This is a genomic window from Pseudobutyrivibrio sp. (assembly GCF_015057185.1).
GTDB lineage: Bacteria > Bacillota > Clostridia > Lachnospirales > Lachnospiraceae > Pseudobutyrivibrio.
In genome coordinates this window covers 1-112,926 of record NZ_SVEV01000005.1, presented here as the reverse complement: position 1 = coordinate 112,926, position 112,926 = coordinate 1, and the positions used below count along the sequence as shown (strand labels likewise).

At 38.2% G+C, this 112,926-nt stretch carries 103 protein-coding genes and 3 tRNA genes; 86 read left to right on the top strand and 20 right to left on the bottom strand.

Translation table 11 applies throughout. The features are described from left to right. Window positions 1–155 precede the first annotated feature (155 nt). Entirely contained in the window at window positions 156–1,010 is an 855-nt protein-coding gene (locus E7276_RS03690; RefSeq protein WP_294213869.1) for an aldo/keto reductase, read from the bottom strand. 365 nt (window positions 1,011–1,375) lie between these two features. Here E7276_RS03690 and E7276_RS03685 point away from each other — a divergent pair, with 365 nt between their 5' ends. The 4 genes from E7276_RS03685 to E7276_RS03670 all read left to right on the top strand — a co-directional run bounded on the left by E7276_RS03685 (window position 1,376) and on the right by E7276_RS03670 (window position 4,517). After that, entirely contained in the window at window positions 1,376–2,794 is a 1,419-nt protein-coding gene (locus E7276_RS03685; protein WP_294213866.1) for a hypothetical protein, read from the top strand. 189 nt (window positions 2,795–2,983) lie between these two features. Beyond that, window positions 2,984–3,295 (top strand): YbjQ family protein, encoded by a 312-nt coding sequence (locus E7276_RS03680; RefSeq protein ID WP_294213864.1) that lies wholly within the window; start codon window positions 2,984–2,986, stop codon window positions 3,293–3,295. A 36-nt stretch (window positions 3,296–3,331) separates the two neighbouring features. Then, a complete protein-coding gene (gene cobI / locus E7276_RS03675; RefSeq protein WP_294213862.1) occupies window positions 3,332–4,030 on the top strand; it encodes a precorrin-2 C(20)-methyltransferase in 699 nt (232 codons plus the stop codon). A 16-nt stretch (window positions 4,031–4,046) separates the two neighbouring features. Continuing rightward, complete coding sequence (locus E7276_RS03670; protein WP_294213860.1) at window positions 4,047–4,517, top strand: hypothetical protein; 471 nt, start codon at window positions 4,047–4,049, stop codon at window positions 4,515–4,517. A gap of 8 nt (window positions 4,518–4,525) precedes the next feature. Here E7276_RS03670 and E7276_RS03665 read toward each other — a convergent pair whose 3' ends face one another. Together E7276_RS03665 and E7276_RS03660 are read right to left on the bottom strand one after the other, a co-directional pair. Next, a complete protein-coding gene (locus tag E7276_RS03665; RefSeq protein WP_294213858.1) occupies window positions 4,526–5,392 on the bottom strand; it encodes a DMT family transporter in 867 nt (288 codons plus the stop codon). 92 nt (window positions 5,393–5,484) lie between these two features. Beyond that, window positions 5,485–5,877: a pyridoxamine 5'-phosphate oxidase family protein gene (locus tag E7276_RS03660; RefSeq protein WP_294213856.1), complete on the bottom strand. Its 393-nt coding sequence runs from the start codon at window positions 5,875–5,877 to the stop codon at window positions 5,485–5,487. Between the two features lie 134 nt (window positions 5,878–6,011). On the opposite strand from E7276_RS03660, the gene E7276_RS03655 reads away from it, so the two are divergent. The 9 genes from E7276_RS03655 (at window position 6,012) to E7276_RS03615 (ending at window position 13,346) form a co-directional block, all read left to right on the top strand. Next, complete coding sequence (locus E7276_RS03655) at window positions 6,012–6,605, top strand: HD domain-containing protein (protein WP_294213854.1); 594 nt, start codon at window positions 6,012–6,014, stop codon at window positions 6,603–6,605. A gap of 16 nt (window positions 6,606–6,621) precedes the next feature. Then, window positions 6,622–7,701, top strand: coding sequence for a tRNA 2-thiouridine(34) synthase MnmA (mnmA, locus tag E7276_RS03650; protein ID WP_294213852.1), 1,080 nt, complete (start codon window positions 6,622–6,624; stop codon window positions 7,699–7,701). 62 nt (window positions 7,702–7,763) lie between these two features. Then, window positions 7,764–8,810, top strand: coding sequence for a lysylphosphatidylglycerol synthase transmembrane domain-containing protein (locus E7276_RS03645; protein WP_294213850.1), 1,047 nt, complete (start codon window positions 7,764–7,766; stop codon window positions 8,808–8,810). Further along, window positions 8,794–9,486 carry a CDP-alcohol phosphatidyltransferase family protein gene (locus E7276_RS03640; protein ID WP_294213847.1) on the top strand — a complete coding sequence of 231 codons (693 nt, stop codon included), beginning with the start codon at window positions 8,794–8,796 and terminating at the stop codon, window positions 9,484–9,486. The genes E7276_RS03645 and E7276_RS03640 overlap by 17 nt, the downstream gene beginning before the upstream one ends. A gap of 18 nt (window positions 9,487–9,504) precedes the next feature. Then, complete coding sequence (locus E7276_RS03635; protein ID WP_294213844.1) at window positions 9,505–10,302, top strand: phosphatidylserine decarboxylase; 798 nt, start codon at window positions 9,505–9,507, stop codon at window positions 10,300–10,302. Next, on the top strand, window positions 10,299–11,090 hold the full coding sequence (locus tag E7276_RS03630) for an HAD family hydrolase (protein WP_294213842.1): 792 nt from the start codon (window positions 10,299–10,301) through the stop codon (window positions 11,088–11,090). The genes E7276_RS03635 and E7276_RS03630 overlap by 4 nt, the downstream gene beginning before the upstream one ends. Window positions 11,091–11,253: 163 nt before the next feature. Then, on the top strand, window positions 11,254–12,459 hold the full coding sequence (gene nifS / locus E7276_RS03625) for a cysteine desulfurase NifS (protein WP_294213840.1): 1,206 nt from the start codon (window positions 11,254–11,256) through the stop codon (window positions 12,457–12,459). A gap of 23 nt (window positions 12,460–12,482) precedes the next feature. Further along, on the top strand, window positions 12,483–12,917 hold the full coding sequence (gene nifU / locus E7276_RS03620) for a Fe-S cluster assembly scaffold protein NifU (protein WP_294213838.1): 435 nt from the start codon (window positions 12,483–12,485) through the stop codon (window positions 12,915–12,917). Window positions 12,918–12,953: 36 nt separating this feature from the next. Further along, window positions 12,954–13,346, top strand: a complete 393-nt coding sequence (locus E7276_RS03615; RefSeq protein WP_294213835.1) for a hypothetical protein — start codon at window positions 12,954–12,956, stop codon at window positions 13,344–13,346. A gap of 21 nt (window positions 13,347–13,367) precedes the next feature. On the opposite strand, the gene E7276_RS03610 is transcribed toward E7276_RS03615, so the two are convergent. After that, entirely contained in the window at window positions 13,368–15,125 is a 1,758-nt protein-coding gene (locus tag E7276_RS03610) for a sensor domain-containing diguanylate cyclase (RefSeq protein ID WP_294213833.1), read from the bottom strand. 142 nt (window positions 15,126–15,267) lie between these two features. On the opposite strand from E7276_RS03610, the gene E7276_RS03605 reads away from it, so the two are divergent. Continuing rightward, on the top strand, window positions 15,268–16,050 hold the full coding sequence (locus E7276_RS03605; protein ID WP_294213831.1) for a ZIP family metal transporter: 783 nt from the start codon (window positions 15,268–15,270) through the stop codon (window positions 16,048–16,050). Here the strand turns inward: E7276_RS03605 and E7276_RS03600 are convergent. From E7276_RS03600 to E7276_RS03585, 4 genes are read right to left on the bottom strand one after another with little or no spacing between them, the layout of a single operon-like run. Beyond that, window positions 16,043–16,843 (bottom strand): ABC transporter ATP-binding protein, encoded by an 801-nt coding sequence (locus tag E7276_RS03600; protein ID WP_294213828.1) that lies wholly within the window; start codon window positions 16,841–16,843, stop codon window positions 16,043–16,045. The genes E7276_RS03605 and E7276_RS03600 overlap by 8 nt on opposite strands. Then, window positions 16,843–17,862, bottom strand: coding sequence for a FecCD family ABC transporter permease (locus E7276_RS03595; RefSeq protein WP_294213826.1), 1,020 nt, complete (start codon window positions 17,860–17,862; stop codon window positions 16,843–16,845). The genes E7276_RS03600 and E7276_RS03595 overlap by 1 nt, the downstream gene beginning before the upstream one ends. Continuing rightward, complete coding sequence (locus E7276_RS03590) at window positions 17,859–18,857, bottom strand: FecCD family ABC transporter permease (protein WP_294213824.1); 999 nt, start codon at window positions 18,855–18,857, stop codon at window positions 17,859–17,861. The genes E7276_RS03595 and E7276_RS03590 overlap by 4 nt, the downstream gene beginning before the upstream one ends. Beyond that, entirely contained in the window at window positions 18,850–19,899 is a 1,050-nt protein-coding gene (locus E7276_RS03585; RefSeq protein ID WP_294213822.1) for an iron-siderophore ABC transporter substrate-binding protein, read from the bottom strand. Before E7276_RS03585 ends, E7276_RS03590 begins: the two co-directional genes overlap by 8 nt. A gap of 270 nt (window positions 19,900–20,169) precedes the next feature. Here E7276_RS03585 and E7276_RS03580 point away from each other — a divergent pair, with 270 nt between their 5' ends. Together E7276_RS03580 and E7276_RS03575 are read left to right on the top strand one after the other, a co-directional pair. Beyond that, window positions 20,170–21,111 (top strand): LysR family transcriptional regulator, encoded by a 942-nt coding sequence (locus E7276_RS03580; RefSeq protein WP_294213820.1) that lies wholly within the window; start codon window positions 20,170–20,172, stop codon window positions 21,109–21,111. Window positions 21,112–21,218: 107 nt separating this feature from the next. Continuing rightward, window positions 21,219–23,270 carry a methyl-accepting chemotaxis protein gene (locus tag E7276_RS03575; protein WP_294213817.1) on the top strand — a complete coding sequence of 684 codons (2,052 nt, stop codon included), beginning with the start codon at window positions 21,219–21,221 and terminating at the stop codon, window positions 23,268–23,270. Between the two features lie 39 nt (window positions 23,271–23,309). Here the strand turns inward: E7276_RS03575 and E7276_RS03570 are convergent, their stop codons facing one another. Continuing rightward, window positions 23,310–23,711 (bottom strand): RrF2 family transcriptional regulator, encoded by a 402-nt coding sequence (locus E7276_RS03570; protein WP_294213814.1) that lies wholly within the window; start codon window positions 23,709–23,711, stop codon window positions 23,310–23,312. Between the two features lie 217 nt (window positions 23,712–23,928). On the opposite strand from E7276_RS03570, the gene E7276_RS03565 reads away from it, so the two are divergent. From E7276_RS03565 to E7276_RS03555, 3 genes are all read left to right on the top strand, one after another. Further along, a complete protein-coding gene (locus E7276_RS03565; RefSeq protein WP_294213810.1) occupies window positions 23,929–25,260 on the top strand; it encodes an O-acetylhomoserine aminocarboxypropyltransferase/cysteine synthase family protein in 1,332 nt (443 codons plus the stop codon). Window positions 25,261–25,337: 77 nt separating this feature from the next. Beyond that, entirely contained in the window at window positions 25,338–26,270 is a 933-nt protein-coding gene (cysK, locus tag E7276_RS03560) for a cysteine synthase A (protein WP_294213807.1), read from the top strand. A gap of 132 nt (window positions 26,271–26,402) precedes the next feature. Beyond that, a complete protein-coding gene (locus E7276_RS03555) occupies window positions 26,403–28,505 on the top strand; it encodes a hypothetical protein (protein WP_294213804.1) in 2,103 nt (700 codons plus the stop codon). Here the strand turns inward: E7276_RS03555 and E7276_RS03550 are convergent. Then, window positions 28,484–29,560 (bottom strand): AraC family transcriptional regulator, encoded by a 1,077-nt coding sequence (locus E7276_RS03550; protein WP_294213802.1) that lies wholly within the window; start codon window positions 29,558–29,560, stop codon window positions 28,484–28,486. The two genes, E7276_RS03555 and E7276_RS03550, sit on opposite strands and share 22 nt — an antisense overlap. Before the next feature lie 166 nt (window positions 29,561–29,726). Between E7276_RS03550 and E7276_RS03545 the strand changes: the two genes are divergently transcribed. The 13 genes from E7276_RS03545 (at window position 29,727) to E7276_RS03485 (ending at window position 43,871) form a co-directional block, all read left to right on the top strand. Beyond that, entirely contained in the window at window positions 29,727–32,324 is a 2,598-nt protein-coding gene (locus E7276_RS03545) for a glycosyl hydrolase (RefSeq protein ID WP_294213800.1), read from the top strand. A 130-nt stretch (window positions 32,325–32,454) separates the two neighbouring features. Beyond that, a complete protein-coding gene (locus E7276_RS03540; protein WP_294213799.1) occupies window positions 32,455–33,357 on the top strand; it encodes a LysR family transcriptional regulator in 903 nt (300 codons plus the stop codon). Window positions 33,358–33,363: 6 nt separating this feature from the next. Beyond that, window positions 33,364–35,793: a homocysteine S-methyltransferase family protein gene (locus E7276_RS03535; RefSeq protein ID WP_294213796.1), complete on the top strand. Its 2,430-nt coding sequence runs from the start codon at window positions 33,364–33,366 to the stop codon at window positions 35,791–35,793. Window positions 35,794–35,810: 17 nt separating this feature from the next. Continuing rightward, complete coding sequence (locus tag E7276_RS03530) at window positions 35,811–36,497, top strand: DNA alkylation repair protein (RefSeq protein WP_294213878.1); 687 nt, start codon at window positions 35,811–35,813, stop codon at window positions 36,495–36,497. A 154-nt stretch (window positions 36,498–36,651) separates the two neighbouring features. Further along, window positions 36,652–36,724: transfer RNA gene (locus E7276_RS03525), tRNA-Val, on the top strand. Window positions 36,725–36,777: 53 nt separating this feature from the next. Next, window positions 36,778–36,851 (top strand) — tRNA-Met (locus E7276_RS03520). A gap of 276 nt (window positions 36,852–37,127) precedes the next feature. Further along, window positions 37,128–37,514 (top strand): PH domain-containing protein, encoded by a 387-nt coding sequence (locus E7276_RS03515; RefSeq protein WP_294213795.1) that lies wholly within the window; start codon window positions 37,128–37,130, stop codon window positions 37,512–37,514. Between the two features lie 4 nt (window positions 37,515–37,518). Then, on the top strand, window positions 37,519–38,319 hold the full coding sequence (locus tag E7276_RS03510; protein WP_294213794.1) for a hypothetical protein: 801 nt from the start codon (window positions 37,519–37,521) through the stop codon (window positions 38,317–38,319). Window position 38,320: 1 nt separating this feature from the next. Then, the gene (locus tag E7276_RS03505) at window positions 38,321–39,004 is read left to right on the top strand and encodes a sce7726 family protein (protein ID WP_294213792.1); all 684 of its coding nucleotides are present in this window, start codon (window positions 38,321–38,323) and stop codon (window positions 39,002–39,004) included. A gap of 108 nt (window positions 39,005–39,112) precedes the next feature. Beyond that, window positions 39,113–40,618: an ABC transporter substrate-binding protein/permease gene (locus tag E7276_RS03500; protein WP_294213789.1), complete on the top strand. Its 1,506-nt coding sequence runs from the start codon at window positions 39,113–39,115 to the stop codon at window positions 40,616–40,618. A gap of 15 nt (window positions 40,619–40,633) precedes the next feature. Beyond that, complete coding sequence (locus tag E7276_RS03495) at window positions 40,634–41,371, top strand: amino acid ABC transporter ATP-binding protein (RefSeq protein WP_294213787.1); 738 nt, start codon at window positions 40,634–40,636, stop codon at window positions 41,369–41,371. A gap of 126 nt (window positions 41,372–41,497) precedes the next feature. After that, window positions 41,498–42,667, top strand: a complete 1,170-nt coding sequence (gene alr, locus E7276_RS03490) for an alanine racemase (protein ID WP_294213784.1) — start codon at window positions 41,498–41,500, stop codon at window positions 42,665–42,667. Window positions 42,668–42,686: 19 nt separating this feature from the next. After that, entirely contained in the window at window positions 42,687–43,871 is a 1,185-nt protein-coding gene (locus tag E7276_RS03485) for an EAL domain-containing protein (RefSeq protein ID WP_294213780.1), read from the top strand. On the opposite strand, the gene E7276_RS03480 is transcribed toward E7276_RS03485, so the two are convergent. Next, complete coding sequence (locus E7276_RS03480; protein WP_294213778.1) at window positions 43,842–44,390, bottom strand: YgjV family protein; 549 nt, start codon at window positions 44,388–44,390, stop codon at window positions 43,842–43,844. The genes E7276_RS03485 and E7276_RS03480 overlap by 30 nt on opposite strands. A 152-nt stretch (window positions 44,391–44,542) precedes the next feature. Here E7276_RS03480 and E7276_RS03475 point away from each other — a divergent pair, with 152 nt between their 5' ends. From E7276_RS03475 to E7276_RS03460, 4 genes are all read left to right on the top strand, one after another. Next, window positions 44,543–45,010: a LeuD/DmdB family oxidoreductase small subunit gene (locus E7276_RS03475; protein ID WP_294213775.1), complete on the top strand. Its 468-nt coding sequence runs from the start codon at window positions 44,543–44,545 to the stop codon at window positions 45,008–45,010. A 199-nt stretch (window positions 45,011–45,209) separates the two neighbouring features. Further along, window positions 45,210–46,454 (top strand): 3-isopropylmalate dehydratase large subunit, encoded by a 1,245-nt coding sequence (locus tag E7276_RS03470; protein ID WP_294213774.1) that lies wholly within the window; start codon window positions 45,210–45,212, stop codon window positions 46,452–46,454. 1 nt (window position 46,455) lies between these two features. Beyond that, window positions 46,456–46,935, top strand: a complete 480-nt coding sequence (locus E7276_RS03465; protein WP_294213771.1) for a LeuD/DmdB family oxidoreductase small subunit — start codon at window positions 46,456–46,458, stop codon at window positions 46,933–46,935. Between the two features lie 14 nt (window positions 46,936–46,949). Beyond that, a complete protein-coding gene (locus E7276_RS03460; RefSeq protein ID WP_294213769.1) occupies window positions 46,950–48,191 on the top strand; it encodes a 3-isopropylmalate dehydratase large subunit in 1,242 nt (413 codons plus the stop codon). A gap of 114 nt (window positions 48,192–48,305) precedes the next feature. Here E7276_RS03460 and E7276_RS03455 read toward each other — a convergent pair whose 3' ends face one another. Beyond that, a complete protein-coding gene (locus E7276_RS03455; RefSeq protein WP_294213767.1) occupies window positions 48,306–49,583 on the bottom strand; it encodes a chloride channel protein in 1,278 nt (425 codons plus the stop codon). A 79-nt stretch (window positions 49,584–49,662) separates the two neighbouring features. Between E7276_RS03455 and E7276_RS03450 the strand changes: the two genes are divergently transcribed. The 15 genes from E7276_RS03450 to E7276_RS03380 all read left to right on the top strand — a co-directional run bounded on the left by E7276_RS03450 (window position 49,663) and on the right by E7276_RS03380 (window position 66,498). Next, on the top strand, window positions 49,663–50,592 hold the full coding sequence (locus E7276_RS03450; RefSeq protein ID WP_294213764.1) for a diacylglycerol/lipid kinase family protein: 930 nt from the start codon (window positions 49,663–49,665) through the stop codon (window positions 50,590–50,592). A gap of 133 nt (window positions 50,593–50,725) precedes the next feature. After that, a complete protein-coding gene (locus tag E7276_RS03445; RefSeq protein WP_294213761.1) occupies window positions 50,726–51,838 on the top strand; it encodes a DUF5692 family protein in 1,113 nt (370 codons plus the stop codon). Window positions 51,839–51,936: 98 nt separating this feature from the next. Continuing rightward, window positions 51,937–52,698: an MBL fold metallo-hydrolase gene (locus tag E7276_RS03440; protein ID WP_294213758.1), complete on the top strand. Its 762-nt coding sequence runs from the start codon at window positions 51,937–51,939 to the stop codon at window positions 52,696–52,698. A 1-nt stretch (window position 52,699) separates the two neighbouring features. Then, window positions 52,700–53,539 (top strand): DNA-3-methyladenine glycosylase 2, encoded by an 840-nt coding sequence (locus E7276_RS03435; RefSeq protein ID WP_294213757.1) that lies wholly within the window; start codon window positions 52,700–52,702, stop codon window positions 53,537–53,539. Between the two features lie 3 nt (window positions 53,540–53,542). Next, on the top strand, window positions 53,543–54,259 hold the full coding sequence (locus tag E7276_RS03430; RefSeq protein ID WP_294213754.1) for an adenosylcobinamide-GDP ribazoletransferase: 717 nt from the start codon (window positions 53,543–53,545) through the stop codon (window positions 54,257–54,259). A 22-nt stretch (window positions 54,260–54,281) separates the two neighbouring features. Further along, entirely contained in the window at window positions 54,282–55,211 is a 930-nt protein-coding gene (locus tag E7276_RS03425; RefSeq protein ID WP_294213753.1) for a cobalamin biosynthesis protein CobD/CbiB, read from the top strand. 81 nt (window positions 55,212–55,292) lie between these two features. Continuing rightward, window positions 55,293–55,448: a hypothetical protein gene (locus E7276_RS03420; protein ID WP_294213750.1), complete on the top strand. Its 156-nt coding sequence runs from the start codon at window positions 55,293–55,295 to the stop codon at window positions 55,446–55,448. A 19-nt stretch (window positions 55,449–55,467) separates the two neighbouring features. Beyond that, complete coding sequence (alaS, locus tag E7276_RS03415) at window positions 55,468–58,119, top strand: alanine--tRNA ligase (protein WP_294213747.1); 2,652 nt, start codon at window positions 55,468–55,470, stop codon at window positions 58,117–58,119. Window positions 58,120–58,264: 145 nt separating this feature from the next. Further along, on the top strand, window positions 58,265–60,100 hold the full coding sequence (locus tag E7276_RS03410) for a glycoside hydrolase family 3 protein (RefSeq protein WP_294213745.1): 1,836 nt from the start codon (window positions 58,265–58,267) through the stop codon (window positions 60,098–60,100). Window positions 60,101–60,226: 126 nt separating this feature from the next. After that, a complete protein-coding gene (rpsU, locus tag E7276_RS03405) occupies window positions 60,227–60,400 on the top strand; it encodes a 30S ribosomal protein S21 (protein ID WP_015549455.1) in 174 nt (57 codons plus the stop codon). Between the two features lie 252 nt (window positions 60,401–60,652). Next, entirely contained in the window at window positions 60,653–62,242 is a 1,590-nt protein-coding gene (locus tag E7276_RS03400) for a peptide chain release factor 3 (protein ID WP_294213741.1), read from the top strand. 173 nt (window positions 62,243–62,415) lie between these two features. After that, window positions 62,416–63,471 carry a recombinase RecA gene (recA, locus tag E7276_RS03395; protein WP_294213738.1) on the top strand — a complete coding sequence of 352 codons (1,056 nt, stop codon included), beginning with the start codon at window positions 62,416–62,418 and terminating at the stop codon, window positions 63,469–63,471. Between the two features lie 2 nt (window positions 63,472–63,473). Beyond that, window positions 63,474–64,067: a regulatory protein RecX gene (locus E7276_RS03390; RefSeq protein ID WP_294213735.1), complete on the top strand. Its 594-nt coding sequence runs from the start codon at window positions 63,474–63,476 to the stop codon at window positions 64,065–64,067. A gap of 165 nt (window positions 64,068–64,232) precedes the next feature. Continuing rightward, the gene (gene rny / locus E7276_RS03385) at window positions 64,233–65,783 is read left to right on the top strand and encodes a ribonuclease Y (RefSeq protein ID WP_294213734.1); all 1,551 of its coding nucleotides are present in this window, start codon (window positions 64,233–64,235) and stop codon (window positions 65,781–65,783) included. Between the two features lie 178 nt (window positions 65,784–65,961). After that, on the top strand, window positions 65,962–66,498 hold the full coding sequence (locus E7276_RS03380; RefSeq protein WP_330598914.1) for an NUDIX hydrolase: 537 nt from the start codon (window positions 65,962–65,964) through the stop codon (window positions 66,496–66,498). A gap of 36 nt (window positions 66,499–66,534) precedes the next feature. Here E7276_RS03380 and E7276_RS03375 read toward each other — a convergent pair whose 3' ends face one another. Next, window positions 66,535–67,566, bottom strand: a complete 1,032-nt coding sequence (locus tag E7276_RS03375; RefSeq protein ID WP_294213733.1) for a 3-deoxy-7-phosphoheptulonate synthase — start codon at window positions 67,564–67,566, stop codon at window positions 66,535–66,537. Window position 67,567: 1 nt separating this feature from the next. Then, a complete protein-coding gene (locus E7276_RS03370; RefSeq protein WP_294213731.1) occupies window positions 67,568–68,428 on the bottom strand; it encodes a shikimate dehydrogenase in 861 nt (286 codons plus the stop codon). Window positions 68,429–68,575: 147 nt separating this feature from the next. Here E7276_RS03370 and aroD point away from each other — a divergent pair, with 147 nt between their 5' ends. From aroD to metA, 8 genes are all read left to right on the top strand, one after another. Continuing rightward, window positions 68,576–69,325, top strand: a complete 750-nt coding sequence (aroD, locus tag E7276_RS03365; RefSeq protein WP_294213729.1) for a type I 3-dehydroquinate dehydratase — start codon at window positions 68,576–68,578, stop codon at window positions 69,323–69,325. Between the two features lie 12 nt (window positions 69,326–69,337). Further along, complete coding sequence (locus E7276_RS03360; protein ID WP_294213726.1) at window positions 69,338–69,856, top strand: shikimate kinase; 519 nt, start codon at window positions 69,338–69,340, stop codon at window positions 69,854–69,856. Window positions 69,857–69,899: 43 nt separating this feature from the next. Then, window positions 69,900–69,973: transfer RNA gene (locus tag E7276_RS03355), tRNA-Arg, on the top strand. A gap of 25 nt (window positions 69,974–69,998) precedes the next feature. Beyond that, window positions 69,999–71,270 (top strand): SH3 domain-containing protein, encoded by a 1,272-nt coding sequence (locus tag E7276_RS03350; RefSeq protein WP_294213723.1) that lies wholly within the window; start codon window positions 69,999–70,001, stop codon window positions 71,268–71,270. A gap of 81 nt (window positions 71,271–71,351) precedes the next feature. Further along, window positions 71,352–72,077 carry a pseudouridine synthase gene (locus tag E7276_RS03345; protein WP_294213721.1) on the top strand — a complete coding sequence of 242 codons (726 nt, stop codon included), beginning with the start codon at window positions 71,352–71,354 and terminating at the stop codon, window positions 72,075–72,077. Further along, window positions 72,077–74,080, top strand: a complete 2,004-nt coding sequence (gene ligA, locus E7276_RS03340; RefSeq protein ID WP_294213718.1) for an NAD-dependent DNA ligase LigA — start codon at window positions 72,077–72,079, stop codon at window positions 74,078–74,080. Before E7276_RS03345 ends, ligA begins: the two co-directional genes overlap by 1 nt. 14 nt (window positions 74,081–74,094) lie before the next feature. Beyond that, window positions 74,095–74,547: a low molecular weight protein-tyrosine-phosphatase gene (locus E7276_RS03335; protein ID WP_294213717.1), complete on the top strand. Its 453-nt coding sequence runs from the start codon at window positions 74,095–74,097 to the stop codon at window positions 74,545–74,547. Window positions 74,548–74,575: 28 nt separating this feature from the next. Beyond that, window positions 74,576–75,499 carry a homoserine O-acetyltransferase MetA gene (gene metA / locus E7276_RS03330; RefSeq protein ID WP_294213715.1) on the top strand — a complete coding sequence of 308 codons (924 nt, stop codon included), beginning with the start codon at window positions 74,576–74,578 and terminating at the stop codon, window positions 75,497–75,499. A 26-nt stretch (window positions 75,500–75,525) separates the two neighbouring features. Here the strand turns inward: metA and E7276_RS03325 are convergent, their stop codons facing one another. From E7276_RS03325 to E7276_RS03310, 4 genes are read right to left on the bottom strand one after another with little or no spacing between them, the layout of a single operon-like run. Continuing rightward, the gene (locus E7276_RS03325; protein ID WP_294213713.1) at window positions 75,526–76,689 is read right to left on the bottom strand and encodes a GTPase; all 1,164 of its coding nucleotides are present in this window, start codon (window positions 76,687–76,689) and stop codon (window positions 75,526–75,528) included. 30 nt (window positions 76,690–76,719) lie between these two features. Further along, on the bottom strand, window positions 76,720–78,024 hold the full coding sequence (locus tag E7276_RS03320) for an Mbeg1-like protein (RefSeq protein ID WP_294213711.1): 1,305 nt from the start codon (window positions 78,022–78,024) through the stop codon (window positions 76,720–76,722). 13 nt (window positions 78,025–78,037) lie between these two features. After that, entirely contained in the window at window positions 78,038–78,703 is a 666-nt protein-coding gene (locus E7276_RS03315) for a hypothetical protein (RefSeq protein WP_294213707.1), read from the bottom strand. A gap of 18 nt (window positions 78,704–78,721) precedes the next feature. Further along, on the bottom strand, window positions 78,722–80,683 hold the full coding sequence (locus tag E7276_RS03310) for an EAL domain-containing protein (RefSeq protein WP_294213705.1): 1,962 nt from the start codon (window positions 80,681–80,683) through the stop codon (window positions 78,722–78,724). Between the two features lie 47 nt (window positions 80,684–80,730). Between E7276_RS03310 and E7276_RS03305 the strand changes: the two genes are divergently transcribed. Together E7276_RS03305 and E7276_RS03300 are read left to right on the top strand one after the other, a co-directional pair. Continuing rightward, window positions 80,731–80,919, top strand: a complete 189-nt coding sequence (locus E7276_RS03305; protein WP_294213703.1) for a hypothetical protein — start codon at window positions 80,731–80,733, stop codon at window positions 80,917–80,919. A 33-nt stretch (window positions 80,920–80,952) separates the two neighbouring features. Beyond that, entirely contained in the window at window positions 80,953–81,579 is a 627-nt protein-coding gene (locus tag E7276_RS03300) for a methylated-DNA--[protein]-cysteine S-methyltransferase (RefSeq protein ID WP_294213700.1), read from the top strand. A 23-nt stretch (window positions 81,580–81,602) separates the two neighbouring features. On the opposite strand, the gene E7276_RS03295 is transcribed toward E7276_RS03300, so the two are convergent. After that, on the bottom strand, window positions 81,603–82,835 hold the full coding sequence (locus E7276_RS03295) for a sensor histidine kinase (RefSeq protein WP_294213698.1): 1,233 nt from the start codon (window positions 82,833–82,835) through the stop codon (window positions 81,603–81,605). Window positions 82,836–82,837: 2 nt separating this feature from the next. After that, window positions 82,838–83,512, bottom strand: coding sequence for a response regulator transcription factor (locus E7276_RS03290; protein WP_294213695.1), 675 nt, complete (start codon window positions 83,510–83,512; stop codon window positions 82,838–82,840). Window positions 83,513–83,692: 180 nt separating this feature from the next. Here E7276_RS03290 and E7276_RS03285 point away from each other — a divergent pair, with 180 nt between their 5' ends. The 25 genes from E7276_RS03285 (at window position 83,693) to E7276_RS03165 (ending at window position 112,821) form a co-directional block, all read left to right on the top strand. Beyond that, on the top strand, window positions 83,693–85,963 hold the full coding sequence (locus tag E7276_RS03285) for a hypothetical protein (RefSeq protein WP_294213694.1): 2,271 nt from the start codon (window positions 83,693–83,695) through the stop codon (window positions 85,961–85,963). A 135-nt stretch (window positions 85,964–86,098) separates the two neighbouring features. Continuing rightward, the gene (locus tag E7276_RS03280) at window positions 86,099–88,048 is read left to right on the top strand and encodes a glycoside hydrolase family 127 protein (protein ID WP_294213691.1); all 1,950 of its coding nucleotides are present in this window, start codon (window positions 86,099–86,101) and stop codon (window positions 88,046–88,048) included. 39 nt (window positions 88,049–88,087) lie between these two features. Then, window positions 88,088–89,050, top strand: a complete 963-nt coding sequence (locus E7276_RS03275; protein ID WP_294213689.1) for a putative ABC transporter permease — start codon at window positions 88,088–88,090, stop codon at window positions 89,048–89,050. A gap of 312 nt (window positions 89,051–89,362) precedes the next feature. Further along, window positions 89,363–89,713 carry a type II toxin-antitoxin system Phd/YefM family antitoxin gene (locus E7276_RS03270; protein WP_294213686.1) on the top strand — a complete coding sequence of 117 codons (351 nt, stop codon included), beginning with the start codon at window positions 89,363–89,365 and terminating at the stop codon, window positions 89,711–89,713. An 82-nt stretch (window positions 89,714–89,795) separates the two neighbouring features. After that, complete coding sequence (locus E7276_RS03265; protein ID WP_294213685.1) at window positions 89,796–90,482, top strand: flavodoxin family protein; 687 nt, start codon at window positions 89,796–89,798, stop codon at window positions 90,480–90,482. Window positions 90,483–90,677: 195 nt separating this feature from the next. Then, a complete protein-coding gene (locus E7276_RS03260) occupies window positions 90,678–91,028 on the top strand; it encodes a DUF1016 N-terminal domain-containing protein (protein WP_330598916.1) in 351 nt (116 codons plus the stop codon). Window positions 91,029–91,350: 322 nt separating this feature from the next. Continuing rightward, window positions 91,351–91,947 (top strand): type IV toxin-antitoxin system AbiEi family antitoxin domain-containing protein, encoded by a 597-nt coding sequence (locus E7276_RS03255; protein WP_294213682.1) that lies wholly within the window; start codon window positions 91,351–91,353, stop codon window positions 91,945–91,947. Beyond that, a complete protein-coding gene (locus tag E7276_RS03250) occupies window positions 91,948–92,091 on the top strand; it encodes a hypothetical protein (RefSeq protein ID WP_294213680.1) in 144 nt (47 codons plus the stop codon). A gap of 736 nt (window positions 92,092–92,827) precedes the next feature. Beyond that, entirely contained in the window at window positions 92,828–93,469 is a 642-nt protein-coding gene (locus tag E7276_RS03245) for a PBECR4 domain-containing protein (protein WP_294213677.1), read from the top strand. Between the two features lie 461 nt (window positions 93,470–93,930). Next, a complete protein-coding gene (locus E7276_RS03240) occupies window positions 93,931–94,398 on the top strand; it encodes a DUF6548 family protein (protein ID WP_294213674.1) in 468 nt (155 codons plus the stop codon). 129 nt (window positions 94,399–94,527) lie between these two features. Beyond that, window positions 94,528–95,691, top strand: a complete 1,164-nt coding sequence (locus tag E7276_RS03235) for a hypothetical protein (protein ID WP_294213671.1) — start codon at window positions 94,528–94,530, stop codon at window positions 95,689–95,691. A 26-nt stretch (window positions 95,692–95,717) separates the two neighbouring features. Continuing rightward, window positions 95,718–96,017: a hypothetical protein gene (locus E7276_RS03230; RefSeq protein WP_294213668.1), complete on the top strand. Its 300-nt coding sequence runs from the start codon at window positions 95,718–95,720 to the stop codon at window positions 96,015–96,017. Window positions 96,018–96,238: 221 nt separating this feature from the next. Further along, entirely contained in the window at window positions 96,239–96,493 is a 255-nt protein-coding gene (locus E7276_RS03225) for a UPF0175 family protein (RefSeq protein ID WP_294213666.1), read from the top strand. Between the two features lie 344 nt (window positions 96,494–96,837). Continuing rightward, a complete protein-coding gene (locus tag E7276_RS03220; RefSeq protein ID WP_294213663.1) occupies window positions 96,838–98,841 on the top strand; it encodes a phospholipase D-like domain-containing protein in 2,004 nt (667 codons plus the stop codon). Window positions 98,842–98,960: 119 nt separating this feature from the next. Next, the gene (locus tag E7276_RS03215) at window positions 98,961–100,715 is read left to right on the top strand and encodes a DUF2075 domain-containing protein (RefSeq protein WP_294213661.1); all 1,755 of its coding nucleotides are present in this window, start codon (window positions 98,961–98,963) and stop codon (window positions 100,713–100,715) included. Window positions 100,716–100,726: 11 nt separating this feature from the next. Then, entirely contained in the window at window positions 100,727–101,047 is a 321-nt protein-coding gene (locus E7276_RS03210; RefSeq protein WP_294213659.1) for a nucleotide pyrophosphohydrolase, read from the top strand. 14 nt (window positions 101,048–101,061) lie between these two features. Continuing rightward, complete coding sequence (locus tag E7276_RS03205) at window positions 101,062–101,652, top strand: class I SAM-dependent methyltransferase (protein ID WP_294213657.1); 591 nt, start codon at window positions 101,062–101,064, stop codon at window positions 101,650–101,652. Between the two features lie 59 nt (window positions 101,653–101,711). Next, the gene (locus E7276_RS03200; RefSeq protein WP_442960439.1) at window positions 101,712–104,132 is read left to right on the top strand and encodes a DEAD/DEAH box helicase family protein; all 2,421 of its coding nucleotides are present in this window, start codon (window positions 101,712–101,714) and stop codon (window positions 104,130–104,132) included. Window positions 104,133–104,196: 64 nt separating this feature from the next. Next, window positions 104,197–105,030 (top strand): hypothetical protein, encoded by an 834-nt coding sequence (locus tag E7276_RS03195; RefSeq protein WP_294213651.1) that lies wholly within the window; start codon window positions 104,197–104,199, stop codon window positions 105,028–105,030. Window positions 105,031–105,209: 179 nt separating this feature from the next. Then, window positions 105,210–106,973: an HNH endonuclease gene (locus tag E7276_RS03190; protein ID WP_294213648.1), complete on the top strand. Its 1,764-nt coding sequence runs from the start codon at window positions 105,210–105,212 to the stop codon at window positions 106,971–106,973. Between the two features lie 283 nt (window positions 106,974–107,256). Then, entirely contained in the window at window positions 107,257–110,232 is a 2,976-nt protein-coding gene (locus tag E7276_RS03185) for a DUF3427 domain-containing protein (RefSeq protein WP_294213646.1), read from the top strand. Between the two features lie 21 nt (window positions 110,233–110,253). Continuing rightward, complete coding sequence (locus E7276_RS03180) at window positions 110,254–110,655, top strand: (deoxy)nucleoside triphosphate pyrophosphohydrolase (protein ID WP_294213644.1); 402 nt, start codon at window positions 110,254–110,256, stop codon at window positions 110,653–110,655. Between the two features lie 131 nt (window positions 110,656–110,786). Further along, on the top strand, window positions 110,787–111,662 hold the full coding sequence (locus E7276_RS03175) for a hypothetical protein (protein WP_294213641.1): 876 nt from the start codon (window positions 110,787–110,789) through the stop codon (window positions 111,660–111,662). Window positions 111,663–112,102: 440 nt separating this feature from the next. After that, window positions 112,103–112,444, top strand: a complete 342-nt coding sequence (locus E7276_RS03170) for an arsenate reductase family protein (RefSeq protein ID WP_294213639.1) — start codon at window positions 112,103–112,105, stop codon at window positions 112,442–112,444. 170 nt (window positions 112,445–112,614) lie between these two features. Continuing rightward, entirely contained in the window at window positions 112,615–112,821 is a 207-nt protein-coding gene (locus tag E7276_RS03165; RefSeq protein ID WP_294213637.1) for a hypothetical protein, read from the top strand. Window positions 112,822–112,926: the final 105 nt, after the last annotated feature.

Here is a 112,926-nt window from a genome sequence, read left to right as displayed (position 1 = left end):
ATATTTAATTTGGTTAGCATAGGTATAATTATATACCGGAATTGGGTCACAGACATAGTTCTGTGGCTCTTTTTTTTATAAAAGAGGAGTGAAATCCGAAGATTTCACTCCTTACCTTTTTAGGGGAGTTTTTTAACAGCCCCTTATTTTTTCTATTATGGTGCGTCTGGACTATGTCCGCTGTTTCCGTATGGTGGAATGTCATCTATAGACTGCATATCATCCTCATCTAACTCGAAATCAAATACCTGAGAGTTTTCTACAATACGCTCTGGAGTAACTGATTTTGGAAGAGGGATAACTTCATGCTGGATTTCCCATCTAAGTATAATCTGAGCTACGGACTTTCCATGTTTAGCAGCAAGCTCCTGAAGCACTGGGTGAGAGAGTGATTTGCCACGACCAAGTGGTGACCATGCTTCTACAATTATTCCCTTGTCTTGGCAGTAGTCTACTGTGTCTTTCTGTAAAAATCCCGGATTGATTTCTATTTGATTTACAGCTGGAATTACATCCATATCTATGATGGTATCAAGATGATGAGTAAGGAAATTGGATACGCCAATAGCCTTTACACGACCAGATTTATAGATTTCCATCATTGCTTTCCAAGTTTGTCTGTTGGTGTTTACCCAATCGTCGTCAAAAGCAGAGGATGATGGCCAGTGAACTAAATATAAATCAAGATAATCTAGTGTCATTTCTTTCATGGTACGCTCAAAGGCTGCAAGAGTTTTATCGTAACCAAGCTCTGTTTTCCATACCTTGCTGGTGACAAAAATCTCGTCTCGTTTTGCATGGCCAGCATTAATAAAATCTGTGATAGCAGTAGAAACATCTTTTTCATTCTCGTAAAATGCTGCAGTATCTATATGGCGATAGCCTTTATCCAATGCAAGCTTAACCGAATTGTAAGCTTCAGCCGGGTCCTTGATTTTATAAGTGCCATAGCCAAGCATTGGAATGGATGTACTATTATTAAGCTGCTTTCGTGTTGTAAGTGACTCCATAAAAACCTCCCTTAAAAAATTTGATTTCATCATAATTTGCATCAAACCATTCTAATATTAGCACAATGACTGTGTAATAATCCACAGGGATTCTGATAGATAGTGGAGTATGAGGCTATATTGAGAGTTGAATTTTGTATTTGTAATTGGGATATCGCAAAATACTTGTGATGTATGATATTTTGTTAGTCTGAGATAATGAAATTGTTTTATTAACCTATGATTCCGTCCGTTAAGTAAAAAGCGTTATAAAAAGATGGAGTAATGCAGAGTTATTAATAAATATATTGACAAAAACAAGAGAAAAGATATATAATTTTGAACGGTTGATTATTATTTAATATTTTATAACGAAAGGAACGATAATGAAAAAGAAATTAGTAATGGCATTAATGGCTATGGTAGTTGCAGGTACAACAATTGCAACATCAAATACAGCTGAGGCGGCAGGTCTGACACAGGCTGGAGATCCAAGTATGGTAGAATATTGCTACATGCCAAATGAAGCAATCCCTATTATTGAAAGCATGTTTGACTTTGAATACTACAAGGCTCAGAATCCAGAATTAGTGGAAGCTCTTGGAGATGATTATCAGACTTTATTTGAGCATTTTTATAAATGTGGAATTTATGAAGGAAGAACATGTAATCCTAATTTTGATCCTGCAGCATATGCATCAGCTTATACAGATTTAGATTTTTCAGATAAACCAAATCCTATTTTAAACTATTATATGCACTATGCATTAATTGGTTCAAAGGAAGGGCGCGATATAACTACACTAGAGGCATGTGCTAATGCAGGAATCACTGTTACAGCACTATTTGATGAAAGTGTAAAGATTACACCTGATGCATATATCGTTGCAAATATTTTAGGAATTTCTAATTATGCTGATGTTCAGAGATCTCTCACAACATCATTGGTCGCAGCGTCAAAAAATAAAGGTGCTGCAATGGCTAGTTCAAATTCAGATGCTGTTGTAGTAATAACACCTAAGGGTGATTCTCAGGCAATGGAATTATGTAAGGGCTTAACAAAAGTTAGAGAGATTCAGGCTGATGGTTGTCATTACTATTTATGGGTTGATTATACTGGTGATGCTTATAACGTAAGATATACATATTGGGATAGAAATGGTGAAAATCTCTCTAGTGGTACAGAACTAGAGATTGGAAACTATAATAGTGAAGATCAGCTAGGCTATGTAAAAGTATATCTTTTGTATGGTGTTGATGAATATGGTGAGGAATATCTTGGAGCTACAGATGCCGGTGTTGCATTTAATGATGTGGTTGAGCAGCTAAGAAAAAATTCTTCATACTTCGATCCAGAAGTTGTACGAACAGTATATATGTATGATGAAATCATTAGTTCTGAAGATGGAAACTATAATATTTGTATTGATTCAGAAGGTACATCAGAGACACCATATACTATTTCAGTAGGCATCATTGATTCTGATGAAAATGGATTTATTCTTGCAACAGGTATTTATAATGAGAATAATCAGTATGCTTTATATCGAGAGCATAGAATTGATTATTATTCAACACAGAATAATAATGAGGAGAGCACAGTTAATACATCTGTAGAGACTACAACAAGCACAGATAATACAACATCAAATAGCACAAACACAGAAACAACTTCAACTACAGAAGCAGCTTCAGAAGGAACTTCAGAGGTAACAGACAACACTACTTCTGCAGAGAACACTTCATCTACTGAAGTAACAGATAATACTTCATCAAATGAAGGTACAGACTCTACAAACAATTAATAATTAAATTCTAAAGGGTACAGCTTTTGCTGTATCCTTTTTTCTATACTAGCTATTGCGAAAGTAGGCCATGTAGGCAATAATATATAAAAGTAATCTTGTGGGGTATAAAATCAAGAACTTCATAAGAATGGTTATAACCAGACAAGTATTAGTAACTAATAAAAATAGACAATGGGAGGTAGCATTATGAAATTATTAAATATTGAAACAATTCCAGGACAAAACTACGAGGTAGTAGGATTAGTAAAGGGTACCATTGTTCAGTCAAAGAACTTTGGTAAGGATTTTATGGCAGGCATGAAAACTCTTGTAGGTGGAGAAATAAAGGGTTATACAGATATGCTTATAGAGGCTAGACAGATTGCCACAAAGAGAATGGTTGATGAGGCTGAGCAGCTTGGTGCAGATGCAATTATAGGAATTAGATATTCATCATCATCTGTAATGCAGGGCGCAGCAGAGATTTTGGCTTATGGAACTGCAGTAAAGTTCATTTAAGATTAAATTGATGACAGAATGGATAGAGGATAAGTTATGGCAGGAATATTATATGGAGTAGGCGTTGGTCCAGGAGATTCAGAATTATTGACGTTGAAAGCTGTTAGGACCCTTAAGGAGGCAGATATTATTTGCCTTCCTAGAGCTGATAAGGAACAATGTAGAGCATACCAGATTGCTTTGCCAGCAGTACCAGAACTGAAATACAAAAAGATAATTAGCTTAGATTTTGAAATGACAAAGGATGAAGCTGAGCTTGAAAGACTTCATAGTGATTTTTATCAGAAGTATCGAAAATTGCTAGTTGATGGATTTGATTTATGCTTTTTGACCATCGGAGATCCAACTGTCTATTCAACCTTTGGATACATAATGAAGTACGCCAAGAAGGACGGAATAGAAGTTGAGGTTATAAATGGCATTACTGCTTTTTGTGGGTCAGCTGCTTCATTGGGTATGGTTTTGGCAGAAGGTGACGAGGATATTCATATCATTTCAGGTCAGAAGAATCTTGATGATGACTTGAAGCTTTCTGGCACCAAAATAATAATGAAGAGCGGTAGGAATATTGCTCAGATAAAAGAAAAGCTGGTTGAGCTGGAGGCTGAAGGAAAAATTAACGTATATGCGGTAATAGACTGTGGCATGGAGACGGAAAAAATATTCAACAGTGCAATGGCTATTCCTGACAATTCTAGATATATGATGACTATTATTGTGAAAGAATGTAAATAAACAATAGGAAAAAGTATTGAAAGAGTTTAACAAAGCCTTAGGTAATTTTATAAATGATGCAGCAGTCGGTGGTGCCATTAGGCATTTGGCGGATTTGGGATATTCTATTAGTCAAATAGAAGCCCAGCTGAATTATCCTATCTCAAAGAAAAAAATAGCAGAGGTTATGTGGGAGCATTTCTTAAACACAGGGAAGATTTCCATTGAGGAGCCAAAGCCTGTCCATGAAAAGGTGTCTTTTGTAAAAGAACAGGATGAGTTTGGACGAATTAGCTTTAGAAGAGTAGCTGAACAAATAGATAACTCAAAACGTAAATACGTTAAATGTGACTATGGCGTTAAACTATATAAAAATACTGATGAGTTTACAAGCTGGCTAGAAAGCCTAGATATAAATGACAGTGAATACATAAAGCTGATGCCATGGCCATTAACTCCTGTTTATCATGAATTAGATGACAGGATGAAGAGAATAGAGCATAAATAAAAGGTGGACTAGAAGTCCACCTTTCTATTTTTATTCCATCTAATAATGGCTACACAAATGATTATGGCGTATCCAACTATACTAAGTGACACTGGAACCTCTCCTAGGAAGAAAATGCCAAGGAGAGCAGCAAAGATTACCTGAGTGTAGTCAAACACAGATATATCCTTTGCAGGAGCATATTTGTAGGCATTGGTTATTGAAAATTGTCCTAATGATGCAGCAATACCAGCCATTAATAGGCAGCCCCACTGATAAGCTGTCATAGGAACATAATTGGTTATTAAATAAGGTAGTGTTAAGAGGCATGAGAAAAGAGAAAAGCACATTACTATAACAGGTGCCTTAACTCCGTTTTTACCCATTTTTCTAACAAATACATAGGCAGTGCCTGCTCCAAATCCACCGAAGAGTCCTAGTAATGCTGGTAATACTGCAGAAAAATTACCTGATGGACGTATGATAAACAGCGCTCCGATAAAGGCAATTATTGTTGTAAATATGTCAAATTGATTTGGTATTTCTTTCAATATTATAATAGATAAGAGAATCGCGAAAAAAGGAGAGAGCTTGTTCAACATATTTGCGTCGGCAATTCCCAAGTGGTCAATGGCATAGAAATTAGCAAGAAGGCCAAGGGTTCCAGCGAAACATCTGCAGAACATATCAAGTCTGTTTCCTTTTCCTATGACGAATTTTTCATGTGAACGTAAAAGAATAGCGAAAGCTACAACAAGTGCAATTGCATTTCGAAAGAAGGCTTTTTGCATGGTTGGCAAATCTCCAGAGATACGAACAAAAAATGTCATTAGAGAAAAGCCAAAGGCTGCAAGTAAAATGAATATTATTCCTTTTATACTGTTTGAGTGCTTCATATGTTGTCAATATCCTTTCCAGTAAAAATCTTTTGACAGTAATTATAGTGATAATATAAGAGGATGGCAAATATGCCATCCCCAAATTGTCTTTAGAATGTAATTGTACGAGGTGCTTCAGTAAATGATGAAATAGTTGCTGTAGCGTTCTTGAAGTAAAGAACCTCAGTGTTATCATCCTCTGCTGAATACATGTTTTTAAGTGAAGGATGAGCATCAAGCATGCTCTGTTTAGCCTCAATGCGGTCATCGCGAACAAGCTCTCCAGCAACTCTAATCCATTTTCCCTCAGCCATACCACAGATTTCAACCTTAGGATTCTTCTGAATCTGCTTTGATACCTCTTTTGTCTTTCCAGTCTGAATATAGAGCTTGCCATCAAAGATGTTAGCTGTACCGAAAGGACGAACTCTTGGCTGATCTCCCTCAGCTGTTGCTAAATAATAAGTACCACATTTCTTAAGAAACTCACAAACTTCTTGCATAATGAACCTCCTCAAACAATTAATTGCATACAATTAATCATATACAATTTATCTAAATAATCAAGCTTTGCCATATAATAAATTATGTGCAATAATTGAGCCACTGGTATTATTATGATATGAGGTGAAAATCGATGGATGAAAGATTAAAAAGGCAAATGGATTTTGCCCTTGAAATAGATAAGGAAAAAAATATTTTTCGACAAACACATTTATCAGGGCACGGTAGGAATGAGAACGACGCTGAGCATGCCTGGCACATGAGTATTATGGCTTATTTACTCAGAGAGTATTCAAATGAAGAAATAGATATAGCAAAGGTAATGCTTATGTGTTTGATTCATGATATAGTTGAAATTGACGCTGGGGATACCTATGCATATGATGCTGAAAATCTAAAAACTCAAAAGGCAAGAGAGGATGCAGCAAAGGAGCGAATTTTTTCTATTTTGCCTGAGGATCAAAAAGAAGAGTTGATTGGACTCTTTGATGAGTTCGAAGCTTATGAGACAGCTGAATCAAAATTTGCTCATGCAATGGATAATCTTCAGCCACTTATGCTTAATAATAGCAATGGTGGAGCTGACTGGAGACAGCATCAGGTTTGTTTATCTATGGTTTATGGGCGCCAAAGCAAAACAAAACTCGGATCAGAAAAACTTTTTGACCAGGTAACAGACAAAATAATCAAAGAAAACATAGAAAACGGCAATATCAAGCCAGAGTAGAGAAAGAGGTTTATATATGAAGGCTCTTATAGCTATGAGTGGAGGCGTGGACAGTAGTGTTTCGGCTCTATTAATGAAGGAAAAAGGATACGATTGCATAGGCTGTACAATGAAGCTTTATGCAAATGAGGACATTGCCTGTGATGCCTCAAATACATGTTGTTCCTTAGATGATGTGGAGGATGCAAAGTCGGTTGCTAGAAGACTTGGCATGCCACATTATACATTTAATTTTCAGGATAAATTTAGAGAAACTGTAATAGGAAATTTTATAGATTGCTATGAAAATGGTATGACTCCAAATCCATGTATTCAGTGCAACAAGCATATGAAGTTTAGCGAATTGTATAGAAGGGCTTTGGAGCTTGGATGCGACAAGGTTGTTACTGGCCATTATGCAAGAATTCGTAAATGCGATAATGGATACCAGCTTTTAAAGGGACTTGATGATAATAAGGATCAGTCTTATGTGCTTTATGCAATGACTCAGGAGGAGCTTGCCCATACTGATTTCCCACTGGGAGAGCTTAGCAAGGATGAGGTTAGAAAAATTGCAGAAAGCAATGATTTTATTAATGCTAACAAGCCTGATAGTCAGGATATCTGCTTTGTTCCTGATGGGGATTATGTTTCTGCCATTAAACGCTTTACTGGAAAGGAATACGCTCCTGGAGATTTTGTTGATGCACAAGGTAATGTTTTAGGCCAGCATAAGGGCGTCATAAGCTATACAATTGGACAGCGAAAGGGACTTGGAATTTCGGCCGCATATCCTTTATACGTTACTAAGCTTGATATGGAAAACAATAGAGTTGTTTTAGGTAAAAATGAAGACCTGTTTTCAAAAGAGGTTTATGTAGAGGATATTAACTGGATAAATCCAGATGCTCAGGCTGATAAATTTCAGTGTAAAGCAAAGGTCAGATACAGAATGACAGAGCAGCCTTGCACAGTGGAGAGAATTGGCGATACAAAAGCAAAAATAACCTTCGACGAGCCTCAAAGAGCAATTACTCCAGGGCAGTCTGCTGTATTTTACGACGGAGATGTTGTCCTTGGGGGAGGAATTATAAAAGCAGGCTTGTTACCCGACTAGAGATTGTATATAATTATGGTAATTATGTGTTAAAAAGGTAAACAAGAGGAATTAGATTTTTAATGAACAGTTCACAAAAAAAGAAAGTATTCTGGATGATATTTTCTTTGTTTCTTGCTGGACTCACAATTTGGGCAGTTTTAAAGCAGAGCGAGGATATGTCTCTGGCAAAATTGCTTCAGATAGTGGATGGAGCAGACAAAAAATGGGTAATCGCATCTATGATTTCTGCAGTATTATTTGTTTTTTTTGAAGCAGTTGCTATCTGTTCCATATTAAAAGAAATATCCTTTAAAACCAGTTTATCCAGAGGCTTTTTGTATAGTACGTCAGATATTTATTTTTCTGCCATTACTCCATCAGCTACTGGTGGTCAACCTGCCAGTGCATTTTTTATGCTCAAAGATGGGATACCTGTGGGAGTAGCTTCTGCTACGCTGGTTCTTAATTTAATGATGTACACAGCTGCCATTATTTTCCTTGGCATGATAGCTGTGATAGTTTCGCCACATATGTTTTTTGAATTTAGGCTGACTTCAAAAATCTTTATTGGCGCAGGCTTCATAGGATTGACTCTTTTAATAATATTCTTTTTAATTGTACTTCGCAGCGGAGACAAAGTATTTGATGTTCTAAGAAACTTTCTTAGGTATTTACATAAGAAAAAGCTAGTACATAGGCTAGATCATAAAATAGAAAAGCTTAACAAAATCCAAGATGATTATGATAACTGTTCGCAGTTAATGGCTGGCAAATCATCAATTATGCTCAAGGCATTTTTCTGGAATGTTGTTCAGCGTTCTTGTCAATTAATTGTGCCTTCGTTGGTTTATATTGGATTGACTGGAAATGGTAGTCATTTCATGACATTGTTCTTTAAGCAGTGTCTCATTACGATTGGCTATAATTTCGTTCCAATACCAGGGGCAATGGGTATTGCGGATTACCTTATGATTGATGGATTTTCTAGTATCATGACCAAGGGTGCAGCCTTTGAGTTAGATATGATTAGCCGCGGTATTACTTTTTATATTTGCGTAACTCTCAGTGGACTTATCACACTTGTGGGTTATATGAAAGGGAAGAAGAGATATGATAGGAGTTTATGATTATACGGTCGTTTTGACGTATTTATCAACAATATCAGGAGTTATTGGAATTATTATTGCAACTACGGGAATAGGACACCCATATTGTGGTACATTGTTCCTTATGATTTCTGGTTTACTTGATGGTTTTGATGGCAAGGTTGCACGTACAAAGCGCAACCGTTCAGATTTTGAAAAACGTTTTGGAGTACAGATTGATTCATTATCAGATTTGATTTGTTTCGGTGTGCTTCCAGCATCAATTGGTTTGGCGCAGCTTAGATGCAGTGGTCGACTTATTGACCTTGGACGTGGAGTTGAAAAGCCAGACAATTTTGCTTTATTGCTTTTGCTTATTTCTATTGCTGCGTTTTATGTTTTATCAGCATTAGTTAGATTAGCATATTTTAATTCTACTGAGGATGAGAGAGCAGAAGAGGCTAAAATAAAAGGTAAGGAATACTTTACTGGTATGCCAGTTACAGCGGCAGCATTGGTATTCCCTCTCACATTAGTGTTACACTGGTTCATTGCCAAGGTTGATCTTACTATTTTTTATTTTTGGTTGTTATTTATTATGGGACTTTTATTTGTAGCAAATTTCAAGGTTCCAAAGCCAAACAAAAAACAGTTTGCAGCTATGATTGTTATTGGTTTATGTGAGTTAGTTGGCGTTCTTTTGATTCTATTTGGTTAAATGAGTACATTAAATTTTTTGTATAAAACAAAGATGGGGCGAATATTTCTTCGCCTCTTAATATCAAAACCCGTTTCTGATTTTTCAGGTTTTCTTTTAGACTCTAAATTTTCAAAGTCTATTATTAAATCCTTTGCCAAGAAAAATAATATTGATTTAAATGACTATATTTTAGATGATATAGGTTCATTTAACGATTTCTTTTGTAGGCGAATAAAGCCAGAGCTTAGACCTATAGATACAGAGGAATCACACTTGGTTACACCATGTGATGGATTGTTAAAGGTTATCCCTATCGAGGAAGGAAAAGTTTTTCCTGTAAAGCAAAGCATTTTTACCATCAAGGATTTATTACAGGATGATGAATTAGCTGAGAGTTTTGAAGGTGGCTATTGTTTAGTTTATCGCTTGTGTGTTAATCATTATCATAGATATGGATATTTTGAAACAGGAGTAAAAAAGCAGGATGTGGTAATTCCGGGCGTGTATCATACCGTTAGGCCTATCGCTCTTGAAGCAGGGCCAGTTTTTGTTCAAAACAGCCGTCAGTATACAGTCATTGAAACAGAGAGATTTGGCAAATGTGTTCAGATGGAAGTCGGCGCTATGCTTGTAGGCAGAATAGTAAATGAACAGCCAAGTGAGGCAAGTGTTTTTAGAGGTGCTGAAAAGGGACATTTCGAGTATGGCGGATCTACAATTATAGTTCTTATTCCCAAAAATGTAGCTAGAATTGATGAAAAACTCATTGCAGCTTCAAATAATGGGGAGGAAACTCCAGTAGTTATGGGCCAGTCAATAGGAGGTACTATATGATTAAATTAATAGCAACAGATGTAGACGGCACATTAGTTAGAGACTCTGCTCCAGAGGTTTATCCGGAATTGATTGAGACTATCAAACGACTTCGCGAACAGGATGTAATTGTTTGTATAGCAAGTGGTAGACAGTATACCAGCATGGAAAAAATGTTCCGTGAAATCAAGGATGATTTGATTTTTATTGCAGACAACGGAGCTCATATAAAATGCCGTGGCAAAGATTTACATGTGGCTAACATGAATGCAGATTATTTGCCAGAGCTCCTTGGTGATTTACGCAAATACAAGTCAGAAGGCTGTGAGGTAATTTGTGAGGCGCCAGGTCTTACATATATTGAATCACACAATGAGGATTTCATCTCATTTATTGGCGAGCAATATAGATGTGATTACAAAATTGTAGATGATGTTTTAAAGGATGGGGACAATATTATCAAGGCTTCTATTTTTAGACGTCCTTCAATCAGACAGATTGGTGAGGAAGTTTTCATTCCAAAGTGGAGTGACAAGCTCAAGGTTACAATGGCTGGAGAGGACTGGGTAGATTTTATGGACAAATCCGTAGACAAAGGCCACGCATTGCAATTTATCCAGGAGTTCTTTGGCATCAAAAAAGAAGAGACTATGGTTTTTGGTGATAATAATAATGACATTGGTATGCTTGAAAGGGCGGCAGAAAGCTATGCAGTTGAGACTGCACCAGATGTAGTCAAAAAGCATGCAAATCATGTATGTCCATCCTGGAAAGAAAAAGGTGTTTATCAGATTCTTAAAGAGCTATAGATATTAGCGTTTAGACTTCATTCGAAAGAATGGAGTCTTTTTTATTGATAATAAATTTCATTAATGAAAAATATCTCAATTACCCATTGACGAAGTAGGTGAATGGTGCTATTTTTGTATCCAGTATTACATACTAAAATGATAGGTGAAAAGGAGATAAAAAATGTTTGTTTACGCAGATAATGCAGCAACTACAGCGGTTTCACCAAAGGTAGTTGAAGCAATGCTTCCATATTTTACAGAGGTTTATGGAAACCCATCAAGCCTTTATTCTGTTGGACAGAAGGCAAAGGAGGTACTTGAGGAATCAAGAGAAAGAATTGCCAAGCTTCTTGGTGCATCACCAAGAGAAATTTATTTTACATCAGGTGGTAGTGAGGCAGATAATCAGGCTATTATTTCTGCTGCAAGACTTGGTGCTAGAAAGGGAAAAAAGCATATTGTGTCTACAAAGTTTGAGCATCATGCTGTCCTTCACACACTTAGAGAGCTCGAAAAGGAAGGCTTTGAGATTACACTTCTTGATGTTCATGAGAATGGTGTGATTGAAGCTTCCCAGGTTGCTGATGCAATTCGAGAGGATACTGCCCTTGTAACTATTATGTACGCAAATAATGAGATTGGCACAGTTCAGCCAATAGCTGAGATTGGTGCTATTTGTAAGGAGAAGGGTGTAATCTTCCATACAGATGCTGTTCAGGCAGTAAGCCACATTCACATTAATGTTAAGGAGCAGAATATAGATATGCTTTCTATTTCAGCTCATAAGTTCCACGGTCCAAAGGGTGTAGGCGTTCTTTATGCAAGAGGCGGCATTATTCTTACAAACATCATTAATGGTGGTGCTCAGGAAAGAGGAAAGAGAGCTGGTACAGAAAACCTTGCTGGCATCGTTGGTATGACAGTCGCTCTTGAGGAGGCTGTGACTCATATGGATGAGAACAATGCAAAGCTTGCTAAGCTTCAGGATAGACTTATTGAGGGACTTTCTAAGATTCCTTATTCAGAATTAAACGGTGACAGAGAAAATAGAGTTAAGTCAAATGTTAATTTCTGCTTCGAAGGAGTAGAGGGTGAATCATTACTTCTTCTCTTGGATGATAAGGGAGTTGCAGTATCTTCTGGTTCTGCTTGTACATCAGGCTCATTAGACCCAAGCCATGTGCTTCTTGCAATTGGTCGTCCACATGAGGTAGCACACGGCTCACTTCGTGTCTCTCTAGGAGAGGATGCAACAGAGGAGCAGGTTGACTATATTGTTAAATCAGTAGCTGAGGTTATAGAGTACCTTAGAAGCTTTTCTCCATTCTGGGGAGATTTGGTAAGTGGCAAGCGTCAACATATATTTGCAGAGCATACTGTAGCTTAATTGTATCAAGGAGGAAAATAAAAATGGCATTATATAGCGAAAAGGTCATGGACCATTTTAGAAACCCTAGAAATGTAGGAGTAATTGAGGATGCAGATGGTGTGGGAGAAGTAGGAAACCCAGTCTGTGGAGATATCATGAAGATTTATCTTAAGATAAATGATGAAAAGGTAATCGAAGATGTAAAGTTTGAGACATTCGGATGCGGTAGCGCAATTGCATCATCTTCAATGGCTACAGAGCTTATTATGGGCAAGCCACTTGAAGAGGCGCTTTCTCTTACAAACCAGGCAGTTACAGAGGCTCTCGATGGACTTCCAGCACATAAGCTTCATTGCTCAGTTCTTGCTGAGGAGGCTATTAAGTCTGCAGTAAAGGATTATTATGATAAAAATGGTATTGAATATGATCCAAAGGATTTCCCAGATCCAGAAGTTGAAAGCTGCCATATGCACTAATTTCAAATCCTATGTTATAATCATTATATGAAGAGATTGAGATTTTTTAGTTTTATATTAGTGATTGTAATGTTATTGCAGCTGGCTGGATGTGGCAAAAAATATGAGGGTGATGTGGATGTTGATTTGACTTCCATGTCAGGCACTATGGTTTATTCTTACGTGGCAGATATGCTTGCAAATCCTGAAAGCTACAGGGGTCAGGTGGTAAGAATGCATGGTGACAGTAATATGACTCATGGGGGTAGCCATTCATGCATTGTTTATGATGCCTTAGGCTGCTGTACTGAGGGCATAGAGTATGTGCTAGCTGACGAGGAGTTAGATTATCCAGATGATGGTGATAGTATTACGGTAGTTGGTACCTTCGCCACCTATTCAAAGGGCGGAAATACCTACTTTACACTGGTTAATTCAATATTGGAGTAGTAGACACAGGCTTGCAACAGGTCAATGAATTATGACTTTGTTGCGGCCTGTTTCTTTTGCTTCATAAACTGCTTCGTCAGCCCTTTTAATAAATGATTCTAAGGTATCATCAGCTCTTGCCATTGTGGCACCAATACTGATTGTAAGATGCTGCACAGGGATGAAACAGATTTCCTCTACTGTTTTTCGGATAGATTCAGCAAATGATACAAGTGAGATTTCATTTACATCTGGTACTAGGTAAACAAATTCCTCACCGCCCCAACGTCCAAATGCATGACCTTCCTTTAGGTTTTCTTTAATCAAATCTACTACTGCACGTAGAGTGATATCTCCAACGTCATGACCATAGGTATCATTAATATGTTTAAAATGGTCAATATCAAAGAATAGCAAGCCATAAGGTTTGCCATGTCGATTCAATTCTAGGAATTCGTCTATTTTTCTACCAAGCTCCCAACGATTATATATTTTGGTGAGCTGATCTGTATAAGCGATGTTACCAAGCTCTTTATTTATGGTATCAAGTTCCTTTGATGTAGATTCAAGGAAGGCAAGGATTCTTTCTACAAATGGAATCTCTTTATTAGAGTCAGTACTAGAAGCATCATCTGATGACAGCTCTCTAGTTGTTATAATCACATCCTCACCGTCATCAGCCTCCTTTAATCCAACTGCAACCAATGTACTGTTTAAATCACCACCAATACCTTCAGGAGTGAAGAATATTTCCGCATAACCACTTACAAGAGAAAAGTCAACTCCCGCCTTTTTATATTGATTTATTTCGTATGTATAATCATTTTTTAGATAGCGAAGTCTGTTGCCGCATTCAAAAAGATAAACAGCCTCAGGCTTAAAATCAGTTAAATCATCAGCAGATTGTTTAGTCAAAGTAATAAGCTGCTCTGGCGTTGCGAAGGAGAGACGTACATGTCTACCTGTTTCAATATCAGATGTGAGAATAATAGAACCATTCTCATCATATGCAGCAGGCACTCTGGCGATTTTCACTCCGCCGTTTTCCATTATTAATGGAAACTCTGCTACGTTCTCAAAAAAGTATTTATTAGGCTGAACCTTTAGATATTTTTGATAAATATCAATAGCAGGCTTTTTATCTATTTCAGAGATAATAGAACCACCTGAGGTTTTAGTGATTACCATTTCCACACCGATTGGCTGCCAACCTAGATTATTGTCCATATATAGCTTGAGCTTTGTACTAACAAATGCTATTACAACAAAGCCGTTTGGATAAACCTGACGACCATATACATGGGCATTATTTCTTAGTCTGATATTGCGACCTGCTTTGATGCCAAATATAGGTAGCTTGTGGTGACTAAATTCTTTGGTAAATACGTTTATGGATGTACTATTTGAAGTATAAAAAATCTGAAGACACTTCAAATTCTCTAGAGATTCCAAAGCCTCATTCATTACACGTCCAGCAACAAAGGATGAGGTGCTTTCCATATTGAAATCATATTGAACGAGAGTAGTGTGTTTAAAGAAGGTCACAGAAAGCTCTACGGGATGGTCGCTTAGATCAAAATCTTCAGACGCAATGTTGGCAGAGGTGATGCCAGAAATACATGCTGTTGGAAATGCATTTGTAATGGTAGATAGCATCAAAGGCTCATCTATATCTATACGTGGATTATATAACTGCATCAAGATACCAGAAGCGGACTTGTAGTCTTCATCATTGGAAATTGATGGAATAATCTGCTTAAGTTCATTTTGATTATAGAAATGATATGTTATTTGCTTCATAGATATACTCCTATAAGCTATACATGTCCAAAATCTATTATAACATGCATAAAGTGTCAGAAAAACGTTGATAATATGTAAAAATCGTGATAATATGCAGTTAGCAAAAACTAACTAAAGTTAGAATGGAGACAATTGAATTATGAATATAAATATTATTATTGGAATTCTGGTTCCATTTGTAGGCACAGCCCTTGGTGCAGGAACTGTTTTCTTTATGAAAAAGGAGTTTGGTGTAAATGTACAGAAGGCTCTTACAGGTTTTGCCAGCGGTGTAATGGTGGCAGCATCTATATGGAGTTTAATTATACCTGCTATGGAGCAATCAGAAGGACTTGGCAAATTAAGCTTTTTACCAAGTGCAGTTGGATTTTGGATTGGAATACTATTTTTGCTGTTACTTGATTCATTGATTCCTCATTTACATATGTATACAGATAAGGCAGAGGGACTTCATGCTAAATTAAAGAGAACTACCATGATGGTACTTGCAGTAACGCTTCATAATATTCCAGAAGGAATGGCAGTAGGAGTTGTGTTTGCAGGATTGATTTCGGATAATACATCAATTACTGCAGGAGGAGCTTTGGCGCTTGCCATTGGTATTGCCATTCAGAATTTCCCAGAGGGAGCAATCATTTCTATGCCACTTTGCAGTGAGGGCAATAGCAAAGGAAAGGCATTTGGTTATGGAGTATTATCGGGTGCTGTAGAGCCAATAGGGGCACTTCTTACTATTTTTGCAGCAGGCTTTTTCGTTCCAGCAATGCCATATTTACTTAGCTTTGCAGCAGGTGCCATGATGTACGTTGTGGTAGAGGAGCTGATTCCTGAGATGTCTTCAGGAGAACACTCTAACATCGGAGTTGTTTTGTTTGCAGTAGGCTTTACGCTGATGATGGCTCTTGACGTGGCACTTAGTTAGTGACGTCGTGTGAGCTGATAGGGACGACCAGAGGATTATTTGATATAGGATCAGGAACAATGACACTATTAATTCCATATATTTCTTTTATGGTTTCCTCAGTTATTATCTCATTTGGAGTACCTTCTTTTATGAGGCGTCCTTTTTTCATGGCGAAAAGATAGTCAGCGTACTTTGTAGAAAGATTAATATCGTGGAGGACCATCACTATGGTGGTTCCTCTTTTTTTATTTAATTCCTTTAATAAATCAAGGATTTCTATCTGATAGGCAATATCAAGATAAGTGGTAGGCTCATCTAAAAAGAGAATGTCTGTTTCTTGTGCAAGGGCAAGAGCGATGAAAACACGTTGTCTTTGACCGCCTGATAGCTCATCAATGCTAGCGTCAGCAAGCTCTGTTATTTTCATAGCATCCATGGCCTGCTCGATGGCGATATAGTCCTCTTTTGTAAGAGGTGACATAAATTTTCGGTGTGGATAGCGACCTCGTGAAACCAGCTCAGCCACCTTTATTCCCTCTGGAGCAATGCTAGTTTGAGGAAGTAGTCCTATAGCTTTTGCAATATCCTTTGACCTGATACAGGAAAGTGATTTGTCATTTAAAGTGATTACTCCAGCGGTAGGGCATATGAGTCTACAAAATGTTTTTAGCATAGTGGATTTGCCGCTACCATTTGACCCTAAGATTACACTTATTTTGTTTTCTGGAATATGGATATTTACAGATTCAAGTATATTTTTATCTCCATAGCCAGCCTTAATATCTTTAGCTATTAATGTGTTAGAACTCACTATAGTTGTCCTCCTTTGTTCTGCTTGATGAGAACGTAAATTAAATATGGACCTCCCAATAGACCAGTGATGACACCTACAGGAAATCTGGTATATAGAAGGTTTTGTCCTACAAAGTCTCCCGCCAATACAAGAATAGCTCCAACTAAACCAGAGGAGAGTATATTTGACTGATTATGTCCGCATATACGTTTTGCTATTGGACCTGATAAAAATGCTATTGAGGAAATGGGACCTGTGATAGCTGTGGCAAATGCAATTAGTGCAACTGAAAGAACTATTAGCAGGGTTCTGACAAGATTCACATTGATGCCCAGTATTGTTCCGTAAGCATCGCCAAGTGCAAGAGAAGCCATAGCGTGTCTTAAATAGATAATAATTGCAAGTGAGACGATAACTACAGCAATAAGCAGTGGAAGTGAATCAGTTACTATTCCATTAAGATTACCGTTCATCCATCGCATTGCAGTTGGCACATCATATTCTGAGGCTGTCATAATCATCCAGCTGATTAGGGCAGTGAATACAGCCTGTGTGCCAATACCTACAAGAATTAAACGATTGGCAGAAAATGAATTAATGTAAGCCACCTTGTATATAAGTATTGAAGTAAGTATTCCTGCAAGTACAGCAATTAGTGAAACAAGTCCGCGGTTCATATTCAAAAAAAGTATGCAATAAACTGCTGCAGCAGTTGAGCCGGATGAGACCCCAATAATGTCAGGACTGGCTAAAGGATTCCTGAGTAGAGTCTGGAATATGTGTCCTGCTACACCAAATGCTATACCTGAAAAAATAGCAGCAACGGTTCTAGGAAGTCGCAATTTAGCTATTAAAAATGAGCCTTCACTACTATTTCCAAGTAAGGTATTGATAACCTGATAAAGAGTGTAGTTTTTCTCGCCAATCATCATATTTAGACACATTAATACACAAACTATGCATGCAAGCATGATAACCATACAAAGGTATTTTTTTCGGCGAGATTTTACACCATCAAATAGGCTTTTATTAATCATAGACTTTGTACCTTGGCCTTTCTGATGATAATAATGAATATTGGACCTCCTATAATGGCTGTCATAATACCTGTTTCCAATTCGCCAGGACGTCCAAGTAAACGACCTAAAACGTCGGAAATAAGAAGTATAGAGGCTCCATATAGACCACTGCAGCTTATTAGGTGTTTGTGGTCATTTCCTATTATCATTCTTACTATATGAGGAACCATTAGCCCAACAAAACTGATAGGTCCTGCAAGAGCAGTTGTGGTGGCACAAAGCAATACACCACAGAGTGCAGCAATTGCCTTGGTACGATTAACATTAAGACCAAGGGAGGTTGCAGTATCCTCAGATAGCAGAAGAGTGTTCAGATCGTCAGAGAGCATTAGACTGACAATTACCGCAATCACGATAATAGGTAGAATCAGTTTTATATCTTCAAAGGAAGTGCCGCCAATGCTGCCTATTTGCCAAAATCGATATGTAGTCATAACACTTGAGTTTGGCATAACTATAAGGCTTACAAAAGAAGCCAGGGCAGTGCTGGTGGCTGCACCTGCTATGGCCAACTTAATAGGCGTAGGACCGCCATAACCTGCAGATGCTAGTTTATACACGAAAAGTGCAGTGATAACAGCTCCGGCAAAAGACAGTCCGATGTAGGAAAGCTTTGACTGGATATTAAAAAAGGTGATTCCTATAACTATAAAAAGTGAAGCACCGGTATTTACTCCTAAAATACTTGGGTCAGCAATAGGATTTCTTGTAATCGATTGCATGAGTACCCCTGAGATACTAAGGGCAGCCCCAGCCATGAGTCCAAATATAGATCTAGGAATTCTAGCCTGTACAATATTTACGTTGTAATCTGTGGAATTAGAATCAGTAAATGCTTTAATTACATCAGAGAAACCTACGGATTTTACTCCGTAGGTTATTGAGAAAAACAATGCTAATATTAAAATAATGATTCCAAGTCCGTATGACAGAATAATCTTCTTATTACTCATTAATTTTCTTAGCAGCCTCACTTAATACATCAAGATAGTCATCAATCGCATATGGGATAGAAAGGATAGAAGGTGTAGTTGCAGCAGCAAGTGCAGAGGTAGAGTCGATAAGTACCACAGCTCCATTTTTAACTGCTGGAATCTGACTCATAAGAGGGTCAGCCTGAAGTGCTTCCAATAGTCCTTCGTCACCATATACAACCATAATGTCCACGTCATTTAAAAGTTCTGCATTTTCTCTAGAAATAGTTACTGAGAAATCATCAGAGCTTTCTGCTAAGGATAGAATACTCTCAGGTGTTTCAAAGCCTAAATCATTTAAATAAGATGCTCTAGGATCATTTGGGAGATATGCATAGAAAGTGCTCATATCCTCTTGTGTAATCCAAAAGTATCCGGCAGTTTTACCCTCTAATTCTGGATATGCTGTAAGCTTTTCTGCAATTAATTCATCTGTTTGAGCCACAAGCTCCTCAGCCTCGGCTTTCTTTCCAATGGCAGTGCCATTTACTATAGTTTGGTCTCTCCAGTTTGTTTTCCATGCAGTTTCAATATATGGAACAACAGGAGCTATTTCTGAAAGAAGATTATATTCCTCTTCTGTAAATCCTGAATAAGAAGCGATGATGATATCAGGCTCACAAGCGGCAATGGCTTCGTAATCCCAACCAGTTTCATCATTAAATACATTAGGTGTATCTACCCCAAGTGCTTTAAATGCATCATCTGTCCATGGGTGAAGTATGTTGTCTGTAACAAGACCGTAGTTTGCGGCAGAAACTCCTACTGGAATCTCTCCGAGTGCTAGGATAGGGTCCTGATTTGCCCAGGATAAAGTAACAATACGCTCAGGCTTTGACTCAATTACCGTTTCGCCAAAGGCGTGTTCTATAGTGATAGGAAAAGCATCCTCAGAATCTGTAGATGCAGTAGTTGTATTATTGGTTTCTGTATTATCAGCGGAATTTGTTTCTCCACAGGCTACAAAAGTTGAGCTGATAACAGACATTGCAAGTAATAATGATATAGCTTTTTTCTTCATGTAAAAAAATCCTCCTGAATTGTGCGTTACTTAATTGTGCAAGATTAGATAACGCTAACCGGGCTAAACTTTATCACACTAGAGTTAGGTAAGTCAAACGTTTTTGAAATTTTCCACATATAATTAGTGTTGGTAAAGAAGGTTAGATTAGTTAATTCTTTGGAAGGATATATTGACAAAGAATTTTTAAGTTAATATTATATTACCTAGTTAATTAGTAGGAATAACAAGTAGAAGGAATCTTTATGCTTGTTTTATAGGGAGGATTTTATGACACTTCAACAGGTTTTATATGCTCTTACCATTCAGGAATGTGGCTCTATGAACAAGGCAGCAGAGAAGCTGTATATAGTTCAGCCGACTTTGACCAGTGCCATTCAGGAGCTTGAAAATGAAGTAGGGCTTACTATTTTCATGCGTACCAATAAGGGCGTAATCGTGACTCCTGAGGGACAGGAGTTTCTTGATGATATAAGGGGATTTTATCGTCAATACGACACCGTTATGCAAAAGTATAGCGGAGAGGGAAATTACAAAAGAAAATTCGGTGTGTCCACACAGCATTATACTTTTGCAGTTCGTGCATTTGTAGATATGGCAAAGCAGTACGATATGAATGAATTCGATTTCGCCCTTCGTGAGACTACCACAATGGATATTATCAAGGATGTTAGTAGTCTAAAGAGTGAGATAGGTATTCTCTATTTAAACGAGCTAAATCGCAAAGGACTGAATCGATTATTCACTGAGCATGCCTTGGAGTTTCATTCTCTAATTCAATGTAGAGCCTTTGTATATTTGTGGCATGAGCATCCTCTAGCTCAGATGGAGTCCATAGGAATCGAGGATTTACAGGATTATCCATGTATGTTTTTTGAACAGGGGGATAATGCTGAATTCCTAGCAGAAGAAATTCTTAGCGAGAATTTTTATCCTAAGATGCTCAGAGTAACTGATCGTTCCACAATGCTTAATTTGGTAAAGGCTCTTAATGGGTATACATTATGCTCTGGCATTGTATGGGGAGATTATAATGGAGATGGCTATATAGTTGTTCCTTTCCGTGGTGATGAAGAAAATCCAAACAGCATAATGGATATTGGCTTTATTACAAAGAAAAATGCTGTTATGAGTAAAATGGGCAAGCAGTACTTGGATGAGATATATAAGGCCCTTGAACAGATAGACAAATCAGTTGTTTGTAATTTGTAAAAAAAAATTTTTGACAGACTGCGTAGTTAACTTTTTTTTCATATTTTTGTCCTATAATACACAATGTTAGAGTGTTATGTTTTTCTTGTTCCGTTAGGAGGCAAAAGATGACAAAGGATAAAAGTAAAGGAAAATTACAATCGTCAATTAGTTTTAGGGATAGTATTAAGACAAAGTTAATCTTTATTATGGCTTTACTTGTTGCTGTGCCTTTACTTGTTGCAATTCTCATTAGTTATGAGAGTTCTACTTCAAAAGCTAAGGAAGATGCATTAGATAATCTTGATGCTAAATGCAGATTGGTGGAAACTCAGTTCCAACAGATAGTTACAAAAAACATTCTAGCGTTACAAACATTTTCAGTGGCACCTAGTACCATTACTTATATAGAAAACTATGGTACAGAAGAAAATCCTATTCCTGATGATGTTATGCTAGCTCAAATGGATGCAATTAATGAATTTATGGCCGATGATAATGTTTCGGTTATTTTATCTAAAGCATCAGGTGATCAGCTACTAAGAGCTGATAGATCAGAACTTACAAATATTTCAGATAGAGATTATTTCCAAGAAGCCACATCTACTGGCAAACCAGCTATTTCTAATATTGTTGTTAGTAAGAGCAATGGAAATAGAATAACTATTATCTGTGTTCCTATTTTTAATGAAGCAGGCACACAGGTAATTGGTACAATTCAACGAAGCTTCGATTTAAATAATATACATGAATTCTTAGCTGAGAATGTAAGTGACGGGTATATTACAGATAGAGCTGGTATGATGGCAGCTCATGCTCAGTTTGAAATTGCACCAGAGGACGAATATGACCTTAGTGATTATGAATTTATAGGTTCTAGCGAAACGAACGGCCTTATGACAGCTGATTTTGATGGTGAGCTTACTTACATGTCCTGGACAAGAGAACCAACCACTGGATATGTAGTAGTTGTATCAAAGCAGAATTCCGAGATAATGGAATCGGCTATTAAGTCTGCTCTTATAGTAGTTATCATTGGTGCTATATTACTTGTTATCGCAATAGTAATATCTCTTATTATCGCAACAAGCTTTACCAAACCAATTATTGCTGTTACTGAAACAATTACTGAATTGGCAGACGGTGGCTTCAAAAAGATTAAAGGATACTCAAAGCGCAAGGACGAATTCGGAGAAATTGTTCGGAGCACTAATTCCGTAATTGATAGATTAAGTAATATTGTTCATTCTATAAAGGTTTCTGCAGCCACTGTTACAACATCATCTGAAGATTTGGCTGATATGGCTAATCAGATTGCTGCAACAACAGATACAGTTGCAAATGCAGTTCAGGAAATTGCTACAGGAGCTGTTCAGCAGGCAGAGGAAATCCAGCAGGCAGCTGAGAACGTAGGAAAGATTACTGATGCAGTTTCAGGAGTTCAGAATTCTACAGACAATATGGAAACCTTGGCTGGCAAGATGAAAGAGGCTTCTGAAAATTCTAGTCAGTCCCTCAATAACCTTCAGACATCAAGTAGTGAGATGACTGACAAGATTGAGGAAATTACAAAGACTATTTCCGCTACAAAGGATGCAGTAGCAAATATTAATGAGAGAGTAGAAGGTATTTCTGGAATCGCAGCTCAAACCAATTTGCTTTCACTTAATGCTTCTATTGAGGCAGCTAGAGCTGGTGAGGCAGGTAAGGGATTTGCAGTTGTTGCTGAAGAAATTAGAAAGCTAGCAGATGATTCAGATAGTATGGCTCAGGATATTAGAGCTGAGATGGATATTCTTTTGAGGCAGTCTGAGGCAGCTGTTGCAGCAGCTAATCTTGTTAAGCAAGGAAATCTGGAGCAGCAGGAAGCAATTGGTGGCACATTAGAATCTGTAAATGGTATGCTTGCAGATATCGATGGAACAGTAGAGGGTGTAAGAGATATAGCAGGTGGAGCTACTACATGTGTTAACTCTAATGATGTTGTATCAGATGCAATGTCATCACTTTCAGCTATTTCACAAGAGAATGCCGCTTCATCAGAAACTACTGGAGCATCAGTCCAAGAGCTTTCGGCTACAGTTTCAAGCTTGGCAAATTCTGCTGATGATTTGAAGGATATTGCTGTAAAACTTAATGAAGAGGTTTCATTCTTTAAGGATGATGCAGTAGAAGAATAAGATAAAAATAACCCGCCAGTGCTTTGCTGGCGGGTTTGTTTATGAGTTAACTAAATCACTAAGCTTTTTGCCATAGAAGAAGTCTCGCTCAAGCTTATAGAATTCAGTCCACATAGGAAGTGTTTTACATATACTTTCACGAGGACAATCCATGTGCTCGCTTGCTAGGCAGGCCACAGGTGAAAGGCTTCCTTCCATAAGCTCTATAATTTCTCCAATAGAATATTCCTCTGGGGATCTAGTAAGCTGGTAGCCGCCACCTTTTCCGCTGACTCCCTTTACAAATCCACCGTGTACTAATTCTTTTACAATAATTTCAAGATATTTTTTGGAGATGTCCTGACGTTCTGCCACGTCCTTGAGAGGAATATATTCTTCTGGATTCTGTTGTGCTAAGTCAATCATTACACGCAAAGCATATCTTCCTTTTGTTCCGAACATTTTTTACCTCCTGTGTTATATATTCATAATTAATTTACACTATTATAAGGTAGGTAAATAGGTAATTCAACTTTTTAAAAGGAATTATGTTATCAAGAGAATTGATAGCTGGCTATTATTTTTGCCTATTGTAAAACCTATTGACCTAGTAGGTAATAACATTTAATATAGTCTCATCAACAAAAACAACAAGGCAAGGACGAAGGAGGAGGACATTATGAGCAATTATAGATTCGAAACATTAGCACTTCACGTAGGACAGGAAAATCCAGATCCAGCATCTGATGCTAGAGCAGTACCAATTTACCAGACAACATCATATGTATTTAGAGATTCTAAGCATGCAGCTGATAGATTTGGTCTTGCAGATGCAGGAAACATTTATGGAAGACTTACAAACTCAACACAGGGAGTTTTAGAAGTTAGAGTGGCAGCTCTCGAAGGCGGTACAGCAGCACTTGCAGTTGCCTCTGGTGCAGCAGCTATCACGTATACAATTCAAGCTTTGGCAGCCGGCGGTGGACACATCGTAGCACAAAAAACTATCTACGGTGGCAGCTACAATTTATTAGCACATACACTTCCACAGTACGGTGTAACAGCTACATTCGTAGATGCCCATAACCTTAAAGAGGTTGAGGATGCAATTAAAGATGACACAAAGGCAATCTACATTGAAACTCTTGGAAATCCAAACTCAGATATTCCTGACATTGATAAGCTTGCAGAGATTGCACATAAGCATGGACTTCCACTTGTAGTTGATAATACTTTTGGAGCAGCTTATTGGGTAAGACCTATTGAGCATGGCGCAGACATCGTAGTACATTCTGCTACAAAGTTCTTTGGAGGCCATGGAACAACACTTGGTGGTGTAATTATTGAGGCAGGCACTTATGATTGGAAGGCAAGTGGAAAGTTCCCAGCAATTGCTGACCCAAACCCAAGCTATCACGGAATTTCATTTGCAGATGCAACTTCACCAGCAGCTTTTGTTACTTATATAAGAGCAATACTTTTACGTGATACAGGTGCTACAATTTCACCATTCAATGCATTCTTGCTTTTACAGGGAATCGAGACACTTCCACTTAGACTTGATAGACATGCAGAAAATACAACAAAAGTGGTAGAATTCCTAAAGAATCATCCTCAGGTGGCAAAGGTTAATCACCCATCACTAGAGGAGCATCCAGACCATGAGCTTTATAAGAAATATTTCCCTAAGAATGGTGGAAGTATATTTACATTTGAAATCAAAGGCGGAAAGGAAGCTGCATACAAGTTTATTGATAATCTTCAGATTTTCTCAATCCTTGCAAATGTAGCAGACGTAAAGAGCCTAGTTATTCACCCAGCGACAACAACCCATTCTCAGTTGACAGAAGAAGAGCTTCTAGATCAGGGAATTACACAATCAACTATTAGACTTTCAATTGGAACAGAGCATATTGATGATATTATTGAAGATTTAGAAAAAGGCTTTGCAGCAGTTGAGGGTATTAACGCTTCAAATTTTGAAGGAAAAGCAAATACTGCAGCAGTTTAAAAACAAGGTTTTTAAATATGGTAGTTATGAAATATAAGATATATAATAGATTTAGTTTTTAATTCGGAGGTAATGTAATGGCTAACATTTACAAGAGCGCTTCAGAGCTCATTGGAAACACACCACTTGTAGAAGTAACAAATATTGAAAAGGAGCTTGGTCTTGAGGCCAAAGTATTAGTTAAGCTTGAGTATTTTAATCCAGCGGGTTCAGTAAAGGATAGAGTTGCTCTTGCTATGATTGAAGATGCTGAGGAGAGAGGGCTACTAAAGGAAGGTTCAGTTATCATTGAACCTACTTCAGGAAATACTGGTATTGGCCTTGCTGCAATCGCAGCTGCAAAGGGCTATAGAGCAATCCTTACTATGCCGGAGACAATGTCTGTTGAGCGTAGAAATATTCTTAAGGCTTATGGTGCAGAAATTGTTCTCACTGAGGGCTCAAAGGGAATGAAGGGTGCTATTGCCAAGGCAGAGGAGCTTGCTGCAGAAATCGAGGGTGGATTTATTCCAGGACAGTTTGTAAATCCCGCAAACGCAGCTGCTCACAGAAAGACAACAGGACCAGAAATCTGGAAGGATACAGAGGGTAATGTTGATATCTTTATCGCAGGTGTAGGCACAGGTGGAACAATTACTGGTGTTGGCGAATATTTAAAGAGCCAGAATCCAAATGTTAAGGTAGTTGCATTGGAGCCAAAGGATTCACCAGTTCTTTCAGAGGGACGTGCAGGTGCTCATAAGATTCAGGGAATCGGTGCTGGTTTCGTACCAGATGTTTTAAATACAAAGATTTATGATGAAATATACACAGCAGCTGCAGAGGATGCATTTGCTGCAGCAAAGCTTCTTGCAAAGAAGGAAGGAATTTCTGTAGGTATTTCTTCTGGAGCAGCTTTACATGGAGCCATTGAGTATGCTAAAAAGCCTGAAAATAAGGGCAAAACAATTGTTGCCTTATTACCAGATTCAGGTGACAGATATTACTCAACACCATTATTTACAGAATAATTATAAAATTAATGGGACAGCGGTTGCTGCCCCATTTTTTTCACAATTTCATGGTATTATCAATGTCACTAGAGACTGTCTACATAATTTGATTTTCATTGTTCCAAATGTGTTATTTTTTGGAGGGTTTATATGAGAAAATTATCGAAGATTCTAAGTGTGTTGCTGGTTGGGGCATTGTTAGTTAGCAATACCATGACAAATATTGCATTTGCTGAGGAGAGTGCTTCTGAAACAAATTCAGCTGGGGCTCAAAATAATGTATTAACAAGTATGACTGTTACTGAATTGGATGAGCCTAAGGATGGCGCTCTTTTGGATATGAGCGCAACAGTTGTGGCAAATAATGGCGCCTCATGGAAAATACCTGTTATCTGGGTAGATGAGAACGGTAATATATGCACTGTTTATTCGGCAAATACTGTTTGCTATCCGGTATTTGTATTTTATGTTCCTGAAGGATATGTTATTGATTCCACTGTGGATACTTCATCATTTTTGAAATTCCCACAGTTTGTTCAGGCAATATATGGTGATGAGCCACTTATTACTATTATGGATTCATCACAAAGAATATCATATATTACCATAGCAAATGGTCCGGCTAAAAATGTGCAAGGCTCTGAAGTATCTATTTTCGCAAATGCACTTAGGAAAATGGAGGAAGATTCACAGGGTGATGACATTGAGCCTAGCGATGGAAGCACATCCTGGGATCCTAAGAATCTCGTAGAAATGTACTGCGATCAAAATGCTGTTGATGAACTTGGCTGGGAAAGATTAGCAGCATTAGTTTCTTTGGTAAAATATGTAGTTCAACCAAAGGCAGTTACATTATTAGTAAATGAATTTTCATGCTTCTATAATGCTGTTTATTATCCTGATGTTCCAGAAGGCACTGAAGGCGCGGAACTAGGTAGTGGAATAGGCCTTTATGTTTATTATGACTATGCATTGATACCAGATGGGGCTGTTTCTGAAGGAAAATTCAAATATGCTGATTATAGCGAGGCAGTTGCATATGTATCTCCACGTCCAGAAGACAACGGACAAATATATTACACTGTAGGTGTAAATGCAGGCGCTATTAAAGATTACATGGTTTATAATGAAGAATCTGGTGACTGGGAGCTTAATGATAAAGGTATGGCAACACTAGAGAATACCTTGATTCATGAGATGTTCCATGCATTTATGGTAGATTATACCACTACAGGTTCGACTGGATATATATACAATGAGGCTACAGGTGAATATGAATACTATGAGGAGCTTGATTACCCAAGATGGTTTATTGAGGGCATGGCAACTACAGTAGACAATCCTTACCAGTATTGGTACGCTGATTTTGTAGAGGATTATGGTTGTGTATTAGGTGAAGATAGTTATTACTATGACCAGGATTCACTTGTAAGTAACTATACAACAAATGAAAAACTTCAATTGGCGTATGGAGAAGATTATAACGTAAGTGATAATAGTGAGAGCTCATACGTATCGGGATATTTAGCTTGTATGTATTTAGGCTATAAAGCATCAACAAATCCTGACTATAGAGAAATCTATGGTATAACAGGAGACGCATGGGTTCGATATGACGATGGTACATATTCATTTAACAATGAGGTAATCAAGGAAGGATTAAATGCTATTCTCTCTGAATTACATGGTATATATGGCTCTGATGGAGTATGGTATTCAAAAACATTAGATCAAGTTGTGGATGATTTATTTGGAGTAGACCCATATGAATTGGATTATACTACAGCAGACTATCAGGCAGATTTTATTGCAGTATTAGAGGATTCAGCTGATTTCTCGGCATCATTACTTTCATACTATGAGTATTATTCTACAGAGGGAGCAGTAGTAAATGGATCTGTATTATTACCAGCAGATAGCACAGCCTCTTCGTCAATAAATGATTATAGTGATATTGATAATCCTGTATATGTAATTCAGGAGAAAGAGGACATAGAGGATCCAAATCCACTATATGTTCCATCAGATGCCCAAAACCTTTATGCAGATGGCGGTAAGTCTGCGGTACCTGATGAAGAAGAAGATGATGATGAAAATACAGATGATGCTAATGATTCAAATCAGAAAATATCTACTGATGGGACTGCTGTAGCTGCAAAACCTGAAGCAGTAGATATTGTTGAAGATGAAGCTGAACCAGCTGATGAAGAAAATGATGAAGGTGAAGAGAATCAGACTGGCAATGAGGAATAAGCTTTATTAATACTTTGGGCAATATATTTAGTTGGTGATATTCCATATACAGATTTGAATTTCTTACTAAAATGACTAGAATCAAAACAACCAATCTCCAAGGCAACCTCTGTGAGATTGGTTGTTCCTTTTTTAAACAAATCTATAGCATGCTCCATTTGTAGTTCAGTAATAATAGTGTTAAAAGTTTTGCCGGTAGTTTTATGAATTAGTCGACTTAAATAGGCAGTAGAATATCCAAAAAACTTTGCAGTTTCTTCAAGGGTTGCTTTGTTGTAATTAACATTTAAATAGCATAAAACAGAAACTATAAGGTTGTTTTGTACCTGAGTTTTTTTATTAGGCACTATGGCAAGCATTTCGTATTCTCTGGCTAAATGGAGGAGAAACTCGCCAGTTAGGAGACTGGTAGAATATTCGTAAGCATGAGGCTGTTGCATAGTTTCTGTAAGCAGATGCCTTGCCAATTCTTTAAGCCATTCATCCTTTCCAGTAGGAAATAGAATGTATGGACTACTGTCTCTTTGGTATAAAATGCTTTCTAGATAGTCTACAAGAAGCTTTCCACCTCTAAGAAATCCTAAAAAGTTCTGGTCAAAAAAATCCTTGTTCATCATTATATTTAGAATTACCGATTCGTCATTTGTGCAGGAGAGGGCATGAATAGAGCTTGGTGCCATAATGCATACATCCCCCTCATTCATTTTAAAGGAATAGCCCTCAAAGCAGTTTGTGCAGTAGCCCTTTGCAATATAGACAATTTCAACATAGTCATGGTTGTGAAGAACAGGATAACTGTACCTGCGATGCCTGGTTATGGTGACATTTGCTTCGTTTTTTATACTATCAATAGTCACACCTAGCTTATTTTGAGACTTGTCAAAAAAATAATGTGAAGATGGTGCTATGGCTATTAGTCCTTCAGCTACATAGTTTTGATATTCTGAAACTGTAATAGCCCTGTCCCAATATATAGTTTCCCCTGTTTCATAGGCTTTTTTCCATATTTTCTCATCTGAATCCAAAGGCAAATTATCGATAGATTCTAATCTCATGTCTATTAATACTCCTAAATCTGTAAATTTAAATTGAAAAAATTATAGCATATCATGTCAAAAATTTACATGATGATAGTCTGATTGATACAAGGAAAAGTTTGTCACAGACTGTATTATATATGTATGTTAATGAAAAATCGGAATTTTTCAGGAGGATTTATTTATGAAGGATAATCATATTTTTCCATTTTTATGGATGAGGGGAGAGGATGAAGAAATCATCCGTACAGAAATGGGGAAAATTAAAGAGGCTGGTATCAATTCAGTTTGTCTTGAGGCTCGCCCACATCCAGAATTTGCCGGAGATAAATGGTGGCATGATGTGGATATTGTCATTGATGAGGCTAAAAAGCGTGACATGACAATTTGGATTTTAGATGACGCTCACTTCCCAACTGGTATGGCAAACGATGGAATGAAAAAGCAGCCAGAAAAGTGTCGTAGATTTTTATTTACACAGTTTGTTGATGTAGTTGGTCCAATGCCAGCAGCCCAAGTAGATGTTGATCTTCTTACAACAAGACAGTTTACATGGATGGATTTTGGAAAGCAGATTCCACAGCCGATTTATAATGAGACAGTTGTCAAATCAGTTACAGCATACAAGGTTAATAACTTGGATGAAGTCACAGGAGAGTTCATTGATTTAACAGATAAGGTTGTAGATGGCTATTTGACAGCAGATGTTCCTGCAGGTGTTTGGCGAATTTTCGTGACATTTACAACAACAAATATTGGTGATCATCTTGAGTATGTAAATTACATCGAGAAGGATTCGGTAAGAGTTCTCATTGATGAGGTATATGAAAAGCACTACGAGAAATATAAGGATTTATTTGGAAATGTTATTGCTGGGTTCTTTTCTGATGAACCAGGCTTTTATAACTGCCCAGGCTTTGGAGAGGATGTAAAAATTGGAAAGCATTTTACTCTTCCTTGGGGTCAGGAGCTTGAGGAAATGCTAAAGGATAAATTTGGCGAAGATTTATTAGTAAAGCTTCCACTTTTATTTGCTGTTGATACAAAGGATGAATACAGACAGCTTCGTGTTGCATATATGGATTTTGTTTCCAAGTTATATTCAAAGAATTTCTGCTGCCAGTTAGGAGATTGGTGTAGAGAGCATGGTGTTGAATACATTGGACATGTCCTCGAGGACTACAACAACCATATGAGACTTGGTGCTGGAGCAGGACATTTCTTTAGAGCAATCAAGGGACAGGATATGGCTGGTATCGACAATATTGGATATCAAATCATGCCAGGAAATGATGTTGCTAGACGCCATACAGGCTTCTCAGATTTGACACCTGATTTCTATCACTATCAGGTAGGTAAGCTTGGGTCTTCGGCAGCAGCCATTGATCCAGCAAAGAAGGGACGTTTGATGTGCGAGACCTTCGGTGCATATGGTTGGAGACTTGGTGTTCGTGATATGAAGTGGATTGTTGATTACCAGGTAGCACAGGGTGTTAACTACTTTGTCCCTCACGCTTTTTCTATGGCTGAGTATCCAGACAATGATTGCCCACCACATTTCTATGCTAGAGGCAATAACCCACAGTTTAAATATTTCTGTCAGTTGATGAAGTATACAGATAGACTTTGCAATTTATTTTCCGGTGGAAAAAATGTACCTCAGGTTGCAGTTTTATATGAAGCTGAATCTGACTGGGCAGGCGAGACAATGCTTGGCTATGAAATTAGCCGCGAGCTTTTGACGCATCAGTTAGACTTTGAGTTTGTCCCAGCTGATGTATTTATAGATAAGGATTATTACGGCACAAAGACAGAGGGTCAAAATCTAATCGTAAACGAGAGAACTATGAAGGCTCTTATTATTCCAGAGTGCGAGTATATTTCAAAGACTGCAGCTAGATTTATAGTAGAAAACAAGGAACTTAATGTACTATTCGTAAATGCGTTACCAAAGGGTATTGCTGAAAAGGATGATGACAAGCTTTTACTTGGTTTAGCTAAAGCAGGCAGAGTAGTTAAGCTTGCAGAACTCTCAGCTGAACTTAATAAAGCAGGCATTGCAGATGATGTTTTGCTTAATAAGGCTGATAGAAACCTTCGTTGGTATCACTATCAGAAGAATGGAAAGGATATTTTCTTCTTATTTAACGTTTCATGTGCTGAGACAGTTTCTGGAGATATTACATTGCCAAAGGCTGATTCCTATGGCTTATATGATGCCATGGCTGATGTTACTACAAAGGTTGCTGTTTCTAACGGAAAGCTTCATGTTGAAATCAAGCCATATCAGTCAATTATCGTAATTACGAATCCAGACGACGCTGTAGAAGAAAAAGCAAAGTCAATTGAGTCAGGCAGTATCAAGCTCGATACATTTGATTTAGAACTTAACCAGATTGCTTCTAAGGAAGCTAAGGTAAAAAAGAATTTCAAACTTCAGCCTGTATCAAATGTATACAAAGATTTTTCGGGAGAGGCTATTTACAATACAAGCTTTATCTTAGACGAGCTTCCATCTAAGGTTACATTCTCTGCAGAATATGTATTTGAGTGTATGACGGTTGTAGTAAATGGCAAAGAAGTAGCAACAAAAATTGTTCCTCCTTATGAAGTTGAGATTTTAGCTAATGCGCTTGCTTTAGGGGAAAACAGGCTTGAAATCAGAGTATCTACAACAGCCCTACGCGACGCTAACACAAAGCCAGGAATCTTTGGCAAGGAGAGAACTATCATTGAGCCTACAGGTATGTTTGGCAAGGTTCAATTGAAGTTATATAAGTAAAATGAATCCGGAGCCTTGGTATTGGAATAATTGATAGTTTTATATTAGTTAAATTGAGAGCAGTTCTTGTTGGACTGCTCTTATTTATATGGTAAAATCTTTAGCAGAGTAAAGTGCGAGGGGATACTTTATGGAAATTAAACAATTAAAATACTTTATTGTAGCGGCAGATGTTGGTTCTTTTAGTGATGCTGCTAATGTTTTATATACTACTCAATCTAGTGTTAGTAAGGTGATTGCTGCTCTAGAGGCGGAGTTGGATTATCCATTATTTAATAGAGTTAGCAAGGGGATTACTCTTACTGAAAAGGGTAAGGTTTTCTATCATAGAGCAAGTAGTCTTGTGGTAGAGTTTGATAAGCTTCAAAGTGAAACTGAAAATGTACATAGTAATGTTGTTAGAATAGGTATGCTTCACAGTTCATGGATAGCAAATGTGTTTTCTAATTTTTATGAGCAACATAAGAACGAGGATGCTTGCTATTATATTCATGCAGATAGTACTGCAGTTTTGCTAGAAAGACTTAGATATTCTGAGGATGAACTTAGCTTTATCTATATTTTTCCAGATACAAAGCCGCAGGTTGAATATTTACTTAATAAATACAACCTCAGATTTGTAAAACTTAAGGCGGTAAATGGAATGGTTTATCTTTCTCCAGAAGATATCGCATATACGAATTCTGAGTATCAAGATAATTTAGAGGGATTAAAGTTTATACAGTCAGAAAATGACGAGTATCTTCGACTTGGAAATTGGCATACTAAGGACGGTAAACCTATTGATATCCGCAGAGATATTTCAGTGGTTACCAATAGTGATTATATTATGCACAATATGCTTGAAAAGAACCATTTGGCTAATCTTAGTGGTGCTTCCTTTAATAATTATGAGAGGCAGTACAAGCCGGGATTTGAGCTATATAACGACGGGGGCCAGATTGAATTTGGTTATGTTACAAATACAAACTATACCCCTAGCAAGTTGGCTCAGGCGTTTATTGATTTTGTTAGGCATGCAATTGAGGAGTAAGGTTTAATGACTAGACAAGAATTTCGACAGTTACTAGAAGACAGAATAGTTTTTATTGACGGCGCAACAGGTACAGAGCTTCAAAAGCGAGGAATGCCTGCAGGGGTGTGCCCTGAAAAATGGATTATCGACAATCCATGGGCTATCCAGGAGCTCCAAAAGGCATACTATGAAGCAGGTTCTGATATTGTTCTTGCTCCTACATTTACAGCATCTCGAATAAAACTTGCAGAATATGGCTTAGAAGACAATCTAGTTAAGATGAATAGACAGCTGGTACGACTCACTCGTCAGGTGGCTGGTGAGAAGGGACTTGTTGCGGCTGATATTTCCATGACAGGAAAACAATTATATCCTCTTGGAGATTTAATGTTTGAGGATTTGGTGGATTGCTACAAGGAACAGGTTAGCGCCATTATGGAAGAGGGTGTAGACTTGTTTGTTGTTGAGACAATGATGAGCTTACAGGAATGCCGTGCAGCAGTTCTTGCCATAAAAGAAACCTGCGATTTACCTATTATTGTTTCCCTTACATACAATCCAGATGGAAAGACTCTTTATGGTACAGCACCAGAGACTGCCATGATTGTATTACAGTCTATGGGAGTAGATTGTGTGGGAATGAATTGTAGTACTGGTCCAGATGCAATGCTAGACTTAGTAAAGCAGATGGCGCCTGTTGCTAATGTGCCTATTATTGTAAAGCCTAATGCTGGTTTGCCTGAATTAGAAAATGGTAAAACAGTATACAAAATGGGTCCAGCTGAATTTGCTGATGCCTGTGAAAAGCTTTATGAGGCTGGTGCATCTTTATTTGGTGGATGCTGTGGGTCGACACCAGAGCATATTAAAGCTATCGTTAGTCGCCTAGGAAATAAAAAACAGCATGTGATTAAAGAAAAGCCTCTTAGAGTAGTCACCTCTGAGCGTATGAATACATGGATCGATTTGGATGGCAATTTCATGGTAATCGGCGAGCGCATTAATCCTACTGGAAAAAAGAAGTTCCAGGAGACATTGCGCAATGGCTCTTTATCTATGGTGGTGGATTTTGCCAGAGAGCAAGAGGAAAAAGGTGCTAGCATTCTAGATGTAAATATGGGAATGAATGGCATAGATGAAAAACAGATGATGGTAGATAGCATCTATGAGGTTACCTCTTCAGTGGATTTACCATTATGTATAGATACTAGCCATGTGGATGTTATGGAGGCAGCACTACGTATATATCCAGGTAGAGCGTTGATTAATTCTATTTCTGCCGAAACAGAAAAAATGGAGCCAATGCTTAAGCTTGCTAAAAAGTACGGTGCAATGTTTATTACTTTACCATTATCAGGAGCAGGCCTTCCAAAGGATATGGATGAGAAAAAACAGCATATTAATACTGTGCTTAGCAAGGCAGCAGAGCTTGGTATTAAAAAAGAAAATGCTGTTGTTGATGTTTTAGTTCAAACAGTAGGCGCTGAAGGCTCTGCTGGATTACAGTGCTTTGAAACAATCGAATATTGTAAATACGAATTAGGACTTCCTACAGTCTGCGGATTATCAAATATTTCCTTTGGTATGCCTAATCGCCAATTCGTAAATACCACTTACCTAACTATTGCAGTTAGCAAGGGACTTACTATGGCAATAGCTAATCCAAATCAGGAGATGCTAATGTATTGTGCAGCAGCCGCTGATACACTTATGAACAAGCCAGGAGCCTTGGAAAAATACTCAGCACTTCCTGTTGTAGAGGCAAAAGCACCTACGGCAACAAAGGAGGTCGCTACTACAGGGGGAGGGCTTTCTGTTTCATCTGCTTGTGATGGTATCGGACCTATTGCTGAATGCGTTATTAAAGGAAAAAAGGCTCAGATTGAAGCAGAGGTGAAAAAGGCCTTGGATGAAGGCATGGACCCTCAAATAATAATAGAAGAGCATTTGATAAAGGGCATTAATGTAGTAGGAGAGCTTTACGACAAAAAGAAATACTTCTTACCACAGCTTATTGCTGGAGCTAATGCCATGGAGCTTGGCATGAAAATAATTGAGCCACTTTTGACAGCAGAAGCAGGGGAGCCAAAGGCTACAGTTGTAATTGCTACCGTTGAGGGAGATATTCATGACATTGGCAAAAATTTATGTGCGCTCATGCTCAAGAATTATGGTTATAATGTAATTGACTTAGGTAAAGATATTCCTGCATCTGAAATTGTAGATAAGGCTATGGAGGTTAATGCAGAAATTATTGGCCTATCAGCACTTATGACCACGACTATGATGAAAATGGCTGATGTGGTTACCGAGGCAAAAAAAAGAGGCTGCCAGTCTAAAATCATCATCGGAGGGGCCTGTATTACCGAGTCCTTTAAGGATGAGATTGGGGCGGATGGATATTCAGAGGATGCAGCAGGATGCGTAAAGCTAGTTCAAAATATCCTTGGATAAAAATGGGGGACGAGTCTATGATTATTGATGATATTCGAGAGGATTTATTTGCTAATCAAGATATAAAATATAGGGATTTTCAGAGCAAGCTCACTCCAAATATTGACGCCAAAAAAGCTATTGGAGTGCGCACACCTGTCCTTAGAAAATTAGCAAAGGAATATGCCAAAAGATTGGATATATCTGATTTCCTAGAGTCTCTCCCACACGAATATTTTGATGAAAATCAGTTACATGCATTTATCATTTCTGAAATTAAAGATTTCGACAAATGCATTAATCTCTTGGAGGTATTTTTGCCATACGTTGATAACTGGGCTACCTGTGACCAAATGTCACCAAAGTGCTTCAAGAAAAATAGAGTATTACTAGAGCCATATATTTATGACTGGATTAATTCTGATGCCACATATACTGTTCGCTTTGCAGTTGTTACTTTAATGTCACAATATTTGGATGAGGATTTCGATGCCAAATATTTAAAATTGGTCTCAGGTATTCACTCAGAAGAGTACTATATTAATATGGCAATAGCATGGTATTTTGCGACAGCCTTGGCAAAACAATATGATGCCACAATAGGTTACATAGAAAATGGTGTGCTGCCAGTATGGACCCACAACAAGACTATCCAAAAGGCTATAGAGAGCTATCGTATTTCTGATAGCCAAAAGGATTATTTACGGGAATTGAAACGCAAATAGGTATAGAAGAATATTCTGTTATCCCAATATGATTTCAGCCAATTGGACAAATAAAAAAAAGTATTGCGAATATTAATTATTTGGTTGACAATCCCTATTTTCAATGTTATATTTTAACAGTCGCTTGAAGCGGTAACAAAACGCTAAAAGCTCTGGGATCTTAGCTCAGCTGGGAGAGCATCTGCCTTACAAGCAGGGGGTCACAGGTTCGAGCCCTGTAGGTCCCATTCAGTTGTCTAATGATAGCTGTTTGGTTTAAAAATAAAAATTTCATGAATATGGCGAGATAGCTCAGTTGGCTAGAGCACGCGGTTCATACCCGCGGTGTCGAGGGTTCGAATCCCCCTCTCGCTACGAAAAAATAACTCCTAGGCAATGCCTAGGAGTTATTTTTTGCTATCTAGAGTGTGATTCGAATTCGTAGTCAACGCGGGTTCCGCGGTGACGAGGTCGCTGGCGTCCAGTGGACGCCGTTTAGCGACGACCGAGCCGGCAGGCGAGAATTCGAATCCCCTCTCACGAGTCGACCGAGCCGGCAGGCGAGAGTCGAATCCCCCTCTCAACTCTTTTGTGAAGGCGTTAAATATGCTACACTATATTCTAGATTTGTATATAAGAGGAGGAGTTATCATGGCTAATATTTTATGGCAGGATAGAAAAAGATATTTTGGTTTACCAATCAGTTTTACAAAATATAGCATGAGTGAGGACAGACTTTTTGTAGAGAGAGGCATTCTTAATCTAGAGCAGGATGAGGTACGTTTGTATCGCATTCTCGATTTGCAGCTTAGAAGAAGTCTTGGACAGAGAATATTCGGAGTAGGTTCTATTATTGTGTCATCCTCAGACAAGAGTCTTGGAACATTCGAGATTAGAAATATCAAGAATTCTGCAAATGTTAAGGAAATGCTTTCCGTACAGGTAGAGCAGCAGCGCGAGGCAAAGAGAGTTGTTGGTCGTGAGTACATGGGCAATGATGCAGATTTTGATGAAGAGCATGACGGAGAGGTTTTCTAAAAATATGAAAAAGAAATTACTTGCGATTGTACTTGCAACTATGGTTTGTTCTAGCTTTGTAGCATGTGGTTCTACAGAATCAAATGATCAGGAAGTAACCAAGGAAGAAGATACAGAGGTTTCTGTTGAGAAGGAAGCTACTGAAGAAGCTGATACAGAGCCTGTAGAGGAAGCTCAGGAAGAAGAAACAGTAGAAGAGGATTATTCAGAGGTATTTGCCGCTGCATTAGCTGATGCTGAAATTTATGGCAATTCAGATGGCACTTCCTATGATGATTGGAAGGATGCTTACAAGAGCACCATAAATAAATTCATTAAAGAGAGTCCGCAATATGATTTTTCATATGCACTTATCTATTTGAACAATGATGATGTGCCAGAGCTTTTGATGAATACAGATGATGAAGTAATAGGTGCTTATTTACTTACTTATAATAAGAACGATGGCACAGTTAATGTGAGCAGTACAGGCAGCACCACGTTTACATATCTTCCAGAAGAGAATGTATTAAATGCCACAGGATATGTTCTTGGGGCTGAATATGTTAACCTTATCTCTATTCGCGATGGACAGTGGGTTCAGTTGGGATATGGTGAACAAGGAACTCTTGATCCTTGGGCAGAAGACAGCTTCGATGAGAATGGTGACGTTATTGTAAATTCATGGACATGGAACGGAGAGGAGCTTGGCAGCGAAGAAGCCTTTTCTGAAAAGTTTTTAACCTATTACAACTACGGAACAGCAGAAGTAGTAGATGAATATTATACAAAGGATGAGATTCTATCCCAGATAGCTGATTTATAAAATGTTAAAAGATAAAGATATTAGGGAGGCTTTGTTTGACTTTCTAGAAATAACCTACGGTAAGACCAGAATCTTTGAAGAAAAGATGATTGGTAAATCCAGAGCGGATGTTATTATGGTTGTTCCAAATGCCTTGTTTGGCATTGAAATTAAATCAGATGCAGACACTTATACTAGGCTAGAAGGTCAAATAAAGGATTACGACAGATACTTTGATTATAACCTGGTGGTTGTAGGCTCTAGTCACGCAAATCATGTGGAAGAGCATGTGCCTGATTATTGGGGTGTAATTACTGTTGATGAAGTAGATGGCAAACCGGATTTTTACTATTTAAAACCACCTGTTTTGAATTCTAAAATGAAGCTTGAAAGAAAAATAGAATTGCTTTGGAGACCGGAGCTTTCTTTGGTCCTTAATCATTTTGAACTTCCTAAATATAGCAGTCAAAGCAAACCTTTCATTAGGAAAAGGCTTATAGAATTTACCAAGCTTGATCCTGAAAAAGCAAAATATGTAGATAAAACTGCACTGAATTCCTACATAAGTGAGATTTTATTCGAAAGAGATGAAGAGGCACTTTTGGCAGAAATAAAAGAATTTAGGAAGGCTAAAACACCACGTCGCAAGGGACCTAAAAAATCTACTAGTGTTCGTCGTATTCGCAGAAATGCTAAAAAGCTATAAAGTTTAATTTAAATTGAAAGTTCTTAATGGACTTTCTTTTTTTCTATTGAAAATGAATAATAATCATGCTATGATGTATAAAAATACGCGGAAGAGGAATAAATATACATGAAAAAGTTATCGCTATTGCTTATGAGTTTAACCGCCGCTTTGTTAATCGGATGCGGTAGTACAAACTCTAACAACACAGACAAAGTAGTAAAAACAGTAGATGACCTTCCGGGGTCTAAAATTGGTGTTCAGTTAGGAACAATCGGAGACATTTATGCTTCTGATTACGAAGGTGACGAAGAGGGCACCACAATAGAGAGATACAACAAAATCACTGATGCAGTTCAGGCTTTAAAGCAGGGCAAAATTGATTGCGTTATCGTTGACGAACAGCCTGCTATAGCTACTACAAAGGGGGAGGAATCCTTGGTAATCCTTGATGAGCCTTTTGCATTAGAGGAATATGCAATTTGTATCGCTAAGGATAATGATGAATTAGCTAAGAAGGTTAACGCTGCTTTACAGGAATTAAAGGACGAGGGCGTTGTTGATCAGATTGTTGCTAATTATATTGGTGATGATACAAAGGGAACTTGCCCATATGTTACTCCAGAAGGAACAGAGTATAACAATGGCAAATTAGTAGTTGCTACAAATGTTACATTCCCACCATACGAGTATTACGAGGGAAATGAGGCAGTTGGTATCGATATGGATATCATCAAGGCTGTTGGTGACAAGCTTGGTATGGAGGTTGAGATTGATGATATCGAGTTTGACAGCATTATCACTGCAGTAGATTCTCACAAGGCGGATGTTGGTATTGCGGGAATGACAATGACTGAAGAGCGTCTTAAGTCTATCAATTTCTCTGATCCATATACTACATCTAAGCAGGTAATTATTTCACGTGATCCTTCAAAGACAGGTACAGGCATTGGATTTATTGACAATTTAAAGAGAAACTTTGTTGAAGGCAATAGATATCAGTACTTAATAAAGGGTCTTGTTAATACACTTATTATTGCACTTTGCGCTGTTTTAGCTGGTATGATTATCGGTTTCGTTGTGGCAATGGTACGTGTTACTCATGACAGAACAGGTAGCCTTACATTCTTAAATGGCATTTGCAAACTGTATCTTGCAATTATTCGTGGAACACCAATGATGATACAGTTGTTGATTATTTATTACGTTGTGTTTAAATCTGTTAATGTGCCTAAGCTGCTTGTTGCAATCATTGCATTTGCTATCAACTCAGGTGCTTACGTTGCAGAAATCATGCGTGGCGGTATCATGTCAATCGATGGCGGTCAGATGGAAGCTGGACGAAGCCTTGGTCTTACATACAAGCAGACAATGATTTCTATTATCTTGCCACAGGCAATTAAAAATGTACTTCCAGCCCTTGGAAATGAGTTTATTTCACTTATAAAAGAAACATCCATCTGTGGTTACATTGGCCTTATGGATTTAACTCGTGGCGGCGATATTATTCGTAGTATTACATACGAGGCATTCTTACCACTTATTGCTGTAGCTCTTATTTACTTGCTTATTGTACAAGTTTTGAATTTCGGAGTTGGAAAGTTGGAGAAGAATCTTAGAAAGAGCGAGCGATAGGAGAGGAGAATTTTTATGAGCAGCGATGTATTAATTAAAGTTGAAAACTTGCATAAATCCTTTGGAGATAACGAGGTTCTTGCCGGTGTAAATATGCAGATTGAAAAAGGCGAGGTTATCGCTATAATTGGACCATCTGGATGTGGAAAGTCTACATTTATTAGAACACTCAATCAATTAGAAAGTGTAACAGATGGAGCAATCTATGTTGATGGTGAAGACATCACAAAAAAGGGAGTAGATATAAACGATGTTCGTCGTCGTGTGGGAATGGTTTTCCAGCATTTTAACCTTTTCCCACATTTGACCATCCAAAAGAATCTTACACTTGCACCAGTTAAGCAAGGACTTATGACTCAGGAAATGGCTGATAAAAAAGCCCAGGAGCTTTTGGAGAGAGTTGGCCTTGCTGACAAGGCTGATGCTTATCCAGATAGCCTTTCGGGTGGACAGAAGCAGCGTATAGCTATTGCTCGTACGCTTGAAATGAATCCAGAGGTTATTTTATTTGATGAGCCTACATCTGCACTTGATCCTGAGATGGTAGGCGAAGTTCTTTCTTTAATGAAGGAATTGGCAGATGATGGAATGACAATGGTGGTTGTAACACACGAAATGGGATTTGCTCGTGAGGTTGCAGACAGAGTTATGTTTTTTGATGAAAAAGGAATCAAAGAAGAAGGAACACCTGAAGAGATTTTTGGCAATCCAAAGAGCCAGCGTCTTAAAGATTTCTTATCAAAAGTTTTATAATGTTGCTAATATTATTTAATATATTAAAATTCGATTAAAAAATACCCTCTAGATGTGCTCTAGAGGGTTTCGTTTTTTTTATAAATGATTATAATAGTAATGTTAAAAGGATAGGAGATGAGAATAATGGAATCTACACTTAGACGAACATGGGCTGAGATTAATTTAGATGCTATTGAATACAATTACAGAAAAATCAGAGAGAAAATAGGTCCTAATGTTAAGTTTCTTGGAGTAGTAAAAGCTGACGCTTATGGTCACGGCAGCATTCAGGTGAGCCAGCTCCTTGAAGAAATCGGTGCTGACTACTTAGCTGTTAGTAGCGCTGACGAAGCTCTAGAGCTTAGAGTAAATGGAATAAAAATGCCTATTCTTATTTTGGGACATACGCCAAAGGAACAGGTAGCAAGACTTATTGAATATAATGTAACACAGGCTATTACCTGCAAAGCAAAGGCAGATGAATATAGTGCCGAGGCAGTTAAATGTGGAGGCAAATTAAAGGTGCATATCAAGGTCGATACTGGTATGTCTCGACTTGGTTATCTATGTGACAACGGTTATTTTGATACTGGTGTAAAAGGCATCGTTGAGGCCTGCAATATGCCTGGCCTTGAGGCAGAGGGAATATTTACACACTTTGCAGTATCAGATGAGCTTGGTGAAAAAAACGATAAATACACACAGCATCAATTCCAATTGTTTACCGATGTTATAGATGCGGTAGAAAAGGAATTGGGCCATAAATTTGAGATTAGACATTGTGCTAATACAGGTGCTGTAGCTAGATTTCCAGAGACTTATCTGGATATGGTTCGCCCAGGACTTTTACTTTACGGTTATGGTGATTTTGCAAAAGAAATGGGACTCAAACCTGCCATGACTATGAAAACTACAGTTAGCACTATTAAAATTTATCCAGCTGGAACTGCTATTAGCTATGGCGGCATTTTTGTTACCGACAAAACTACTAGAATTGGCGTGTTGCCTTACGGCTATGCGGATGGATTTTTACGCTGCTTGTCAAATAAATGCAGCTTATACACAAAAGAAGGACCGGCAAAGCTTAGAGGTAAAATCTGTATGGATATGTGCATGATTGATATTACAGATATGCCTACTGTTGATGTCGGCAGTGAAGTAGAAATTTTTGGAGAGAAAAATTCTATTGACGAACTTGCAGCTATTGCTGATACTATTCCTTACGAGCTTACATGTGCTGTAAGTAAGCGTGTTCCGAGAGTATATTATCGTAACGGTGAAGTGATTGAAAAAGAACTAATGTTGCGAATGTAATTGGTTATTTAGAGGTTATATGAAAGAGTTTATTAACGAAGTCATATCTGCTATTGAGTTACATGAAATAAAAGCCTATTATCAGCCACAATATGATGCAAATAATGGGCGATTAGTAAGTGCAGAGGCTTTGGTTAGATGGGAAAAGGCTGACGGCACTATTATCAGCCCAATGCAGTTTGTACCACGTTTAGAGAAAACAAATGCTATTACGCTTCTTGATTGGTTTATGGCCGAAGAGGCGTGTCGTACTATTCATGAACTTGGGGAAAAAGCAGTCCCTATTGCAGTAAATTTTTCAAAATGGCATATCAAAGAGAGAGATTTTGCTAGAAAATTACAATCATTGCTATTTACCTATGATGTTAAGCCAGGATTGTTTGAGGTTGAAATTACAGAATCAGCAATGTCAGAAGAATCTTTTTCTGTAATAAAAGAATGGGCCTACAATCTTGCTGATATTGGTGTAAAAATCGCAATCGATGATTTTGGTGAAGGCTTTACATCTCTTAGATTTGTAAAAGATTTACCAGTAGATTTTTTAAAGATTGATAAATCCTTCTTAGCAAATAACTGTCAGGATGAGAGAGGCCGTGGCACTCTTGAGACTGTTTTCTTTTTTGCAAACAAGCTTAATTTAAGCACCATTGCTGAAGGTGTAGAAACTAACGAACAGTTAAAATTCCTTCAGAACATGGATTGCGATAGGATTCAAGGCTACTTGTTCTGCCGTCCAATGAAAAAAGAGGATTTCCTTGTACTTGCTATGATAGATCAAGTGCCAACAGTGGAGTCTGACAATTATTTGCAGAGACAGGGGACATTTAGTTCTCATAGTCTTTTACTTAGGGCAATTAAGGATGAATACCAATTAGTTATCTATGGTAACCTATACAAAAACAGTTACTATGTAATGCATGCGGATGATAGCTTGGAGTTTGATGCTCCTACTGCTGGCATTATCGACGATATGACAGCTGCTTCTATTGAGAGATGCACTACCGAGCAGGAAAAGAAGCATTATGATGAGCTGCTTTCCAGAACATCTTTGATTAGAGCCTTTTGCCGTGGAGAAAATAGAGTAGAGGCTAAATTAGAGCAAAAAATAAATGGATCAGTAGAAAAGCTTTCTACAGTGATCCATTTAATGAAACATCCTTATCGTGATGATATTTTAATGATCGGCATGTCTAGACGCATTTAAAATACGATACACACCAATCCAGCTAGTGATGAATGAGAATATATCAAACACTAATGTTGGCCAGTTGTGCAAATTAAAATCATAAAGACCGAAGCAAAGTGTGCTACCGATGCAACCTAGCTTTATTACTATATCCTTCTTAGAACTAAGAGTGATAGTAAGGCATGTGGCTGCTAAAAATGGAAGCCAATCTACAGGTCGATTCATAGTGGTGAAATAAGTGAACACTCCTTGGAATCCGATAAAAAAGATTTTGAGGGGTGTATTTAAATTCCACTTAAGGCAAATAAGATTTCTTATGAGGCTGACTACGTTACTAACTACAGCGGCGATTCCACCTAGAAATGAGTACGCTATAGAAAATAAAATCAGCTGTATATTCTGTGCAATGAGCACTGTTCTTTTGTGTCTCAGATAACCAATTACAACCATGAGAATGCAGGCGGCAATAGAAAAAATGTTGCCAAGAAGCTCCATGATAGTAAAGGTGAGAGACAATCCAAATAACTCGATTGTCATAATTAACTCCTTATCTATAAAAATATGTTTCTATCATAAGACAATAATTATTGCATTTAAAGTTTTTAATGTAAAACAGTTGATTTAACTCTTTAAACCACTAAAGAATTGCGGTACAATGTTTTAATATATAAATTGTAATAGGAGGCATTATGGGTAAGGTATTTAGATTTCACAAAGATGTAGATACAGATCAAATCATCGCTTCTCAGTATCTACTATTTCCAACAATAGATGAGATGAAAGTTCATACTTTTGAATCCCTAAATTCTGATTTTGCTTCACAGGTAAAACCGGGGGATTTTGTTGTGGCAGACGAAAATTTTGGATGTGGTTCATCCAGAGAGCAGGCGCCTAGCGTATTAAAAGCACTTGGTGTAAAGGCAGTTATTGCAAAGTCCTTCGCCCGTATTTTTTATAGAAATGCTATCAATATCGGTATGCCTGTTATTGTTAGCAAGGAGCTTTATGATGTAGTTAAAGATGGGGACGAAATGGAGCTTGATTTGCAGGCAGGTGTAATTACTGTAGGCGGTTATACCTATTCCTGCACAAAGCTTCCAGCAAAGATGCAGGAAATCCTAGACCAAGGCGGCCTCATTGCATCGCTGAACCAATAATTGAATATAGATTCCTGTTTTTCCTCAGAAAAACTGGAATCGTAACTACCATGAAAATAGATTTATCTATTTTCATGTCCTGCGAAGCAGGATTCTTGCTGACAATTTCATTGTTTAGTCAGCAAGAAGTCATAGAATATTAAATACTTAGAAGAGCTTGAGAGCGTAACAAAGCGGAGCTCAAAGGAGATAATAAATTATGGGAATGACTATGGCTGAGAAAATTATCGCAGCTGCAGCTGGGAAAGCAAGCTGCAAAGCAGGCGATATTGAGACAGTTACATTAGATAGATTAATGAGTAATGATGGAACCACACATCTTACTATTGATATGTACAATGGATTGAAAAATCCTCATATTGCAGATACAGAAAAACTGGTTTGGATTATTGATCATAATATTCCAGCAGATAGCCCTAAAACAGCAGCATCTCATAAGAAAATGAGGGATTTTGCAAAAGAGCATGGTATCACATTTTATGAAGGAGAAGGCGTGTGCCATCAGATTATGATGGAAAATCATGTTCGCCCAGGTGAGTTGATTTTTGGTGCTGATTCTCATACATGTGCTTACGGTGCCCTAGGTGCATTTGGTACAGGAGTAGGATGCACAGATTATTTATATGCAATGGTTACAGGAACTTCATGGTTGTTAGTGCCTGAGACTATTCGATTTAATCTACATGGCAATCTGAAACCAGGGGTATATGCAAGAGATTTAATCCTTACAATTATCGGGAAAATATCGGCCAATGGTGCTAATTACAAGGCTATGGAGTTTGCTGGAGATGGCGTTCATAACTTATCAATTGCTGATAGAATCTCTATTTGTAATCTCTGTGTAGAAGCTGGAGCTAAAACTGCCTTGATGGAAGTGGATGATGTTGCTTTAGAATATTTAAAAGAACATGGTAGAGAGCCAAAGGCTATTTATAAATCTGATGAAGATGCTAACTTTGCAGAAGTATTTGATATTGATTTGGCTTCTGTTGAGCCTATTGTTGCAAAGCCTCACTTCGTTGACAATGTAGTGCCTGTTTCTGAGTGCGAAGGCGTGAAAATTGACGAGGCATTTCTGGGAAGCTGCAACAATGGAAGAATAGAAGATTTAAGGGTAGGAGCAGCCGTAATAAAAGGAAAGCATGTTGCCAAAAAGGTTAGATTTTTAGTTGTTCCTGCCAGCCGTGCAGTATACAAACAGGCATTAAAAGAAGGCCTACTTGATATATTTATGGAAGCAGGTGCAATGGTAATGAATCCTAACTGCTCAGTTTGTTGGGGTGCATGCCAAGGCGTTATCGGTGAAGGTGAGACCTTGATTTCTACTGGTACACGAAATTTCAAAGGTCGTGCCGGACATAAGGATTCCTTTGTATATTTGGCATCAGCTGCTACTGTAACCGCATCGGCAATCAAAGGCTACATAACATCTGCGGAGGTTTAAAATGAGCAAAATTTGGAAACTCGGAAATGATATAGATACAGATATTATTTTACCAACAGAATATTTGGCTTTTGAAACAGTTAAGGAAATGAAGCCCTATGCTTTTTCTCCTTTGCGTCCTGATTTGGCTAGCAAAATTCAGCCGGGAGATATAATAGTTGCAGGCAATAACTTTGGCTGCGGCTCTTCCAGAGAACAGGCACCAGAGGTTGTAAAGGCTCTTGGAATTTCTTGCATAGTTGCAAAATCCTTTGCCCGTATTTTCTTTAGAAATGCAATTAACAATGGATTGCTTTTGGTGGAACAACCAGATTTGTACGATCAGGTAGAGGAGGGAGACGAGGCAGAGGTTATTCCTGGAAAAGAAATAATTGTAAATGGCAAGTCTTATCCGATTGCTAATTTGCCAGAAAATTTGATGGAAATTCTTGAGGCAGGCGGACTTGTAAAGGCTATGAGAAAGCGCAATGGATTAGATTAGTATTGGAGAATAATATGGGACATACTCTTGTTGAAAAGATAATCGGAAATAAAGTTGGCCATGAGGTAAAACCTGGCGACATTGTTACAGTTGATGTGGATTGGTGCATGATTGACGACATCATGGTACCTTTTGCTGTTCAAAAATTTGAGGAAATGGGCTTTTCAAAGGTGGCAAAGCCAGATAGTGTAGTTTTGATTTATGATCATTTCCTTCCTGCTACCCAGGTAGATGACTCTAGACATTTTAGAGCTGGTGATGCATTTGCAGAAAAATACGGGATAAAAAATGTTCATAGAACAGATGGTATTTGCCATCAGCTAATGACTGAAGCTGGTTATGTAAAGCCTGGCGATATTTCTTTTGGTACAGACAGCCACACCGTTACTTATGGATGCGTAGGCGCTTTTGCCACTGGAATTGGATACACTGAGATGGCGGGGATTTTAGGAACTGGCCAGCTTTGGATAAAAGTACCAGAAACTATCAAAATTGAAATCGATGGTACATTAAATGGAAATGTTACATCTAAGGATATCATCCTTAGAATTATTGGTGATTTAACAGCCTCTGGAGCAACATATCAGGCTCTTGAATTTACTGGAAGTACAGTTGAGGCCATGAGCGTTGCTAGCCGTATGACTATTTCAAATATGTCAGTGGAAGCAGGGGCAAAATGCGGTCTTTTTGCACCAGATGAAAAGACCTGCGACTACTGCAAAATCCCTTATGATGACAAAATCAAGGAATTACACGGAGATGATGATGCAAAATACGCTAGAATTCTCAGATACAGAGCAGAGGAGTTTGAGCCGGTTTGCGCATGTCCATCTCTTGTGGACAACATCAAACCAGTAAAGGAATTAAAAGACATTAAGGTTAATCAAGTATTCTTAGGCTCATGCACAAATGGAAGACTTGAAGATTTAAGAATAGCCGCATCCATTCTCAAAGGAAAGCATGTGGCACCATACGTAAAAATGATTGTAACGCCAGCTAGCCGCAAAATCTATCGCGAAGCTTTGGCTGACGGTACCTTAGAAATTCTTTCAGATGCTGGGGCAATTATCACAACCCCTGGATGTGGACTTTGTTGTGGCCGTGGCGGCGGAATCCTTTGCGATGATGAGGTAGTTGTGGCTACAAATAACCGTAACTTCCTAGGCCGTATGGGCACTAACAAAGTGCAAATCTATCTTGCAAGCCCAGCTACTGCCGCAGCAACAGCTGTAGCAGGCGAAATTGTCGAAGCATAAAATATTTAGAAAAGCCTCTGTTACACTCTCAATCCTATGATGTCATTTTTTGAGATCGCTTTCGCTATACTCCTCAAAAAACGACACATAGAGCATGAGAGTTACAGAGGCTTTTTATTGCACATGCTTATCAATGTAGTTGCTGCGGTACTTGCTGTATACGATTTTTTGTGCTTTGTAGAGGCCTGTGTATCCAGATACCCAGTAGCTGAAGGATACGCCCAGCAAAAAGTATGGCATAGGCTCGTATCCGAACAATTCGAAGCAAATTAGTAGGCTGGCGATTGGGCAGTTGGTTACGCCGCAGAATACGGCACCCATTCCCACGGCAGCCATAAGTGATTGTGGGATGCCAAGGATTGGTCCCATAGCAGCTCCAAAGGTTGCACCTATAAATAATGTTGGAACGATTTCACCACCTTTGTATCCGCAGGATAGTGTAAGGGTGGTGAATATTATTTTAAGCAAAAATGCACCAAGTCCGATGGTGGCGCCAGTGAAGCAAGAGGCTATCACGGCAGAGCCGGTGCTGTTGTAGGTCTGTGAACCTACGATTAAGGTGAGCACTAATACGGAGGTACCGCCGAATGCTCCCTTTATGTATGGATTGGTTAGGTGCTTTGATAAGAACTCTTCATAGCTATGGAGCGATGTGCAGAATAATGTGGAAACGAATCCGCAAAGTACCGCAAATATACATACCAATACGGCATTTTTTACGTTGAGCTTTGGAATGGTATCGATTAGATATTCTGCAGAATGAAGTCCCATGAAAGAGGCTACGCTTCTGGCTACAAGCGATGAGATAACGCAAGGAACTAGGGCAGCGTAGTGCATAATTCCAACGGAGATTACTTCCATAGAAAATATTGCTGCAGCCATTGGAGTTCCAAAAAGTGCTGAAAAGGCAGCGCTCATTCCACACATAATCATTGTTTTTTTGTCTGTAGAGTTAAGCTTTAATAATCTTCCGATTCCATTTCCGATGGCTCCTCCCATTTGTAGGGCAGCACCTTCTCTGCCGGCAGAACCGCCAACTAAGTGAGTGATCAGTGTAGCTACATAAATTAATGGTGCCAATCTAAATGGAAGTCTTTGGTCGGATTGGATAGCTGCGATAACTGTGTTGGTGCCGGAATCCTTGACCTTTAAGACATGTTTATACATAAAAGTAATCAATATAGCACCTACAGGCAAAAAATAGATAATCCAAGGATGACCTTCTCTTGCTTTTATGACATATTGCATTGCCAGGCCAAAGGATGATGCGAATGCACCAACTAGTAAACCTACTACAATGCCTGCTATTGTCCAGGTGATAACTGATAGAGCACGTCTGCTGTTGTGTTCAATTTTGTGATTAATTAGCTCTTTATTTTCTTCCGAAAGCATTACTGTATTTACCTTCCTTTAGCATTTGATAATATGCTATCATTTAAAGGTACAATATTAAAGGGGAAATGTGGCAACTATGAAAAACGCATTTATTGTAAACAAAGCTTCCCAGACAGGCAGAGCCGCAAAGGTTTGGGAAGAAATTGAGGAATATTTAAATAAAGAAAATATTGAATATACGGCATATTTTACTGGCGGGCCAAATGATGCAACTGAATTCGCTAGAAGCATTACTGGTGCAGGTGAGAAAGTGGCCCTATTTGTAATGGGAGGAGATGGCACTTTAAATGAGGCATTAAATGGAATCGTTGATTTTGAAAATACTATTTACACACCGCTGCCATCAGGCTCGGCCAATGATTTTGTTGGCGGCATAGGAATGAAGGGAACTGCCCTTGATATATTAAAAAGGGCATTGGCCACTGACGAGTATAAATTGCTAGATATTGGCAAGGTTATTTATGAAGGTGGGGAGCGGTTGTTTGGCGTAAGCTCTGGAATAGGCGTAGATGCCTATGTTTGCTTGCAGGCCCTTACATCTAAGCTGAAAAAGTTTCTTAACATATTTGGCCTAGGCTCAGCTACCTATGGATTACTAACTGTAGGCGACATTTTTACAATGCCATTTTCGGATGCTTGCATTACAAAATGGTATAAGGGCGAAGAGACAAAAATGGATGTGAAGGGGACAATTTTCGCTGCGGCAATGAATTGTAGAGCAGAGGGAGGCGGAATACCTATGGCTCCAAATGCTACCCCGGATTCTGGGCATTTAACAGCCTTTTATGCTCATGACATTAGCAGGGCAAAATGCTTGAGGCTGTTGCCAGTGCTTGTTGCAGGTAAGCATGAGGGGAGAGAAGGCTTCGATTTATTAAATTTTGATAAAATACACATAAAATTAAAAGAGAGTATGTGCGTTCATGCAGACGGCGAACATGTTGGATTTTTCGACGAAATCACCTTCCAGTGTATGCCACAAATCCTTAAAACTAGGGGATTTTAAGATATACAAGTTATTAAAAATGTATTAAATTTTTATTAACAGCGATATTGTTATTTTCTTCACATACATGTATAATAAAACTGGAGTGGAGAAATATAGTTTCTCTAAATAAATAATTTTTAAGGAGGTCAGTATGATTTTCCAAATCACAAATCTTTGGCAGATACTTGGCTGGTTTTTAGTATTTGCTGGTTTAATTCTTATGAATGAGCTTGGTCGTCGTACAAAGCTCGGTGGTGTGATTATTTTCGTAATCATTCCTGCAATTCTTACACTTTACTTCATTCTTGCACATGTTGGTATGTTTGGCGGTGCTAACAACCACACAGTTATGTACATGGATGGATGGTTCCATTACTTCAAACTTTACGCTGCAGATATTGGATGCGTAGGTTTCATGATGATCAAGTACAAGTGGGGCATTGGTAAAGAAAAATGGTTCGCTTGGTGGCCATGGTTCATCGTAGCAGCAAACATCATGATTGCTAATGTTTCTGACATGGAATCTGCTCTTGCAGCTTACTCAATCACAGGTGACCTTTCAGGTGCTTGGTGGTGCTCTAACGAAGGTGTATTCATCTACGGTGGATGGTGGAACGTTGTTAATGCTATCGCTGGTATGATTAACATCTTCTGTATGACAGGTTGTGTACATCTTTACACATCAAACGACAAGAACAAGTCAGATATGCTCTGGCCAGATATGACAGTATGGTTCATCGTTGCATACGATGTATGGAATTTTGAGTATACATACCTCAACCTTCCTACACATACATGGTACTGTGGTGTAGCACTTCTTCTTGCTCCTACATTTGCAAACGCACTTTGGAACAAGGGTGCATGGATCCAGAACCGTGCTAACACACTTGCAATTTGGTGCATGTGGGCACAGGTAGTACCTCTTTTCCAGTTAAAGGGTACATTCGCAGCAGTTCTTCCACGTGTATACGGTGGTGCAGTAGAGAACGGCGTTACTACAATGGATCTTTACGAGAAGGCTATCTCAATTTACAATGCTGGTGCTGGTAAGACAGCTGCAGCTGGACAGGCAATCGCTGAGATGGGTATTACAGCAGATCCTTCAATGCAGGCTTTCGTTGCTATGATGGCACTTGCTGTTAACGTACTTTGCATCTCTGTTATCATCAGAAATGCTATTAGAATCGGTGGAAACCCATATTCTAACGAAGTATTTGCAGGTACAAGAGATTACGAAGAGGCTCTTGCTAGAGCAGAGAGATAATATTGATTATCCAAAGGACATTCACTTTCGGTGGATGTCCTTTTTTTTATATTGTGATAGAATGTAATTGTATTTTTGTGTGAAAAAGAGGGAGATTAATGTACAAGGTTTATTACATCATGCACAGCTGTTTTATGGTTGAGCTTGAGGATAGATATTTATTATTTGATTATTTTGATAAGTCGGTTGTGGAGGACATGGTTCACTTTACAGGTGAATTACCTACACTTAATCCTGACAAGTATTTATATGTTTTTGCTAGCCACAGCCACAAGGATCATTTCTGGCTAGAATGCCTCAGATGGGCGGATTCTCGTGACAACATTACATATATTCTTTCTAAGGATATTCGTCTTGGCCGCAATTATTTAATTCGAAATGGGTTTGATTTATCAATAAAAGAGAAAATCAAGTTCGTTGGAGCTCTGAAGAAATACGAGATTGATGATATGAAAATAGAGACACTCCGTTCTAATGATGCAGGCGTGGCTTTCGTTATTAATGTCAATGGCTTGAATATTTATCATGCTGGAGATTTGAATTGGTGGAATCCAGAAGGCCGTGGAGAACTGTACGGAGAAATCTATGGAAAAGAATATAAGCGTATGCTTAAACCGCTTATAAATCGTCATTTTGATGTGGCATTTGTTCCACTTGATTGTCGTATGGGAGAAAATGGCTACTACTTAGGGCTCGATTATTTTGTTAAACATATCGAATGCGATAACATTTTCCCTATGCATATGTGGGGACAGTATCAGTGGATTGAACGATTCAAAAAGAGACCGGATATTGTGAATCTCAAGGATAGAATCATTGATATAGATAGGGAAAATTTAATTTTTGAAATAGAGGACTAGAATGGTATTTAGTAAAAGCTTTACAGCTGAGGAGTTTAATCCTGAGGTAATAATGAACTCAGGCCAGGTCTTTAGAATGTCCAAGGAGACAAAGGGGGCCGACGGTATGCCTGATACCTATAGCGCATGTTCAGGCGATAATGATATTTATTTTTATTTAAACAAGGAAAAGGATACTTGGGATTTCGTTTGCAAGGAAAACCAGTGGGATTTTTGGCAGAGCTATTTTGATTTTTCCACTGATTACGTAGCCTACAACAACAAGATTCGAGAGAGTAACGATAAATTTTTAAAGGAATCCTTGATGGACTCTTTTGGAATGAGAATATTGAGACAGGATTTGTGGGAGGTTTTCATTTCCTACGTTATTTCCCAAAACAATAATATTCCAAAGATTAAAAAGTCCATTAGAACCCTTTGTGAAAGATACTCTGATGGGATTCATTTTCCTCATCCAGATGTGCTAGCGTATATTCCAGTGGAGGAGCTAATGGATGGCACAGCTCTTGGATATAGAGCTGATTATATTGTAGGCATTTCTAGGGATGTTGTGGTTGGCAATTTAGATATTAAATCTATCAGCCAAATGCCATATCAACAGGCCTATGATAATCTTCTTAAAATCAAGGGAATCGGTCCAAAGGTAGCCAACTGTATTATGCTTTACGGTTTTCATTTCATGGAAAGCTACCCAATTGATACATGGATGAAAAAAATAATCACAGAGGATTATTCAGAATACACCAAAGAAAAATATCTAGAATACATTAATAAAACTTACGCAGGATATCAGGGCTATGTTCAGCAATTGCAGTTTTATCATAAAAGAAAGAAGAAATAGATTATGTTAAATGTTTTAAAATCTTTTGTTAACACCCTGTCAGCATATTCTTTTGCGCCACTTCCTTATTACGAGGATGAGGGGGATAGATATCGATTAATGTTTGCGCCATTTGTAGGCGTGGTTATTTACTGGATTTCTTATGGTTGGTTTATGCTTGGATGGTACAGGCATTTTGAGGATGCTGCTATTGCATTGGGAGTTGTGCTAATAACTATTATAGTTAGTGGTGGCAGACATGTACTTGGATTTATTGCTTATATAGACAGCATTCCTACCTACAAATACAGATTTAGTAGCTGGAGTGCCAGTAGAGATAGAGGCGTTCTTAGATTTATTCTAGTTATGCTTGTGTGGATAGTCGCAATGGCTAATACCTATGACTATTTGTTCAAGCTTTTGTTAATGGGATTTATTTTGGCAAGAATACTTATGGGACTGTTAACATCAGCCTTTAGTGAGTTTTCTAATCAATCCAAAATCGTAAAATACATTCTTATTATTGGCTTTTTTGCATTTGCCTATTATGTTTTGGATGAGTATGAGGATTTGGCAATATATCCTATAGTTATCACGTTGGCAAGCTTTATATGCTTCATCAATCCTTTCAGGAGAGTTACTGCTGAAAAGCTAAGCTTATTAGAAGATGACTATGTTGTTACAGCGGAGACAGCATGGATTATTTCAGTGGCAATGATTAGCTTGGTTAGATCATTGTAAATTTTTAGAAAGGGATAGAATAATGTTTAAATATCATATTTGGGCACTACTTCTAGGCACTATTTTAGAAGTGTTCTTAGGAAAACAATATTATATAGCCAATCCCTTTAATGCTATTACAGCATGGATAAAGTATTTGGATAGAGCATTGCTTGGCGATGATTTAATACTTTTAGAGCCATCTAAGCAAAAGAACTTTGGAATGTGGCTTATTGTTCTAGTATTATTTCCTGTATTTGCTATTGTTTTGTTTTTTATGTTACTGGCCTATGAGATTTCTCCGGTGGTGGGTATAATTTTTGAGGCAATAGCTAGTTATTATTGTTTAGAAGCAAATTATACATATAATATGGCAAGAGAGATGGTTGCCACTTTTTATGGTGATGGATTTAGCGAATTTAAAAAGCAGGCGGGAATATTTTGCAAGTGCGATACAGAAAATCTAGATATGGACGAAATTAATGAACGTATCGTTACCAAGGTGGCAAACGATGCTGGAGATTTATGCATCTCGCCAATGCTTGTGATGTTTTTATTTGGGCCTGTTGGGGGATTTATTTATAAAACAATTGATGCAATAGATTCGGTTGTTGGTCATAAGAACAAAAGATATGAGTTTTTTGGCTATTACACAGCTAAGCTTAATCAGATTGTGGACTGTATACCAGGTCGATTGAGCGGTTATTTGGCAGTGTTTGCAGCTAGGTTTACATTTGGTGATTTTCATTGGAGAAATGCCAGATATATACACCTTAGAGATAGAATGAAGGCTATTTCTGCTTTTGCTGGGGCGCTAGAGCTATCCCTTAAAAACGGTGCCACAGGCGATGGGGATAAGGAAATAGAGGTTAATGATATAAACAGAGCAGCAGATTTGCTCAGAAATATGTTTTTTGTTTGCCAATTTATTTTGGTGATTTTATTAGTATTTTGGTTATTAGTATTTTTCTGAAATACGGGTAGAATTTAACCGTATTTTGGATTATAATTTACTTAAGTATGCAATTAAATTTGAAAATTAGGAGGAATTGCTATGTCTGCATTTTTATCTAGTTTTGCAAGTTATTTAGTAAAAATGATCATACTAGTTGCTTTAGGCATCATGGGAGGCTTCATCGGAATTAAGCTTCGTCAGTCTAAAAACAGAAAAGAAGCTGATTCTGTATCAGAGGTTTCTTCCGAGAAATAATTTTTGGAGGAATTTTGTTTTGAATAACGGTGTTAACGATTTACGACGCGCCTACTTGGAATTCTTTGAGAGCAAGGGACATCTCTGCCTCAATAGTTTTTCTCTTGTACCACACAATGATAACAGCTTATTACTTATCAATGCTGGTATGGCTCCACTTAAGCCATATTTCACAGGACAGGAGATACCACCAAGAAAGCGCGTCACTACATGTCAAAAATGTGTTAGAACAGGTGATATCGATAATGTAGGAAAGACAGCACGTCACCTTACTTTCTTTGAGATGTTAGGAAACTTCTCATTTGGTGATTACTTCAAGCACGAAGCAATTGCATGGTCATGGGAGTTCTTGACAGAGGTTCTTAAGCTTGATCCTAATCGTCTCTACCCATCTATCTACGGCGAGGACGAGGAAGCATTCGAGATTTGGACAAAGGAAGTTGGTGTTGCGCCAGAGCGTATCACTCGTTTCTACAGAGATCCTGAGACTGGTGAATGTGATAACTTCTGGGAGCATGGCGCAGGTCCTTGCGGTCCATGTTCTGAGATTTATTATGACCGTGGAGAGAAATACGGTTGTGGCCGCCCTGACTGTAAAGTAGGTTGTGATTGTGATCGTTTCATGGAAGTATGGAACAACGTATTCACACAGTTCAACGGTGATGGTCATGGTGGTTACGAAGAACTTGCACAGAAGAATATCGATACAGGTATGGGACTTGAGCGTCTTGCAGTTGTTATGCAGGATGTTGACTCAGTATTTGATATTGACACTATGAAAGCTATCCGTGACAAGATTTGTGAGATGTCTGGCAAGAAGTATCAGGTTGATGCTCTTGATGATGTTTCTATTCGTCTTATCACTGATCATATTCGTTCATCTACATTCCTTATTTCTGATGGTGTTACTCCATCTAACGAGGGTAGAGGATACGTACTTCGTCGTCTTATCAGACGTGCTTCAAAGCATGGTCGTGCACTTGGAATTAAGGGCACATTCATGGCAAAGCTTTCTGAGACAGTTATCAACGAGTGTAAGGATGGCTACCCAGAGCTTTGGGAAAAGAGAGAGTTCATTTTCAAAACTCTTACAGCCGAAGAAGAGCAGTTTAATAAAACTATCGACAAGGGTCTTGAAATCCTTGCAAAGATGGAAGAAGAGCTTGTTGCTTCTGGTGCAAAGGAGCTTTCTGGCGAGAATACATTCAAGCTTTACGATACTTACGGATTCCCTGTAGACCTTACTGCAGAGATTCTTGAGGAAAAGGGCTTTGGCTATGATGCTGAGGGCTTTGAGGCTTGCATGGAGGAGCAGAGACAAAAGGCTCGTGCTGCTCGTAAAGAAACAAACTACATGGGTGCTGATGCATCTGTTTATGATGATATCGACTTAACAGTTACTTCTGAGTTCGTAGGCTACGACAAAACAGCTTCTGAGTCTACAGTAACAGTTCTTACTACAGAGACAGAGATAGTTGATACACTTGCAGAGGGCATGATTGGTACAATCATCGTTCCAGAGACTCCGTTCTATGCTACAATGGGTGGCCAGATTGGTGATACAGGTGTTATTTCTACAGCTAATGGCGAGTTCGAAGTAAAGGATACAATCAAGCTTAAGGGTGGTAAAATCGGTCACGTTGGCGAGATGAAATCAGGCATGATTAAAGTAGGAGAAAAGGTTACTCTTACTGTAGATGCTGCACGTCGTGCTCGCATCTGCAAGAACCATTCAGCTACTCACCTTCTTCAGAAGGCACTTCGTGAGGTACTTGGTACACATGTAGAGCAGAAGGGTTCATACCAGGATGCTGATCGTACACGTTTCGACTTTTCTCATTTCTCTGCTATGACTGCAGAAGAAATTGCAAAGGTTGAGAAAATGGTTAATGACAAAATCGCTGAGGGACTTGCTGTAGAGACAGCAATCATGTCTATCGACGAGGCAAAGAAGTCTGGCGCTATGGCTCTCTTCGGTGAGAAATATGGCGAGACAGTTCGTGTCGTAAAGATGGGAGATTTCTCTACAGAGCTTTGTGGTGGTACACACGTAAGCAATACTTCAGAGATTTCTGCATTCAAGATTCTTTCAGAGTCTGGTGTTGCTGCTGGTACACGTCGTATCGAGGCAATTACAGGCGCTGCTGTATTTGAATATTACGCTGACATTGAAGCAAAGCTTAATGCTGCAGCTGCAGCTCTTAAGTGTCAGCCAGCTGATGTAGAAGAGAAAATTGCTCACCTTCAGAAGCAGCTCAAGGAGACAAATTCAGAGCTTGAGTCTATGAAGGCAAAGGCTGCACAGGCTGCTGTTGGTGATGTTATGGATTCAGTAGTAGAGGTCAAGGGAGTTAAGCTTCTTGCAACTTCTGTATCTGGCGTTGATATGAATGGCCTTCGTGACCTCGGTGATGATCTCAAGGGCAAACTTGGCGAGGGTGTTATCGTTCTTGCTTCAGATTGCGACGGCAAGGTTAATCTTGTAGTTATGGCTACAGATGCTGCACAGGCAGCTGGCGCACACGCTGGTAACCTTGTTAAGGCTATCGCACCTAAGGTAGGCGGTGGCGGCGGTGGTCGTCCAAATATGGCTCAGGCCGGTGGAAAGAACCCAGCAGGCATCGCAGATGCACTTGCTGAGGCAAAGACAGTACTTGAGAGTATGCTTTAATTAAATAGGTTTGCTATAAGCCTCGATTCTAGAATAGAATCGGGGCTTTTTTAAATTTTTCATTCTTTCTTCACACATAAATTTTGGAATTAATAGACAATAAAAAAAGAAGGCTATTAAGAATCAAATGATTGGGGGTAGCAAAATGAAAAGGATTTTATCTTCATTTCTTGTATTGTTACTAGGCTTATCGCTATTCGCATTTTCGCCAAGTATGCCAGTTGTAAGTGCAGATGATGCCATATACGATTTGGTGAACCAGATGCCATTAGAGCAGAAAATTGCTCAAATGATTATTCCTGCATTTAGATATTGGGGTACTGGAGATGAAAAAGAAAATGTTACAGTGCTAAATGAAGCACAAAGCGGACTACTTAGTAAATACAGCTTTGGTGGTGTGATATTATTTGCTCAAAACATTACGGATGCTGAGCAAACCACAAAGTTAGTTTATGACATGCAAAGGGCAAATTTACAGGGTGGAGCAGTAAGCTCACTTTTTGTTTCCATTGATCAGGAAGGTGGATATATTACACGTTTAAATACAGGCACGCAAATGCCTGGAAATATGGCTCTTGCAGCAACTGGAGACCCAGAAAATGCTTATATGGCCGCTGATGTTATTGGAAATGAATTGGCAGTACAAGGAATTAATTTGGATTTTGCTCCTGTAATGGATGTAAATAACAATCCTGAAAACCCAATTATTGGAGTTAGATCATTTTCAGATGACCCACAAGTTGTAGCTAGCTATGGAAGTAGATTTATTGATGGCTTACACAATAATGGCGTGCTTGTAGCTCTAAAGCATTTTCCAGGCCATGGAGATACAAATACAGATAGTCATACAGGGCTTCCAATGATAAATAAAACATATGAGGAACTAAATCAGGTAGAGCTTGTTCCTTTTAGAAGTGTGGCAGGTTCTGCGGATTTCGTTATGACAGCTCATATTCAATATCCTCAAATTGAAACTACAACATATACTTCAAAATCAACAGGTGAGCAGGTTTACTTACCAGCTACATTATCTAAAACAATTCTCACAGATATTTTGAGGAATGATATTGGATTTGAAGGAGTTATAATAACTGACGCATTGGAGATGGATGCTATCGCTGAGCATTTTGACAAATTGGATTCTACAAAGCTTGCAATTAATGCAGGTGCAAACATGCTCCTGATTCCTGTTGACACCACAACTCCTGAGGGACTAGTTGATATGGAAAACTATATTAAGGATGTGGCTGCACTTGTAAATGAAGGTGAGATTTCCATTGATAATGTAAACGATTCTGTCTATAGAATTTTAAAGGCAAAGTCTAAGAATGGCTTAATGTATGATGATAGTTATAATACAGTGACAATGGCTTCGAGAATCACTCCTTCTGTTCAGTTGGCAAAAGAAACAGTTGGAAGTAACGCTCATCACCAATTGGAGTGGAGCATTACACTTAAGGCTGTAACCAGTGTTAAGAATGATGGAGCATTTCCAATTACAGAGGATAAAAAGACTCTTATTCTTTATCCAAATGAGAACCAAGGAAACTCTATATTATATGCGCTTAATAAGCTAAAAGAGGACGGCGTTAGCGTTGATACAAGCATGATTACGGCTATGTGCACAAAGGATTTACCTGATGAGTTTATTGAGAATTCTATTGTAGGGTATGATGAGATAGTAATGATTTCTGCAGTTTCGTCTGGGAAAATAGAAAAACAAGAGCTGACATTATCCCTCATTGAAAAGGCTCATGAGAATAATAGCAAATTTATTGTAATTAGTAGTCAATTGCCTTATGATTTAGCTTGTTATACATCTGCCGATGGGCTTTTAGCTTGCTATAGCTCAAAGGGGATGCCTGACATTCCAACGGGAGAGCCTAATAAAAAAACATATGGACCTAATTTGCCAGCAACAATTTATACCTTGTTTGGTGGCAGCACACCTACAGGCACACTTCCTGTAAATATTTATTAATTGTAGAGAATATATCTAATTTTTTTAATAATAGTTGACAAATCGGATTATTATGCTAAAATGCTTGTTAGTGCTTTTAGATTAATGAGTACAAGTCCCCAAATGGAGGGAGGTTAGGATTAGACTATGTCATATGTTACAGTTAAAGAAAACGAGTCATTAGACAGCGCTCTTCGTAGATTTAAGAGAAACTGTGCTAAGGCTGGCATCCAGCAGGAGATTCGTAAGCGTGAGCACTATGAGAAGCCTTCAGTAAAGCGTAAGAAGAAGTCTGAGGCTGCTAGAAAGCGTAAATACTAATAATTAGTTATTTGTTTTACAGCTTACAAATTATGAAGTTATGGCCTGTACCAATTGGTACAGGCTATTTTTCGGTTATAGCGGTTATAGGGTACGTGGATTTATCCTATATATGAATTAATTGAAAAACTATAGATATTTAGATGAGCTTGTAGTTATCAAGCTATGAGTGTTGCTGGTGTTCACATGTTAGTGAACGCAAGCAATATCTCAGGCTTGAGAACGTAACAAGCGGACTAAAGTGGAGGTTATATGGCTTATACAGTTGAAGAAGAGATAAAGAGACGTCGTACTTTTGCGATTATTTCCCATCCGGATGCAGGTAAAACGACTCTTACAGAGAAGTTCCTTTTATATGGTGGACAAATTAACTTAGCAGGTTCCGTAAAGGGAAAGGCTACAGCTCGTCATGCAGTTTCTGACTGGATGGAAATTGAGAAAGAGAGAGGTATTTCTGTTACTTCTTCAGTTCTTCAGTTTGAGTATGACGGATACTGTATAAATATTTTGGATACACCAGGTCACCAGGATTTCTCTGAGGATACATATCGTACACTTATGGCTGCTGATTCAGCTGTAATGGTTATCGATGCATCAAAGGGTGTTGAGGCACAGACTAGAAAGCTTTTCAAGGTTTGTGTTATGAGACATATACCTATTTTCACATTTATCAATAAGATGGATAGAGATGCAAATGATACTTTTGAGCTTTTAGATGACATTGAAAATGAGCTTGGTATTGCTACAGTTCCTGTAAACTGGCCAATTGGCTCTGGTAAGGAGTTCAAGGGCGTTTACGATAGAAATGAGCGTACAGTGCGCATGTTCTCTGATACACAAAAGGGTACAAAGCAGGGCGAGGAGCGCATTCTTTCTATCGATGATCCAGCCTTAAAGGATGAGATTGGTGAGGATAAATATGCACAGCTCATGGAAGAGCTTGAGCTTTTAGATGGTGCTGGTGCTGAGTTTGATCAGGAGCTTGTTACAGCTGGTGAGCTTTCTCCAGTATTTTTCGGTTCAGCTCTTACAAACTTTGGTGTTGAGACTTTCCTTGAGCACTTCCTGAAGATGACATACAGCCCACTTCCTAGAAAGAGTGATGCAGGAGAAATTAGCCCATTTTCTGAGGATTTCTCTGCATTTGTATTCAAGATTCAGGCAAACATGAACAAGGCACACCGTGACCGTGTAGCATTCCTTAGAATTTGTTCTGGTACATTTGATGCTTCAAAGGATTATTTACATGTTCAGGGCGGTAGAAAGGCAAAGCTTTCTGCTCCACAGCAGATGATGGCTGATGAGCGTAAAATCGTTGATAAGGCATATGCTGGCGATATCATTGGTGTATTTGATCCAGGTCTTTACAGCATTGGTGATACATTTACATCAGCAAAAAAGCCATTCAAGTTCGAGGGTATTCCTACATTCGCACCAGAGCATTTTGCACGTGTTCGTCAGATTGATACCATGAAGCGTAAGCAGTTCATGAAGGGTATTACACAGATTGCACAGGAAGGTGCTATTCAGATTTTCCAGGAGTTCAACACTGGTATGGAGGAGATCATCGTAGGCGTAGTTGGTGTTCTTCAGTTTGATGTTTTGAAATATCGTTTGAACAATGAGTACAATGTAGAAATCGCTTTAGAGAATCTTCCTTATGAGCATATCAGATGGATAGAGGGAGACTACGATATTAACAAGATTTCTGGTACATCAGATATGAAAAAGATTAAGGACTTAAAGGATAGACCTTTATTATTATTCGTTAACTCTTGGTCGGTAGGTATGGTTCAGGATAGAAACGAAGGATTGGTATTATCTGAGTTTGGTTCAAATTAAAAAATAAGCTTGACTAGGTGATAAAACATCTGTATATTAATGGACAGTGACGTTCGTCACTGTCTTTTGTTTTTATCGTTTTTTATTTCCCAATTAATTGTTGACATTTGTTTTTGGTTTCACTATTATTATATTAAAAGAACGAACAGTTGTTCCGAACGGAGGTTTTATAAATGGCAAATGAAGATAAATTAAAAGCGTTAGATGCGGCTATTTCGCAGATTGAAAAGCAGTACGGAAAGGGTTCCGTTATGAAGCTTGGCGAGGGAGCTAACATTCAGGTTGAGACAGTACCTACAGGCTCTATTAGCCTTGATATTGCACTTGGACAGGGTGGATTTCCTAAGGGACGTATTATCGAGATTTACGGACCTGAGTCATCTGGTAAGACTACACTTGCTCTTCATGCTGTAGCAGAAGTACAGAAGGCTGGCGGTATCGCTGGTTTCATCGATGCTGAGCATGCCCTCGATCCTAAATACGCAAAGGCAATCGGTGTTAATATCGATGATTTATATATTTCTCAGCCTGATAATGGAGAGCAGGCTCTTGAGATTACAGAGACTATGGTACGTTCTGGTGCTATGGATATTATCGTAGTTGACTCTGTTGCAGCCCTTGTACCAAAGGCCGAGATTGATGGTGATATGGGTGATTCACACGTAGGTCTTCATGCACGTCTTATGTCACAGGCTATGAGAAAGCTTACTGGTATAGTTGCAAAGACTAATTGTGTAGTTATCTTTATCAATCAGTTACGTGAAAAGGTTGGCGTTATGTTTGGTAATCCAGAGACTACAACAGGTGGTCGTGCCCTTAAGTTCTATGCTTCAGTACGTATCGATGTTCGTCGTATCGAGGCTTTAAAGCAGAACGGTGAAGTTATTGGTAACAGAACTCGTGCCAAAATTGTAAAGAACAAGGTAGCACCTCCATTTAGAGAGGCTGAGTTTGATATTATGTTCGGCGAGGGTATTTCTCGTGAGGGTGATATTCTTGATGTTGCTACTAACTTAGACATCATTCAGAAGTCAGGTGCTTGGTATGCATATCTTGGAGAGAAAATTGGCCAGGGTCGTGAAAATGCAAAGACATACCTCAAGCAGAATCCAGATGTTTGTGATGAGATTTCTGATGCTATCAGAAAGCATTACTCAGATGCAGATGACGTAGAAGTTGGTTTAGTTGGTGGTGAGAAATCAGACATTCCTACTGAGGTTATTGAATAATTATGGAAGTTAAATCTCTTGTTAAGCTTACCAAGGGAAGAGCAAAAATCTGTCTCGCTGGCGGGGCAGATTTTGTTCTTTATAAAAAAGAATATGAGAGCTACAAAATAGAAGAAGGGGCAGATTTATCTCCTGAGAGCTATCAGGAAATCTGCACTGAAATATTGATTCCTCGTTGTAAAAAGCGAGCTTTACATCTACTAGAAAAACAGGACCGCTCAGAGCAGAATCTCAGAGATAAGCTTAGAGAAGGTGGATATCCTTCTGAAATAATTGATATTGCCATAGATTATATTAATGATTATGGATATTTAGATGATGCTAGGATGGCTGCCAGCCACGTACGCTTTTATCAGGAGTCCCGCAGTAAAAAGCGAATCAAACAGGATTTGCTTAACAAAGGAGTGGCGCCTGATGTTATCGATAGGGTTATCGAGGAAGAATACACCGTCGATGAGCTTGATTTGATTCAAGAATTGATGGACAAAAAGCATTATGATCGAGAAAATGCCACCTACGAAGACAAGGCAAAGATGTATCGATTTTTGGCTGGACGTGGATATTCATCGGACACAATTAAAAGAGCGTTAAACTAAGAAAATATAGTTTTTGTAGCCTATAGAATACTACTATATATAGTATACATTCTCTTGACATAAGCCCATTAGAAAGTTAAACTTAACTTGTTGAAGATTATAAATGAGAGCATTATAGCTTTTATTTTATATTCCAATTAGAAAATTAAATAAGGAGGTGCTCCTGTGAACGCAGTAACGATTATTATTTGTATCGTTGCGGTTGTTGTTGCAGTTGCTATTACACTGGTACTTTCTAATAATTATCACAAGACCCAGTCTAGAAACAAGATTGGTTCTGCTGAGGAGAAGGCACGTGAGATTATTGATGAGGCAGTTAAGAGTGCGGAGGCTAAAAAGAGAGAGGCTATGCTCGAAGCCAAAGAAGAGGCTATGAAGCAGAAGAATGATCTCGACAAAGAAATTCGCGAGCGCCGAGCAGAGATTCAGAGAAGCGAGCATCGTATTTCTCAAAAAGAGGATAACCTTGAAAAGAAGTTAGATGCATGTGAAAAGAAAGAAGCTGAATTTGCTCGTCAAGAACAGCAGCTAAACAAGCAACGAGAAGAAGTTGCGAAGCTTAATCAACAGCGTATACAGGAACTAGAGAGAATCTCAGGACTTACCTCCGAACAAGCAAAAGAACAACTTTTAAAATCTGTAGAAGAAGACGTCAAATTAGACGCAGCAAAGCTTATTAAAGAAACTCTTGCACAGGCAAAGGATGAAGCTGACAAGAAGGCACGTGATATTGTTGTTAGTGCTATTCAGAAGTGTTCAGCTGATCATGTTGCTGAGACTACCATCTCAGTAGTGCAGCTTCCTAATGACGAAATGAAGGGACGTATCATTGGTAGAGAGGGTAGAAATATCCGAACACTTGAGACAATGACAGGTGTTGAGCTTATCATTGATGATACTCCAGAGGCAGTTATTTTATCAGCTTTTGATCCAGTGAGACGCGAGATTGCTCGTATTGCATTGGAAAAACTCATTGTAGATGGACGTATTCATCCAGCTAGAATTGAGGAAACAGTTGAAAAGGCTAAGAAAGAAGTAGAACAGCAAATCAGAGAAGAAGGTGATGCAGCCGCTCTCGAGGTTGGTGTTCAGGGTATTCACCCAGAGCTTCTTAGACTTTTAGGAAAGATGAAATTCAGAACTAGCTACGGACAGAATGTGTTAAAGCATTCCATCGAAGTTGCTCAATTATCAGGTTTACTTGCCGCTGAGCTTGGTTTAGATGTTAGAATGGCTAAGCGCGCTGGTTTACTTCATGATATTGGTAAGGCAGTAGATAGAGAGCAAGAGGGTACTCATGTACAGCTCGGTGCTGATCTTTGCCGCAAGTATAAGGAATCTCAGACAGTTATTAATGCTGTTGAGGCACATCATGGTGATGTTGAGCCAGAGACTCTTATCGCATGCATCGTACAGGCTGCTGATACTATTAGTGCAGCAAGACCAGGTGCTCGTAGAGAGGCAATGGAGACTTATACAAACAGATTAAAAGAATTAGAAGAAATTTCAAACGGATTTAAGGGTGTAGAAAAATCTTTTGCTATTCAAGCAGGTAGAGAGATTCGTATCATGGTGGTTCCTGAACAGGTTTCAGATGCCGATATGGTCATCATGGCTAGGGATATTTCAAAGCAGATAGAATCACAGCTTGAGTATCCTGGACAGATTAAGGTTAATGTTATTCGTGAATCACGAGTTACAGATTACGCAAAGTAAGAATTTTAAGCGGGTGGATTTCCACCCGCTTTTTTTGAACATTTTTATAATTTAAATTTCAAAAAGCATTTGCTTTACAGATTAAAAAGTATTAAACTACTACCATAAGCTGACCTAAGGGGGGCTAGTATAATAAATAAAATATTTTGATTAAATAGATTAAAAGAAGGGGATTATAATGGAAAAAATTGAAAGAATTAAAAGAGAATTAATACATAGCGGAGCTATTTTAGATATTTATCAGGATACTGTAAAGCTTCCAAATGGCAAGGAAGATAAATGGGATTTTGTAAGCCATAGAATGGGAGCTGCTTGTGTTTTGGCAGTGCTTCCAGATGAGAGGCTTCTTATGGTACGCCAGTACAGAAATGCTCTTGATAGATTTACTTGGGAGGTTCCAGCTGGAAAGAGAGATTCTCTTGATGAGGATACTAAGATTTGTGCAGCTAGAGAGCTAGAAGAAGAGACAGGCTACAGAGCTGGCAAAATGGAAAAGCTTTTGTCTCTTAAGACTACAGTAGCTTTCTGTGATGAGTTCATTGATGTTTATCTGGCAACAGAGCTAGAAAAAGTTGGAGAACAGCATTTGGACGAAGGTGAAGACATAGACATCAAAGCCTTTGAGTTAAAGGAATTAATGGATATGTGCTACGCCGGAACACTTCAGGATTCCAAAACTGTTGCTGCAATTATGGCATATGCAGCTAGAAAATAGTAAAAAAATCCTCGAGCGATAAGCCCGAGGATTTTTTTAATTGCGTTCTGCTATTGTATAAAGTAAATGTCTGGTGTCTTCCCAGCCGAGACATGGGTCGGTGATTGACTGACCGTAGGTCTGGTGGTCTGATATAGGCTGGCTGCCCTCAACTAGGTAGCTTTCAATCATGACACCCTTTACAAGCTTTTTAATATCATCTGAGTGATTGCGGTTGTGCATCACTTCCTTTACGATTCTAATTTGTTCTTTAAACTGCTTGTTTGAATTTGAGTGGTTAGCATCAATGATACAAGCAGGATTTACAAGATCCATTTCCTCGTACATAGTGTGAAGACGAATTAAATCTTCGTAGTGATAGTTCTGTGTGCTGTTACCATGTTTAGATACGGCACCACGTAAAATAGTGTGGGCAAGTGGATTTCCGCTAGTTGTTACCTCGTAGCCAGAGAAGGTGAAGTGGTGTGGATGCTGGGCTGCGTACACCGAATTAAGCATAACTGAAAAATCACCTGAAGTAGGATTCTTCATTCCAGAGGCTACATCAAAACCTGATACTGTAAGTCTGTGGTGCTGGTCCTCAACGGAACGTGCGCCGATGGCAACATATGAGAGTAAATCGTCCACATAACCCCAGTTTTCAGGATAGAGCATCTCATCAGCGGCTGTGAGCTTTGACTCTGTCATTGCGCGAATATGCATTTTTCTCATGGCAATAAGTCCTGCAACCATGTCTGGTGCTTCGTTAGGGTCTGGCTGTGAAGCAATTCCTTTGTAGCCGCTACCTGTTGTACGTGGCTTGTTTGTGTAAATGCGAGGCACAACGAGAACTTTATCCTTGATGTCCTCAGCAACGCGAGAAAGCTTATTTATGTATTCGCAAACAGCGTCCTCGTTGTCTGCAGAACATGGTCCGATGATGCATAAAAATCTGTCGTCCTTGCCTGTGATGATATCTGAAATTTCCTGGTCGCGCTGTTTTTTTATTTCCTGAATCTCAGCTGGAACAGGAAGCTGTTCTTTGATTTCTTCAGGTGTTGGCATTTTTTGTAAATATGTGAAACTCATTTTAGTCCTCCGTAAAGCATTTTTCTTTTATTAAGTCGATTGGCATGTCTTGGCCGGTCCAAAGCTTAAATGCAGCCGCTCCTTGATAGAGGAGCATGTATTTTCCGTTCATAACCTTACATCCAAGTGATTTGGCATCCTTTAATAATCTGGTGTATGCAGGATGGTAAATGACATCAGTAACTATTAGCTCTTTTCGAAGAAATTCTACTGGTACTAAAGAAGAATCGTCATCGCCCATACCTACGTTAGTTCCGTTGATTAAAATGTCACTTTCCTGGAGACAAAATTCTAAGGTGGTAGCGTCTGCCATGTCAAAAACAAAGACGTCGCAATCTGTAGACCTAGTTATTTTGTCTGCGAAATCAACTATTTTATCGAAGGTAGCATTTTTTCTTTTGAAAATATTAATTTTGCTGACTCCGTCTAAAGCAGCCTGCACGATAATAGAAGTGGCAGCACCACCGGCACCAAGAATAGTGATAACTTTGTTTTTGTATGAAATGCCGCTGTCTGTCATGGCTTCCATGAAGCCGATGCCGTCAGTAGTGTGACCGATTAGCTTTCCATCCTCAAATACGCAAGTATTTACAGAATGTGATAGTCGAGCTGCTTCTGATAATTCGTCTAAATATGGAATTATAGCTGTTTTAAGTGGCATAGTAAGGTTGAAGCCTCTGCAATTAAGAAGCTTTAGTGCATCAATAGCATTTTTGATTTGAGACTCCGAAATATCGAAAGCCATGTAAGAATAATCGAGGCCCAGGGCCTCAAATGCTGTATTATGCATTGCAGGGGAAATACTGTGACTTACTGGGCTGCCAAGTAGGCAGGTAAGTCTGGTTGTACCTGAAGGTTGCATAACATTCCCTCCCAATATGTAATGAAAACTTTGTATTATTTTATTTAATTAAGTCACTTTAGTCAACTAAACTATTGCTTATAAAAATCCATTGAATTATACTTTTAATTGGTATTTTTACCATAGATAATCAAGCGGGAGAGAATAATGTCTAAAGAGCTTATCATTAAAAATCATAGGCTTTCATCTGATAAGGTGAAGGTTTGCATACCGGTTTTAGCATCTACTTTTGAATCCGCTATCGAATTAGTTGAAAAGTGTGTAAAAAATGGAGTTCCTATCATCGAACTTCGTGCTGATTATTTTGATTTTTTGAATCAAAAGGATGTGCTTGAAGCATTTCTTCAAAAAACAGCTGAGCGCACCAAAAATACGGTAGTATTATTTACGATTCGTACAGATGTAGAGGGCGGAGAGTACTCTTTTGATGAGGATTTATACAAGGATATTTTGCTTTCAGTTTCTCATACTGGAACAGTAGATATAATTGATATAGAGGCTACACATATTCAAAATGCCACACATTTCATTAACCAGTTACAGGATAATGGAGTGTATGTTCTTGCGTCTCACCACAATTTTAATGAGACACCTGAGTTGTTAGATATGCTTGATATATTTGATAGTCTTCAGGAGACAGGCGCAGATATTCTTAAAATAGCTGTTATGCCAAAGGATTTTGATGATGTAATCAGAACATTAAAGGCAGCAAATATAGCTAACGAGGACTGCGATTCATTGATAATTATGATTTCCATGGGTGAGATTGGAAAGGTCTCTAGGATTATAGGCTCATCGGTGGGTTCTTGTATGACATTTGCCTCTTTGGAAAAGGCGTCAGCCCCTGGGCAGCTTGACTACGAGGATTTAAACACTATCCTCAATATTTTAGGTTAATTGGAGTTTTTTATGAATAACATTTATTTAATTGGTTTTATGGGAGCAGGAAAGTCAGCAGTGGCTAGAAAGCTTCAGCATTTTTTACCATTTCAGATTGTTGAGATGGACGAGGCTATTGAGAGAATCGAGGGAATGACTATTCCAGAAATTTTCGAGAAAAAGGGAGAGCAGGGCTTCCGCACAGCAGAGACTCAGTTGCTTTCAATTATCTCAAAGGAGAAAAATCAAATCATCTCTTGTGGAGGTGGTATCGTACTTAATCCAGAAAATGTTGAGATTATGAAGAGTACTGGAACAATTGTTAGACTTGATGCTTCACCTGAGATTATTTACAAAAGAATATCTGGAAATAACAGACGTCCACTTGCTGCAGGAAAGTCACTTGATGAAATAAAAGAGATGATTTCAGCTAGAGAAGAGTACTACAAAAATGCTGCTGATATTACCGTTAAAAGTGATGAAAATTCCATAGAAAATGTGGCATCAGACATAGTAAAAGAGCTTGCGTTAAATGGCCGTCTCAATTGACTTATGGCCACGGCTTTGGTAAAATATTTCGGCAAGTAAATAAGTAGGCGTAGCGTAGCTGGATAACGCATCGGACTCCGACTCCGAAGACCGCCGGTTCGAATCCGGCCGTCTACAGTTACCTACATAATTTGGAGGGCACATGAATTTTCAAGATTTAAAGTCTAAATTTAAAAATATAGTAGATATTTGTGTTGATTTTATAATAAATAATAAGAGATATTTTTTAGCTGGAGTTATTTTCATATTGATGATAGTTGTGGTATTTGCAGGCACCCAACCAAAAACATCAGGCAAGAATACTTCAGGCGTATATAAATCATTCAAACAAAACAGCGATAACGAGTTAGAGACGCTGATTAATAATTACTATACAGCATATGCCGAAGGAGATACTGATACACTTCAGACACTGGCTAGTCCATATTGCGATAGAGAGATTAGCTACATTCAGTTCTATAGCAATTACATCGATAGCTACAATGATGTTAAAATTTACACCAAGCCAGGTTTGACAGATGATTCATACCTTGTTACTACAACATTTAATCTTAAGTTCACAGGTATCGATACATTAGCTCCTGGTCTTGATTTCTTCTACATCGAGAAAAATGACGAAGGCAAACTTTACGTTAACAATATCTACAAGTCATTCAACGAAGAGAACAATGTATACGAGATGGATACAGAGGTTTCTGATTTGATTGCTAGATTTACTCAACAGCAGGATTTGATCGATATGCGTGTTGAGGTTCAGGCTGAGTATGATGCTGCAGTGGAGAGCGATTCCGCATTGCAGAAGCTCATGGACGAGTCGTTACCAGCTGCTACAATCGAGTGGAATACAGAGTATGATGCTCAGGTTGCTGCCGCAGCTGAGGAAGAAGCAAAGGCTCAGGAAGAAGCAGCAGCCGCTGAAGAGGCAGAGGCTCAGGCAGCTGCAGAAGCAGAGGAAGAAGCAAATTCTTACACAGGTACAACAAACGCAACAGTTAATGTACGTGAGAGCGCAGACGCAGAGAGCAGCAAGCTTGGTTCTCTTGAGGCTGGCACATCAGTTACTATTTATGCCGAAGAAGGTGACTTCTACAAGATCGATTACAACGGAACAAGGGCTTACGTTACAAAGTCAGGTATAGATGTTGACAGTGAGGATTCTACAGAGGAGACTACTGAGGACACAGAAGAAGAGGAAGAAACAACTACTACAGTTAGCAGCATCGCAGAGGGAACAGAGATTACTCTTAGCTCTACTGTAAATATTCGTTCACAGATGGATACATCAGCTTCTAAGGTAGCTGTTGCATACGCTGGTGAAAAGGTAACTGTTGTAATGAGCTATGCTGAGGGCTGGACAAAGGTTAAGTATGGCAAGAAAGAGGGCTACGTTAGAACAGACCTTTTACAGGAATAATAATTAATATTTAAATAAAATGTATGGAGACCAGAGATTGGTCTCCATTCTAATATATTAAGAAAATAAAAGGAGGTTGACGTGAGTCAGGAACTCTTTAGACTAAATAAATATTTAAGTGATGCTGGGGTTTGTAGTAGGCGAGCTGCTGATGCAGCCATAGAAGCCGGCAAGGTCATGGTCAACGGTGAGGTTGCTCAAGTGGGCATGAAAATCACATCTGATGATGTAGTTCTTTTTGAGGGGAGACCGGTTTCCAATGTTGGGAAAAAGCAGATTCTCATTGCTTATAATAAGCCGGCTGGTATTGTTTGCACAGCAGAAAAGCGCGAGAAAAATAATATTATCGAGCATATTAATTATCCTGAGAGAATATATCCTGTCGGTAGATTGGACAAGGATAGCACAGGGCTTATTCTCCTTACCAATCAGGGTGATTTAGTTAATAAAATCATGCGAGCAGTTAATGCACATGAAAAAGAATACGTAGTTACGGTAGACAAAGAAATTACAGCGGATTTCATTAAGAAAATGGCAGCGGGAGTTTATCTTGATGAGCTAGAGGTGACTACGAGAAAATGCCAGATAAAAAAGCTGGGACCAAACAAGTTTGATATCATATTAACCCAGGGCCTAAATCGCCAGATTAGACGAATGTGTCAGGCACTAGGCTATAGAGTTAGGACGCTTAAACGAGTCCGCATTATGAATATTAATCTGGGAGATTTAAAGGAAGACACCTATAGAGATGTTTCTTTAAAGGAGCTCAAAGAGCTTAACAAAATGTTAGAAGGGTCAAAGAATTAATGTTATTAGAAGAATACAAAAAGCTTGTGGATACAATCGATTACCACATGAACAAATATTACAACGAGGATGAGCCAGAGATTACTGATTTCGAGTATGATCAGCTCATGCTTCAGCTAAAGGCTGCAGAAAAGGAGCATCCTGAGTGGGTGACACCAGATTCTCCAACTCAGAAAATCGGTGGAGTGGCAAAGCGAGAGGCTGGAGTAAAGGTTACACATGATGTACCTATGCTTTCTATCGAGGATGTTTTCACAAAGGAAGATGTGGCAGCATGGGTGGAAAAGGTGCAGGCAGTGCATCCTGATGCAGTATTTTCTGTGGAGGCTAAAATCGACGGACTTAGCATGACTCTCAGATATGAGAGAGATAGCCATGGCAAGCTCAAACTCAAGCTTGCTGAGACTAGAGGAGATGGTCTCGTAGGTGAGGACGTTACCGCAAATGCGTTAGTTATTCCAGATGTAAATCAGTATCTTGATTTGGATTATGAGTCATTGCAGCTTCGTGGTGAGGTATATATGTCCCATGAGGATTTTGATAGATATAATGAGGAGCAGGAGATTGCCGGTGGCAAATTGGCTGCAAATCCTCGTAATTTGGCTGCAGGAACACTTCGTCAGTTGGATGCTAATATCACTAAAAAGCGTGGCCTTAAAATGTTCGTATTCAATGTACAGCAGGGCCCACAGGAGCTCACTGTTAGTCATAGCGATGGCCTTGACATTCTAGCTAGCAAAAACGTGCCAGTTGTATTTCATCGTAAATGCGATAATTTAGATGACATTCTAGCAGCTATTGATTATATTGGTGAGAATCGCTCAGAGTTTGAGTTTGATATAGACGGTGCAGTAGTTAAGATAGATCAGGTTGATTACCGCAATGATTTTCCTACTAGTGCTAAATACACTAGTGGGCATATCGCATATAAGTACCCACCAGAGGAAAAGGAGACTACACTTTTAGATGTAGAGCTTTCAGTAGGACGTACAGGTCGTGTTAATCCTACAGCTATATTTGAGCCAATTCGTTTATGCGGTACTAGCGTTAGCCGTGCCACACTTCACAATCAGGATTTCATCGACGATTTGGATATCGGTATCGGTGATACTATCGTGGTTTACAAGTCTGGTGAGATTATTCCAAAGATTAAAGAGGTAAATCACAGCAAGAGACCAGCAGGAGTTGTAACATACAAGATTCCAAATGTATGTCCAGCATGCGGTGGCCCTGTTTCTAGAGATGCAGACACTGCTGATATGAAATGCTCTAATCCTAGCTGCCCAGCTCAGTTAGAGCGTCACATTATCAATTTCGTTTCTAGGGACGCCATGGATATTAAGGGCTTTGGTGAGGTTTATATTATCGACCTTGTAAGACGTGGCTATATCAAGGATATCGCTGATATTTATACTCTTAAGGACAAGAGAGATGAGCTAGTTGAAGAGGGCATCATCGGTAAGGAAAAGAATACTGATAAGTTACTTAGCGCTATTGATGGCTCTAAAGAAAATGATGCTTCAAAGCTTCTTACAGGATTTGGTATTCCAAATGTTGGAAAGGCTGCAGCAAAGGCTCTTATGGCTCAGTTCAAGAGTATTCGAGCTATTATGGATTTGACAGTGGAGCAGTTGACTGAGGTGAATGATATCGGTGAGGTTAGTGCAAAATCAATTTTTGACTATTTCCATGATGACACTAATGTGGATATTATAAATCGCCTGGAGGCTGCCGGTGTAAATATGATTGAGGCAGAGAAAGAGGGCGCTTCTGATAAGCTGGCAGGTCTTACATTTGTTATCACTGGTACACTTCCTACTATGGGAAGAAAAGAGTGCCAGGAGCTCATCGAACTAAACGGTGGTAAGTGCGCAGGCTCTGTTTCCAAGAAAACAAGCTATCTGGTTGCTGGAGAGGCTGCTGGTAGTAAGCTTGATAAGGCAAATTCTCTTGGGGTAACAGTTTTGGATGAGGCATCATTGCTTGAAATGATAAATGGCTAAATTCGGGGGTAAATATGTATAAGATTTTGTTTGTTTGTCATGGTTCGATTTGCAGATCGCCAATGGCAAAATACGTTTTGCAGGATATGGTAGAAAAGAGAGGCATTGCTCAGGATTTTTACATTGATTGCGCAGCAATGACCTATGAGGAAATAGGAAATCCTGTTTATCCGCCCGTTAGGCAGGTGTTAAATAGCAAAGGTATAGATTGTAGTGGTTATGCAGCCCGCCACATTCGTAAAGACGAATATAGTGAATACGATTATATCATTGGAATGGATGCAGAAAACATGCATGACCTACGATATGAGTTTGGGGAAGATACCGAGAACAAGATTTATAGATTGCTTGATTTCACAGACTATCCTAGGGATATCGATGATCCATGGTACACACGGAAGTTTGATTTGTGCTATGATGATGTCCTAAGGGGATGTGAGGGATTATTAAAGACACTTAATTACTAATAATGCAGACATAAAGGAGAAGAAGGGTATGCCAATTAGAACTAGGAATGATTTGCCGGCAAAGGCTATTCTTGAACATGAGAATATATTTGTAATGGATGAGAATAGGTCTACTCATCAGGATATTAGACCTATTAGCATAGGAATTCTCAATCTGATGCCGCTTAAGGAGGCTACAGAATTACAATTGCTTCGTTCGCTTTCAAATACACCACTGCAGGTGGACGTGACTTTCCTGACTGTTGGTAGTCACGAGAGCAAGAATACAAGTAAGACTCATTTGGATACTTTCTATGAGAAAATCGAGGATGTGTATGACAGATATTTTGATGGACTCATCATTACCGGGGCACCACTTGAGCAGATGCCATTTGAAGAAGTAGATTATTGGGACGAGCTTTGCAAGGTTTTTGAGTGGACAAAAACTCATGTTACCTCTACGCTTCATTTGTGCTGGGGATGTCAGGCGGGACTTTACTATCGCTACGGCATAAACAAATATGATTTGGATGAAAAGAAATTTGGCGTGTTTGCTCACAAGGTACAGAACAGAAAAATCCCTCTTGTTAGAGGATTTGATGATGTGTTCTACGCACCTCACAGCAGACATACAGGGGTAAAGACTGAGGATATAGAGGCTTGTGAAGACCTTGTGGTTTGTGCCAAGGGAGAGGAAGCAGGCGTATTCCTTTGTATGTCAAAGGATGGCAGCAATATATTTGTCATGGGTCATCCAGAATACGACCGTTTCACACTTGATACAGAATACAAGCGTGACAAGGGCAAGGGATTAGACATCGCAATCCCTGAGAACTATTATCCAGATGATGACCCTGAGCAGCGACCATTGCTCCAGTGGAGAAGTCATGGGAATATTTTGTATTCTAATTGGTTGAATTACTACGTATACCAGAACACCCCTTATGAGTGGAATAAGATTAGCGAGAAATAAAGGATATGATGTAGGACTCTGAGAAATCAGAGTCCATTTGCTTTTGGTATACTTCCTTTGATGATTTTGGCGATTTGTTCTTTGGAGGTGCCGTTTGTTACCTGGTCGAGGACGTTAGAAATTAGGTCGGTGAGGTTGCCGGAGAGGGCAGCTTCGGTTAGTTTCTTGATCCAGTCGATGTCGCCGATGGATTTCTTGCCCAGGTAGATTTGCTCGAAGGCGTAGGTTGAAACCTCGCCGATGGCAGCAACAAAGCATCCGGAAACAACGCCGTTGATTACGGAGCCGGCTACGTTGATGCCGGGGATGACTTTTATGCTGCTGAGGACGCCTTTGGCGGCTGTACTGACGGTGCCCATTTCTATGATTTTATTAATGAATTCTTTGCTGTTGTCGTCCTTTTTGATGCCGTAAATGCTGGCGATGGCTTTAACCTCGGCTAATTCTGTCTGGGCGAGCCATACTGCATCGGTAAATGGAATATTTGGAAGGGCGCCCACCACGATGCCGGCGGTGCTTGCAGTTCCGATAACCGATTGGGACATAATACGGCGGCGCATGATTTTGTATTTCTTCATGTCGGTCTGGGCGGCCTGCTTGCCGTCTGGAAGAAGAGAATTTGTTCTATCAATGAGTTTTGTAAGTCCGAAAGGCGCTACAAATACATCTTCCCCAATTACATATGGATTGGAAAGAACAGGGATGATATCCATGAGATTGCCGCTGACATTTTTCTGTTGTTCAAAAATGCGGCGAACCTTTTCGATATTCTCCTGGCGCTCTGGCTCAGAATAGGAATTAGTGATAACCACGATAATTGGCACAGAAGACCAGATCTTGGCGGATTTTATAAGGTTTTTGATGGTGCTGTCGAAAAACTCGCTGGCAGTGGCATCCAAGCAGAACCAAATCATGTGAATGGCATGATCCTCGTTGTTGATGGATGCTTTGGACCACTTTCGAACGTCGCGAATGATTTTGTTTTGCCTGAGAATGGAAGGCTCAAAGCCTGGTGTGTCCACAAAACGCAGCTTGATATCGTCTGCGGTGTAAATTGTAATCTCTTTTGTGGCGCCGGTGTAGCCCTTTACAGTAAGGGCAGAAGTGGTGCCAGTTAGAGCATTAATGAGGGAGGATTTACCTACCCCAGAATTACCCAATACTAGAACATTACCATATTGTTCACTCATATTTGCTCCCGAAAATCTAAACAAAAAAGGTTAATAGTATAAATCGTCGCCGGTGTTGTACAGCGGCCTGATTCTTGGCATTTTCTTTGAAATCAAAACCAGTAAATCAAACAATTCCAAGTGCTTTTTAAGGAATGTGATGAGAGTTTCTGGCGAACGACGTAGCTTTAGGATAAACAGGACAAGCCGTGGGCGTTTGCCTATGAAGCGCATTAACAGGGAGTGGTTGGTGACAAAATCGATGGCTCCCACCATTCCAGTGTTGAATCCGTTTTGCTGCATAATATCTTTGACGGATTCTACCATTTCAGGCTTCTTGGCTTTGTATTTTAAAACGTAGGCTGTAAGCTGTGCGGCGCTGTCTGAGTAGCGCTGGTCGGAAATGGTGTTTACCAATTTGTCGGTGTCGCCACCCTTCGCATTTACGATAAGTGTCCCTAGCATGTTTGCGATTTTTTCCTTGGAGGACATTTGGATGGAACGGATAAAGCTGTTGAGCATTTTGTCTAAATCAGTCATTTTTTTGTCCTGGCAAGGTGCTTCCCAAACGGACATGCCTCCGATGTCATCATAAAATACAACGGCGTTGGCACAATGGTTCTCGGCAAAGCCAAGACGACCACAATTGGTTCCAAGGTAAAATTGCTTTTCCCCAACATCATTAAGGAGAATATTAACGAAGTCGCTTTCTTCGATTATATTAAATATCTTGTGATTGTTATTTTTAATCTCCTGAGAAAATGTCTGGACAAATTCATCGGAGAAGCCTTGGCCATCGAAGGAGTAGCAGCTGTCGATTCTGTCATCCATGATGGTGATAAATTTGGCTTTGTTGCCACCTTTGGAATGACCGGTGACTGTGATGGTGTCAATGTCGGTAAAATCAAGGGACCTGAACCAGTTTAAAGCATTGGTCTGGAAATCAGTTGGAACCATATAGAGGCCGGCAACATTATCAATCCATTCCGCATCGCTTTGAGTGCCTTTGAAGGCTACGATGGCTTCGTTGAACTGCGGGTCGTATAGAAAGGCACTGCGACCACCGCCGGCTCCGTCGCTCTCATAGTGAACCTGAAGGATAATAATATTTTTCAGATGCTCGTTTGGACGGATGGACCACATGATTTGTTTGTATTCGGCGCCAGTGACGCCGGTACTGTATTCCTTGTCATTTTCGATTTTGGCAGCGTTGTCCAAAACACCATCGATGAAATCGCCTATGGTTCTGGACTCTTGGCTGGTGGAAAGAAAGGTGCCCTTGGGCCCGCCAAGATTCTCGCAGTACAACAAATTATTAATCAAAACAATCTCTTCAATAGACAAATTACTCTTCATAATAGCACCCCAATTATTTATTCAACGAAATACTCTGAGAAAACAGTCTGCCTCTGGCTGGATCAACGTCTGCATTTCTAAGGACCACAAGGTATATTTCGCCAGAAATATGCTGTTGCTTGAAAAGCTCTGCAATATCCTGGGCAACAGACTTATAGTCCGTGGTGTTAAGCTTTGAGGCATCTAAGAAAATTTTGAAATCATTGTCGGCTTGGATTTCGCCGGAGAGAACCTGCGTTGGAACCAAGTTTTCTCCATAGTCCTTGCCAAGGTATTTCCAAAAGGAAACAACCACATCGATTACCGGATATCCGTTATCCGAAAGAAGCTTTGAAATGTCGTCTTTGATAGGAGTACGGATTACCTCGCCGTAGAAATCGTCCTTGATTTCAAGCTCAGAATCGGTATTTTCAACGGTGGCAATAAAAGCAGAGTCCCTGTTAATCTGGTTTGAAATGTAATACCACTCGTTGTATGGGCGGATGGTGCCTTCCTTTGGCTCGCAGCCAGTTATCTCAAAGGTGTAGCTTGGATATTTCTCAGGCAGGTATTCTGCAAGGCTTCGCATCTCATTTAAAAGTTTGATATCGGAGTCACAGAGGTTGCCGTTTTCGATTTCCTCAGTGTGAAAGGTGATGCCTGATAATAATTTTTTTTCAGATTCAGATAGTGTCAACATTTTTTCTCCATTCCTTTATTAGATGGCTTCACAATACTTAAGGAGTGCGCTTTTGGTAATAGGCTTTGAGAAAAAATAGCCCTGTAAATAGTCCACTCCAAGTGCTTGAAGCTTGTCGATTTGACTTTGAGTTTCAACGCCTTCAACTAAGATTTTGCGTTTCATCTGGCGAATCATATGGACGCAATTCTCTAAAATGATTTGCCCAATCTCGCTGTTTTCCGCATCCCAGAGAATGCTCTTGTCGATTTTAACGATGTCGAAATCCAGCGAGAAAAGAGTGTGCATATTGGAATAGCCGGTGCCGTAATCATCCATTGAAAATAGGAAGCCATTGGATTTTAATTCCTTGATAACGTCAGCAAGGAGCTCGTAATCGCTGGCCGAAACGGACTCTGTGATTTCAAAGTTGATAAAATTTTTCGGGATGTCGTATTTATCAACTATGCCTAGAATCCTGTTAACAAAGCCATTTCCCATGCATTGGAGAACGGAAAGATTCACATTGATGCAGTCCATGCCAAGCTTCATAGGTTCGCCGGTTTTGATGAAGGCGCAGACCTGATTGAGAACGAAATCATCGATATCGTCAATGTAGCCGGCTTGTTCGGCAATAGGGATAAATTCCTCGGGATAAACAACGCCGATTTTTTTATCGTGAAGTCTAATCAATGCTTCGGCGCCGTGTAACCTCAGGCCTTTTAGGCAATGGGTAGGCTGATAATAGACCTCGAAGCTGCCATTTTTCAAGCCATTGGAAACAGCGGACTCTACAGCAGCTCGTCTTATGAAGAAATACAGGTCCTCATTTAAAAGAATTTTGTTTTCGAAATCCTTTGGAACAGGACTGTCTATCATATATAAAAGATCCTCTAAGGATTTGATCTGGCTTGGAATGACGCCAATCATGATTACCGGAGTAAATCTGATGGAAACTCCGTGGACAATCCAGTCATCCTGAAAACGTTTGTAGATATTCTTAGCAAAATCAATGATATCGAAATTATTTTTCTCGAAGGAATCCTGCCTCTGTAAAAGCACCATGGTATTCTCATCGGCGTGATAGAGTAGCTGCCTTGGAACCAATGTCTTGAGATAGTCTGTGATTTCTTTCATGATTTCATCGGAATTTGAGACGCCGGTATTTTTGCTGATCATGTCGATATTTGTGATTTTCAAACAGAGAACATTCATGGAATGTCTTTTCATCAGCAGGTGTTTGACATCATTTTTCAAAGCGTTTCTATTGTAAACGTTGGTCTCGGTATCAATACGGTCGTCCTCGATTTCCACGGCAATCATCAGACCCACAAGTGCTAATGCTTCGCAGAAAAGCTCGCTTTTGATGCCTATGCTAATGAATTGGACGATTACACCGAATAATGTGAGGCAGAAGAAGTAAATCATGGAATATCGGTTGCGTCGCCTCAGGGCATGCCATGACAACAAAAGATTCGTAAATGCGATACTGGTGTAAATCATTGCGATGATATAGATGAAATTCTCGCCCCAGTTCCTATGGAAAAGCAAATTCTCGTCGTACCAGTAGACATAATGAGTGAGCGGGTTAAGGCAAACAAAAATTTCAGTTAAAATAAATGGGAATAAGCAAATGAATTTAAGATATTTGGGCCTGTCTAAGGAAGTCCTGGTAACATTCATGACATAGTAGAACAGGGTAGGAGCCAATGCGCTGTGAACGATGAAATAGAAAAGCTCCAGGCCGTAACGGAGATGATAAAAAACGTAACTCAAGTGAATCAATGGCTCAATGGATTCTAGCAGAAAGCAGGTCAGTCCATTAATCAGAACAATATAATTCATCAAGAGAAAAATTTTGTTATGTGTCAAATCCGTTCTCTTTTGGAATAAGGTGAACGCTATTGATGTGATGCACACCAAAAGAGCAGCACAATAAAATGCCATGTGAAATAGATTAGTGTATGTCATATATACATCCTCATGGTTTGTTAACTGCATCCGTTATTTATTATAACTTTAAACGCTAAATTGCGCAAAATGGTGAAATGTTATACTACTTTATATCATGGAAATCAGGTACAATAGAAGCTAGTAGTGAAACTTCTTTTGCAGGTCCTAACAGCTCTACCGATGGTGGAGATAATTCCATGATGGAAAGTGTACAATATCACATGGCATCATTTGACTATGCATATAGATGTATATCTGTAATGGAATGGTTGTTTGAAAACTAGCGGGAAAAAAAGATGTAATGGGGGGAGATACAAATGAAAACAAGAGAAGAAGCATTAAACTACGGTCTGGCATTTCCATATACATATCAGGAGGCTCCATTTCATGATCCGAATTGGCAACTCATTAGAGTGAAGCCCAGCAAAAAGGCTTTTTTGTGGTCCTATGAGAAGGATGGACAGATTTGTCTAAATCTGAAATGCGATCCAGAATGGCGGGATTTCTGGAGACGTACCTATAAATCCGTTATTCCTGGCTATCATCAGAATAAGGAGCATTGGAACACTGTGATTTTGGACGGCAGCATTCCAGATGATGATGTGAAGCGTATGATTGCAGAAAGCTATGATTTAGTGACAGACTCACCTACAAAACGTATATACGAAGCAGTGAAACGCATTCCACAGGGCAAGGTGGCAACCTATGGTCAAGTGGCTGCTATGGCAGGCAATCCTAAAATGAGCCGTGCTGTTGGAAATGCCCTTCATAAAAACCCAGATTTTGAAAACATTCCATGCTATCGAGTGGTAAATTCCAAGGGCGAGCTGGCAGGTGAGTATGTATTCGGCGGAGCCTGGGCTCAGAAGGAACTGCTGGAGGCTGATGGAATAGAAGTGATAGGTGGAAAAGTAGATCTAGAGAAATATGGTCTCAAGGATTAAGACAGTATGAGTAATGTCAGCAGTTAAAACTTGGCTGAGAATATTACGTTTCCCGCATTACAATCCACCCAGATTTTGCCACTATGTTCGGTTACAATGGCTTTGGCAATGGAAAGGTCGAGGCCGTAGTGACCGTGGTTTTCAGCTCTAGATTGATCTGACTTGTAGAATCGTTCAAAAATCATTTCTCGCTCATTCACTGGAATCTCTTCACCGGTATTTGAGGCAGTCAAAAGGACTTTTCCGCTGTCTTCGGATAACGAAATAAGTATGCTGCCGCCGGAGGTGCAGTGGCTGATTGCGTTGTCAGTTAGTATAGAAACCAGTTTTTCTATATTTGAGCTGTCGCAGGTTTTCATGATGTTATCGTCGATTTCATAGTTTAATTCTAAGCCGCGCTCGTAGGCTGTGGCTTCAAAGGGCATAATATTAGCAAGGGCTAATTCACTAAGGTTTACCTCACTCATTACTGGTTTTATGTTTTCGAGACGTGCCAAATCCAGTAGCTGGTGAACGATGGTAGACATTCTTTCGTTTTCATATTTTATATTCTCAAGCCAAGGATTGCTTTGCATATCTCTGCTAAGGAGCTCCGCGTTGGCGCTGATAGTAGAAATAGGGGTTTTCAATTCATGGCCCGCATCAGAAATAAATTGTTTCTGTTTTTCATAGGCTGTTTCTATTGGCTTCATTACCCATCCAGACAGGATAAATGCAAGAATAGATAGGATGACAATCGAAACTAAGCCGAAAACTACCATGTTTTTTATTAGGTAGGAGATGGTTAAATCCATAAGGACAGTGTCCATCATGGTGACCAAAATGTAGTCATCGCCCTGAGTGATTAGGTATGTGACGGTTTCGCCTTCGCCATAGGTTTGGCCAGAATCTAATAGATTTTTGGCGTAGGCAGTTAATTCCTCGTCAGAAAAACCAGATGGGGCATCGTTTAAAATATCAATGGGATTGCCATCTAGATCAAAGGCTACTGCATAAAAGGTGGACACCTGAAAATTGTGAAATGAAGTGCTTGGAGTTGTGATAGGTGCTTCGCCTAAATTTAAAGGTGCCAGCTGAGATGAGTCAGGAAATCCGTTTATATCGTAGGAATCAGCAAAAATCTGAAGCATTTCTTTGCTTTCTTTTGTAGTTTGGATTTTGGTGGTGCCGTATATGATTGCAAGGGTAGCAAACATGATTGCTACCAAAAACATCATTATTATGACTATTAAACGGAGTCTAGACTTTGATTTCATATTTAACCTCGCAGTTCGTATCCCATGCCTCGGATAGATTTGATTTCTGTTTTTGCGCCAAGGAATTTTAGTTTCTTTCTGGTGAATGATATGTAGACTTCTACATTATTGTATTCCGCCTCATTGTTGTAGCCCCAGACCTTTAGGGCAAGCTGCTCCTTGGAAACGATTTGGCCTTTGTTGGAAATGAGATATTCCATTATTTTAAATTCCTTTTCAGGAAGGCGTATTTCCTTATTAGTGGAGGTGCAAATCAGGTTCAAGGATTTGGTGTTTAAATTTAAATCAAAGGCAGTCAATAAGCCATCGGTTTCCTTGGCGTTTCGACGAATCAATGCACGAAGCCTAGCTAGTAGTTCTTCTATTTGAAATGGTTTTGTTAAATAGTCGTCGGCGCCGCAATCTAGTCCTGTAACCTTGTCAGTGATATCGCTTTTGGCGGTGAGCATGATAATAGGAGAGGAAACTCCTTCGGCTCGTGCCGCAGATACAATCTCAAAGCCGTTCATGCCAGGAAGCATAACGTCGCAGATTACTGCATCGTAAGAATTTTTAAGAATAGCGTCATAGCCACCGAGGCCTTCATCAGCCACGTCAACTGAGTATCCTTCTTGTCGCAGCAGCTCAGATACTGCCGCAGACATTCTCTTTTCATCTTCTATTAATAGAATTTTCATTTTTACACCTCATAATTTACTACGTAATTATTATAGTGCAATTTTAAATGTTAATGCTTGAAGAAACCTTGAAAAATCAATGTTCAAATAATCTTCACATTATTTCAAGCTTTCTTCAAGGTTCGAGGTCTAAATTACAATCACGATCTGAAAACAAAAGCAAATTGAAGGAGGCTTTTAATGAAAAAGAGATTAGTTTCTTTATTGATGGTTGCGGCGCTTGCTACTAGTATGGTGGCTTGTGGTACAGCGACAGATACAAGTTCTGAAACCACTACAGAGGCATCAGCAACAACAGAGGTAAGCGAGGAGCAAGCCTATATAGAGGAAACTCTTAACCTTGCAAATAATGAAGAGGTTACATGGAGTTACGATGCTGACGCAGATGCATGGACAATGTCAATCGTATCTGCAGTTGCTTATCCTGAAATAGAAGATGAGCAGGGCGTTTCTGTTTGTGTTCCAGGAGCTTATGTAACTGGTATTGATACAGATGGTGATGGTCAGGCAGATGTTACTTCTGCAGATTATACAGAGGCAGTTCATGGTTCGCTTGTAATCGATTATGAAGCAGAAATTATTAGCTCAAACGGTCAGGTTTACACAGCGGCAACTGCTCCAGTTATCGTAAATACAGGTGCTGCAGGCTACAGCTCATCAACAAATACAGAGGCATCTACAACATATGCGTCTGAGGGCTATATCAATATGTCTTGCGGTAATAGAGGAAAGAACGATACAGCAACAGATGAGGATGGAAATGAGTATTATACAGGCGATGCTCCAAGCTGCTTGGTAGATCAGAAGAATGCTATTAGATTTGTAAAATACAATATTCTCCTTGGAAATCTTCCAGGAAATACAGATTACTTCGTATCAACAGGTGGTTCCGGCGGTGGAGCTCATGCCACAATGGTTGCAGCAACAGGTAACAATTCAGATTTCTACGATTATGAAATCGAGGCTGGTGCAGTAGGTGTATATCAGAATGAGGATGGCTCATACTCAACATCAGTAACAATCGATGGAACAACATACGAGATTTCTGATGGCGTTTGGGGTTGTATGGCATACTCAGCAATTACATCTTTATACGAAGCTGATATGGCTCTTGCTTTTGAGTATTACATGGACAATGATTACGATTTCGGCACAGAGTTCAAGGAGCAGTTGGCAGAGTATCTTTCAGAAGAGTACATGGAATATATCAACGAGCAGAATCTCTCAGTAAATGAAGCAGATGTAGAGCTTGATATAAATGGTGACGGAGATACAACAGACACAATCGCACTTTCCATCGAATATGATGAGGACAAGTACGCTGATACAAACGGTTATGGTGGAACATATGTTGATTTCTACTTGGCAGAATTTGTATCAAATCTACAGTGGTATTTGGACAACTTAGATTATGCAGAGGGCTGGACATGGTTTGATGAGGATGGCAATGCTCTTTCTGATGAAGAGGTTGCTAGCATGACATCTGAGGACAAGGCTGAGGCATTTATCGAGGGTAGATATGCTAAGAGTTCTTCAAGTGATGGTATGATGGGTGGCCCTGGCGGCGGAGCACCTGATGGAGCAGGCCCTGGTGGAAATATGGAAGGTGGCCCAACAGGTGAGGCACCAACAGGAGAAGCTCCAGCTGAGGCTAGTGCTGACACAGAAGAGACAGATGATAGAAGCTTTGCAAATGATGACGTAGCAGCAAACTCTGCTGGTGACACAATGGATGTTGGTACACCTGATGAGGGAACTACTCAGTCAGCTGGTACAACAACTGATTCTGCAAACTATAGCACATACGAGGAAATGCTTGAGGCTTATCAGAATGATATTGCTGAAATCCAGGCAGGTGACGAGTATGGAAACAACATTGTAGATCTTTATAATCCACTTAATTATATTGGTGATGAGGACACTGATGATGCTACATGGGTAAGAATCCTTTGCGGCGCAGCTGAAGGTGATATCTCAATGTTCAATTCACTGAACTTACAGATTGCAATGCTTTCTGCAGGCATCGATGCAACAATCGATTGGCAGTGGGATGGTGGACACGTTCCATCAGAAATCCTTGGAGATAGCCTTTCATACTACGTAGACAAGATGTACGGTGAATACGTAGATGGTGCAGTATCTATCGAGAAGGCTGAGGCAGAGACACAGACTGAAAATGGAGATGCAACAGAGGCAACTGGAACAGATCTTTCTAGCTGGGTTGATTACAGCGACATCTCATCAGTTTCATTTAGTCTCGCAGATGCAGTAAGCTACAGAACAAATGGCGCAAGCAAGACTATACCTGGATTTGACGTTATGGATTATGGTCAGGAAGACTATGTATTCGGCGACAGCGATTCTGATGCACGTCACTGGAGCGAAAAGCTCTTAGAAGTATTAGAAGAACATGCAGATGTTTTATCAGAGCTTTTTAATTCAGGAAACTAAATAGTTTAATAACTGTCCACAATATGTGGGTTAGTAACAAGCGAGGCTGAGGTCTCGCTTGTTTTTTTAAATACGGTATCTTTTTCCAAGCAATGTGATAAACTTATATTTATTACGATATAAGGAGAAGACAAAATGGGGAATAATGTAAAGATTACGTCAGAATTTTGGGGAAGATACAGAAATCTGGTTCGCACAGAAATGATTCCGTTTCAGTGGAATGTATTAAATGATATTGCTGGGATTAAAATCGAAAAAGAGCGTTTGAACGATGATGGAATTCCAAGCGAGAAAAGCCATGCAATCGAGAATTTTAAGGTCGCTGCGGGTAGAACCCAGGGCACTCACTATGGCTGGACATTTCAGGATAGTGATGTTTATAAATGGCTAGAGGCAGTGGCGTATTCTCTTAGGGAAAAGATGGACCCTGAGCTAGAAAAGAAGGCGCTTGAGGTAATAGATTTGATTGCTGATGCCCAGGAAGAGGATGGATATTTGGATACTTTCTATTCGATTCTCGGAATCCAGTATAGATATCAGAGCCTGGCCGGTAGTCACGAGCTGTATTGCATGGGACATTTCATTGAGGCTGCCGTGGCATATTACGCTGCCACAGGAAATGAGAAGGTGCTGACCGTAGCAAAAAAGGCAGCAGACAATATCGATGACAATTTTGGCCCTGAGGATGGAAAAATCCATGGCTATGATGGACATGAGGAAATAGAAATTGGACTTCTCAGGCTTTTTCATGTGACAGGAGAAAATAGATATTTAAAGCTTGCAAAATATTTTCTGATGGAAAGAGGAAAGCATCCAAATTTCTTTAGAGAACAGGCTGAGAAATACCAAGGCCCAAATGCTTTAAATGGAATTGAAAAAGCAGCAGATACATATTTTCAGAATCATAAGCCTATATTGGAGCAGGATACAGCAGAAGGCCATGCAGTTCGTGTGGTATATATGTGCACAGCGCTGGCAGATTTGGCAGCTACAACAGGCGATGCAGAGATATACGGCGCATGTAAAAAGCTTTGGGATAATATTACATCTAGAAGAATGTTTATTACCGGAGGGAGTGGTTCTACGTTCCACGGCGAATCATTTACTCTGGATTACGATTTGCCAAACGACACAATGTACTGCGAAACTTGCGCTGCAATCGGTCTAATATTTTTTGCAAGACAGATGCTTAGAATCGAGCCTAAGGCTGAGTATGCAGAGGTAATGGAGCGTACTCTTTACAACTGCGCATTGGCAGGAATGGCATTGGATGGCAAGCATTTTTTCTACGTAAATCCGTTAGAGGTAAATCCTGCTAAATCTTTAAAGGATCCAGGGAAGAGTCACGTAAAGCCTGTACGCCCATCATGGCTTGGCTGTGCATGCTGTCCACCTAATTTGGCGCGAATGATAACATCCTTGGATGATTACGTATATACGATATCTGATGATGCTATTTTGATTAACCAGTATATTGATTCTGAGTCTACTTTTGAATATAAAGATGGCACCGTGACGATAAAGCAGGCAACAGGGTATCCTTGGGATGAAAAGGATGGGGTTGTCATTAATAATAAAACTAAGTCTGTGGTAAGGATTGGAATCAGAATCCCAGCCTGGACAGCAAATGCAACATTAAAGATCGATGGAAAAGCTGCTGAGATTTCAAAAGAAGATGGCTATCATTACGTGGATGTGACAGCTGGTGGCTCAATGGAAATAGAATTGACATTTCCTATGGAGATAAAGAGAAATTATTGCAATCCTCTAGTATCAGAGGATATTGGAAAAGTGGCTATCTCTAGAGGGCCTTTCGTTTACTGTTTGGAAGGTGTTGATAATGGAACCGAAATAAATGGATTGCGTTTGCCAGAGGATTCCACCTTTGAATATGAGTACAAAGCAGGTTTATTAAATGGAGTAGGAGTTATTAAGGCAAAGGGAAAAAGAGTGGAGCTTTCTACGTCAACTGAGCTTTATACAAATAGTAGACCTACAGAGGAGAATGCAACGCTTACATTTATTCCATATTATGCATGGGCAAATCGTGGAGAAAATGAAATGGAAGTGTGGGTAAGAGAGTAATAGTATGAAAACAATCAAGGTTGACCTGGGAGGAGATATATGGATTTCGCTATAAATCTGATATTGTTATTCTTCATATTTTCTTTTGTGGGATGGTGTATTGAAATTACTCTGAAATATCGTCAGTTTGGTCGTTTTATAAATCGAGGCTTTCTGATTGGACCATGGCTTCCAATATATGGTTCAGGAGCTGCACTGATAACTCTCACGGTGGCAGGGCTCACACCAGTGGAGAAAGGCATAGGAACAACCTTTGCTATATCCATGATTGTATGTGGATTGATTGAGTACCTGGCCAGCTATTTTATGGAGAAAAGATTCCATGCCAGATGGTGGGACTATAGTCAAAAGCCAATGAATTTAAATGGCAGAGTGTGGATTGGAAACTTGGTATTGTTTGGAATAGGTGGTGTGGCAATTATACATATTGTTAATCCACTTTTATATGTTTTTTTTGAAAATCTAAGTATCGTAAGCAGGGAAATTATTGCCAGTTGTCTTTCGGTTATTTTTGTTGCTGACTATAGTGTCTCTCATTTTGTATTAAAGCTTGTGAAAATCGGAGTTGAATCCAGTGACGCTGATAACACAGAAGCTATAAGCAAGGATGTCAAATTATTATTGAGCAACAAATCTATTTTTTATCGAAGATTTGCCAATGCATATCCTGACGTAATCTATCGTACTGAAAAGGTTAAAGCCCGAATGGAAGAAATCCGTTTGGAAACAGAGAATTTGCGCATAGAGGCTGAAAAACGTCTAGACGAGCTGAACCAACAGTATGAAAAGAATAAGGCTGAGTTGGGTGCAAGCATAAAAGCTGGAAAAGTGCAGCTAATGGAGACATTAGAGCCAACAAGCTTTATAAAAAGCAATTTGATAGAGAAACAAAATCAGCTTATTGATTTGCTATATGATGAAAACACAGCGCCAGCTCCAGCAAAAGAGCTGATGTTAGAAATCGAGCATGAGCGTTTGCGGCTTGAAAAACGCAGTTGGTAGAAGGATATTTTAGTGTGATTATGGCTAAAACTGTTATATTGAAAATCAATCTAAGAATGATGAAATTATCAAAGAAGTAAATAGCGAAAATAACATAATAATCACAAGTTTCTACTATCTAAAAATGCAAAGAAGATGGTGCAGGAGATGGTGGCAAAAGTGAAATAAGAAAAAATTGGCCAGCGCAAAGCTGGCTTTTTTTATTTAAAATATAAGGATGCAGACGCATTTTTCGAGGAGCAAATTTATATGTAAATATTGATTAAAATATTAACTAATATTATAATATAAATATAATATAGGAGGTGTCTTATGAGTGTAGCATTTGCAGAGTTTACCGAGCAATTAGTTCCAATATCAGATTTTAGTCAAGGGAAAGCGGGAAAGATTTTTTCTGATGTGGCACTTAATAATAAAGAGTATATTGTACTGAAAAATAATCAACCAACTGCAGTGGTAATTTCAGTTGAAGAATATCGTAGAACACAAAGCAGAATAGATGCATTGGAGAGATATTTCTCCATTTTTGAAGAGTATTATCTTAAAAAGCTTGCTGACGAAAGAAAAAACAGTAAAACTACTCCATTTGAAGATTTTATTAAAGACGAAGGATTCTCCATGGAAGATATAGAGAAAATAATGGATGATGTGGAGTTTGAGTAGTGGCTTGGAGTATTAGAATATGTGACGAGGCTAAGAAAGATTTTAGGAAAAAGCCGGAGAAGCAATTTGAAGGAGTATGTTTATGAAAACATTAATTATTAGCGGACAAAACCATAAAGGATCCACGTATCATATTGCACGCGAGCTGGCAGATAAAATTGGTGGAGAAACAAAAGAGTTTTTCTTACCTAAAGATTTTGGTGAGTTTTGTATTGGTTGCACCGGATGTTTTATGAAAGGTGAAGAATATTGCCCGCATTATGAGAAATTAAATCCAATTACAAAAGCAATGGATGAAGCAGATGTAATCATTTTAAACAGTCCGGTTTATGTATTTCATGTGACAGGCGCCATGAAGGCCTTTTTGGATCACTTAGGATATCGCTGGATGATTCATCGGCCAAGAAGAAATATGTTTCATAAGCAGGGGGTATGCATCAGCACTGCAGCAGGTGCAGGCACGAAATCTACCAACAAAGACATGGCACATAGCTTTTTTAATTGGGGAGTACCAAAGACTTATAAGTACGGTATTGCAGTTGCAGCCACTAATTGGGAGATGGTCTCAGAAAAAAAGAAAAAGGCTATTGATAAGAAGACAACAAAGATGGCAAATCAGATTAGACGACGTTGCGGTCGTGTAAAACCAAATCTTTTTACTAGAGGATTTTTCCTGGTTTGTCGTGCCATTCAAAAAACTGGTTTTAACTCAAATGATAAAAAATATTGGGAAGAAACTGGTTGGATGGACAAAAAACGACCATGGTAATTCTATAGTCAGGCACTTTCTTTTTTAGAGCCAACAAGCTTTATAAAAAGCAATTTGATAGAGAAACAAAATCAGCTTATTGATTTGCTATATGATGAGAATACAGCGCCGGCTCCGGCTAAAGAGCTGATGTTAGAAATCGAGCATGAGCGTTTGCGGCTTGAAAAACGCAGTTGGTAGAAGGATTTACATTGTATCATTGAAAATGCGCAGCAATCTGCAATAACAACTGTAAATACTGTGTTGGTTCTTCGAAACTGGCTTCTTGGTATGCGTATTTCAACTGAAAACATGAGTGGGACTAGAGCTGAACGATATGGTGAGCATATTATTTCTGAATTATCGGAAGAATTAACTCGTAAATATGGAAAAGGTTTTGATAAGCGTTCACTTTATCGTTATGTACAATTTTATCAAACATATCCTGAGATTGTGGGGACAGTAACCCCACAATCTAGTGAATATGCAACAATAGATAAGAATAGAAAAATTCTTACATGGTCTCACTATGAGCGATTGTTGTTGGCAGGTAACGGAAAAACCTGATATTTTCCAGACATAGGTGCTGGAGGTTGGCATGCAACGAAAAAATCAACCAATAAATGGGAATGTACATTGCTACGGCATATACATTCCCATTTTTATACATATGTATTTGATGGTGAAAAGCATGAAGTAACAGATTTACTTGGAGCAGCAGCATTACCAACCAGCATTTTTGATTTCTAAGCCGTGATTTTATGATCATGGCTTTTTTATGAGTTCTTTAATATATTGTTCTTTAAAAGTGTAATAATAAAGAACGATATGTACACAAACGTTCTTTAATATGTTAAATTTAAGAACGATATGAAAGGCGGTGATGGTTATGGATTATTCATTTGAATCGCTAAAAATGATTATAGAGTCAAATGACGGTATTGCTTCAGCAAAACAATTGGCTGACAAGGGAGTCTCAAGACTAGTTTTATATCAATACTTGATAAGCGGACTGATTGCGAAAGAATCTCATGGAAACTATGTGATAGCTGATAATCAACCAGATGAGTATCGTACGATACAGAATCGCTCCCCTAAGATGATTTATTCACATGGAACAGCTTTGTTTTTGCATGGTTTATCAGACCGTGTTCCTCATGAATTAGATATCACAGTTCCTCAGGGTGATAATGTTTCTCGTATCAAAAGGGACTATGAAAATACGAGGTTTCATTATTGCAAAAAGGAGTTGTGGGATTTAGGAATTGTTGATGCTGTAACCCCACAAGGATACGAAGTAAAGATATATGATTTGGAGCGATGTATCTGCGACTTAATTCGTGATAAAAAAACTGTTGATACTCAGATATATACACAGGCAATGAAGGAATATTTCTCAACCAAGTGTAATCCTAGAAAGATAGTTAAGTATGCAAGACAATTTAATATTGAATCAAAGGTTAGGACATACATGGAGGTTTTGTAAATGAGTAGCTACAAGGAATATAAAGAAAAAGCTCTGAAAAATCCTGAGATTAAAGCAGAATATGATGCATTAGAAGCAGAATATGATATTATTCAGGCTATGATTGATGCCAAAAGCAAACAACATATTACACAAAATAATTAGCTGTATATTATTTCGATGGTGATTCATTATCAAAATGATATAAGTTTTGATTTGAAAAAGCTTGAGAGTGAAACGAAAAAAGAACTTTAAATAGCAACAAGATACACCTAGTTATAACAATCTGTTCTGAATAATCAGGGCATTTTTTAATGAAAAAAATGTGTATAATGAAGAAAAATAGCCCATCAAAAATGGTGTGGAGATGGTGTAGTTAGCTCTCTACACCATCGAGAATGCTGATTTTACGGGCTTTGCGAGCAAAAAAATTGTCGTTGCCCGTGTTATTACGTATATCAGAATACTCCTTATGAGTGGAATAAGATTATAGAAAACAAAATATTGAAATTATAGTTTTTATGATGTTATCATATTAACAATAAGAAGCAGTGATGCTTCTGGGCTGGTCGGAAGACCCGGGTCCACCAAAAAGCGGGTAAGACACCCGCTATTTTTACCTAATAAAGCCAGTTTTTTTGTGAAATATATGTATTGTTTTTTAGGTTGGACCGATATAATATATAATTAAGAAAGGCGTATGCCTTGGTGGGTTGACACCTAAAATCTGATACTTTTTCCAGACATAGGTGCTGGAGGTTGGCAGGCAACGGAAAAACCTGATATTTTCCAGACATAGGTGCTGGAGGTTGGCAGACAACGGAAAAATCAACCACTAAATGGGAATGTAATTGCTGCGGCGATTGCATTCCCATTTTAAATGTTAGAGGAAGAATGTGTTATGGATAAGAAAAAAGTAATATCAATTATTACAAGGGCAGCAAAGCTTTATCATGAGAATCTTGAGGATCAAAAGGTTCTATTTGTTTACGGAACTCCTTCTGAAATAAAACCGCAAATTGATAATGGTAAAGAGACAATTGAAGGACTTGATTTATATGAGGTCGTTTTTTATAGATCTAATTTTCTACACCTGACTGGTCTTAAGTTAAATAGAAGAAAAATAACTTCAGCAATTAATTTTTATTCAAAATGTCTTGATGGAAGATTATCAGAAGACGATTTTATAATGGCTAAAGATGGTTCGTCAGTTCAGAAATTGGAAGTTCTTGAAAACATGATGAATATAAAGAAGACGGCATCAATGATTGGTGATTTTAGCGATTTTGGATTGAAATTGTATTCAGAAAAAATAGCTGGAAATACATTTGCTTGTATGGGCTTTGTTGAAGATTCGTATACAAATTTAAATGTTCCTAATACCCTACTTAAGAAGGATATTCGCGATGTTTCATCTAAACCTCAGAAGAAAATTTACGCTATATTAAGTAAAGCATTCGCGGAAGAGAAATATACTATTATTGAAAAATGTGATAGTAGTTTAGTTCTTTCAAAAATAGTGGCGTTAAAAGACTATATGTAGTATAAATAGTACCACCGTGTGATTTGAATTATCAGTCATTTTGGCGGTGGTAACTCGGGAGTAAATGAAATTATACCACCGAGAGAAGCCTGTATTTATGCAGGTTTGGAGATGTAGAGTCCACCGTTACTACGCGTACCAGAACACCCCTTATGAGTGGAATAAGATTAGCGAGAAGTAAGCAGTCTCTTTAACAAAAAGAGAATTCTTGATACAATACGCATACAAATAAGAGATATTTGAGGTGGTAAATTTCGTTGCAACCACACACCCTATGGGTCAAAAGAGATGCTACAGAGGCGACGGTAGCCAAATATCTTTTAGAACGCAGAGGACTCTGAGAAATCAGGGTCCTTTTGATATTTATAAGTGGACTACTAGGCCAGTACACTGGGGACGCTCAGATGATAAATATGAAAATGAGTTCAAATCACGTCACTCCGATTTAAAAGGTGGTACATATGACAAATCTTGAAATGGAATTTTTTGAGGAATTCAAATCAGTAGACAACATTTGTAAAGATATATTTCAGTCGCAACAAGGTGTGACTGAATATATTAATCAGATGGAAGAAAACGATTTTAGAGGTTCTAGAAGTGTTCCTAATTGGAATGAAAAGTACAGAATGTTAAAGCATCTAAGATGGCTCAGAAATCAAATAGCACATGATAGTGGTGCGCCAGAATTGATAGAAAGAGATTTATTAGAACTTCAAAACTTTCACAAGCAATTATTGAAGCAAAATGATCCTCTTGCAATTATCTCTAAGGCTATGAGAGAGTCGAGGAAGAATCCACCAAAGATGAGAGTAGAATATAGTAGTTTTGATGATTACGAAGAAGATGAAAGTGTAAATCCATTAACAATTGCATTTATTATTACTATTGCTGCTTTATTAGGATTTGTTTTTTGGAAACTATTATTATAATACTTTAGTACTCTTAGGCTATAAGCCCACTCATGCATGAAAGCATGGGTGGGCTTTTTTGCTGTCCAATAAACCGCCCTATGAAATGATATTCTAGAATCAGAAAAAGAAGTCGAGAGGTTTTTGATTATGATTCCAGTTAAAAACGAAAAAGAATTAAATATGGAGTTAGCTAAGGAAGCTCTAAAAACTTTGTCAGGTAATATTACTATCGCTTTGTGGGGACAGGATTTAGTAGATGGAAAGATAGTGCTTTATTCAGGAAGAATTAAAGATTTAAAAATGGATAGACAAATAAAAGAGAGGTTAGTAACTGCAGGACTAATATTTTTTAACTATAGATCTCCAGAATATTTAAAGGCATCCATGGTCAAATGGGATCCGGAACTAAATGCAATATATTTGCAAGTAGAGGCATTTCCTAGAATTTGGAAGTTTCTTAAGTCTAGTGTTAGAAACGGGATGAATCTTAAGAAACAAGCAGGTCTAGAATGCCCAATTAATAAGCCAGAAGATATTATTGACCTCTCGTTGTTAGATAACAATGCACGTAAAGCATTTATCCAAAATGATAAGGTCGCTTATAAATCTAAAGAACTTAGTAAAGAAGAAAAGAGGCTAATTGGAAATAAGCAAAGATTACTTGATGATAGAAAAAATAAATATTTTTATTCTGATGAAGAGGAAATCTACCATGATAAGGATTGCGCAATGGTTAAGAAGATTCCAATAGCGTCATTTAAAGCAAGCCCTATTAGACCTTCGGGAAAAAGCCCATGTCCTTCGTGTGTCAGAAGAATGCTAATTAGAGAGGCATGTTTTCCTCATACAAAGCAGATTAGACCCATTACAGCAATGCTAAAAACAGGCTGGATTTCAAACAAGCAGCTGGAGCATCTAGTAGTTGATGATAAGATAAAGCTTTTTACTGAAGGTCCAGGGGAGTTAAAGGTGGTTGGAAAGGAAGATTCTTGGATCATCACCGGATTTGATGAAGGTATGTATAACCTTTATCACAACAACTACGTAAAAGTATCAGCTACTGAGAGATATATCACTGACGGATATCATAATCAGGGAGTAAAGAGCAATCGTTTACATTACTTATTTGACTATATCAATGATTATTCATATGTAGGACATGTTTCATTTGTTAATGAACAAAAGAAAGACAAAGAGTTTATCAAAAGATATGGTCGCTTAGGAAAGACTATTGTAGGAATTAAAAATGCAGTTAAATCGTATTTCAAAAGAAAAAGATTTAGTAAGAATCAGTTACATTTAGTTAGGTAGGTGAGGATTAAGATTAGGGGTTACAAATGAATTATACTGAACTAGGCTTTAGGCCATTTTATAAGAACTTTAGCATATTGCTTAACAATGACAACATAATGGATATTGTAGCTGATTTAGATGTGGACGAAGTGTTTGATGGTGTTCTTGTCTATGGTTATGTAGACCACGAGGTGGGATTTACCTTTGAGATTCTTTCGATAGCACAGCAAGAAGATGAAGGCAGTATGTTAAGAGAAGCCATTGTAGCATTCAATGATGATAAGACAGAGAGTCACTTTATTGATGTGCTAGAACTGCTGAAGGATAGCCTCGTATGGCTGTGAGTTTACAAATTTTTGGATGGATTTTCAGCCTAGGAAGTGATGTGAAGATAACTGGGCCAAGTGATGTGGTTGATAAGGTAAAAGATAGTGCGAAGGGATTTTTGGAGAATTATAATTAGTCATTTAATTCATTAGGTGGAAAGTGAAAAATGAAGATGTTATAATAAATTGATAGAAAGTGTGACTAAGCATTATAAATCAAATAGTTCGAGGTATATTTTATGTGCAGTGCGATGGTTAATATACCAGATGAAGTTTTGTATGACACAAAAATGTCAAAAACTGAAGCTAATGATTTTGCTAAAAAAGCTGTAGCTTTAATGATGTATAAAAAAAATAAAGTCTCTATAGGTTATTGTGCTAAAATAGCTGAAATGAATAAGGAAGACTTTATAAAATTTCTAGGAGATAATGGAGTAAGCATTTTTTCATTTGAATCTGAAGATGAATTCTTGAAGGAAATGAATAATGCGTAGAGTAATATGAAGTTTAATATGTAGAGCAAGAATGCATCTAATCATTTCGATTAGGTGCATTTTTTATTATAAATAAGCAAAAATGCAGTAAAATAGCGGTTTCGAGCTGTCCAATAAACCGCGGATAGATTTGATAATCTTATAATCAGTAAAAAATATGTCTCTTTAGAATTGGCAAGGAGGTAATTGATGTTTATGAAAAGACTTATATTTTGGATACAGAAAAAGAAGCGCATTGAAAAGAGAAGCTGTAGCCAGTGTTGCCTGGACTGCCCTTATTTCAATGAATGTTTGAAGGATGGAGAGTTTTAAATATTTAAATAAAAAAGGAAAGTGAGAAATGTATGGACCAGATGAGTTTATTTGATTTTGCTCCAGAAGAGATGGAAGCAGCTGAGGATGGAAAATTAAAAATAGTTAAGGCCGAATTTAAAGAGGTGGTCACCCAAGATTGGAGTGAACTGTTCGACGGATTTGATGAATTGTATGGCATTACATTTTCTTCAGGAATACAGTTTATGGAAAAGGTGCTGGATAAGTTCGAGTATGCAGAGATGATTTTTGGCTGCGAGGATATTTTAAGTAGCGATATGGCAGCTATTATTTCTATGCAAATGAAAACAGTTGAACTACTAGTAAAAAGTAAGATTGCCAAAAGATTAGCAGAGAGAATAGAGGAGGAATCACTTGATATTAGAGTGTCTAGAGATACCATGTCTCACGAGAAAATATTTATTCTTAAAGCAAAAGATGGATGCACAAGAGTAATTACAGGTTCTGCGAATCTGTCTGCATCAGCTTTTTTAAATAGGCAGCGAGAGGATATAGTGTGCTTTGATGACAAAGAGGCATTTGAATATTACATGGATAGATTTGAATCGTTTAGAGATATATGTTCCGACGAGGTAAGTAAAAAAGTCATCGCTGCTGTATTGGCTGATGAAGATTATGTACGTGAAAACATTGATGAAGTCCCAATAGTTAGGACAGTGGAAAAGAAGCAAATGGTTATTCTCGAGCCGTCTGCTCCGGTAGAAGAAATAGAAATTGTTGCAGATATACAAGGATTGGAAGCAGAAATAAAGCCATTACTTCCAAAACAAAAAGAAGACAATGGAAAAGTATTAATTACTGGGGACCAAACTAGGGGGTTCAAAAGAAAATATAAAGAACAAGTGCAGAAAAATGTAACAAAGAAGAAAATGTTACCAAAGCTGCATATTGATTATGAATTAAAAAAGCTATTGTTTAATGGTAAAGAATTAAATCTTAATCCTAGCGCTGATGACATAAAGAAAGATATAGATGCATTGACAAGTTATATAAATAGTCTTTCTGATTTTTATGGGGAAACAGAGCTTGCCAAGCAAAACTATTTTAAGTTTTTAAATTGGTTTTTCTGTAGTCCTTACATGCCTTATTTGAGATATATAGGCAATAAATATAACTATCCAACAACATCATTCCCTGTGTTTGGAATTTTATATGGTGATTCGAATGGTGGGAAGACGACTTTTACAAAGCTACTTTCAAAGATGCTTTGCGGCCAAAGGATTCCTGTGAATTCTAACAGTGATTTTACGGCGACAAATATAAGTGATTTAAAATGCTCTTGCGAGGGATTACCAATAATAATTGATGATTTATCAAAGAATCAGTATGACTCTCATTATGAGAAGGTTTTTAAGGATGATACATGGGGGCTTAGAGAGCATTTCATTAATTATCCATCAATCGTTATTTCTACAAATAAATTGGCTGCACTAAAGCCAGATATTTCTAAGCGCGTAGTTACCTGTAGAATAGATATTCAAATAGAAAAAGAGGCAGGTGCCTATAATGCGAAAAAGATTAATGAGTCTCTTAGACAAATAACCAATGCATTTTACTGTGAGTATGCTAGGAGAATGTTTGTGGTCATAGATGAAATGGTTGCAACTATGACAGAGGATGATGAGAACTATTTCCCAGATATTTTCCAAGAGTCATCAAAGGTTATTTCAGAAATAATTGATGAATATGGTGAGCAAACTCCGGATTATGTTTCTGAATTAAAGTATGCTGATTACTTTGGTGATATGGCCATTGGTAGAGGGGCTATAGATAAAATCAAAACTGCATGGAATACCGAACCGCAGCAATTCAAAATTGACGAAAAGAAAAACCAATTGACATATTCTTATCCTGAGGGCGGAAGGTTTTATGAGCTGTCATATATCCATCAAGAATTACCACCAAGTTTAGAAGCGAAGTTGTCACCTAGAAGTATCGTAATGAAGCTTGATGTGGCTAGAGATGTTTTTGCTGAAAGCTTTAAGAAAAGTATTTTTGATAAGTTTAGGGCATAGTGACAATCAGCGAAAATTAGTATGAGAAGAGCTCGAAAAAATCCCTTACTATGATATACTAAATACAGTATGTTAAGGAGAGGATTCTTGTGTATAAGGGGGCGTAAGAACTAGAAGATATGAGCAGAAATATAGCGAGTCCAATTATAAGACAAATTAAAGATAATAAAGATGCATTGGATTTTTTTGAGAGCGTTTCTCTTCAGGATGAAGATTCTAAAACACAGGATATCATAATGAATTATCCTACGGTTTACATACATAATTGGAAAGAGTCAGGTGACTTTGAAGTATATGTTGGTGAATCTAATGATGTTTTTAAAAGAACCCGTCAGCATTATGATGCTTCCATAGATAAAGGCTCATGGCAGCGTAAGTTATTAGAGAAAGACGCACGTCTTTTTATCATAGGTCATGAGCATTTTAATAAATCTCTTACGCTAGATGTTGAGAACAGATTAATCCATTATTTGATGAGTGTAGATCGCGTAAAGCATGTACATAATCAAAGGGGGAATCCTCAAAATAGTTATTATCCGATTGAAGAGTTGGATGATATTTTTCGCAAGATATGGCGTGGACTACGCAAAGAAAACAAGGACCTCTTTCCAACAGAGAGTTCTATAAAGGATTCTGCTATATACAAGGCATCTCCTTTACACAAGCTGACTAAAGAACAGGAAAGCGCAAGAGCGTCAATTATTCAAAAGGTGAGACGAGCTCTTGATAATCATGAAACAAAGCAGCTGATTTTTATTGAAGGTGAGGCTGGTACAGGAAAAACAGTTTTAAATAGTAGTACATTCTACGAATTATATTGTCAGGCGGAAGAAGACAAAAAAACGATAGATTGTCATTTGCTTGTAAATCATGATGAGCAGATTGTCGTTTATGAGCAGATTGCCGAAAAACTAGGTTTAACCGAAAAGTATGGAAAGGTTGTAAACAAACCTACCACATTTATTAATAACCATACGGAAGATAATCCTGTAGATGTTGCCTTTATAGATGAGGCGCATTTGTTGCTAACCCAGGGTAAACAATCATATCGTGGTAAAAATCAGTTAAAGGATATCATTGATAGAGCTAGAGTAACTGTTGTTATGTTTGATGAAAATCAGATTCTTACCACCGAGCAATTCTGGGAAGCGCAAATATTGGATGAATATCGCAATCAGGCTAAAGCAGCTGAAAACTATATTGTTTTGGACAAACAACTAAGAATGCACGCTGATCCTGAGACTATCGACTGGATAGATTCATTTACAAAGAATTGCGAATTAAAAAAGATTCCTAAGAAATCATGTGATTATACGATTAAAATTTTTGACTCGCCAGATTTGTTAGATAAGGAAATAAAGAAGAGAGCTAAGGAAAGCGACTCTTCATTATCTCGTGTTATTGCAACTTATGATTGGGAGTATAGTGCAAAAAATCGACCAGAAGATCGTTTGATGAAATATTGGGAAGTACTTATTGATGGATGGCACAAACCATGGAACAGAGAATTAGAATCAAAACTTGATCGTAAGCAAAAAAGAGCTATAAATGGGTTGGCTTGGGCGGAACAGCCTCAGACAATTGATGAAGTAGGTTCTACATTTACGATTCAAGGATTTGATTTGAATTATGCTGGTGTTATATTAGGGCCTTCTGTTAAGTACCGAGATGGAAAGATAGTATTTGATCCATCAGCTAGTCATAATGATAAAGCAGTACGAAACAGAACATTGTCAGACGGAACAAGAAGGAAGTTTGGAGAGACGCTAATTCAACATGAGGTGAGAGTTCTGATGACCAGAGGTGTGAATGGCATGTATATTTACGCATGTGATCCAGAACTTAGAAAAGAATTAATCAAAGCATCAAAATAGAGGGAAGAATAATGAGACAAGAAACTATCGACAGAATTAGAAAATTTACAGAGGACCGTGACTGGGACCAGTTCCATGCACCAGTGCACTTGGCTAAGTCTATTGTCATTGAAGCTGCTGAATTGCTTGAATGCTTTCAGTGGGATGATGAGAATTATGACGTGGAGCATGTGAAGGAAGAGCTTGCAGATGTAATGGTATACTGCCAGAATCTCGCAGATAAATTAGGCGTTGATCCAGATGAGATTATCAATAAAAAGATGGACCAGAATGAGGCTAAGTATCCAGTGGAGAAAGCTAAGGGTAGTAGCGCAAAATATAACGAATTATAGAGGTTAGTAGTTTAATGAATATCGTAAATACGTTATCTTATTACGACGATAAGGCGAAAGAATTTTGTGAGAATACCATTAATGCAGATGTATCACCACAGAGAGATAGGTTTTTAGGATATTTACCAAAAGATGCAAGCATATTGGATTTTGGCTGTGGGTCAGGTAGAGACACTAAGGCATTCTCGGACTTAGGTTATGAGGTTGAAGCGATTGATGGTTCGTTAGAATTATGCAAGGTAGCTTCTGAATACACAGGGATTAAAGTTAAGAACATGCTTTTTCAAGAGCTAGATGATGTTGATAGATTCGATGGTATTTGGGCATGTTCTTCAATTTTGCATCTTTCAAAAGTGGAATTAAAGCCTGTGTTGAAAAAAATGGTTGTCGCCCTAAAAAAGGGTGGGGTTATCTATACATCATTTAAATACAGTGATTTTGAAGGTGAGAGAAATGGGAGATATTTCTCTGACTTTACCGAGGAGTCATTTAAAGAATACATAGCAGATTGTCCAGAAATCACTATTATAGATTCTTGGATTACAAGTGATGTAAGGCCAGGACGAGGAGAAGAAAAATGGTTGAACCTAATTATGAAAAAGTAGGTGAAAACACACAGGGGGAAATAATTGAATCAATAGACATAGATTATCAACCGCTTGCTATGACTGGCGATGATAACAAAGCAGTACAGCTATATGCTAAGCTTATTGAGAGTTTTTGCAATGCAAAGCAAGTTGATATAATCGTGTCATTTTTGATGGAATCCGGTGTTAAAATGCTTCTGGCACAATTAGAGAAGTCGATTAATGCTGGTACGAAAATACGAATTCTTACTGGTAATTATCTTGGGATTACCCAGCCTTCAGCTCTATATATGATCAAGCGCGAGTTAGGAGATAGAGTAGAATTGAGATTTTACAATGACTCGAGCAGATCATTTCATCCTAAGGCTTATATATTTCATTATGCTTCACATGGTGAAATATTTATTGGTTCTTCAAATATTTCAAGAAGTGCGTTGACATCCGGAATTGAATGGAATTACAGATTTAGCACTATTTCAGACGAAAAAAACTTTAATAAATTCTGCGAGACCTTTGAGGATTTATACCAAAATCATTCAATTGAGGTGACCGGTGATATTCTTCGAGAGTATTCAAAAAATTGGCACAAGCCTGCAGCTGCCAAAGATTTAGAACGATATGATGAATCTGAATTAGATAAAGATTCAAATGTTAGAATGCTCTATGAGCCAAGGGGTGCTCAGATTGAGGCACTTTGTGCACTTGAGAATACCAGGTCTGAAGGCGCAACTAAGGCTTTGGTTCAAGCTGCTACTGGTGTTGGTAAAACATACTTAGCAGCATTTGATTCTAAAGAATATAAGCATGTTTTGTTTGTTGCACATAGAGAAGAGATTCTAAAACAGGCAGCAGTTTCATTTCGTAATGTACGAAACTCTGATGACTATGGATTTTTTAATGGAGACGAGAAATGTACTCATAAATCAGTGATATTTGCTTCAGTAGCTACACTTGGAAATGAGAGATATTTGAATGATGAGTATTTTACAGCAGACTATTTTGATTACATTGTAGTTGATGAGTTTCATCATGCGGTAAATGATCAATATAAGAGAATAGTAGATTACTTTAAACCTAAATTTATGTTAGGTCTTACCGCTACTCCTGAGAGAATGGATGGACGAAGCATATATGAACTATGCGATTATAATGTTCCGTATGAAATCTCTCTATTCGAGGCTATTAATAAAGGAATGTTGGTTCCTTTTCATTACTATGGTATTTACGATGATACAGATTATTCAACGCTGCATGTTGTTAGAGGCCGTTATGATGAAAAGGAATTGAATGAGACATACATTGGTAACGTTCATCGTCATGATTTGATTTACAAATATTATCGTAAATACGAATCGAACCGCGCGTTGGGATTTTGCTGCTCAAGAGAACATGCTGAGGAAATGGCAAAGGAATTCTGTCTTCGTGGAATACCGGCAGTTGCTGTGTATAGTAATGCTAATGGTGAATACTCTGAGGCAAGAGATGTTGCAATAGCAAAGCTAAAGGCTAGGGAAATCAAAGTAATATTTGCAGTTGATATGTTTAACGAAGGCGTTGATATTACCTCTTTAGATATGGTCATGTTTTTGCGACCAACTGAGTCTCCAATTGTTTTCTTACAGCAATTGGGGCGAGGATTAAGAAAATCTAAAGGCAAAGATTACTTGAATGTACTAGATTTTATCGGTAATTATGAGAAGGCTGGAAAGGTAAGATTTTTTCTAAGTGGAAAGCATTCACATACTTACGATAAGAATTCAGGTCGTCCATCCCAAAGGGATATTCCTGATGATTGCTTGATTGATTTTGATATGCGTCTTATTGACTTATTTAACGAGATGGACCGTAAGCAAAAGAAGCTCAAGGATTTGATTAATGAGGAATACTATAGAGTTAAAGAAATCTTAGGACATAGACCATCTCGTTTGGAATTATTTACAGAGATGGATGATGAAATATATCAGCTTACAATGAAGAATTCGAAGGCTAATATCTTTAAAGGATATTTGGATTATTTAGAGGAGATAGGAGAACTTGATGATGAAGAAAAGGACTTTTGTAAAGGTCTAGGTAAAGATTTCATTTCTCTTATTGAAACTACAAACATGACCAAGGTATATAAGATGCCAGTTCTGATGGCTCTTTATAACAAGGGAGATGTATTGATGCATGTCAACGACAGCCAGCTTCTTTCTAGTTGGAAAGAATTTTTTAATACTGGTAGGAATTGGCGTGATTTAGACCCAGATAGTACTTATGAGAAGTATAAGGTTATATCTGATGCTGAGCATATAAAGAAGATTCATACTATGCCAGTTAATTTTCTGATTAAGTCGGGCAAGGGATTCTTTGTGAGTACTGACGATTCACCAATTTCACTGTGTGATGAAATGAAAACGCTGCAAGGAAATAGGATACTGGCTGAGCAGATGAGGGATGTAATTGAGTATAGGACTATGGATTATTATAGGCGAAGGCTGGCTGGAGATGTTGAATGAGAAGGAATTAATCAAGTAGGAGATATACTTGAGCTTGTAGACATAATACGATAGAGGAAGAAATATGATTAATAATTATTATAAACTAAAAAGTATCATTGAAGAGATTGATCAGCTTATTCTGAAAAATGTATCAAGTTCTTCTCCAGAATTTCAAGCGTGGAGAACAAAAGTGGAAAGGTTTTTGATTAAGACATATGGTGATGAAAGTTATGAGGTTTGTGAATTTAAAAAAATGAGTTTTTCTTTGAGCATTTGTACATTTAATACTCCACATAGTGAATTTGTTGTGGCGTGCAAGAGAGATTTAGAACGTGCCAAAGCTGTTCTGACAACATATTTAGAAGAATTAGAAGAAGTTGCGCCCAACGAAATTGATGACGTCAAAGATAATAATAAATCTACTGAGCCAATTATTCTACTTAGTCATAGATCATCAGATAAAAAATACGGAGATGCTATAGAAAAGCTTCTTGTCGGTATTGGGATTAAAAATGACCAATTAATATACTCATCACACCCTTTGCATAAGATTCCTCTTGATAAGAACATATATGAGTATTTGAGAGAGTCCTTTGGCAGAAAAATATTTGTTATTGTTTTATGGTCAAACGAATATTTAGATAGTCCAGCATGTTTAAATGAAATGGGGGCTATGTGGGTGACACAATCTGATTATACAAATGTTTATGTACCATCTTTTGATTTCACAAACCCTAAATATTACCAATGTGCAGTAGACAAAAATAAGATGGGAGCAATTCTTGATGGAAGCGACAATTGTAAAGCAAGCATTGTTGAACTGAAGAAAAAAATCGAAGAGCTTTTTTGCCTGAGTGTTGATGAATCTCAGTGGATATACACTTTAGATCAATTTATGAAAGATATATCTGGTTAACTTAAAAGAAAGTATGTGCTTGAATATGTTAATCACACTCAAAAATCTTTGTGAACGATTCACTTCGTTATGATATAAAAAAGGATAGTTTCAGATGTACTATTTGTGGCCGTTCAGCTGCAGATGGTATAAGGCTTCATGTAGATCATACCATGCCGGTGGAAAAAGGGGATTTAATAATGGCTAGAAGATATAGAAAAAATCAAGCTAATGGAATAGGTGGACTAATAATATTACTGATCGGATTTATTGGAGTAGTTGTTGATGCTGTAGTTAATTTTATATCTGAAAACCGAGAAGCATTTATTATTGGTGGAATAATTATTATGCTAATAGTAATTATTACGCTTGTTGCGAATGGAATAATTAAACGGCAAAGACGAATATTACTTAATGATATATTGGAATATTTACATTTAGAGGATATAGATAATCTTTTACCCGATTATGATGATAGGATAATTGTTAAGAGTCGACAGACCTTAAATAATTACGATGATATAAAGTATTTAAAAGAATATGAGTGCTTCGATGATGTTTGGAATATATCCGATACGAGAAAAAGAGTAAGGAGAAGTATAGAGACATTTTTAGCGGAAAATGATTTTCAGATCAGGCATCAGTATGCCTATATTGCCTCTATATTGAATGATTATCTAGTACTAGCTGATGGATATCGAGTACTAGTTGTTTATATTACATCAGCAGGAAATAATAAAGGTCAAAGATTAATACATTTGACTTCAAGAAGGATAGATGAGATTGATGCGCATCCTGAATACCTTATGACAAAGGGAGAATATAATAAGCTTCTTAAGCAACAAGCTAAGGAAGAATTGGATGCAAAAAAACGTGATTTCTATAATCATGTAAATTCTATTATAGATTATGCAAATATGTCCAAAGATAACTTGATTGTAAAGTCTAAATCTAAATCATTGGATGATCTCGTTCAGAAACTTTTTGATCGTACTGTAAATAGTATTCAAAAAGTAAAGCAAATTGATAGTTCAGAATGGGATATGTTGGAGAATTTTATTATTAATACTGAAAATGATGTAAGAAAAATAGTTTTGGATGATAAGCGGATAAGTGACTATTATCAATCAGAGGATTTTGAACAAATCAAAGAAACTTGTAAGCTACTAACACAGTCACGAAAAGAATTTAATGAATATATAGATGAGAAAGCTAAGTCTATTTCAAAATTATTTGGAACACGTGTAGTGAGAAATGAGACTGAGCATGATGATGTATATAACTACATTAGAGCATATAAGAAAAGTATTACTCCGTTTACAGCAGAAGTATCGTCAGCTGTATTTGGAAGTGCTGAAAACAATCCTATAGGATATATAATTAAATATTTCTATCCGGATAAAAGCCAATACAAAGAGCAAATACAGAAGTTGAAGGTTCTTATAGAGGAACTGGAGACTTTAAAGGAAGCTAAGATAATAATTGATAATTACAAAAAGGAATACAATCAATATATACAAAATGTTCCTGATTATGTTTTAGATAATGATGAAGATGGGTTCTATTCAAGACTTGGTTTGGCTGTGATTGATGAAGCAATTCTAAACGTTGAGTATAGATTTACCTATACCAGCGATGGAGGAATGGCACAGCGTTCATTTACGGTTCCTATGAATGAAGAAAATATAATTGAGTTAATAAATAGTTTGGAGAGCAAGCTGTCTATGGAGGCACTAGCCAAAGAACAGAGAGCTATGATGACAAGTAAGCTAAGAATGCAAATAAAAGAACGTGATAATTATACTTGCTGCCAATGTGGAAATTCAGTTTATGCCGAACCTAATCTGTTACTTGAAGTGGATCATATTGTTCCTATTGCTAGAGGTGGTTTAACACGGGTGGATAATTTGCAAACATTATGCTGGAAGTGTAATCGTAGTAAAGGGGCTAAAATTGGATTATAAGATTGGTACTGAGAAATGGAGTATAAAAAAGTACCGATACTGAAATGTTTTATTGTAATAAGAACGGGCCGATCACATTGGTGCCCTGAACCTATTACGCAGGAAAAGGATTCGTTGTTGAGGTTGAAAACGGTATAGGATTATGTAATGAACTAATGGCTATAATTGAGAATCCAATTCTACCTGAGCAGATGAAGGATGTAATCGAGTATAAGACTATGGATTACTATGGTAATAGGTTAAAATTAGAGGAGAGCTAATAACTGAAATAGGGAGTATATAAATGTCAAACATTGAAGAACTTAAGAGAGGCCTTACAACGGCATACATTAATGGTTCTGTCGCATCTGAAATCAAATATAGGCCTCAGTTTGTTTCTAATAATTATAAAGAAGGTAAGAAAGTTCTCTCATCTATTGAAGATGAGCTTTTGCAATGTGATAAATTCCAAATCAGTGTAGCTTTCATTACTATGGGTGGAATTACACCATTACTCCAGACGTTGCAAGAACTTGAACGAAAAGGTGTGCCAGGAGAGATCCTTACTACTAACTATTTAAATTTTAGTGACCCTAAAGCTCTTAAAAAACTCAATGAATTAAAGAATATTAAGCTAAAGATGTATGACGTGGAGGCGGCCGAAGAAGGTTTCCACACTAAGGGCTACATTTTCAAAAAGGATGAAATATATAGAATAATTATAGGCAGTTCAAATATTACTAGCGCCGCCCTTACACATAATAAAGAGTGGAATACAAAGATTGTTTCTACTTCAGAGGGCGAAGAAGCTGTTGAGATTCTTAATGAGTATTATGATTTATGGAATTCTAAGTATGCACTGGAATTTGATGAGTTTTATGAAAATTATAAAACAAAATACGAAATCATAAAGAAGCAAAGAGATGCAGCAAGACAAGATGATACTATTGAGTTTGAAAAGTATAATCTGCAACCAAATAGTATGCAGGTCGGATTTATTAATAATCTTAAAAAGATAGTAGATGCTGGAGAAAGCAGGGCTTTACTAATTTCTGCTACTGGTACTGGAAAAACCTATGCTTCTGCATTTGCTATGCGTGAACTTGGATATAAGAGAGTTCTATTTTTGGTTCATAGAGGTCAACTTGCTAGACAAACTAAGAAATCCTATGAGCGTGTGTTTGACAAAAAGATTAGTATGGGTTTAGTAGGTGCTGGAAATGATGAATATGATAAAGACTATATCTTTGCTACTGTTCAGACTTTGAGTCGTGATGAACATCTTTGCAAGTTTGCTCCTGAACATTTCGATTGCATTGTTTTGGATGAGGCGCACCATGTTCCTGCTGACACTTATCAGAAAATAATGAATCATTTCAAGCCTAAGCTTTGGCTAGGAATGACTGCTACTCCTGATAAAAGAGATGACAATATCGAGGGCAGAAATGTCTATGAGATATTCAATCATCAAATTGCATATGAAATAAGATTACAGCAAGCTATGGAAGAAGATTTGTTATGTCCATTCCATTATTTTGGAATAAATGATCTCTCTATAGATTCTATTGAAGATACTGATAGAATTGACTTTTCTATGCTTACTTCTGATGAAAGAGTAAAGCATATTATTGAGCAAGCGACTTATTATGGATTTAGTGGAGAGCGAGTAAAGGGTCTTATTTTTTGTAGTAGTATAAAAGAATCTGAGGCTTTATCAGAAAAGTTCAATCAAACTATTAATCCTGGGACAGGAAAGCAATATAGAACAATAGCTTTGAATGGTAGTGCGGATGAAACTCAAAGAGCAGAGGCCTTTGAAAGATTAGCCATGGATGAAACTGAAGATGGTCTACAGCCTTTAGATTATATTTTTTCAGTTGAAATTCTTAATGAAGGTGTTGATATTGTTGAGGTCAATCAAGTAATAATGCTTCGTCCTACGCAGTCACCAATTGTATTTATTCAGCAATTAGGTAGAGGTTTAAGAAAAGCTGATGGAAAAGAGTATGTTGTTATTCTCGATTTTATTGGAAATTACAATAACAACTTTATGATTCCGATTGCACTTTCAGGTGATAGGACTTATAACAAAGATAATATCAGACGTTACATTCTTGAAGGGGTACGTGTTATCCCAGGCGCTTCAACAGTACATTTTGATGAAATTAGTAGAAAGAAAATTTTTTCATCTATTGATAATGCTAATTTCAGTGACCTCAAGCTTATTAGAGAAAACTATACTAACTTAAAGAATAAGCTAGGTAGAATACCAAAGCTTACAGATTTTGATGAGCATGGTGAGATGGACGTACTTCGTATATTCGATAATAAAAGTTTGGGATCTTATTATAAATTTTTGGTTAAATACGAGAAAGATTATAAAATACGTTTATCGGAAGAAGAGGAAAAAATTGTTGAATTTATATCTGTAAAATTGGCTAACGGAAAACGTATTCAAGAACTACAGCTTTTAAATAGAATACTGGCATACTCAAGAGGTTTTTCTAAGATAGGGCTGTTTGCAGCCTTGTCTCAAGATCTTAAAAATGATTACGATAAAACCTTGAATAGTAATCAGGTGGAAAACATAGTTAATATTATGACTAATCAATTTCCAGCAGGTTCAAATAAGAAGACATATTCAACATGCATATTTATAGAGAAGAATAATCAAGATTATGTGCCTACAAAGACATTCCTAAAAATGCTTGAAAATGATGATTTCTACAATATAATTCTAGAATTGATTGATTTTGGTATTGGACGTTTTAAACAGAATTATTGCAATTCGTATAAGAAAACAGATTTGGTTCTATATCAAAAGTATACTTATGAAGATGTCTGTAGACTCTTAAACTGGGAGTCGAATGAAGTTCCTTTGAATATTGGTGGTTATAAATACGATAAGAAAACAAAGACATTCCCCGTATTTATAAACTATGAAAAAGCAGATGATATAAGTGATACGACTAAATATGAAGATCATTTTAATAGTAATCAATCGCTAATAGCTATATCGAAATCAGGTAGAAGCTTATCATCTGAAGACGTTCAAAATTTCTTGAAATGTGAAGAAAGAGGCATTCAAGTAGAACTCTTTGTAAGGAAAAACAAAGATGATAAAGTCTCAAAAGAGTTTTATTATCTTGGACATATGAAGCCTACAGGTCAGGCCAAGGAATTTGTAATGGCAAATACTGAGAAGACAGCAGTAGAAATTGAATGGCGTTTGGACGAACCTGTACGTGAAGATATTTATGAATATTTGCTTAATGCATAAATGGAAATGGAGAGAAATATCATGAAGACAGTTAAAGTAGTCGCAGCAGTTATCTGTGATTCAATCAAAGAAAAGAATAAGATTTTTGCAACTGCAAGAGGTTATGGCGATCTTAAAGGTGGTTGGGAATTTCCTGGCGGAAAAGTCGAAGAAGGAGAAACTTCACAGGAGGCTCTTGTAAGGGAAATCCAAGAGGAATTAGATACTCTTATTGAGGTAGGGCCTTACATCGATACTATTGAGTATGACTATCCGACATTCCATCTTTCAATGGACTGTTTTTATTGTGAAGTGAAAGAAGGTCATTTAGAGTTAAAGGAAGCTGAGGCTGCAAAGTGGTTAACGAAGGATAATATTGATGATGTTGCATGGCTGCCAGCGGATGTTACGTTGATTGATAAGATTAAAGCGGATATGAATTGATTATTTGGAATTAATAATTATCCTGATAAAGATGTCTGACCCAACTACGAAAATATTACGATGGTAATAGAATTGTAATGGGGGCAGGCACTGTCTTCTTAGTAGACTTGAAGTTGGAGGTATGACATAAAATGGTTTTTCTGATAATTGTTGCGTGTGTGGTTGCAGTGGTCATACTTATGAAAAATAGTAATGACAAGGCTGAAGCAGCTCAATTTGGTAGATTGCTAGATGAGCAAAGAAACAAGGCAATTAATACCTCGGAAGAAAGCCAGGTGACATCTGAGAGTACTTTTAATTATAAAGAGCCTGTAGCTGCACAAAGAGTAAAAACAGTTACGTATTATGACCCATGGCAGCAGCACGCAAGGATAATTGTAGATAGTTTTAGAATTATTAATGAGACAACAAATCCTGATACTTTCTTCTATAGATGTAGTTTGGTAGCTGACGAGGCGCAGCATATATGTGATGTGCCAGATATAATCTATGATGGAATGACTGCTAAGGAGCTTTATGATTGGTATTACGACAAAGAGGCGCAGACATCGTTCCAAGAAGAATTTATAGATAGACTCTTCGAAGCTGGAAGAGAAGATAGATTAGCATATCAGTTTTTCGAGGTTGGTAATAGATTGACTGATGAAGCATTAGAATACTATTTACAAGAATTGGATGGAAAGAAATTTCACTTTTGTAAAGTGCAATTTGATATAAATGGAAGAAAATCATATACATATATTACTAAAAATAGAGATACACAACTATATGATACAGTCACTGTCAAAACCGGAAATCACAATTATCCTGAAACAAAGGTCGTTCAAGTAATGGATGTATTTGATGCACCTTTGACAGAAATACCTTTTTCTTTGCGAGATTTAAGATGTGTTGACTCGACTTTACGCAATATCAAGTGCCCTAACTGTGGAGCTAGTATTCAAATTGATGTTGGAACCAAGAAAGGTAAGTGCGCTTATTGTAGAACTGATTTTTCGTTGGTGTAAAAGTATATGTGTAAAAATGAATGTAGATGGACTTTATATAAGTCGTTAGCCGGAAAGGTTTAAATTAAATATTATGACGATACAGAGAAATGATGAGTTTAAGTTTAAAGGTCAAATATACAGTTTAATTGTTACGCCTGACGAATTGACGATTAATCTATCTCAATATGGATTTACCCCTAAATGGGCAACTACAGATTGTTTTAAAGGATACTATTTTAGATATGCCGTTAATAATAGTCATATATAGTTGGATCAACTATATATACATACTAAATAGGTACTTGCCATCCATTATGGCAATTACCCCTATCGGCGAAGCCGATTACAATCCTTCCTTACTCGCGACAGCGAGTGGTCTGTGGAGCTCGGGCAGACCTGGCCCTGGAAGGGTCTGCTAGGAATGGTACAATAATAAAAATTAGGATGAATAATATTTTATGAACATACAAATCTTCGGCACTAAGAAGTGCAACGATACAAAGAAGGCTGAGCGTTTTTTCAAAGAGCGCGGTATCAAGTATCAGTTTATCGATATGAAGGAAAAAGGCATGAGTAAGGGTGAACTTACATCAGTTGCTGCTGCTAATGGTGGTATCACAAATATGGTTAACGTAAATGCGAAGGACCAGGATGCTGTTTTATTGTTTCAGCATATTGCAGATGAGGACAAGTTGGAGAAGCTTCTTGAGTCACAGCAGATTATTAAGACTCCTGTTGTGAGAAATGGAAAGCAATCTACACTTGGCTATCAGCCTGATGTGTGGAAGAAGTGGGAGTAATATGGCAGAAGAGACTTTTGACATCGTAGATGAGAAGTTTAATACAAATAAATAAGAACTTGTGTTCGTCGAAAATATGTTCTACAATGTATATACATAGAAATTAATGTAAAATCAAAGGAGAACATTATGTGTGAGGCAACATCTAGCACAAATAGGAGGTGACCCAGGTGTTATTAACAGAATATGATGAGGAATTACACATAAATAATGAAAAGGACATCTCATACAATAAAGGATTAGAGCAGGGGCGTAATGAGCAACTTGTAGAATCTATAAAGAATCTAATGACGAACTTGGGACTTTCTGCAGAGGATGCAATGAAGAGCCTTGGTATAGAGCAAGCAAATTTTGACAAATACTTAAAAATGATGTGAAAAAGGATGAAAAAACTTCTGTTGTTTTGTAAGCGCTTAGTAATCCACCGTCGTGACTGACAGCGGTACTTTTGAAATAATAATAACAACTAAACATATGGAGCA

Excerpts from the sequence above, each read along its gene's own strand:
- E7276_RS03595 (WP_294213826.1), bottom strand. The coding sequence starts at position 17,862 with ATGATTAATAAAAGCCTATTTGATGGTGTAAAATCTCGCCGAAAAAAA.
- E7276_RS03680 (WP_294213864.1), top strand. The coding sequence starts at position 2,984 with ATGAAATTATTAAATATTGAAACAATTCCAGGACAAAACTACGAGGTA.
- E7276_RS03430 (WP_294213754.1), top strand. The coding sequence starts at position 53,543 with ATGTTAAATGTTTTAAAATCTTTTGTTAACACCCTGTCAGCATATTCT.
- E7276_RS03390 (WP_294213735.1), top strand. The coding sequence starts at position 63,474 with ATGGAAGTTAAATCTCTTGTTAAGCTTACCAAGGGAAGAGCAAAAATC.
- E7276_RS03535 (WP_294213796.1), top strand. The coding sequence starts at position 33,364 with ATGACTAGACAAGAATTTCGACAGTTACTAGAAGACAGAATAGTTTTT.
- E7276_RS03475 (WP_294213775.1), top strand. The coding sequence starts at position 44,543 with ATGGGTAAGGTATTTAGATTTCACAAAGATGTAGATACAGATCAAATC.
- E7276_RS03285 (WP_294213694.1), top strand. The coding sequence starts at position 83,693 with ATGAAAAAGAGATTAGTTTCTTTATTGATGGTTGCGGCGCTTGCTACT.
- E7276_RS03240 (WP_294213674.1), top strand. The coding sequence starts at position 93,931 with ATGACAAATCTTGAAATGGAATTTTTTGAGGAATTCAAATCAGTAGAC.
- E7276_RS03220 (WP_294213663.1), top strand. The coding sequence starts at position 96,838 with ATGGACCAGATGAGTTTATTTGATTTTGCTCCAGAAGAGATGGAAGCA.
- E7276_RS03505 (WP_294213792.1), top strand. The coding sequence starts at position 38,321 with ATGTTAAAAGATAAAGATATTAGGGAGGCTTTGTTTGACTTTCTAGAA.
- E7276_RS03690 (WP_294213869.1), bottom strand. The coding sequence starts at position 1,010 with ATGGAGTCACTTACAACACGAAAGCAGCTTAATAATAGTACATCCATT.
- E7276_RS03480 (WP_294213778.1), bottom strand. The coding sequence starts at position 44,390 with ATGACAATCGAGTTATTTGGATTGTCTCTCACCTTTACTATCATGGAG.
- E7276_RS03640 (WP_294213847.1), top strand. The coding sequence starts at position 8,794 with ATGATAGGAGTTTATGATTATACGGTCGTTTTGACGTATTTATCAACA.
- E7276_RS03435 (WP_294213757.1), top strand. The coding sequence starts at position 52,700 with ATGGTATTTAGTAAAAGCTTTACAGCTGAGGAGTTTAATCCTGAGGTA.
- E7276_RS03305 (WP_294213703.1), top strand. The coding sequence starts at position 80,731 with ATGTTATACTACTTTATATCATGGAAATCAGGTACAATAGAAGCTAGT.
- E7276_RS03510 (WP_294213794.1), top strand. The coding sequence starts at position 37,519 with ATGAAAAAGAAATTACTTGCGATTGTACTTGCAACTATGGTTTGTTCT.
- E7276_RS03605 (WP_294213831.1), top strand. The coding sequence starts at position 15,268 with ATGAATATAAATATTATTATTGGAATTCTGGTTCCATTTGTAGGCACA.
- E7276_RS03205 (WP_294213657.1), top strand. The coding sequence starts at position 101,062 with ATGAATATCGTAAATACGTTATCTTATTACGACGATAAGGCGAAAGAA.
- E7276_RS03250 (WP_294213680.1), top strand. The coding sequence starts at position 91,948 with ATGAGTAGCTACAAGGAATATAAAGAAAAAGCTCTGAAAAATCCTGAG.
- E7276_RS03460 (WP_294213769.1), top strand. The coding sequence starts at position 46,950 with ATGGGACATACTCTTGTTGAAAAGATAATCGGAAATAAAGTTGGCCAT.
- E7276_RS03295 (WP_294213698.1), bottom strand. The coding sequence starts at position 82,835 with ATGAAATCAAAGTCTAGACTCCGTTTAATAGTCATAATAATGATGTTT.
- E7276_RS03425 (WP_294213753.1), top strand. The coding sequence starts at position 54,282 with ATGTTTAAATATCATATTTGGGCACTACTTCTAGGCACTATTTTAGAA.
- recA (WP_294213738.1), top strand. The coding sequence starts at position 62,416 with ATGGCAAATGAAGATAAATTAAAAGCGTTAGATGCGGCTATTTCGCAG.
- E7276_RS03235 (WP_294213671.1), top strand. The coding sequence starts at position 94,528 with ATGATTCCAGTTAAAAACGAAAAAGAATTAAATATGGAGTTAGCTAAG.
- E7276_RS03550 (WP_294213802.1), bottom strand. The coding sequence starts at position 29,560 with ATGAGATTAGAATCTATCGATAATTTGCCTTTGGATTCAGATGAGAAA.
- E7276_RS03665 (WP_294213858.1), bottom strand. The coding sequence starts at position 5,392 with ATGAAGCACTCAAACAGTATAAAAGGAATAATATTCATTTTACTTGCA.
- E7276_RS03275 (WP_294213689.1), top strand. The coding sequence starts at position 88,088 with ATGGATTTCGCTATAAATCTGATATTGTTATTCTTCATATTTTCTTTT.
- E7276_RS03655 (WP_294213854.1), top strand. The coding sequence starts at position 6,012 with ATGGATGAAAGATTAAAAAGGCAAATGGATTTTGCCCTTGAAATAGAT.
- nifS (WP_294213840.1), top strand. The coding sequence starts at position 11,254 with ATGTTTGTTTACGCAGATAATGCAGCAACTACAGCGGTTTCACCAAAG.
- nifU (WP_294213838.1), top strand. The coding sequence starts at position 12,483 with ATGGCATTATATAGCGAAAAGGTCATGGACCATTTTAGAAACCCTAGA.
- alr (WP_294213784.1), top strand. The coding sequence starts at position 41,498 with ATGGAATCTACACTTAGACGAACATGGGCTGAGATTAATTTAGATGCT.
- E7276_RS03290 (WP_294213695.1), bottom strand. The coding sequence starts at position 83,512 with ATGAAAATTCTATTAATAGAAGATGAAAAGAGAATGTCTGCGGCAGTA.
- E7276_RS03470 (WP_294213774.1), top strand. The coding sequence starts at position 45,210 with ATGGGAATGACTATGGCTGAGAAAATTATCGCAGCTGCAGCTGGGAAA.
- E7276_RS03515 (WP_294213795.1), top strand. The coding sequence starts at position 37,128 with ATGGCTAATATTTTATGGCAGGATAGAAAAAGATATTTTGGTTTACCA.
- E7276_RS03545 (WP_294213800.1), top strand. The coding sequence starts at position 29,727 with ATGAAGGATAATCATATTTTTCCATTTTTATGGATGAGGGGAGAGGAT.
- mnmA (WP_294213852.1), top strand. The coding sequence starts at position 6,622 with ATGAAGGCTCTTATAGCTATGAGTGGAGGCGTGGACAGTAGTGTTTCG.
- E7276_RS03245 (WP_294213677.1), top strand. The coding sequence starts at position 92,828 with ATGGATAAGAAAAAAGTAATATCAATTATTACAAGGGCAGCAAAGCTT.
- E7276_RS03400 (WP_294213741.1), top strand. The coding sequence starts at position 60,653 with ATGGCTTATACAGTTGAAGAAGAGATAAAGAGACGTCGTACTTTTGCG.
- E7276_RS03410 (WP_294213745.1), top strand. The coding sequence starts at position 58,265 with ATGAAAAGGATTTTATCTTCATTTCTTGTATTGTTACTAGGCTTATCG.
- E7276_RS03370 (WP_294213731.1), bottom strand. The coding sequence starts at position 68,428 with ATGCAACCTTCAGGTACAACCAGACTTACCTGCCTACTTGGCAGCCCA.
- E7276_RS03225 (WP_294213666.1), top strand. The coding sequence starts at position 96,239 with ATGTGCAGTGCGATGGTTAATATACCAGATGAAGTTTTGTATGACACA.
- E7276_RS03350 (WP_294213723.1), top strand. The coding sequence starts at position 69,999 with ATGAATTTTCAAGATTTAAAGTCTAAATTTAAAAATATAGTAGATATT.
- E7276_RS03335 (WP_294213717.1), top strand. The coding sequence starts at position 74,095 with ATGTATAAGATTTTGTTTGTTTGTCATGGTTCGATTTGCAGATCGCCA.
- E7276_RS03185 (WP_294213646.1), top strand. The coding sequence starts at position 107,257 with ATGTCAAACATTGAAGAACTTAAGAGAGGCCTTACAACGGCATACATT.
- E7276_RS03215 (WP_294213661.1), top strand. The coding sequence starts at position 98,961 with ATGAGCAGAAATATAGCGAGTCCAATTATAAGACAAATTAAAGATAAT.
- E7276_RS03360 (WP_294213726.1), top strand. The coding sequence starts at position 69,338 with ATGAATAACATTTATTTAATTGGTTTTATGGGAGCAGGAAAGTCAGCA.
- E7276_RS03420 (WP_294213750.1), top strand. The coding sequence starts at position 55,293 with ATGTCTGCATTTTTATCTAGTTTTGCAAGTTATTTAGTAAAAATGATC.
- E7276_RS03530 (WP_294213878.1), top strand. The coding sequence starts at position 35,811 with ATGATTATTGATGATATTCGAGAGGATTTATTTGCTAATCAAGATATA.
- E7276_RS03190 (WP_294213648.1), top strand. The coding sequence starts at position 105,210 with ATGGCTAGAAGATATAGAAAAAATCAAGCTAATGGAATAGGTGGACTA.
- E7276_RS03685 (WP_294213866.1), top strand. The coding sequence starts at position 1,376 with ATGAAAAAGAAATTAGTAATGGCATTAATGGCTATGGTAGTTGCAGGT.
- rpsU (WP_015549455.1), top strand. The coding sequence starts at position 60,227 with ATGTCATATGTTACAGTTAAAGAAAACGAGTCATTAGACAGCGCTCTT.
- E7276_RS03500 (WP_294213789.1), top strand. The coding sequence starts at position 39,113 with ATGAAAAAGTTATCGCTATTGCTTATGAGTTTAACCGCCGCTTTGTTA.
- aroD (WP_294213729.1), top strand. The coding sequence starts at position 68,576 with ATGTCTAAAGAGCTTATCATTAAAAATCATAGGCTTTCATCTGATAAG.
- E7276_RS03495 (WP_294213787.1), top strand. The coding sequence starts at position 40,634 with ATGAGCAGCGATGTATTAATTAAAGTTGAAAACTTGCATAAATCCTTT.
- E7276_RS03455 (WP_294213767.1), bottom strand. The coding sequence starts at position 49,583 with ATGCTTTCGGAAGAAAATAAAGAGCTAATTAATCACAAAATTGAACAC.
- cobI (WP_294213862.1), top strand. The coding sequence starts at position 3,332 with ATGGCAGGAATATTATATGGAGTAGGCGTTGGTCCAGGAGATTCAGAA.
- E7276_RS03280 (WP_294213691.1), top strand. The coding sequence starts at position 86,099 with ATGGGGAATAATGTAAAGATTACGTCAGAATTTTGGGGAAGATACAGA.
- E7276_RS03585 (WP_294213822.1), bottom strand. The coding sequence starts at position 19,899 with ATGAAGAAAAAAGCTATATCATTATTACTTGCAATGTCTGTTATCAGC.
- E7276_RS03540 (WP_294213799.1), top strand. The coding sequence starts at position 32,455 with ATGGAAATTAAACAATTAAAATACTTTATTGTAGCGGCAGATGTTGGT.
- E7276_RS03660 (WP_294213856.1), bottom strand. The coding sequence starts at position 5,877 with ATGCAAGAAGTTTGTGAGTTTCTTAAGAAATGTGGTACTTATTATTTA.
- E7276_RS03200 (WP_442960439.1), top strand. The coding sequence starts at position 101,712 with ATGACTGGCGATGATAACAAAGCAGTACAGCTATATGCTAAGCTTATT.
- E7276_RS03320 (WP_294213711.1), bottom strand. The coding sequence starts at position 78,024 with ATGAAGAGTAATTTGTCTATTGAAGAGATTGTTTTGATTAATAATTTG.
- E7276_RS03255 (WP_294213682.1), top strand. The coding sequence starts at position 91,351 with ATGGATTATTCATTTGAATCGCTAAAAATGATTATAGAGTCAAATGAC.
- cysK (WP_294213807.1), top strand. The coding sequence starts at position 25,338 with ATGGCTAACATTTACAAGAGCGCTTCAGAGCTCATTGGAAACACACCA.
- E7276_RS03645 (WP_294213850.1), top strand. The coding sequence starts at position 7,764 with ATGAACAGTTCACAAAAAAAGAAAGTATTCTGGATGATATTTTCTTTG.
- E7276_RS03210 (WP_294213659.1), top strand. The coding sequence starts at position 100,727 with ATGAGACAAGAAACTATCGACAGAATTAGAAAATTTACAGAGGACCGT.
- E7276_RS03555 (WP_294213804.1), top strand. The coding sequence starts at position 26,403 with ATGAGAAAATTATCGAAGATTCTAAGTGTGTTGCTGGTTGGGGCATTG.
- E7276_RS03485 (WP_294213780.1), top strand. The coding sequence starts at position 42,687 with ATGAAAGAGTTTATTAACGAAGTCATATCTGCTATTGAGTTACATGAA.
- E7276_RS03590 (WP_294213824.1), bottom strand. The coding sequence starts at position 18,857 with ATGAGTAATAAGAAGATTATTCTGTCATACGGACTTGGAATCATTATT.
- E7276_RS03310 (WP_294213705.1), bottom strand. The coding sequence starts at position 80,683 with ATGCAGTTAACAAACCATGAGGATGTATATATGACATACACTAATCTA.
- E7276_RS03195 (WP_294213651.1), top strand. The coding sequence starts at position 104,197 with ATGATTAATAATTATTATAAACTAAAAAGTATCATTGAAGAGATTGAT.
- E7276_RS03300 (WP_294213700.1), top strand. The coding sequence starts at position 80,953 with ATGAAAACAAGAGAAGAAGCATTAAACTACGGTCTGGCATTTCCATAT.
- E7276_RS03175 (WP_294213641.1), top strand. The coding sequence starts at position 110,787 with ATGGTTTTTCTGATAATTGTTGCGTGTGTGGTTGCAGTGGTCATACTT.
- E7276_RS03230 (WP_294213668.1), top strand. The coding sequence starts at position 95,718 with ATGAATTATACTGAACTAGGCTTTAGGCCATTTTATAAGAACTTTAGC.
- E7276_RS03315 (WP_294213707.1), bottom strand. The coding sequence starts at position 78,703 with ATGTTGACACTATCTGAATCTGAAAAAAAATTATTATCAGGCATCACC.
- E7276_RS03445 (WP_294213761.1), top strand. The coding sequence starts at position 50,726 with ATGATTTTCCAAATCACAAATCTTTGGCAGATACTTGGCTGGTTTTTA.
- E7276_RS03265 (WP_294213685.1), top strand. The coding sequence starts at position 89,796 with ATGAAAACATTAATTATTAGCGGACAAAACCATAAAGGATCCACGTAT.
- metA (WP_294213715.1), top strand. The coding sequence starts at position 74,576 with ATGCCAATTAGAACTAGGAATGATTTGCCGGCAAAGGCTATTCTTGAA.
- E7276_RS03380 (WP_330598914.1), top strand. The coding sequence starts at position 65,962 with ATGGAAAAAATTGAAAGAATTAAAAGAGAATTAATACATAGCGGAGCT.
- ligA (WP_294213718.1), top strand. The coding sequence starts at position 72,077 with ATGTTATTAGAAGAATACAAAAAGCTTGTGGATACAATCGATTACCAC.
- E7276_RS03450 (WP_294213764.1), top strand. The coding sequence starts at position 49,663 with ATGAAAAACGCATTTATTGTAAACAAAGCTTCCCAGACAGGCAGAGCC.
- E7276_RS03565 (WP_294213810.1), top strand. The coding sequence starts at position 23,929 with ATGAGCAATTATAGATTCGAAACATTAGCACTTCACGTAGGACAGGAA.
- E7276_RS03570 (WP_294213814.1), bottom strand. The coding sequence starts at position 23,711 with ATGTTCGGAACAAAAGGAAGATATGCTTTGCGTGTAATGATTGACTTA.
- E7276_RS03270 (WP_294213686.1), top strand. The coding sequence starts at position 89,363 with ATGAGTGTAGCATTTGCAGAGTTTACCGAGCAATTAGTTCCAATATCA.
- E7276_RS03610 (WP_294213833.1), bottom strand. The coding sequence starts at position 15,125 with ATGAAGCAAATAACATATCATTTCTATAATCAAAATGAACTTAAGCAG.
- E7276_RS03180 (WP_294213644.1), top strand. The coding sequence starts at position 110,254 with ATGAAGACAGTTAAAGTAGTCGCAGCAGTTATCTGTGATTCAATCAAA.
- E7276_RS03580 (WP_294213820.1), top strand. The coding sequence starts at position 20,170 with ATGACACTTCAACAGGTTTTATATGCTCTTACCATTCAGGAATGTGGC.
- E7276_RS03325 (WP_294213713.1), bottom strand. The coding sequence starts at position 76,689 with ATGAGTGAACAATATGGTAATGTTCTAGTATTGGGTAATTCTGGGGTA.
- E7276_RS03375 (WP_294213733.1), bottom strand. The coding sequence starts at position 67,566 with ATGAGTTTCACATATTTACAAAAAATGCCAACACCTGAAGAAATCAAA.
- E7276_RS03575 (WP_294213817.1), top strand. The coding sequence starts at position 21,219 with ATGACAAAGGATAAAAGTAAAGGAAAATTACAATCGTCAATTAGTTTT.
- E7276_RS03440 (WP_294213758.1), top strand. The coding sequence starts at position 51,937 with ATGTACAAGGTTTATTACATCATGCACAGCTGTTTTATGGTTGAGCTT.
- E7276_RS03465 (WP_294213771.1), top strand. The coding sequence starts at position 46,456 with ATGAGCAAAATTTGGAAACTCGGAAATGATATAGATACAGATATTATT.
- E7276_RS03630 (WP_294213842.1), top strand. The coding sequence starts at position 10,299 with ATGATTAAATTAATAGCAACAGATGTAGACGGCACATTAGTTAGAGAC.
- E7276_RS03170 (WP_294213639.1), top strand. The coding sequence starts at position 112,103 with ATGAACATACAAATCTTCGGCACTAAGAAGTGCAACGATACAAAGAAG.